This is a genomic window from Paractinoplanes hotanensis, from assembly GCF_023717965.1.
Taxonomy (GTDB): Bacteria; Actinomycetota; Actinomycetes; order Mycobacteriales; family Micromonosporaceae; genus Actinoplanes; species Actinoplanes polyasparticus.
The window spans coordinates 57,672-167,944 of record NZ_JAMQOL010000001.1 but is presented as its reverse complement, the minus strand read 5'-3'; the positions used below and the strand labels follow the sequence as shown (position 1 = coordinate 167,944).

111 protein-coding genes and 1 pseudogene (2 of these 112 cut by a window edge) are annotated in these 110,273 nt (G+C 71.9%); 45 read left to right on the top strand and 67 right to left on the bottom strand.

Annotated elements, in window-relative coordinates; translation table 11 throughout:
• A protein-coding gene (locus LXN57_RS00805; RefSeq protein WP_438872809.1) for a FecCD family ABC transporter permease crosses the window boundary here: on the bottom strand, positions 1-659 show its 5' portion. It extends 418 nt beyond the left edge of the window; only the first 659 of its 1,077 coding nucleotides appear in the window; the start codon lies at positions 657-659; its stop codon lies beyond the left edge, outside the window.
• Positions 660-915: 256 nt separating this feature from the next.
• On the opposite strand from LXN57_RS00805, the gene LXN57_RS00800 reads away from it, so the two are divergent.
• Positions 916-1,527: an MBL fold metallo-hydrolase gene (locus tag LXN57_RS00800; protein ID WP_251795883.1), complete on the top strand. Its 612-nt coding sequence runs from the start codon at positions 916-918 to the stop codon at positions 1,525-1,527.
• A gap of 95 nt (positions 1,528-1,622) precedes the next feature.
• The gene (locus LXN57_RS00795; RefSeq protein WP_251795882.1) at positions 1,623-2,366 is read left to right on the top strand and encodes an SDR family oxidoreductase; all 744 of its coding nucleotides are present in this window, start codon (positions 1,623-1,625) and stop codon (positions 2,364-2,366) included.
• Here the strand turns inward: LXN57_RS00795 and LXN57_RS00790 are convergent.
• The 5 genes from LXN57_RS00790 to LXN57_RS00770 form a co-directional block, all read right to left on the bottom strand.
• Positions 2,354-3,190 (bottom strand): helix-turn-helix transcriptional regulator, encoded by an 837-nt coding sequence (locus LXN57_RS00790; protein ID WP_251795881.1) that lies wholly within the window; start codon positions 3,188-3,190, stop codon positions 2,354-2,356. The genes LXN57_RS00795 and LXN57_RS00790 overlap by 13 nt on opposite strands.
• A 2-nt stretch (positions 3,191-3,192) precedes the next feature.
• Complete coding sequence (locus tag LXN57_RS00785; protein ID WP_251795880.1) at positions 3,193-4,119, bottom strand: SDR family oxidoreductase; 927 nt, start codon at positions 4,117-4,119, stop codon at positions 3,193-3,195.
• A 68-nt stretch (positions 4,120-4,187) separates the two neighbouring features.
• On the bottom strand, positions 4,188-4,535 hold the full coding sequence (locus tag LXN57_RS00780) for a sigma-70 family RNA polymerase sigma factor family protein (protein WP_251795879.1): 348 nt from the start codon (positions 4,533-4,535) through the stop codon (positions 4,188-4,190).
• 17 nt (positions 4,536-4,552) lie between these two features.
• The gene (locus LXN57_RS00775; protein ID WP_251795878.1) at positions 4,553-5,893 is read right to left on the bottom strand and encodes an NAD(P)/FAD-dependent oxidoreductase; all 1,341 of its coding nucleotides are present in this window, start codon (positions 5,891-5,893) and stop codon (positions 4,553-4,555) included.
• 90 nt (positions 5,894-5,983) lie between these two features.
• On the bottom strand, positions 5,984-6,853 hold the full coding sequence (locus LXN57_RS00770) for an RNA polymerase sigma-70 factor (protein ID WP_251795877.1): 870 nt from the start codon (positions 6,851-6,853) through the stop codon (positions 5,984-5,986).
• A 146-nt stretch (positions 6,854-6,999) separates the two neighbouring features.
• Between LXN57_RS00770 and LXN57_RS00765 the strand changes: the two genes are divergently transcribed.
• The gene (locus LXN57_RS00765) at positions 7,000-7,719 is read left to right on the top strand and encodes an alpha/beta fold hydrolase (protein ID WP_251795876.1); all 720 of its coding nucleotides are present in this window, start codon (positions 7,000-7,002) and stop codon (positions 7,717-7,719) included.
• A 3-nt stretch (positions 7,720-7,722) separates the two neighbouring features.
• Here the strand turns inward: LXN57_RS00765 and LXN57_RS00760 are convergent, their stop codons facing one another.
• Both LXN57_RS00760 and LXN57_RS00755 read right to left on the bottom strand, forming a co-directional pair.
• Positions 7,723-7,947 (bottom strand): SDR family oxidoreductase, encoded by a 225-nt coding sequence (locus tag LXN57_RS00760; RefSeq protein WP_438872808.1) that lies wholly within the window; start codon positions 7,945-7,947, stop codon positions 7,723-7,725.
• A 3-nt stretch (positions 7,948-7,950) separates the two neighbouring features.
• The gene (locus tag LXN57_RS00755) at positions 7,951-8,301 is read right to left on the bottom strand and encodes a DUF1304 domain-containing protein (RefSeq protein WP_251795875.1); all 351 of its coding nucleotides are present in this window, start codon (positions 8,299-8,301) and stop codon (positions 7,951-7,953) included.
• Between the two features lie 93 nt (positions 8,302-8,394).
• Between LXN57_RS00755 and LXN57_RS00750 the strand changes: the two genes are divergently transcribed.
• On the top strand, positions 8,395-9,261 hold the full coding sequence (locus LXN57_RS00750) for a shikimate dehydrogenase (RefSeq protein WP_251795874.1): 867 nt from the start codon (positions 8,395-8,397) through the stop codon (positions 9,259-9,261).
• A complete protein-coding gene (locus LXN57_RS00745; RefSeq protein ID WP_251795873.1) occupies positions 9,230-10,630 on the top strand; it encodes an Nramp family divalent metal transporter in 1,401 nt (466 codons plus the stop codon). Before LXN57_RS00750 ends, LXN57_RS00745 begins: the two co-directional genes overlap by 32 nt.
• Here LXN57_RS00745 and LXN57_RS00740 read toward each other — a convergent pair.
• Both LXN57_RS00740 and LXN57_RS00735 read right to left on the bottom strand, forming a co-directional pair.
• Positions 10,627-11,286: a response regulator transcription factor gene (locus LXN57_RS00740; protein WP_251795872.1), complete on the bottom strand. Its 660-nt coding sequence runs from the start codon at positions 11,284-11,286 to the stop codon at positions 10,627-10,629. The genes LXN57_RS00745 and LXN57_RS00740 overlap by 4 nt on opposite strands.
• 19 nt (positions 11,287-11,305) lie before the next feature.
• Positions 11,306-13,585, bottom strand: a complete 2,280-nt coding sequence (locus LXN57_RS00735) for a putative bifunctional diguanylate cyclase/phosphodiesterase (protein WP_251795871.1) — start codon at positions 13,583-13,585, stop codon at positions 11,306-11,308.
• Positions 13,586-13,710: 125 nt separating this feature from the next.
• Between LXN57_RS00735 and LXN57_RS00730 the strand changes: the two genes are divergently transcribed.
• Both LXN57_RS00730 and LXN57_RS00725 read left to right on the top strand, forming a co-directional pair.
• Positions 13,711-14,367 (top strand): TetR/AcrR family transcriptional regulator, encoded by a 657-nt coding sequence (locus tag LXN57_RS00730; RefSeq protein WP_251795870.1) that lies wholly within the window; start codon positions 13,711-13,713, stop codon positions 14,365-14,367.
• A gap of 96 nt (positions 14,368-14,463) precedes the next feature.
• Positions 14,464-15,021, top strand: a complete 558-nt coding sequence (locus LXN57_RS00725) for a snapalysin family zinc-dependent metalloprotease (RefSeq protein WP_251795869.1) — start codon at positions 14,464-14,466, stop codon at positions 15,019-15,021.
• Between the two features lie 188 nt (positions 15,022-15,209).
• Here LXN57_RS00725 and LXN57_RS00720 read toward each other — a convergent pair whose 3' ends face one another.
• Both LXN57_RS00720 and pdxR read right to left on the bottom strand, forming a co-directional pair.
• Positions 15,210-16,184, bottom strand: coding sequence for an aldo/keto reductase (locus LXN57_RS00720; protein ID WP_251795868.1), 975 nt, complete (start codon positions 16,182-16,184; stop codon positions 15,210-15,212).
• 83 nt (positions 16,185-16,267) lie between these two features.
• Positions 16,268-17,656, bottom strand: coding sequence for a MocR-like pyridoxine biosynthesis transcription factor PdxR (gene pdxR / locus LXN57_RS00715; protein WP_251795867.1), 1,389 nt, complete (start codon positions 17,654-17,656; stop codon positions 16,268-16,270).
• 46 nt (positions 17,657-17,702) lie between these two features.
• Here pdxR and LXN57_RS00710 point away from each other — a divergent pair, with 46 nt between their 5' ends.
• On the top strand, positions 17,703-18,818 hold the full coding sequence (locus LXN57_RS00710) for an MFS transporter (protein WP_251795866.1): 1,116 nt from the start codon (positions 17,703-17,705) through the stop codon (positions 18,816-18,818).
• Here the strand turns inward: LXN57_RS00710 and LXN57_RS00705 are convergent.
• Positions 18,796-19,725, bottom strand: a complete 930-nt coding sequence (locus tag LXN57_RS00705; RefSeq protein WP_251795865.1) for a helix-turn-helix transcriptional regulator — start codon at positions 19,723-19,725, stop codon at positions 18,796-18,798. The two genes, LXN57_RS00710 and LXN57_RS00705, sit on opposite strands and share 23 nt — an antisense overlap.
• A gap of 62 nt (positions 19,726-19,787) precedes the next feature.
• On the opposite strand from LXN57_RS00705, the gene LXN57_RS00700 reads away from it, so the two are divergent.
• Positions 19,788-20,219, top strand: coding sequence for a VOC family protein (locus tag LXN57_RS00700; protein ID WP_251795864.1), 432 nt, complete (start codon positions 19,788-19,790; stop codon positions 20,217-20,219).
• Here LXN57_RS00700 and LXN57_RS00695 read toward each other — a convergent pair.
• Positions 20,197-22,260, bottom strand: a complete 2,064-nt coding sequence (locus LXN57_RS00695) for a cyclic nucleotide-binding domain-containing protein (RefSeq protein WP_251795863.1) — start codon at positions 22,258-22,260, stop codon at positions 20,197-20,199. The genes LXN57_RS00700 and LXN57_RS00695 overlap by 23 nt on opposite strands.
• Before the next feature lie 244 nt (positions 22,261-22,504).
• Between LXN57_RS00695 and LXN57_RS00690 the strand changes: the two genes are divergently transcribed.
• From LXN57_RS00690 to LXN57_RS00665, 6 genes and pseudogenes are all read left to right on the top strand, one after another.
• Positions 22,505-23,245: a mechanosensitive ion channel domain-containing protein gene (locus tag LXN57_RS00690; RefSeq protein ID WP_251795862.1), complete on the top strand. Its 741-nt coding sequence runs from the start codon at positions 22,505-22,507 to the stop codon at positions 23,243-23,245.
• A 30-nt stretch (positions 23,246-23,275) separates the two neighbouring features.
• On the top strand, positions 23,276-23,656 hold the full coding sequence (locus LXN57_RS00685) for a YccF domain-containing protein (protein ID WP_251795861.1): 381 nt from the start codon (positions 23,276-23,278) through the stop codon (positions 23,654-23,656).
• 28 nt (positions 23,657-23,684) lie between these two features.
• Positions 23,685-24,227, top strand: coding sequence for a dihydrofolate reductase family protein (locus LXN57_RS00680; RefSeq protein ID WP_251795860.1), 543 nt, complete (start codon positions 23,685-23,687; stop codon positions 24,225-24,227).
• Between the two features lie 28 nt (positions 24,228-24,255).
• A pseudogene (locus LXN57_RS00675) lies at positions 24,256-24,501 on the top strand (aminoglycoside phosphotransferase); the annotation flags it as partial.
• Between the two features lie 67 nt (positions 24,502-24,568).
• On the top strand, positions 24,569-25,789 hold the full coding sequence (locus tag LXN57_RS00670) for an MFS transporter (RefSeq protein WP_251795859.1): 1,221 nt from the start codon (positions 24,569-24,571) through the stop codon (positions 25,787-25,789).
• 16 nt (positions 25,790-25,805) lie between these two features.
• On the top strand, positions 25,806-26,546 hold the full coding sequence (locus tag LXN57_RS00665) for a MerR family transcriptional regulator (protein ID WP_251795858.1): 741 nt from the start codon (positions 25,806-25,808) through the stop codon (positions 26,544-26,546).
• On the opposite strand, the gene LXN57_RS00660 is transcribed toward LXN57_RS00665, so the two are convergent.
• The 5 genes from LXN57_RS00660 to LXN57_RS00640 form a co-directional block, all read right to left on the bottom strand.
• Positions 26,521-27,426 carry an ROK family protein gene (locus LXN57_RS00660; RefSeq protein WP_251795857.1) on the bottom strand — a complete coding sequence of 302 codons (906 nt, stop codon included), beginning with the start codon at positions 27,424-27,426 and terminating at the stop codon, positions 26,521-26,523. The genes LXN57_RS00665 and LXN57_RS00660 overlap by 26 nt on opposite strands.
• A complete protein-coding gene (locus LXN57_RS00655) occupies positions 27,396-28,337 on the bottom strand; it encodes an alpha/beta hydrolase (protein WP_251796103.1) in 942 nt (313 codons plus the stop codon). Before LXN57_RS00655 ends, LXN57_RS00660 begins: the two co-directional genes overlap by 31 nt.
• Positions 28,334-28,639 (bottom strand): putative quinol monooxygenase, encoded by a 306-nt coding sequence (locus LXN57_RS00650; RefSeq protein ID WP_251795856.1) that lies wholly within the window; start codon positions 28,637-28,639, stop codon positions 28,334-28,336. The genes LXN57_RS00655 and LXN57_RS00650 overlap by 4 nt, the downstream gene beginning before the upstream one ends.
• Before the next feature lie 301 nt (positions 28,640-28,940).
• Positions 28,941-29,786 (bottom strand): ABC transporter permease, encoded by an 846-nt coding sequence (locus LXN57_RS00645; protein WP_251796089.1) that lies wholly within the window; start codon positions 29,784-29,786, stop codon positions 28,941-28,943.
• Positions 29,783-30,763, bottom strand: coding sequence for an ATP-binding cassette domain-containing protein (locus LXN57_RS00640; protein ID WP_251796088.1), 981 nt, complete (start codon positions 30,761-30,763; stop codon positions 29,783-29,785). The genes LXN57_RS00645 and LXN57_RS00640 overlap by 4 nt, the downstream gene beginning before the upstream one ends.
• A 104-nt stretch (positions 30,764-30,867) precedes the next feature.
• Between LXN57_RS00640 and LXN57_RS00635 the strand changes: the two genes are divergently transcribed.
• Both LXN57_RS00635 and LXN57_RS00630 read left to right on the top strand, forming a co-directional pair.
• Positions 30,868-31,653, top strand: coding sequence for a cyclase family protein (locus LXN57_RS00635; protein WP_251796087.1), 786 nt, complete (start codon positions 30,868-30,870; stop codon positions 31,651-31,653).
• Positions 31,654-31,737: 84 nt separating this feature from the next.
• The gene (locus LXN57_RS00630; protein WP_221373887.1) at positions 31,738-31,992 is read left to right on the top strand and encodes a hypothetical protein; all 255 of its coding nucleotides are present in this window, start codon (positions 31,738-31,740) and stop codon (positions 31,990-31,992) included.
• On the opposite strand, the gene LXN57_RS00625 is transcribed toward LXN57_RS00630, so the two are convergent.
• Positions 31,989-33,146, bottom strand: coding sequence for an alkaline phosphatase PhoX (locus tag LXN57_RS00625; RefSeq protein ID WP_251796086.1), 1,158 nt, complete (start codon positions 33,144-33,146; stop codon positions 31,989-31,991). The genes LXN57_RS00630 and LXN57_RS00625 overlap by 4 nt on opposite strands.
• 85 nt (positions 33,147-33,231) lie before the next feature.
• Complete coding sequence (locus tag LXN57_RS00620; protein ID WP_251796085.1) at positions 33,232-33,720, bottom strand: septum formation initiator; 489 nt, start codon at positions 33,718-33,720, stop codon at positions 33,232-33,234.
• A gap of 103 nt (positions 33,721-33,823) precedes the next feature.
• Between LXN57_RS00620 and LXN57_RS00615 the strand changes: the two genes are divergently transcribed.
• Both LXN57_RS00615 and LXN57_RS00610 read left to right on the top strand, forming a co-directional pair.
• Positions 33,824-34,501, top strand: a complete 678-nt coding sequence (locus tag LXN57_RS00615; protein WP_251796084.1) for a response regulator transcription factor — start codon at positions 33,824-33,826, stop codon at positions 34,499-34,501.
• Entirely contained in the window at positions 34,498-35,766 is a 1,269-nt protein-coding gene (locus LXN57_RS00610; RefSeq protein WP_251796083.1) for a HAMP domain-containing sensor histidine kinase, read from the top strand. The genes LXN57_RS00615 and LXN57_RS00610 overlap by 4 nt, the downstream gene beginning before the upstream one ends.
• Before the next feature lie 24 nt (positions 35,767-35,790).
• Here LXN57_RS00610 and LXN57_RS00605 read toward each other — a convergent pair whose 3' ends face one another.
• From LXN57_RS00605 to LXN57_RS00560, 10 genes are all read right to left on the bottom strand, one after another.
• Positions 35,791-36,783, bottom strand: coding sequence for a methyl-accepting chemotaxis protein (locus LXN57_RS00605; protein WP_251796082.1), 993 nt, complete (start codon positions 36,781-36,783; stop codon positions 35,791-35,793).
• 76 nt (positions 36,784-36,859) lie between these two features.
• Complete coding sequence (locus tag LXN57_RS00600; RefSeq protein ID WP_251796081.1) at positions 36,860-37,231, bottom strand: response regulator; 372 nt, start codon at positions 37,229-37,231, stop codon at positions 36,860-36,862.
• Positions 37,228-37,503, bottom strand: coding sequence for a hypothetical protein (locus LXN57_RS00595; protein WP_251796080.1), 276 nt, complete (start codon positions 37,501-37,503; stop codon positions 37,228-37,230). The genes LXN57_RS00600 and LXN57_RS00595 overlap by 4 nt, the downstream gene beginning before the upstream one ends.
• Complete coding sequence (locus LXN57_RS00590) at positions 37,484-39,835, bottom strand: chemotaxis protein CheA (protein WP_251796079.1); 2,352 nt, start codon at positions 39,833-39,835, stop codon at positions 37,484-37,486. Before LXN57_RS00590 ends, LXN57_RS00595 begins: the two co-directional genes overlap by 20 nt.
• On the bottom strand, positions 39,832-40,218 hold the full coding sequence (locus LXN57_RS00585) for a response regulator (protein ID WP_251796078.1): 387 nt from the start codon (positions 40,216-40,218) through the stop codon (positions 39,832-39,834). The genes LXN57_RS00590 and LXN57_RS00585 overlap by 4 nt, the downstream gene beginning before the upstream one ends.
• Complete coding sequence (locus LXN57_RS00580; RefSeq protein ID WP_251796077.1) at positions 40,215-41,090, bottom strand: CheR family methyltransferase; 876 nt, start codon at positions 41,088-41,090, stop codon at positions 40,215-40,217. Before LXN57_RS00580 ends, LXN57_RS00585 begins: the two co-directional genes overlap by 4 nt.
• The gene (locus LXN57_RS00575; protein ID WP_251796076.1) at positions 41,087-41,686 is read right to left on the bottom strand and encodes a HEAT repeat domain-containing protein; all 600 of its coding nucleotides are present in this window, start codon (positions 41,684-41,686) and stop codon (positions 41,087-41,089) included. Before LXN57_RS00575 ends, LXN57_RS00580 begins: the two co-directional genes overlap by 4 nt.
• Positions 41,687-41,732: 46 nt before the next feature.
• Complete coding sequence (gene cheB / locus LXN57_RS00570) at positions 41,733-42,782, bottom strand: chemotaxis-specific protein-glutamate methyltransferase CheB (protein WP_285904580.1); 1,050 nt, start codon at positions 42,780-42,782, stop codon at positions 41,733-41,735.
• Between the two features lie 13 nt (positions 42,783-42,795).
• Positions 42,796-44,370, bottom strand: coding sequence for a chemotaxis protein CheW (locus tag LXN57_RS00565; protein WP_251796075.1), 1,575 nt, complete (start codon positions 44,368-44,370; stop codon positions 42,796-42,798).
• 17 nt (positions 44,371-44,387) lie between these two features.
• Entirely contained in the window at positions 44,388-46,334 is a 1,947-nt protein-coding gene (locus LXN57_RS00560) for a methyl-accepting chemotaxis protein (RefSeq protein WP_438872816.1), read from the bottom strand.
• A gap of 333 nt (positions 46,335-46,667) precedes the next feature.
• Here LXN57_RS00560 and LXN57_RS00555 point away from each other — a divergent pair, with 333 nt between their 5' ends.
• Together LXN57_RS00555 and LXN57_RS00550 are read left to right on the top strand one after the other, a co-directional pair.
• Positions 46,668-47,255 carry a PepSY domain-containing protein gene (locus LXN57_RS00555; RefSeq protein WP_251796073.1) on the top strand — a complete coding sequence of 196 codons (588 nt, stop codon included), beginning with the start codon at positions 46,668-46,670 and terminating at the stop codon, positions 47,253-47,255.
• A gap of 130 nt (positions 47,256-47,385) precedes the next feature.
• On the top strand, positions 47,386-48,030 hold the full coding sequence (locus tag LXN57_RS00550; RefSeq protein WP_251796072.1) for a biliverdin-producing heme oxygenase: 645 nt from the start codon (positions 47,386-47,388) through the stop codon (positions 48,028-48,030).
• Here the strand turns inward: LXN57_RS00550 and LXN57_RS00545 are convergent.
• Genes LXN57_RS00545 through LXN57_RS00535 form a run of 3 tightly spaced genes read right to left on the bottom strand, consistent with a single transcriptional unit; the run spans position 48,027 to position 49,706 of the window.
• Positions 48,027-48,818, bottom strand: a complete 792-nt coding sequence (locus LXN57_RS00545) for a WXG100 family type VII secretion target (RefSeq protein WP_251796071.1) — start codon at positions 48,816-48,818, stop codon at positions 48,027-48,029. The genes LXN57_RS00550 and LXN57_RS00545 overlap by 4 nt on opposite strands.
• The gene (locus LXN57_RS00540; protein ID WP_251796070.1) at positions 48,815-49,126 is read right to left on the bottom strand and encodes a hypothetical protein; all 312 of its coding nucleotides are present in this window, start codon (positions 49,124-49,126) and stop codon (positions 48,815-48,817) included. The genes LXN57_RS00545 and LXN57_RS00540 overlap by 4 nt, the downstream gene beginning before the upstream one ends.
• Positions 49,127-49,130: 4 nt before the next feature.
• Complete coding sequence (locus LXN57_RS00535) at positions 49,131-49,706, bottom strand: hypothetical protein (protein WP_251796069.1); 576 nt, start codon at positions 49,704-49,706, stop codon at positions 49,131-49,133.
• Between the two features lie 34 nt (positions 49,707-49,740).
• On the opposite strand from LXN57_RS00535, the gene LXN57_RS00530 reads away from it, so the two are divergent.
• The 4 genes from LXN57_RS00530 to LXN57_RS00515 all read left to right on the top strand — a co-directional run bounded on the left by LXN57_RS00530 (position 49,741) and on the right by LXN57_RS00515 (position 53,277).
• On the top strand, positions 49,741-50,130 hold the full coding sequence (locus LXN57_RS00530; RefSeq protein WP_251796068.1) for a YbaB/EbfC family nucleoid-associated protein: 390 nt from the start codon (positions 49,741-49,743) through the stop codon (positions 50,128-50,130).
• A 60-nt stretch (positions 50,131-50,190) separates the two neighbouring features.
• Positions 50,191-51,213 (top strand): alanine racemase, encoded by a 1,023-nt coding sequence (locus LXN57_RS00525; RefSeq protein WP_285904579.1) that lies wholly within the window; start codon positions 50,191-50,193, stop codon positions 51,211-51,213.
• 69 nt (positions 51,214-51,282) lie between these two features.
• The gene (locus LXN57_RS00520; RefSeq protein ID WP_251796067.1) at positions 51,283-52,005 is read left to right on the top strand and encodes a GNAT family N-acetyltransferase; all 723 of its coding nucleotides are present in this window, start codon (positions 51,283-51,285) and stop codon (positions 52,003-52,005) included.
• 9 nt (positions 52,006-52,014) lie between these two features.
• Entirely contained in the window at positions 52,015-53,277 is a 1,263-nt protein-coding gene (locus tag LXN57_RS00515; protein WP_251796066.1) for an alpha/beta fold hydrolase, read from the top strand.
• Between the two features lie 3 nt (positions 53,278-53,280).
• On the opposite strand, the gene LXN57_RS47800 is transcribed toward LXN57_RS00515, so the two are convergent.
• A complete protein-coding gene (locus LXN57_RS47800; RefSeq protein ID WP_285904578.1) occupies positions 53,281-53,409 on the bottom strand; it encodes a hypothetical protein in 129 nt (42 codons plus the stop codon).
• A 62-nt stretch (positions 53,410-53,471) separates the two neighbouring features.
• On the opposite strand from LXN57_RS47800, the gene LXN57_RS00510 reads away from it, so the two are divergent.
• Together LXN57_RS00510 and LXN57_RS00505 are read left to right on the top strand one after the other, a co-directional pair.
• On the top strand, positions 53,472-54,566 hold the full coding sequence (locus LXN57_RS00510; RefSeq protein ID WP_251796065.1) for an aldo/keto reductase: 1,095 nt from the start codon (positions 53,472-53,474) through the stop codon (positions 54,564-54,566).
• Between the two features lie 30 nt (positions 54,567-54,596).
• On the top strand, positions 54,597-55,193 hold the full coding sequence (locus LXN57_RS00505; RefSeq protein ID WP_251796064.1) for a TetR/AcrR family transcriptional regulator: 597 nt from the start codon (positions 54,597-54,599) through the stop codon (positions 55,191-55,193).
• On the opposite strand, the gene def is transcribed toward LXN57_RS00505, so the two are convergent.
• Complete coding sequence (gene def, locus LXN57_RS00500; protein ID WP_251796063.1) at positions 55,194-55,727, bottom strand: peptide deformylase; 534 nt, start codon at positions 55,725-55,727, stop codon at positions 55,194-55,196.
• A 320-nt stretch (positions 55,728-56,047) separates the two neighbouring features.
• Between def and LXN57_RS00495 the strand changes: the two genes are divergently transcribed.
• Together LXN57_RS00495 and LXN57_RS00490 are read left to right on the top strand one after the other, a co-directional pair.
• Positions 56,048-56,455 (top strand): hypothetical protein, encoded by a 408-nt coding sequence (locus tag LXN57_RS00495; protein ID WP_251796062.1) that lies wholly within the window; start codon positions 56,048-56,050, stop codon positions 56,453-56,455.
• A 113-nt stretch (positions 56,456-56,568) separates the two neighbouring features.
• Positions 56,569-57,930 (top strand): dihydrolipoyl dehydrogenase family protein, encoded by a 1,362-nt coding sequence (locus LXN57_RS00490; RefSeq protein ID WP_251796061.1) that lies wholly within the window; start codon positions 56,569-56,571, stop codon positions 57,928-57,930.
• Here the strand turns inward: LXN57_RS00490 and LXN57_RS00485 are convergent.
• The gene (locus LXN57_RS00485; RefSeq protein WP_251796060.1) at positions 57,911-58,681 is read right to left on the bottom strand and encodes a DUF3152 domain-containing protein; all 771 of its coding nucleotides are present in this window, start codon (positions 58,679-58,681) and stop codon (positions 57,911-57,913) included. The genes LXN57_RS00490 and LXN57_RS00485 overlap by 20 nt on opposite strands.
• 32 nt (positions 58,682-58,713) lie before the next feature.
• Positions 58,714-60,165 carry an ATP-binding cassette domain-containing protein gene (locus LXN57_RS00480; RefSeq protein WP_251796059.1) on the bottom strand — a complete coding sequence of 484 codons (1,452 nt, stop codon included), beginning with the start codon at positions 60,163-60,165 and terminating at the stop codon, positions 58,714-58,716.
• 410 nt (positions 60,166-60,575) lie between these two features.
• Between LXN57_RS00480 and LXN57_RS00475 the strand changes: the two genes are divergently transcribed.
• Positions 60,576-61,091 carry a GNAT family N-acetyltransferase gene (locus tag LXN57_RS00475; RefSeq protein WP_251796058.1) on the top strand — a complete coding sequence of 172 codons (516 nt, stop codon included), beginning with the start codon at positions 60,576-60,578 and terminating at the stop codon, positions 61,089-61,091.
• 37 nt (positions 61,092-61,128) lie between these two features.
• Positions 61,129-62,286, top strand: a complete 1,158-nt coding sequence (locus tag LXN57_RS00470; protein WP_251796057.1) for an alpha/beta hydrolase — start codon at positions 61,129-61,131, stop codon at positions 62,284-62,286.
• 15 nt (positions 62,287-62,301) lie between these two features.
• On the opposite strand, the gene LXN57_RS00465 is transcribed toward LXN57_RS00470, so the two are convergent.
• The gene (locus tag LXN57_RS00465) at positions 62,302-62,904 is read right to left on the bottom strand and encodes a GNAT family N-acetyltransferase (protein WP_251796056.1); all 603 of its coding nucleotides are present in this window, start codon (positions 62,902-62,904) and stop codon (positions 62,302-62,304) included.
• 287 nt (positions 62,905-63,191) lie between these two features.
• On the opposite strand from LXN57_RS00465, the gene LXN57_RS00460 reads away from it, so the two are divergent.
• The 3 genes from LXN57_RS00460 to LXN57_RS00450 are packed head-to-tail and all read left to right on the top strand — an operon-like array spanning position 63,192 to position 69,928.
• Positions 63,192-65,162, top strand: coding sequence for an ABC transporter ATP-binding protein (locus LXN57_RS00460; RefSeq protein ID WP_438872815.1), 1,971 nt, complete (start codon positions 63,192-63,194; stop codon positions 65,160-65,162).
• Between the two features lie 9 nt (positions 65,163-65,171).
• Positions 65,172-67,298, top strand: coding sequence for a glycosyl hydrolase family 95 catalytic domain-containing protein (locus tag LXN57_RS00455; RefSeq protein WP_251796054.1), 2,127 nt, complete (start codon positions 65,172-65,174; stop codon positions 67,296-67,298).
• The gene (locus tag LXN57_RS00450; protein WP_251796053.1) at positions 67,295-69,928 is read left to right on the top strand and encodes a glycoside hydrolase family 2 TIM barrel-domain containing protein; all 2,634 of its coding nucleotides are present in this window, start codon (positions 67,295-67,297) and stop codon (positions 69,926-69,928) included. Before LXN57_RS00455 ends, LXN57_RS00450 begins: the two co-directional genes overlap by 4 nt.
• Before the next feature lie 17 nt (positions 69,929-69,945).
• Here LXN57_RS00450 and LXN57_RS00445 read toward each other — a convergent pair whose 3' ends face one another.
• Together LXN57_RS00445 and LXN57_RS00440 are read right to left on the bottom strand one after the other, a co-directional pair.
• Positions 69,946-70,884, bottom strand: coding sequence for a hypothetical protein (locus tag LXN57_RS00445; protein WP_251796052.1), 939 nt, complete (start codon positions 70,882-70,884; stop codon positions 69,946-69,948).
• A complete protein-coding gene (locus LXN57_RS00440) occupies positions 70,881-71,294 on the bottom strand; it encodes a MarR family winged helix-turn-helix transcriptional regulator (RefSeq protein ID WP_251796100.1) in 414 nt (137 codons plus the stop codon). Before LXN57_RS00440 ends, LXN57_RS00445 begins: the two co-directional genes overlap by 4 nt.
• 139 nt (positions 71,295-71,433) lie before the next feature.
• On the opposite strand from LXN57_RS00440, the gene LXN57_RS00435 reads away from it, so the two are divergent.
• Entirely contained in the window at positions 71,434-71,853 is a 420-nt protein-coding gene (locus LXN57_RS00435; protein ID WP_251796051.1) for a winged helix DNA-binding protein, read from the top strand.
• Between the two features lie 339 nt (positions 71,854-72,192).
• On the top strand, positions 72,193-74,238 hold the full coding sequence (locus LXN57_RS00430) for a cellulase family glycosylhydrolase (protein WP_251796050.1): 2,046 nt from the start codon (positions 72,193-72,195) through the stop codon (positions 74,236-74,238).
• Here LXN57_RS00430 and LXN57_RS00425 read toward each other — a convergent pair.
• Positions 74,219-75,133 carry a DMT family transporter gene (locus LXN57_RS00425; RefSeq protein ID WP_251796049.1) on the bottom strand — a complete coding sequence of 305 codons (915 nt, stop codon included), beginning with the start codon at positions 75,131-75,133 and terminating at the stop codon, positions 74,219-74,221. The genes LXN57_RS00430 and LXN57_RS00425 overlap by 20 nt on opposite strands.
• Before the next feature lie 95 nt (positions 75,134-75,228).
• On the opposite strand from LXN57_RS00425, the gene LXN57_RS00420 reads away from it, so the two are divergent.
• Entirely contained in the window at positions 75,229-76,476 is a 1,248-nt protein-coding gene (locus LXN57_RS00420; protein ID WP_251796048.1) for a cellulose-binding domain-containing protein, read from the top strand.
• 99 nt (positions 76,477-76,575) lie between these two features.
• Here the strand turns inward: LXN57_RS00420 and LXN57_RS00415 are convergent, their stop codons facing one another.
• A complete protein-coding gene (locus LXN57_RS00415) occupies positions 76,576-77,064 on the bottom strand; it encodes a MarR family winged helix-turn-helix transcriptional regulator (RefSeq protein ID WP_251796047.1) in 489 nt (162 codons plus the stop codon).
• A gap of 91 nt (positions 77,065-77,155) precedes the next feature.
• Between LXN57_RS00415 and LXN57_RS00410 the strand changes: the two genes are divergently transcribed.
• Positions 77,156-77,731 carry an NADPH-dependent F420 reductase gene (locus tag LXN57_RS00410; RefSeq protein ID WP_251796046.1) on the top strand — a complete coding sequence of 192 codons (576 nt, stop codon included), beginning with the start codon at positions 77,156-77,158 and terminating at the stop codon, positions 77,729-77,731.
• 173 nt (positions 77,732-77,904) lie between these two features.
• Here the strand turns inward: LXN57_RS00410 and LXN57_RS00405 are convergent, their stop codons facing one another.
• From LXN57_RS00405 to LXN57_RS00355, 11 genes are all read right to left on the bottom strand, one after another.
• Positions 77,905-79,635 carry a CocE/NonD family hydrolase gene (locus LXN57_RS00405; protein WP_251796045.1) on the bottom strand — a complete coding sequence of 577 codons (1,731 nt, stop codon included), beginning with the start codon at positions 79,633-79,635 and terminating at the stop codon, positions 77,905-77,907.
• An 88-nt stretch (positions 79,636-79,723) separates the two neighbouring features.
• Positions 79,724-80,335, bottom strand: coding sequence for a hypothetical protein (locus LXN57_RS00400; RefSeq protein WP_251796044.1), 612 nt, complete (start codon positions 80,333-80,335; stop codon positions 79,724-79,726).
• Positions 80,335-81,687 carry a hypothetical protein gene (locus tag LXN57_RS00395; protein WP_251796043.1) on the bottom strand — a complete coding sequence of 451 codons (1,353 nt, stop codon included), beginning with the start codon at positions 81,685-81,687 and terminating at the stop codon, positions 80,335-80,337. The genes LXN57_RS00400 and LXN57_RS00395 overlap by 1 nt, the downstream gene beginning before the upstream one ends.
• Positions 81,684-82,472 carry an ABC transporter ATP-binding protein gene (locus LXN57_RS00390; RefSeq protein WP_438872814.1) on the bottom strand — a complete coding sequence of 263 codons (789 nt, stop codon included), beginning with the start codon at positions 82,470-82,472 and terminating at the stop codon, positions 81,684-81,686. The genes LXN57_RS00395 and LXN57_RS00390 overlap by 4 nt, the downstream gene beginning before the upstream one ends.
• Positions 82,473-82,547: 75 nt before the next feature.
• Positions 82,548-83,339 carry a zf-HC2 domain-containing protein gene (locus LXN57_RS00385; RefSeq protein ID WP_251796041.1) on the bottom strand — a complete coding sequence of 264 codons (792 nt, stop codon included), beginning with the start codon at positions 83,337-83,339 and terminating at the stop codon, positions 82,548-82,550.
• Positions 83,336-83,881, bottom strand: a complete 546-nt coding sequence (locus tag LXN57_RS00380) for an RNA polymerase sigma factor (RefSeq protein ID WP_251796099.1) — start codon at positions 83,879-83,881, stop codon at positions 83,336-83,338. The genes LXN57_RS00385 and LXN57_RS00380 overlap by 4 nt, the downstream gene beginning before the upstream one ends.
• Positions 83,882-83,946: 65 nt before the next feature.
• The gene (locus LXN57_RS00375; protein WP_251796040.1) at positions 83,947-85,119 is read right to left on the bottom strand and encodes a winged helix DNA-binding domain-containing protein; all 1,173 of its coding nucleotides are present in this window, start codon (positions 85,117-85,119) and stop codon (positions 83,947-83,949) included.
• Positions 85,120-85,123: 4 nt separating this feature from the next.
• On the bottom strand, positions 85,124-87,202 hold the full coding sequence (locus tag LXN57_RS00370) for a molybdopterin oxidoreductase family protein (protein ID WP_251796039.1): 2,079 nt from the start codon (positions 87,200-87,202) through the stop codon (positions 85,124-85,126).
• A 200-nt stretch (positions 87,203-87,402) separates the two neighbouring features.
• Entirely contained in the window at positions 87,403-88,137 is a 735-nt protein-coding gene (locus LXN57_RS00365) for an SDR family NAD(P)-dependent oxidoreductase (protein WP_251796038.1), read from the bottom strand.
• Positions 88,137-88,994, bottom strand: coding sequence for a fumarylacetoacetate hydrolase family protein (locus tag LXN57_RS00360; protein WP_251796037.1), 858 nt, complete (start codon positions 88,992-88,994; stop codon positions 88,137-88,139). The genes LXN57_RS00365 and LXN57_RS00360 overlap by 1 nt, the downstream gene beginning before the upstream one ends.
• Positions 88,995-89,010: 16 nt before the next feature.
• Positions 89,011-89,868: an SMP-30/gluconolactonase/LRE family protein gene (locus LXN57_RS00355; RefSeq protein ID WP_251796036.1), complete on the bottom strand. Its 858-nt coding sequence runs from the start codon at positions 89,866-89,868 to the stop codon at positions 89,011-89,013.
• A 76-nt stretch (positions 89,869-89,944) separates the two neighbouring features.
• Here LXN57_RS00355 and LXN57_RS00350 point away from each other — a divergent pair, with 76 nt between their 5' ends.
• The 3 genes from LXN57_RS00350 (at position 89,945) to LXN57_RS00340 (ending at position 93,432) form a co-directional block, all read left to right on the top strand.
• Positions 89,945-91,663 (top strand): dihydroxy-acid dehydratase, encoded by a 1,719-nt coding sequence (locus LXN57_RS00350; protein WP_251796035.1) that lies wholly within the window; start codon positions 89,945-89,947, stop codon positions 91,661-91,663.
• Between the two features lie 68 nt (positions 91,664-91,731).
• Entirely contained in the window at positions 91,732-92,061 is a 330-nt protein-coding gene (locus LXN57_RS00345; protein ID WP_251796034.1) for a hypothetical protein, read from the top strand.
• 39 nt (positions 92,062-92,100) lie between these two features.
• Positions 92,101-93,432: a peptidase associated/transthyretin-like domain-containing protein gene (locus LXN57_RS00340; RefSeq protein ID WP_251796033.1), complete on the top strand. Its 1,332-nt coding sequence runs from the start codon at positions 92,101-92,103 to the stop codon at positions 93,430-93,432.
• Between the two features lie 58 nt (positions 93,433-93,490).
• Here LXN57_RS00340 and LXN57_RS00335 read toward each other — a convergent pair whose 3' ends face one another.
• The gene (locus LXN57_RS00335; RefSeq protein ID WP_251796032.1) at positions 93,491-94,720 is read right to left on the bottom strand and encodes a L,D-transpeptidase; all 1,230 of its coding nucleotides are present in this window, start codon (positions 94,718-94,720) and stop codon (positions 93,491-93,493) included.
• A 208-nt stretch (positions 94,721-94,928) separates the two neighbouring features.
• Entirely contained in the window at positions 94,929-95,123 is a 195-nt protein-coding gene (locus LXN57_RS00330; protein WP_251796031.1) for a hypothetical protein, read from the bottom strand.
• A gap of 76 nt (positions 95,124-95,199) precedes the next feature.
• Between LXN57_RS00330 and LXN57_RS00325 the strand changes: the two genes are divergently transcribed.
• A complete protein-coding gene (locus LXN57_RS00325; protein WP_251796030.1) occupies positions 95,200-95,367 on the top strand; it encodes a hypothetical protein in 168 nt (55 codons plus the stop codon).
• Positions 95,367-96,059 carry a carbon-nitrogen hydrolase family protein gene (locus tag LXN57_RS00320; RefSeq protein ID WP_251796029.1) on the top strand — a complete coding sequence of 231 codons (693 nt, stop codon included), beginning with the start codon at positions 95,367-95,369 and terminating at the stop codon, positions 96,057-96,059. The genes LXN57_RS00325 and LXN57_RS00320 overlap by 1 nt, the downstream gene beginning before the upstream one ends.
• Before the next feature lie 187 nt (positions 96,060-96,246).
• Here the strand turns inward: LXN57_RS00320 and LXN57_RS00315 are convergent, their stop codons facing one another.
• Both LXN57_RS00315 and LXN57_RS00310 read right to left on the bottom strand, forming a co-directional pair.
• The gene (locus LXN57_RS00315; protein WP_251796028.1) at positions 96,247-97,050 is read right to left on the bottom strand and encodes an inositol monophosphatase family protein; all 804 of its coding nucleotides are present in this window, start codon (positions 97,048-97,050) and stop codon (positions 96,247-96,249) included.
• 386 nt (positions 97,051-97,436) lie between these two features.
• Positions 97,437-97,910, bottom strand: coding sequence for a MarR family winged helix-turn-helix transcriptional regulator (locus LXN57_RS00310; RefSeq protein ID WP_251796027.1), 474 nt, complete (start codon positions 97,908-97,910; stop codon positions 97,437-97,439).
• Positions 97,911-97,958: 48 nt separating this feature from the next.
• Between LXN57_RS00310 and LXN57_RS00305 the strand changes: the two genes are divergently transcribed.
• On the top strand, positions 97,959-98,795 hold the full coding sequence (locus tag LXN57_RS00305; RefSeq protein WP_251796026.1) for an alpha/beta fold hydrolase: 837 nt from the start codon (positions 97,959-97,961) through the stop codon (positions 98,793-98,795).
• A gap of 248 nt (positions 98,796-99,043) precedes the next feature.
• On the opposite strand, the gene LXN57_RS00300 is transcribed toward LXN57_RS00305, so the two are convergent.
• Entirely contained in the window at positions 99,044-99,835 is a 792-nt protein-coding gene (locus tag LXN57_RS00300; RefSeq protein WP_251796025.1) for a universal stress protein, read from the bottom strand.
• A 192-nt stretch (positions 99,836-100,027) separates the two neighbouring features.
• Here LXN57_RS00300 and LXN57_RS00295 point away from each other — a divergent pair, with 192 nt between their 5' ends.
• Positions 100,028-101,452: a serine/threonine-protein kinase gene (locus LXN57_RS00295; RefSeq protein ID WP_251796024.1), complete on the top strand. Its 1,425-nt coding sequence runs from the start codon at positions 100,028-100,030 to the stop codon at positions 101,450-101,452.
• A 1-nt stretch (position 101,453) separates the two neighbouring features.
• Here LXN57_RS00295 and LXN57_RS00290 read toward each other — a convergent pair whose 3' ends face one another.
• From LXN57_RS00290 to LXN57_RS00255, 8 genes are all read right to left on the bottom strand, one after another.
• On the bottom strand, positions 101,454-102,104 hold the full coding sequence (locus LXN57_RS00290) for a double zinc ribbon and FHA domain-containing protein (RefSeq protein ID WP_251796023.1): 651 nt from the start codon (positions 102,102-102,104) through the stop codon (positions 101,454-101,456).
• Positions 102,101-103,366: a vWA domain-containing protein gene (locus LXN57_RS00285; protein ID WP_251796022.1), complete on the bottom strand. Its 1,266-nt coding sequence runs from the start codon at positions 103,364-103,366 to the stop codon at positions 102,101-102,103. Before LXN57_RS00285 ends, LXN57_RS00290 begins: the two co-directional genes overlap by 4 nt.
• A 9-nt stretch (positions 103,367-103,375) precedes the next feature.
• Entirely contained in the window at positions 103,376-104,314 is a 939-nt protein-coding gene (locus LXN57_RS00280) for a protein phosphatase 2C domain-containing protein (RefSeq protein ID WP_251796021.1), read from the bottom strand.
• Between the two features lie 22 nt (positions 104,315-104,336).
• The gene (locus LXN57_RS00275) at positions 104,337-106,511 is read right to left on the bottom strand and encodes a serine/threonine-protein kinase (RefSeq protein WP_251796020.1); all 2,175 of its coding nucleotides are present in this window, start codon (positions 106,509-106,511) and stop codon (positions 104,337-104,339) included.
• Positions 106,508-107,686 carry a hypothetical protein gene (locus LXN57_RS00270; protein ID WP_251796019.1) on the bottom strand — a complete coding sequence of 393 codons (1,179 nt, stop codon included), beginning with the start codon at positions 107,684-107,686 and terminating at the stop codon, positions 106,508-106,510. The genes LXN57_RS00275 and LXN57_RS00270 overlap by 4 nt, the downstream gene beginning before the upstream one ends.
• Entirely contained in the window at positions 107,683-108,645 is a 963-nt protein-coding gene (locus LXN57_RS00265; protein WP_251796018.1) for a glutamate ABC transporter substrate-binding protein, read from the bottom strand. The genes LXN57_RS00270 and LXN57_RS00265 overlap by 4 nt, the downstream gene beginning before the upstream one ends.
• A complete protein-coding gene (locus LXN57_RS00260; RefSeq protein WP_251796017.1) occupies positions 108,645-109,871 on the bottom strand; it encodes a GlnX family signal transduction membrane protein in 1,227 nt (408 codons plus the stop codon). The genes LXN57_RS00265 and LXN57_RS00260 overlap by 1 nt, the downstream gene beginning before the upstream one ends.
• 166 nt (positions 109,872-110,037) lie before the next feature.
• Positions 110,038-110,273 carry the end of a long-chain-fatty-acid--CoA ligase gene (locus LXN57_RS00255; RefSeq protein WP_251796098.1) on the bottom strand. It continues 1,312 nt past the right edge of the window, so 236 of the gene's 1,548 nt are visible here — the last part of the coding sequence; its start codon lies off the right edge, out of view — the gene reads right to left on this strand; it ends in the stop codon at positions 110,038-110,040.

Genomic DNA, 110,273 nt, shown 5'->3' with positions numbered 1-110,273 from the left:
GCCAGCAGCGCGTCCCAGCGGGCCAGGCCGAGCGAGCCGAGCAGCCAGAAGATCACCGACCGGGCGCCCTCGGCCGATCCGGACGCGAAGATCAGGAAGCTGGTCGTCGCGTAGAGCGCGTAGCCCACCGCGACGCCGGCCAGCAGCAACCGGATCGAGGTGACCCGGCCACCGCTGCGGGCGACCAGGAAGACCAGCAGCGAGGCGGCCAGCGCGCCGAGGAAGGCGCTGGTCGACAGCGCGTACTGGCCGAAGCCCGCACCGGCGCCGAACAGGATGGCCGCGGCAGCGCCGCTGGAGGCGCCCGAGTTGATGCCGAGCAGGTAGGGGTCGGCGAGCACGTTGCGCACCATCGCCTGCAGCGCGACGCCGCAGACGGCCAGGCCGGCGCCGACCAGCAGGCCGAGCAGCACCCGGGGGAACCGCACCAGCCAGACGATCGCCTCCTGCGGCGGCGCCCAGGTCACCTCGCCCAGGCCGAACAGTTGACGGGCGAGGATGCGAGCGACGGTGCCGGGGCTGATCGCGATCGCCCCCGTGCCGACCGCGATCACCGCGGTGGCCACCAGGCCGGCGGTCAGGGCCAGCAGCCACAGCGTGGTGCGACGGCGCTGCGCGCGGAGCCCGAGCACGTCATGCGCTACGGAGGTCAACGCCACTCCTTTGTTGTTGCCAGTTGTTTGCAACAACCTATCAAGGTGATCGTCGGTGGGCTATGCCCCGTTGCTGGTTCCCGCCCGATGAAGCCGGCCGGCAAGGCGAACTGGTGGACCCCCGGATGGGCGCGCTGCCTGCACGCCCGAGCCGGCCGGGACGAATCGGGCGGCACGCTCTCGACCGAAGCCGAGCGCCACGAGGAGCGGTCGTTAGTCTGATCGTGATGTGACCAGCGGTGCGGAAGGATCAGGGCGAGCCATGCAGCAAGCGAAGGTCGGCCACGGTGTCGTCAGCGGCACGTTCAGCCTCGACGGGCAGACGTACGACGTCGACAACAACATCTGGGTGGTCGGCGACGACACCGAGTGCGTGGTGATCGACGCGCCGCACGACGTCGACGCGATCCTGGCGGTGGTCGGCGGCCGCACGGTCCGCGCGATCGTCTGCACCCACGCCCACGACGACCACGTCCGGGTGGCGCCCGCGCTGCGCGAACGCACGGGCGCCCCGATCCTGCTGCACCCCGACGACCGGCCGCTGTGGGAACTGACCCACGGCGCGTCGGTCGCCTGGGACGCCGACCTGGCCGACGGCCAGAAGATCGAGGTGGGCGGCACGGCCCTGACCGTGCTGCACACACCGGGCCACGCGCCCGGCGCGGTCTGCCTCCACGCCCCCGACCTGAACGCTGTCTTCACCGGCGACACCCTGTTCCAGGGCGGCCCGGGCGCCACCGGCCGCTCCTACTCCGACGCCGACGTCATCGTCGCCTCGATCCGCGCCAAGCTGTTCACCCTCCCCGGCGACACTGTCGTGCACACCGGCCACGGCGATGACACCACGATCGAGCAGGAGCGTGCCGCCCTCTGAGCGACAAGGGCGTGACGCGGGTCGCATGTCACAGGTTGCGGGGCTGTCCGGTCGAAGCTGACGACCGAGACAGCTGAACGAAGGAAGTGACGGACATGAAGATCGCCGTGCTGGGTGGGACCGGACTCATCGGCTCGCAGGTTGTCACGCTGATGCGCGAGCACGGGCACGACGCTGAGCCGCTGTCGCCGGCCAACGGCGTCGACCTGCTCACGGGCGAGGGGCTCGACGCGGGGCTGAAGGGCGCCGACGTGGTCGTCAACCTGACCAACTCGCCGACGTTCGACGACAAGTCGATCGATTTCTTCCGCACCACGATGGACAACATGCTCGCCGCGGCCGAGCGCCAGGGGGTCGGCCACGCCGTGATCCTGTCGATCGTCGGTGTCGACCAGGTGCCGGGCCTCGACTACTACAAGGCCAAGGTGCTGCAGGAGGAGATCCTGAAGAACGGGCCGGTCCCGTGGTCGATCGTGCGGGCCGGCCAGTTCTTCGAGTTCATGAAGTCGGTGCTGTCGTGGGTCGTCGAGGGCGACAAGGTCCACCTGCCCACGACGCCGGTGCAGCCACTGGCGTCGGCCGAGATCTCGCGCGAGGTGGCGCAGGTGGCCGCGGGCCGGCCGCTGAACGGCATCGTGAACATCGTCGGCCCCGAGGTGTTCCCGCTCGACGAACTGGGCCGGATCGCCCTGGCCGCCACGGGCGACCCGCGCACGGTCGTCACCGACAACACAGCGGGCATGTTCGCCGCCGTCCAGGGTGACGTGCTGACCGGCCCGGCCGACGCGGTCATCGCGAAGCAGACCTTCCGCGAGTTCCTCGCCGCTCAGGCCGGATAAGAGGCGCCCAGCACCGAGAGCAGCTCGAGTTTCTCGGCGCTCTCGGTGCCCGGCGTCGCCGTGTAGACCACCAGCTGCTGCGACTGGTCGGGGTCGATCAGCCGCTGGCAGAACAGATCGATCGCGCCCACCTGCGGGTGGACGAGCCGCACCTGGCCGCAGTAGGGGCCGGCCACCGGGTGTTCCCGCCAGAGGGCCGCGAACTCGGGACTCTCGCGCAGCAGGGCCGCCACGAGCGCCCCGGCGCGGGAGTCCCTGCCGTCCCGGGTGTACGACGAGTGCAGGTCGGCCACGATCAGCCGGCTCTGCTCGTCGTGGTCGTCGGGCGGATACGCCGACCGGGCTGCCGGCTCGGTGAACCAGCGGTAGTGCTTGCTGCGCGACAGTCCGCTGTGGACACTCTCGTCGCCGATCAGCGCGACCGACAGCGGTGTCTGCAGCAGCGTCTCGCCGAACGGGCTCACCACCTGCGCCGCTGCCCCCTGCAGGCCGTCGAAGATGCGCCGCATGCCGGGGTTGATGTGGTCGGTGTCCGCGGCCCGGCGTCCGGTGGCGTAGCCCGCCAGCCGGAACAGGTGCTCGCGCTCCTCGCGCGACAGCCGCAGCGCGCGGGCCAGCGCCTCCAGGATCTGCTCCGAGGGGTGCGGCCCGCGCGGCTGCTCGAGCCGCGTGTAGTAGTCGATCGACATGCCGGCCAGCACCGCGACCTCTTCCCGCCGCAGGCCCCGCGTCCGCCGCCGACGGCCGCGGGGGAGCCCCACGTCCTCGGGCTGCAACGCCTCCCGGCGGGTGCGCAGATAGTCGGCGAGCAGAGCGCGGTCCACGGTCAGGTCCTCGGGTTCCGGCCGGCGCCGCCGCCCGGTACGAATTCCACGCCGGCCAGCTCGGCCGACACGTCCCACAGCCGCCGGGCCGCGGCCAGGTCGCGGGCCGGGCGATAGATCGCCAGCTCGGTCGGCTTCCCGGTGAACTGCCCGATCCCGTCCGGACCGTAGAGCCGCCCGCCGCGCGCCTCCTCACTCGTGGCCGCGTACAGCGCGGGCTGAAGACCCTGCTCGACCCCCTGGACGAAGACGCCCCAGCGGGCCAGCCGCGACATGATCGCCTCGAGCCGGGCCGGCTTGTCGCGGCCCAGGTTCGGACCGGCGGCGTACAGGCCGGTCAGGGTCGTGCCCGGGTGTGCCGCGTTGCTGACGATGTCCCACCCCTCGGCCCGCGAGCGCCGGTCGAGTTCGAGCGCGAACATCAGATTCGCGAGCTTCGACTGCCCGTACGCCTTGATGGCCGCGTAGCCGCGCGCGCTCCCCAGGTCGTCCCAATTGATTGTCGCGTTGCGGGCGGCGCCGCTCGTCATCGTCGTGACTCGAGCCCGTCCGGCGCGCAACTGCGGCAGCAGCCGGGCGGTGAGCGCGAAGTGCCCGATGTGGTTGGTGCCGAACTGCAGCTCCAGGCCGTCGGCGGTGGTGTGCCGGACGGGCGGCGCCATCACGCCGGCGTTGTTGATGAGCACGTCGACGGGACGGTCGACGGTCTCGGCGAACGCGGCCACGGAGGCCAGCGACGCCAGGTCGAGCGCGGCCAGGGTGACACGGGCCTGCGGCGCCTCGGCGCGGATGCGGGCGGCGGCAGCCTCGCCCTTGGCCGGATCACGGACGGGCAGCAGCAGTTCGGCGCCCTCGGCGGCCAGGCGGGTGGCCAGTCCCAGGCCTACGCCACTGCTCGCCCCGGTCACCACAGCCAGCTTCGTACTCACGAGAAAACTCCAGGTCAGAGAAGGGATGTGACTCCACCTTGGCGCGGTTGGGCAGCGGTAACCATGGTCTACGAATACAAGCTCCAGCGCCGCAGCTTGTCGGGGTTGAGCACGATCCAGAGCGAACCGATCTCGGCCGGAGCGCCGGTGGCCACCAGCACGGCCAGCGGCGTCCCGTCGGCGCGGCGGGCGGCCAGGCCGGGCAGGCCGTTCACCGTCTCCCGGGTGAGCAGCGTGCCGGCGAGCAGGGTCAGCAACAGCGAAGCGACCTCCGCCGCGCCTCGCACGGGCTCGCTCGGGGCGGACACCAGGCCACCGCCGTCGCAGACGGCCACGACGCCGGGGGCCAGCTGGGACTCGACGGTCGCGAGGTCAGCGGCTTGGCAGGCGACGGCGAGCAGATGTAACGGATGCATCGGCCGGGTGGCGCGGATCAGGCACGGGTGCCGGCGGTGGCGCGGACCGGCTCGCCGCCGGTCTCGAACGCCCGGCGCGGGTGCTGCACGGAGGCCAGCGAGACGATGTCGCGCCCGAACAACACGGCGGTCGCCCATACGGCGAGCACGCGGACCTTGCGTTCCCAGGTGGGCACGGCGAGCACGTGGTAGCCGCGGTGCATGACCCAGGCCGGGAAGCCCTTGATGACGATCCCGTGCCACTGGAAGATGCCGCGGCCCAGCCCGAGGGTCGCCACGACGCCGAGGCCGGCGTGCTTGTACGGCTTGGCCGGGCGCCCCCGCAACGCGGCGATCAGATTCCTGGCCAGGAGCTTTCCCTGCCGTACGGCGTGCTGGGCGTTCGGCACGGTCGCGGCGCCCGGCTGGTCGATCGCCAGGTCGGGCACCGCCGCGTCGTCACCGGCCGCCCACGCGTCCTCGACCGGCTCGGCGTCCGTGCCCACCCGCAGGTCGGCCCGCACCACGACCCGGCCGCGGGCGTCGATCGGCAGGTCGGTGTGGTTGTGCACCATCGGGTTGGCGCCGTTGCCGGCCGTCCACACGATCAGCTCGGAGTCGAACTCCTCGCCGGTGGAGAGCGCGATGCGCCCGCCGGCGGCCGAGCGCACCTGCGCGTTCAGATGCACGTGGCCGCCGCGCTTCTCGAGATGCCGCACCACCCAGCGGCCGGGCTCGCCGGTCACCTCGGGCAGGATGCGGTCGCGCGCCTCGACGAGATGGAAGCTGAGCTCCGACGGGTCGAGCTCGGGATACCTCTTCACGAGCGCCTGGCCCAGCGACATGAGCTCGCCGAAGCCCTCGACGCCCGAGAAGCCGCCGCCGACGAAGGTGGCGGTGAGCAGCCGCTGCCGCTGCGGGCCGCGGGGCAGCGTGGCCGCCTGGTCGAAGGCGGTCAGCAGCCGGTCGCGGATGGCCACGGCCTCCTCGACGTGCTTCATGCCGATCGCGTTCTCGGCGACGCCCGGGATGGCCAGTTTGCGGGTCACCGCCCCGGCGGTGACGACCAGGATGTCGTACGCCAGGGGAAAGCTCTCGCCGGCGGCCGGCTGCACCACGACCGTGCGGTTCGCATGGTCGATCGTCGTGACGCTGCCGTTGACCAGGCGCGTCCTCTTCAGGTGGCGGCGCAGCGCGACGGCCGCGTGGCGCGCCTCGACCGAGCCCGCCAGCACCTCGGGCAGGAAGGGCTGGTAGGTCATGTAGGGACGCGGATCGACGACGACGACCTCAGCCTCGTCCCGGCGGAGCTTCTTCTCGAGCTTCCAGGCCGTGTAGAAGCCGGCATAGCCACCGCCGACCACCAGGATCGTCCGCATCGTGCCCTCTGTTTCTCCCGCCTGCGGCGGGCATGGCGAGCTTGTCGCCCGCTAAGACCGGGCACGGCACGGATCTGTGACAGCCGCGGGTCAGCTCACCGCGGCGATCTTCTGCGGGTTCATCATCCACAGCACCTGCTCGATGCCGTCCTCCGACGCGTCGACGGTCAGCACCGCGAGCGTCTCGTCGCCGCGCTCCAGCACGGCGCTGGGCCGGCCGTTGGCGGTGATGAACCGGACCTCGACGCCCTCCCACCACCAGGCCGAGAAGGCCGCGACGTACTTGGCCACGCGGGCCGCGCCGACGACCGCGCGGCGCGAGACCTGCCGGGCGCCGTTGCCGTCGGAGATGCTGGCGACCTCGGCCGCGAACAGCCTCTCGAGCCCTTGCATGTCGCCGTTGCGGGCGGCCGTGATGAACGTGGCCAGGAGCTCGCGCTGGGCCGTGGTCGACACGGGCGCCTTGCGCTCGCCGGTGACGTGCTTGCGGGCCCGGCTCACCAGCTGGCGTACGGCCGGCTCGGTGCTCTGCAGGATCTCGGCGATCTGCCCGTACGGATAATCGAAGGCCTCGCGGAGCACGTAGGCCGCCCGTTCGTTGGGCGTCAGCTTCTCGAGCAGCATCAGCACCGCGAACTCGAGGGCGTTGCCCGTCTCCGCGCCCAGATAGGGGTCGGCGCTGGTGTCGACCGGCTCGGGCAGCCACGGGCCGACGTACGTCTCGCGCCGCACCCGCGCCGACTGCAGATTGTTGATCGCGAGCCGCGTCGTGGTGGTGGCCAGGAAGGCTCCGGGATTCACCACGGTGTCGCGGTCGTAGGTCTGCCAGCGCAGCCAGACGTCCTGCACCAGGTCTTCGGCCTCGGTGGCGCTGCCGAGCATGCGATAGGCGATACCGAACAGCCGGGGCCGCACCTCCGTGAACACCCGTGCTGCCTCGTTGAGATCACCCAGACCCATTCGCGCCCCCTCCCGGCACCTCATCCTGGTCCCGGGACCTGCCCGGAAGCCAGTAACGAGACCAGTGACGATCGACTCCGTCACGGATCGGGGAGCTGCCCGGTCACCGCTGACAGACCGCGTTTCCACTCCCGAGGGGGAAGATCATGCCCGAGAACACCAAGCCCACCGTCCTGCTCGTGCACGGCGCCTTCGCCGAGTCCGCCAGCTGGAACGGCGTCATCGAGCGCCTGGCCGGCGAATCGCTCGACGTGATCGCCGTCGCCAACCCGTTGCGCAGCCTGGCCGGCGACGCCCGGTACGTCAGGGACGTCATCGGCGGGATCGGCGGCCCGGTGCTGCTGGTCGCCCACTCGTACGGCGGCATGGTCGTCACCGAGGCGGCGGCCGGCAACGACGAGGTGAGGGGACTCGTCTACGTCGACGCGTTCGCCCCGGACACGGGGGAGTCGGCGTTCGCGCTCTCGCTGAAGTTCCCCGGCAGCACGCTCGGCGACGCGCTCGCCGCCTACCCGGTCGCCACCGGCGGCAACGAGTTCACGATCCGCCGTGACGTCTTCCGCCGCCAGTTCTGTGCCGACGTCCCGGAGGCCGAGGCGGCGCTGATGGCCGCGACCCAGCGCCCGGTCACCGAGGCCGCCCTGTCGACGGGCCTGCCGGCCGACGAGCCGGCCTGGCGCTCGATCCCGTCCTGGTTCGTCTACAGCGACGCCGACCTCAACATCCCGGTGGAGCTGCACCGCTGGATGGCCGGCCGTGCCGGCGCCAAGACAGCCCGCGAGATCTCCGGCGCCTCGCACGCCCTGAGCGTCAGCCAGCCCCGAGCCGTCGCCGACGTCATCCTCGAAGCGGTCGCCGCAGCCTGATCCTTACCGGTAACCCTCGTCGCCGGCGGGGCGGCCGGGGGCCATCACCTCGGCGAAGTACCGGGGGAAGTCGGGCCGCGTGCCGTCGGTGTCGGTGACGCCGTAGGTGGCGGCGAGGTCCGCGCTCGACAGGGTCTGCCCGCTGAACCGGGCGGCGCCGGGATCGGCGGCGAGCGCGGCCACGCCCCGGCCGACGTAGTGGGGAAAGCGTAGGCGGGGGTCCGACAAATTTCAGGCGATGAGCACGAACGCCAGCGCGAGCACGGCCGGAGCCGTCTGGATGTAGAGGATGCGGCGGCTGGCGGTGGCGGCCCCGACGATGCCGGTGACCGCCACGCAGATCAGGAAGAACACCTTGGCGCCGAGGTTGTCGGCCACCAGTCCCCAGATCAGGCCGGCGGCCAGGAAACCGTTGTAGAGCCCCTGATTCAGGCCCAGCACCTTCGTCTGCCGGGCGAACTCAGGGGTGAGCCCGAACGCGCGCTGCCCGCGCGGGGTGGTCCACAGGAACATCTCCAGGACCAGGATGTACGCGTGGATGAGCGCGACCAGCGCCACCAGCAGGTTCGCAATGATGATCACCGCGACAGGCTACCGGGCCTTGACAGTGGGCCTCGTCACAGCGGATAACTAACGTACCAGTCCGTACATTGACGATTCGCGGGAGCGGCGAGCGTGCGCTGTGGCTTGATCGGGGCCGGCATCGGCGCCTCCCTGTCCCCGGCGCTGCACGAGGCCGAGGGCCGCAGCCACGGTCTCGACCTCACGTACGACCTGTTCGACACCGGATCCCCGGCTGCCCTGGGCGACCTGCTCACCCGGGCCGAGAGCGAGGGCTACGCCGGGCTCAACATCACCCATCCCTTCAAGCAACAGGTCATCGATCTGCTGGACGACCTGTCCCCGCAGGCCCGGGCGATCGGCGCGGTCAACACCGTCGTCCTCCGCGACGGCCGGCGGGCCGGCCACAACACCGACGCGTACGGGTTCACCGAGGCCTACCGCGACCTCGCCCGCGGCCGGGTCGTGCAGACCGGCGCCGGCGGGGCCGGCGCCGGCGGGGCCGGCGCCGCCTGCGCCTATGCCCAGCTCACGCTGGGCGTCGAGCACCTGACCGTCGTCGACCCGGACGCGGGCCGGCGCGAGCAGCTCGCCGCCCGGTTCTCCGATACCCGCCTCTCCGTCGCCGCGCCGGCCGATCTGCCGGCGGCGATCGCGAACGCCGGCGGGCTGGTCAACGCCAGTCCGGTCGGCATGCGCGCCCACCCGGGACTGCCCCTGCCCACCGAGCTGCTCCACCGCGGCCTGTGGGTGGCCGACATCGTCTACATGCCGGTCGTGACGCCGCTGCTGCGAGCGGCCCGCGACGCCGGGCTGCGGGCCGTCGGCGGGACGGCGATGTGCGCCTACCAGGCCGCCGCCGCCTTCGAGCTGTTCACCGGGCGAACCCCCGACACCGCGCGGATGCTGCGCCACCTCGATGCCGTACTCCACGACAACGGAGCCCGCCATGAATCCCTCCCGCACCCGGACCCCCGCTGAGACCCGCGACCTCCCCGAACCCCTGTCCCTGCGCCGGATGATCGGCCCCGGCGTGGTCGCCGTCGGCATCGGCATGGCCGCCGGCGAGATCATCCTGTGGCCCTACCTGACCGCGATCGGCGGTCTCGGCCTGCTCTGGCTGGCCTTCTGCACCCTCGCCGTCCAGTTCGTCATCAACATGGAGATCGAGCGCTACACGCTGGCCACCGGCCAGACCGTGGTGGCCGGCTTCTCCCGCTGGTGGAAGGGCTGGGGGATCATCATCTGCCTGGCCGGGGCCTTCCAGTACGCCTGGCCGGGCTGGGCCACGAGCGGCAGCACCGTGCTGACGTATCTGGTCGGCGGCGGTGACCCGGTCTGGGTCACCGTCGTCACCCTGGTCGCCATCGGCGTGCTGCTCTCGGTGTCCAAGGTGGTCTACAACACCGTCGAGCGGGTCGAGATCGTCAAGGTCGGGCTCACCGTCTTCTTCCTGATCGTGGTGGTCGTCTTCGTCATCTCGCTCGGCACGTGGGGCGACGGCGCCCGGGCCACGGTGACCGAGTTCGGGCAGATTCCCGAGGGCATCACCTTCACCCTGCTGCTGAGCGCGATCGGAGCGGCCGGCGCGGGCGGTGTCCACAATCTGGTCCTCAGCAACTGGATCCGCGACAAGCGCTACGGCATGGGCGCGCACGTGCCGCGGCTGGTCTCCCCGATCACCGGACGGGAGGAGGCGGCCGGCGCCGACCGCTACGCCTTCCCGGCCGACGAGCAGAACATGGCCCGCTGGCAGGTGTGGTGGAAGCGGGCCAACGCCGAGCACCTGGTCACCTTCGTGGCGGTCTGCTTCGTGACCATCACGATCATGTGCCTGCTGGCCTACCAGTTGCTGTTCGGCCGGGACGACATCAAGAACGACACCTCGTTCCTGCGCATCGAGGCCGACATCCTCTCGGACCAGGTCGGCGGCTGGCTCAAGCTGCTCTTCCTGGCCGTGGCGACGGTCTCGCTGTGGGCGGCCGCGATGGGCCTGCTCGACATCATCGGCCGGGTGGCCGGCGACTTCCTGCGCCGCAACTACCTGCAGACCTCGGCCCGCTGGACCGAGCCGCGGCTCTACCTGACCGTCGTCTGGGCCGAGATCGTGCTGGGCTCGTCCATCCTGCTGGCCGGCTTCACCCAGCCGCTGGGCCTGCTGATCGTGTCGACGTGCGCGGCCTCGGTGGTCACGCTGCTCTACTCGATCCTGCTGGTGCGCCTCAACCTCAAGGACCTTCCTTCCGCCGTACGGCTGGGCGGCTGGCGCCTCGGCGGGATGCTCGTGGCCATCGGCTTCTACGGCTTCTTCGCGGTGGCGATGGTGATCACCCAGTTGCAGCGGCTTTAGCTGCCCAGCCGATAGCCGACGCGCGGCACGGTGTGGATGACCGGCGGGTCGCCGAGCTTGCGGCGCAGCGTCATCACGGTGACCCGCACGGTCTGGGTGAACGGGTCGGCGTTCTCGTCCCAGGCCTGTTCCAGCAGGTCCTCGGCGCTGACGACGGCCCCGTCGGCCCGCAGCAGCACCCGCAGCACGGCGAACTCCTTGGGGGACAGCCGCAGCGGCAGCCCGTCGCGCGAGGCGGTGTGCCGGGGGATGTCGAGCGTGATGCCCTCGCGGTCGAGCACCGGGCCGTGCGCGGCGTTGGCCCGGCGGCCGAGGGCCTGCACCCGGGCGACCAATTCGGCGAAGGCGAACGGCTTGGTCAGGTAGTCGTCGGCGCCCAGCCCCAGCCCCTCGACCCGGTCGCGGATGCCGGCGGCCGCGGTGAGCAGCAGCACCCGGGTGTCGAGCCCAGCCGCGATCATCTCGCGGCAGACCTCGTCGCCGGTGGCGCCGGGCATGTCCCGGTCGAGCACGGCGACGTCGTAGCGGTTGACGGTCACCCGCTCCTTGGCCGCCTCGCCGTCGTACACCACGTCGACGGCCATCGCGAAGTCCCGCAGCCCGTCGGCCACGGTGTCGGCGAGCACCCTCTCGTCATCGGCGACCAGAACACGCATGGACAGCACGATAGCCCGGTCAGGCGACCGCGATCGCGCGGACGGTGATCAGCTCCTCCAGGGCGGACGCGCTCATCGGCCGCCCGAACAGGTAGCCCTGGGCGAACCGGTAGCCGGCCTCGTGCAACCGGGCGGCCTGATCGGTCGTCTCGACCCCCTCGGCGACGGCCTCGATGCCGAAGTCGGTGGTGAAGCCGATCAGGTTGCGCACGATGATCGCGCCGGCCCGCCCCGCGGTCGTGCCGCTGACGAAGGACTTGTCCACCTTGAGCACGTCCACCGGGCAGTCGAGCAGCAGACTCAGCGAGGAGTGACCGGTGGCGAAGTCGTCGAGCGCGAGGCGTACGCCCAGGGCCTTGAGCCGGTGCAGCTGCGCGACGGCGACGCCGGCCGACAGCACGGCCGTCTCGGTCACCTCGAGCATCAGCCGGTGCGGCGCCAGACCGCTTTCCAGCAGCACCCCGGCCACCCGGTCGACGAAGTGGGGGTCGGTGAGCTGGCGGGCCGACACGTTGACGCTGATCCGCTCCGGGGCCCGGCCGCCGAGGCGGTCCCGCCACTCCACGGACTGCCGGACGGCCTCGCGCAGCACCCAGTCGCCGAGCTCGACGATGAACCCGTTGTTCTCGGCGAGCGGGATGAAGGTGTCCGGTGTGAGCAGGCCCCGCTCCGGGTGCTGCCAGCGCAGCAGCACCTCCGCGCCGGCCGGGGCGCCGTCGGGCAGGCTGACGATGGGCTGGTACAGGGCGACCAGCTGCCCCTCGGCCGGGGCGCGGCGCAGCTCGGCGGCCAGGCGCGCCTCGTCGTCGGCGGCCCGGTCCATGGCCGCGTCGAACCAGTGCCAGGCGTCGCCACCGGCGTGCTTGGCGGCGTACATCGCGACGTCGGCCCGCCGCAGCAGCTCGGCCGGGACGTCGCCGGGGCGGGTTGTCGTGACTCCCACGCTGGCCGCGGTGACCACGGTGTGCCCCTCGAGCTCGACCGGCGCGCCGACCACCGTGATCAGGCGCCGCAAGAGGGCCTCGATCTCGCTGCCGTCCGGGACGACCACGATGAACTCGTCACCGCCGAGCCGCGCGACCAGGCCCCGGTCGTCGACGACGCCGGTCAGCCGGCTGCCGGTGGCCATGATGAGCAGGTCGCCCACGTGGTGACCGAGCCGGTCGTTGACGGTCTTGAAGTCGTCGAGGTCGAGCAGGGCCACGTGGAACGGGCGCCCCTCGTCGAGCAGCCGGCCGACGTGCTGTTCCATCAGGGCGCGGTTGGCCAGGCCGGTCAGGCTGTCGTGCATCGCCTGATGGGTGAGCTTGGCCTGGTAGCCCCGCAGCTCGTCGAGCAGCCGCTGGTTGTCGCGCAGCGCCAGGATCTGGCGCACCACGACCAGCGCGGTGAGCGCGACGGCGGCGAGCTGCATGGCGGTGGTCTCGGTGGCGTCGCCGGTGCCGGTGGAGAGCAGCAGCACGTCGGTCACGGCCACGGCCGCGTACGGAAGGACGCTGATCCGCCGCGACCGGCGGCGCGCCTCGGGCGCACGATCCCCGTTGAACCACTGGCGGGCGGCCGCGAGGTTGATGGTGAGCGCGGCCACCGGCACGGCGATCAGGCTGGACGACAGGTAGATCCGGTCGGCGAGGAAGGGCGACAGGCCGCCGAGGGAGGAGGCGATCGCGGCGCCGGCGGCGAGGATGCGGATGGCCTGCCGGTCGAGCCGCCCGGCGCCGGCGAAGCCGACCTTGACGAAGGTCGAAACGCCCACGAAGGCCGCCAGCATGATGGCCAGCATCGGGCCGGACGAGCCGGTCTGGGCGGTCCAGCGTTCGTGATCGCGCAGCGCGAGGTGCCAGACGAGGGCGCCCGTGGTGACCAGCACCATGCAGGCGTCCAGGGCGAAGCGGATCCAGTCGGCCCGGCTGCGCTGCCAGGACGGCAGGCGCAGCAGAGCCCAGATCACCAGGCCCAGCACGGCCAGATAGAGCGCGAGCGTGACCGGTCCGATCATCTGCGAGGGCTCCGAGCCGCCGACCGCGTCGTAGGCGTTGCCGAGGGTGCCGGCCGTGAAGAACACACTCGCCAGCGTGAGGTGTCGCCAGAAACGGCGGGTGCCCGCGTCGAGGCGGCTGTCGCGGGCGGCCCGGGCGCAGGCGATCACGGCCAGGGCGGTGCTGAGCGGCAGGGGCAGCCAGCCAACGGCCGGGTGCGCCCACTCGTGCGCCAGGCCGATCCCCAGCCAGGTGGCGGCCAGCGTGGCCAGCAGCACTCCGGCGATTTCGAGGAAGTGCGCACGGCACCGACGAGGCATGGCACTTGCTTCGGCCGCGATGCCGTCGATCTGAAAGGTCCGTCGATCTGAAAGGTCCGCTGTTCCGGCCGCTGCTCAATATCCGCGGCCCGCTAAAGTCGGGATGACCGGCGGAAGGGAAGCGGATGGCAGCGGGAGCGGCGACGCCCGGCGAACGGGTGCGGGATGCCGAGCGCACCCGGGCGGAGATCATCGACGTCGCCACGCACGAGTTCGCCGATCAGGGCTACGCGGGCGCGCGGGTCGACGAGATCGCCGCCAAGACCCGTACCACCAAACGCATGATCTATTACTACTTCGGCGGCAAGGAGGGCCTCTACCTGGCCGTCCTCGAGCAGGCCTACCAGCACATCCGCGCGCTCGAGCAGAAGCTCGACGTCGCCCACCTCGAGCCGGTCGAGGCGCTGCGCAAGCTGGCCGAGCTCACCTTCGACCACCACGAGGAACACCAGGATTTCGTCCGCCTGGTCGCCATCGAGAACATCCACTACGCCCAGCACCTGCTGAAGTCCGAGGTCCGCGAGGGCCTGGCCGCCCCCGCGCTCGACGTGCTGACCCGCATCATGCAGCGGGGCGTGGCCGGGGGCCTCTTCCGCGACGACGTGGACGCCCTCGACGTCCACATGATCATCAGTGCCTTCTGCATCTTCCGCGGCGCCAACCGCTACACGTTCCGCGCCATCTTCGACCGCGACCTGCTCGACCCGGCCCTGCGGGCCCATCAGCGCCAGATGATCGGCGACCTCGTCGTGGCCCACGTGACCGCCGCTCCGCCGCGGTAGGACGCAATCGGTATGTCCGGAAAGCATCGACAGGCATCTCTGCCTGGCTAGGGTCGGGGCCAGAACAACCCCCCGATCCCCCGCAGGAGGGTACTGATGCTTCTCCGAAGAATGGCGGCCGCGGTCATCTCGGCCGTCGCGTTCGCCGGTGTGCTGGTCGCCGGGTCCGCCCCGGCCTCGGCCGCGCCCCGCGTGCTCTACTACGACGCCAGCCAGGCGCAGGAGTTCGTGGCCGTGGTGAACCAGGGCGCCCAGATCTGGAACAGCCGGGCCACCAATGTGCGCCTCGAACCGGTCACCGCCGGCCGCACGCCCAACATCCGCGTCTACGCCGACAACGGCTGGCCCCGCGCCCAGACCACCTCGCTCGGCAACGGCCGGGTCTGGATGGGCCGCCAGGCCGTCAACCAGGGGTACCACCCGCCGCGGATCGCCGCCCACGAGCTGGGCCACATCCTGGGCCTGCCCGACCGCCGCACCGGGCTGTGCGCCGACCTGATGTCCGGCAGCAGCGCCCCGATCTCGTGCGCCAACTCGTATCCCAACTCCCGCGAGCTGGCCCAGGTCGAGGCGAACTTCCGCTCCTCGGCCGTCGCCCGGGTCACCCCGCAGACGTACGTCTGGCAGCCCGCCCTGGCCGGGGCGGCCGGCTGACGGACGGCCCGCACGGCGGTCAGGACGCCCCGACCAGATGCGGCTCGAACAGGCGGGAGAGGGCCGGCCTGCCGTGGTCCAGCTGGTCGAACAGCGTCTCGGCGGCCGTGCGGGCCCGCACGCTCAGCGTGCCCCGCGCCCAGCTCAGCTCGCGCCTGCCCCGGCCGGAGCCGCAGCTCGTCCCGTGATCACAGGTTGGTCAGCCGCTCGGCCTGCTCGGAGTAGCGGTCGCCCCGGACATCGATCTTCGCCGCGGCCGTGCCGAGCTCGTGCCGGTCGTCGTCGGTGAGCTCGACCTCGGCGCCGGCCAGGTTCTCCGCCAGCCGCGCGAGCCGGCGGGTGCCCGGGATGGGGACGATCCACGGTCGCTGGGCGAGCAGCCAGGCCAGCGCGATCTGGGCCGGGGTGGCTCCCTTGCTGTCGGCCTTGCGGCGTAGCAGGTCGACGACCACCTGGTTGGCCTGCCGCGCCGCGGCGTCGAAGCGGGGGAGCGAGCCGCGCATGTCGCCCTCGCCGAACGTGGTGCCGGCCGTGATCGCACCGGTCAGGAAGCCCCGGCCGAGCGGGCTGAACGGCACGAAGCCGATGCCCAGCTCCTCGGCTAGCGGCAGGATCTCGGCCTCGGGGCGGCGCCACCACAGCGAGTACTCGTACTGCAGGGCCGTGACGGGCTGCACCGCGTGCGCCCGCCGCACGGTCGCCGCGGCCGCCTCGGACAGCCCGAAGTGCTGCACCTTGCCCGCCTCGATCAGCTCCCGGACCGCGCCCGCGACCTCCTCGATGGGCACCGCCGGGTCGACCCGGTGCTGATAGAACAGGTCGATCCGATCGGTCCGCAGCCGCCGCAGCGACGCGTCGGCCACCTCCCGGATGTGCTCGGGCCGGCTGTCCACGCCCTCGCCGCCGATATCGAAGCCGAACTTGGTGGCGATCACGACCTCGTCCCGCACCGGCTCCAGCGCCTCGCCCACCAACTCCTCGTTCACGTACGGCCCGTACACCTCGGCGGTGTCGAACAAGGTGACCCCGCGCTCCACCGCGGCCCGCAGCAGCGCGACGTGCTCGGCCCGCTCGGCCCCCGGCCCGTAGCCGGAACTCATGCCCATGGCCCCGAACCCGATCGCCGAGACCTCGAGCCCGTTCCCCAGGATCCGCTTCCGCATGCCGTGCCCTTCTGCCGTTCGCGCCCGCGAACATCGTGGGCGGCGTTACCCACCCTGCCTCAACCGGGGCAGCCCCGGCACTGTCACGGCAGCAGATCCGCGATCGCGCTGATCCCCGCCTCGATCTCGCGGCGTGACGTGTTGCCGAAGCCGAGGACGAGCTGCGGGCGGGAGCCGGCCACGCCGTAGAGGCCGACGCCGCGGCGGGCGGCCCGGGCGATCAGATGCTGCTCGCCGGCGCCGGCGGGCAGGTCGAGGACGGCGTGGAAGCCGGCGGCCAGGCCGGTGAGCGACAGGTGGGGTGCGTGCCGGCTCAGGGCGGCGACCAGGGTGTCGCGGCGGGCGGCGTACTCGGCGCGCATGCGGCGCAGATGGCGGTCGTAGCGGCCGGACTCGATCAGCACGGCCAGGGCGAACTGGTCGACGACGGGGCTGCCGCGGTCGGCCAGCCACTTGCGGTGGGCGATCGGCTCGCGCAGGCGGCCGGGGGCGATGATCCAGCCCAGTCGCAGGGCCGGCGCCAGTGATTTGCTCACCGTGCCGAGCGAGACGACGTGGTCCGGGGCCAGGCCCTGCAGGGAGCCGACCGGCTCGCGGTCGTAGCGGAACTCGGCGTCGTAGTCGTCCTCGATGACGACGCCGTCGAGCTCGCGGGCCCAGGCGATCAGCTCCTGGCGGCGGGCGCCGGTGAGCACGACGCCGGTCGGCCACTGGTGGGCCGGGGTGACCAGGACGGCGCGGGCGCCGGTGCGGCGCAGGGCAGCGACGTCGAGTCCGGCCTCGTCGACCGGCACGGGTACGCAGGTCATCCCGGCCGCCTCGGCGAGCGGGCCCAGGGTCCGGCCGCTGCCGGGGTGCTCGACGGCGACCGTGCCGATGCCGGCAGCGGCCAGCGCGCCGGTGACCAGGCCGAGCGCCTGCTGTGTGCCGGTGCACACGATCAGGTCGGCCGCCGTGGCCGAGGCCGCCCGCACCCGTACGGCATAGGAAGCCAGCACCTCCCGCAGCCGCACCGGGCCGACGGGGTCGCCGTAGTCGAAGGCGGCGTCCGGCATCATGCGGCAGGCCTCGCGGACCGCCCACGCCCAGTCCTGTCGCGGCACGAGGCTCAGGTCGGGAACGCCGTGCCGGAAGTCGGCGACCGGGAACATCTCGGCCGGCGCCGGGGGCCGGGAAGGCGGCGCGCCGGCGGCCGGAACGGCGGTCGCGGCCACCCGCGTGGCGGAGCCGGGACGGCTCGTCAGGTAGCCCTCAGCCTGCAGCTGGGCGTAGCAGTCCTGGACGAGACCGCGGGACAGGCTCAGGGCGCGGGCCAGCTCACGCGAGGACGGCAGCGGCTCGCCGGTGGCCAGGCGACCGGCCCGGATCGCGGCGCGCAGCTGGTCTTCGAGCTGCGTACGCAATCCGGCGCCGCGGCCGCGGTCGATCGTCACGAGCAGTTCGGGCCCCGAACCGGCCCACTCGACGGGCATGAAACTGGACCTTATCAGTGACCCGGTCGCGTCCTAGCGTCATCTCATGACCACGACGACGCTCCACCGCCGACTGATCACGGGCCCCCTGCTGCTGCGGTCCGTCTCCATTCTCGGGGCGTCCGTGGGCTTCTTCCTGCCGCTGTCGGTGGTGCCGATGCTGGCCGGTTCGGGCCGCGCTGCCGGGCTCGCCACGGTGGCCTTGCTGCTGGCCACGGTGGCCGGCGAAGTGGTTACGCCGCGCCTGGTCAACCGGGTCGGTTACCGCGCCGCGCTGGCCGGGGGACTCCTCCTGCTCGGCGCCCCGACGATCGCGCTCGCCGTCAGCGCCCACCCCGCCGTGATCCTCGCCGTCTGTGTGCTGCGCGGCCTCGGCTTCGCCATCTGCACGGTGGCCGGGGGAGCGCTGACCGCCAAGCTGATCCCGGCCGGCCGCCGGGGGCAGGGCCTCGCCTTCGTCGGACTCGTGAGTGGCGTGTCGAGCCTGCTCGCGCTGCCGTCCGGGGTGTGGGCCGCCCACCGCTGGGGCTTCGCGCCGGTCTTCGTCGCCACGGCGATCTTCACGCTGCTTGCCCTGCTCTCGGTGCCCGGCCTGCCTCGCCGGTCCGCGACGGCCGAGAGCAGCAGCGTGTTCCATCGCGCGCTGGCCCGCCCGGCCGCGATCTTCGCTGCCTCGACCTCGGCCGTCGGCGTCTTCGTCACCTTCCTGCCGCTGGCCGGTGACGGCCGGTCGGCCGGAGTCGTCGCGGCTGCCCTGCTGGTGCAGCCCGCGGCGGCCACCGCCGCACGCTGGGCCGCGGGCCGCCTGGGAGACCGCTACGGCCCCGGCCGCCTGCTCGGACCGGGCCTCGCGTTGACCGCGGCCGGCACAGCGGGACTGGCCCTCGTCCCGGTACCGGCGGCCCTGGTCTTCGGCGCCGGCTTCGGCCTGCTGCAGAACGCGACGCTGGCCCTGATGTACGACAGCATGCCGCCCGGCGGCGAGAACACGGTCAGCGCGGCCTGGAACATCGCCTACGACCTCGGCATGGCCGCCGGCGCCCTGATCGCCGGCCTGCTGGTCGCCCCGCTCGGCGTCGACGCGGTCTTCGTCCTGGCCGCGGTGGCGACGCTGCCCGCCTTCGCCCTCGTCCCGGTCGCTACCTCGCGTAGAGGGTCGTGAGCTCGGCGCCGATGCGGGCCAGCTCTTCCCGTACGGCCGGCGGGTCGAGAACCTCGACGGCCGAGCCCCAGCCGGAGAGCGTACGGGCGATGTCGCGCGGGGTGGGGGCGCCCACCCGCACCCGGACGCGGCCGTCGTCGAACACGTCGCCGGGCCGGCAGTGGCGTCCGAATTGGTCGCGCAGCACCCAGAGGAAGCGTTCCGGGATGAGCAGGGTGGCCCAGGTGCGGGACCGCCGTTCCTCGATCGTGCCGACCACCTCGTCCCAGGCCGTGTCGAGGGCGAAGCCGGCGGGGCGCTCGAACGTCCCGGTGGTCACCTCGAGGTCGGTCACCCGGTCGAGACGGAAGGTGCGCCGGCCTTTCGCGGTGCCGGCGATCAGGTACCACAGGCCGTCCTTGTCGATCAGGCCCCACGGGTCGGCCTCGCGCGGTGCGTCCTTGTAGTGGAACCGGACGCGGCGCCTGCGGACCACTGCCTGCTGCAACTGTCGCACCTCGGCGGGGTGGTCGCGGGGGTGTTCGCCCCACCGCGAGGGGTCGGCGATGGTGGCGTCGGCCGCGGCCCGGGCCTCGGCGCGGTACGTCTCGGGCAGGGCGCGCATCAGCTTGCGCAGGGCCGCCTTGATCTCGCCGGAGGTCGACGCGGCCGGGCCGGCCAGCAGGAACAGCGCCTGGGCCTCGGCGTCGGTCAGGCCGCTGAGGTCGGTGCGGGCGCCGCCGACCAGCTGCCAGCCGCCGTGCCGGCCGGGCTGGGGATAGACGGGGATGCCGGCGGCGGACAGAGCCTCCAGATCGCGGCGGGCCGTGGCCACCGAGACCTCCAGCTCGGTGGCCAGCTCGGCGGCGGTGACCCGGCCCCGCGACTGCATCAGCAGGAGGGCCGCGACGAGACGATCGGCGCGCATGCCGCAGATTCTGCCCGGAAAAGTGCTCAGAAGGTGAGCACTTTACGGCCGATGATGAGGTCATGACTTCTTCAGCAACGCTGCGCGGACTGACCACGGTGACCCTCTTCGCCGACGACCTCGACGCCGCCCGGGCCTGGTACACCGAGGTGTTCGCGGTCGAGCCCTACTTCGTGCGCGAGGGCGCCTACCTGGAATGGCGCATCGGCGACTACCAGCACGAGTTCGGCGTGCTCAACAGCAGGTTCGCGCCGCACCCGGCGACCGGCGCGCCGGCCGGCGTGGTCGTCTACTGGGCCGTGGACGACGTCGGGGCGGCCTACCAGCGGCTGCTCTCGCTGGGCGCCACGCAGCACGACGAGCCGACCGAGCGCGGCCCCGGCTACGTGACCGCGTCGGTGCTCGACCCGTTCGGCAACGTCCTCGGGGTCATGCGCAACCAGCACTACGACGACATCCTCGCGGCGCGTCTCACTCCAGCGGCAGGTCGATGATCTCGGTCTCGCCGTGTGGCGGCGGCAGGAGGCCCGACCGGAGGGCCTCCAGCCGCTGCGCCAGCTGGTCGACGGCCTCGGCCGCGTTCGAGCCGACTCGGATGGGGGTCACTCCGGGCGCTATCCGCTCAGGCCGGGCAGCGCCGAAGACCACCGGGAAGATCTGGGGTTCGAGCGGGAAGTACGCCCGCCGGGCGGTGATCTCCCGCATCACCCAGTTGTCCTCCGGGTCCCGGATCTGGACGTTCGAGGTGATCATCGGGACCAGGGCGAGCGAGTGCTTGAGCCCGTTGGCCACGGTCTCGCCGAACTCGGCCCCGCTCTGCGGCCGGTCCATGAAGACCCGGAAGCCGCGCTCCTTCAGCGCCTGCTCCCAGGCTGCCGCATCGCCGACGTCATGCTCGGTGTACGAGATGAAGACGCCGTAGACGAAGCAGGAGCGGGCGGCCGCGGCGAGCAGGGACCGGCGCAGCTTCTCGCGGACAGTCCGTTCCAGCTGCTCGATGCCACCGGCCGCGATGCGGAAGACCTTGACCTTGTCGCTGCCCCGGCCGAACTGATGCCGGGGCAGGGTCAGAAAGCCCGGCAGGTCGATCCAGAGCATCGGGAAGGTGAGTCCGCCCAGCGTGAAGCCCGGATCGGCCCGGCTCTGCAGGGTGCCGTCGGCCAGCACGTAGATGCCGTGCCGGGCGCCGGGGGTGCGGGCCGCGGCGACAGCGTCGTCGAAGGTGATCTGCCGCATGTTGTCGGGGAGCTCGATGCGCTCGGCGTAGTTGCTGAGCGTGGCGATCGGGTCGCCGCCCTGGGCCGAGGCCAGCGGGCCGGCGCCGTCACGGCCGTACAGGAAGTCGACGTCCTGACTGATGTACTCCAGGACACGCCGGCTGATGAAGCCCTCGATCGCCTCGCGCGCCCAGCCGGCCGCCTGGTTGCCGGTGAGGCTCTCCAGGTGCTTCATGATGTCCTGGTAGTGGAACGAGAGCAGCACGACCGGTGTGAGGGCGACCAGATCGGCGGTGCGGTTGCGGCCCAGCGCCAGGGCGAGCTCACCGACGACATCGCCCTCCTGGTGCGAGAAATGCGGTTCGATCGGGCGTGTGTCGTCCTCGCCGTGTGTCTTGTAGACACCGACGCGGCCGCGCAGGATGACGAACATCGTGTCGCCCTCGTCGCCGCCGCGGCAGATGACCTCGTTGTACTGGCGCTCGACGAGCTGGGCGGACAGCACGACCTCGCGAAGCATGGTGGGGTCGAGGTACTCGAAGAACGGATTGGTGTCCTCGTCGCCGTCGGGCGTCGTGTACATCAGCTGCAGCTTCTTGATCGTGCCGATGGCGTCCAGCGCCTCGCGATCGCTCTTGTTGACCTGCAGGATCCGCTTGGCGAAATACATGATCTCCCAGCCGCGGTGGCTCCAGGCCGGGTCGCTGCGCCGGAGAGCGAGCGCCGCGCGCAGCTGCTGGCGGTCACCCTCGATCGGGGAGTACCACGCGGACGGCAGATCCTGCACCGACATGCGCAGGAGCAACTGGTCGACGCCTCGTTTGTCGCGCAGGGTGCGCGGCTCGTGGAACGCTATGCCGGCCCACTCGCCGTGCCGCTCCAGCCGCCGGCGGAACGCCTCGGAGACGATGACGCCGTCGGGGCCGCCGCGGGCGAGCATCCACCCGGCCACGTTGATGCCGTTGCCGACCACCTGCACGCGGCCGTCGGCGCCCCGCACCAGGCTGACCCGGCCGGCGTGCGCGACGATCCGCAACCCGACCCCGGCCGTGGCCGACCACGTGAGGAACCGGGTGACCAGATCGAGCGCGGCCTGCGCCGCCCCACGGTCGTCGCCCTCGGGGAAGACGACGTGCCCGCCGTCGCCGCCGGAGGCCCAGATGGCGTCGGAACGATCCTCGATCGTCTCCGCCACCACGGTGTTGAGGCCTACGACCCGGTCGAGCTGCACATCGTGCACGAGCTCGGACGAGTGGCCGACGATGTCGCACGAGACCACGAGCACCTCATGGAGATCCTCGTTGCGCCCGCTGGACACGGGCTCTCCCTTCGAAGACAGGGGGCTGAGCGGCGATAGCCGCGTGAAGCCGGAGAACCGGGAGCGGCGGGATCATCGTCGCTCGACCAGCCCAAGATAGGTGGTCCACGCAATGGCGGACAAAAGGATCTAGAGCGCCTCGTCCCCCGGAACGGGGATGCGGGCCTCGGCCTCGAAGGACGCCACCACAGGGGCGCGGTGGAGCTGCCGATAGGATCTCCAGCGCGGAACAGGGGGTGGGGTCGTGAACGAACCGTGGAAGGTGCTCGAGCAGAGGGTTCGGCCCGACTTCCGGAAGTCGGTGTTCTTCGGGCTGATCGCGCTGGCCGGGCTGGTCGTGGGCACGCGCCTCGGCGACATCGACGCGCCCGAGCTTCGCGAGCGGCTGATCGCCTGGTGCTCCGCGCTGGTGGTGGCCGTGGCCGGCATCGTCGCGACCCGTACCGCCTCGCGCGAGGTGCACCGGATCGCCTTCGCCCGCGGCGGGGACGCGGCCGCGACGCCGCTGCGGCTGCTCGTGCAGCTGTCCGGTTACCTGATCACCGTCTTCGTGGTGTGCGACCTGGTCGGCATCGGGCTGCGCAACCTGCTGGTCGGCGGCGCGGTGACCGGTGTCATTCTGGGCCTGGCCGCGCAGCCGGTGCTCAGCAACCTTTTCGCCGGCCTCGTGCTGCTGTTCGCCCGCCCGTACGTGCCGGGGCAGCGGGTCCGGGTGTTCTCCGGCGCGATCGGCGGGCCGCACTACGGCACGATCGTCTCGGCCGGGCTGCTCTACACCGTGCTCGACACCGCCGACGGCCCGCTCAACATCCCCAACTCGGCGCTGCTGGCCTCCGCGGTCGGGCCCTTCCACGGCGAGCCCCCCGAGGAGACGCCGGACGTGCCGCCCGGTCCCGCCGACGACGACGAGGCGGCCGCCGTGGCCACCGCTGCCGCCCTGGCAGAGGTCACCGACGAGCCGGAGCGCAAGCAGAACGGCGACTGACCGCTGGCGCGGCTCAGGCATGCTTGGTCTGTGCGACTGATCCTGAACGTCCTCTGGTTCGTCTTCGGCAGCGGTTTCGTGCTCGCCATCGGCTACGGCCTCGCCGCCCTGATCTGCTTCGCCCTGATCGTGACGATCCCCTTCGGCATCGCCTCGCTGCGGCTCGCGGCCTATGCGTTGTGGCCCTTCGGCCGTACGGTGGTCAGCCGCCCCACCGCCGGGCTGGGCTCCGGTCTCGGCAACATCATCTGGGTCGTCGTGGCCGGCTGGTGGCTGGCCCTGACCCACATCGCGGCCGGCATCGCCCAGTGCGTGACCATCATCGGCATCCCGTTCGGCATCGCCAACTTCAAGCTGGTGCCGGTCGCCTTCTGGCCCCTCGGCCGCGACATCGTCGACCTGGCCGATTAGTTTCCGGCACCCGGCCGGTCCGAAGGGCATGCGAAAACTGGTCCTCTACTCCCTGGTGTCCCTCGACGGCGTGGGCGAGAGCCCCGACGAGTACGTCTTCGAGTTCGACGAGACGATGCACACGAACCTCGGCGAGGTGATCAGGTCGCAGGACACCGTTCTGCTGGGCCGGGTCCAGTACGACGAATGGGCCTCCTACTGGCCCACCTCCGACATGCAGCCGTTCGCCGACTTCATCAACAACGTTCCCAAGTACGTGTTCACGTCGGCCCAGCCGGCGGCCGACTGGACCGGCACGACAATCGTGACGACCGACGCCGTCGACTTCGTCGGCGAGCTCAAAGAGCATCCCGGCGGCGAGATCGGGTTGCACGGCAGCCTGAGCCTGTCCCGCTCGTTGCTGGCCGCGAACCTGGTCGACCAGATCCGGCTGGTGGTGTTCCCCACGTTGGCCGGCCGCGGGCGCAAGCTCTTCGACGACGACGCGACCGTGCGGAAGCTGAAGTTGCAGCGTGCGGAGCCGACGCCGTCCGGGGGCCTGCTGCTCGACTACGAGTTCTCGCGGCCGTGACCAGCGACACCGGGTCGCAGCCGCCGCCAACCCCGGCAACGTCCGCATGACCGCGACCCAGGTCGCGCTGATCGACTGGGACGAGGCCCACGACGACGTCCCCGCCCTCGACCTCGTGCTGCCCGGCAACGCCGCCGGCCTCGACGACGACGAGCACGACATCGCCGCCCAGGCTTCGGCCGCCTGGGAAGCCGCCGTCAGCTGGGACGACGACTACGCGGTCCGCCGGCTCGCCGAGGTCCGGCCGGTCCGAACCTGCTCTTCCGGCGGCTGAGAGATCGACACTACCGTCGGCCGTCCGGAGTTGACCCCGACGCGACGTCATGGTTTGCGATGGACGCATGAACCGCGTGTCGTCGGCGTATCTGGCCTCCTACGTCCTGTCCCTGCTGGGCAACTCCATCGCCGGAGTGGTGTTGCCCCTGCTGGTCCTGCAGACCACCGGCAGTGTGCTCGCCACCGGGGCCGTCGCCGTCGCCTCGGCGCTGCCCGCGGCCGCTGCCGGGCTGGTGATGGGCGTGGTGGTCGACCGGATCAACCGGCGTACGGCCTCGGTCCTCACCGATGTGGTCTCGGCGCTCTCGATCGCCGCGCTGCCGCTGGTCGACGCCACCGTCGGGCTGGCCCTGGGCTGGTTCGTGCTGTTCGCGGTGATCGGCTCGTTCGGCGACGTGCCGGGGCTGACCGCCCGTGAGGCCATGATCCCGGGCATCACCCGGGCCGGGCGGATGGGGGCCGAGCGGCTCCTGGGGCTGCGCGAGGCGCTCGGCGCGATCGTCATGCTGATCGGGCCGGCGCTGGGGGCGGTGCTGATCGCTACGTTCGACGGCGTCACCGTGCTGTGGTTCACGGCGGCGACCTCGACCGCGGCCGCGGCGGTCACGATGCTCATCCCGCGCTCGGCCGGTGCGATCCCGGCGGTCGCCGGCGGCCCGCAGCGGGTGGTGCTGCGCGACGGGTGGCACACACTGGTCCGCTCGCCGTTTCTGCTGACCACCACGCTGCTCAGCGTCGGCCTGGTCGTGGTTCTGGCCGGCTTCCAGGCGCTGGTCCTGCCGGTCTACTTCACCCTGCAGGAGCGGCCCGAGATGCTCGGTCTGGTGCTCAGCGCGCTCGCCGTCGGATTGCTGATCGGCGGGGGCACGTACGCCGCGGCGGGCGGCCGGGGCCGGCGGCGGAGCTGGTTCCTGACCGGGATGCTGATCACGATCGCCGGCTTCGGCGCGATGGCGGCCCTGGCCGGTCCGTGGCTCGTGCTCGGCGCCGCCGTCCTGGTGGGGCTGGGCAACGGGCTGTTCGGCAGCCTGATGGGCGTGCTCATGGTCGAACGGATCCCGGAGGCGGTGCGGGGTCGCGTGACGGGTCTGCAGAACTCGATCCTCACCCTGGCCCCGGCTCTCGGCATGGGCGGGGCCGCGCTGCTGGTCGAGGGGTCCGGCCCCCGGACCGGGGCGGTGGTCCTGGCGGTCGTCTGGCTCGTCACCGCTGTCTTCGCGATCGGCGTGCGGGCGTTGCGCGACCTGGAACCACGGCCGGCGCCCGACGCCGAGCTCGTAGGCTGACCGGCGGGAGGCACGGATGAACAGCGGCGAGATCGCCCGCATGGCCGGGGTCAGCGTCCGCACCCTGCGGCACTACCACCAGGTCGGCGTGCTGCCCGAGCCGGCGCGGCGGGCCAACGGCTATCGCGAGTACACGGTGACCGACCTGGTGTTGCTGCTGCGCATCCGGCGGCTGGCCGAGCTCGGCTTTCCGCTCGACGAGATCCCGCCCCTGCTCGAGACCGAGGGCCGGGCCGACGCGGTCCTCGACGAGCTCGACCGTGAGCTGGCAGCACAGATCGAGCGGCTCACCGCCCGCCGCGAAGTGATCGCCCGGCTGCGCGCGGCCGGGGCGAGCCCGGACACACCACCGGAACTGGCCGGCCTGATCGCGATCCCCGCCGGCGGAGCGGACCTGCCGCCGGCCATGCTCCGGCACGACCGCGAGGTCATGCTGTTGTTGCACCACGGGCTGGACGAAGAGGGCCGGGCCGCGTTGACCGGCCTGCTCAACCAGGTCGCCGAGCCGGGCCTGCTGGCAGTCACCACCGCGCTGACCGTCCGCTTCGCCGCACTCGGGCCGGACTCCACCGAGGAGGAGATCGAGCGGCTGGTCGCGGACTACCACGTGGCGCTGGGCCACCTCAGCTATGACGGTCTGCAGGACGTCGACCCGCGGACCGGGGCGCTGCTCACGGCGTACCAGGAAACGGTTCTCAACGACGCCCAGCGCGCATTCCTCGCCCGGCTGGTCAGCGGGGCAGCCCGGTCACCGTGAGGCGGCCCGGTCGACCAGTTCGAAGGCGTCGGGGTCGCCGCTGACCGCGGCTCGCGCCACCGCGTCGTACGCGCTGGAAACGGAACCGCCCAGGCGCAACCGGGCGGCCAGGCCGGGGTCGGCCCGCGCTGCCTCGACGGTGGGCGGCCATCGAGGCGTACCTCTCGACACAGCCGGTGTTGCCGCAGGGGCGCGGCCTTCCGTCGTACGCGATGGACAGATGACCCAGCTCACCGGCGTCGAAGCTCGCGCCGCGGAAGAGAGCGCCGCCGAAGACGAGGCCCGCGCCGACGCCGGTGGACAGATAGACGCTGCCGAACGACTGGTCGCGCGACACCCGGCGGCTCCAGAACTCGCCGAGCGCGGCCGCGGCCGAGTCGTTCTCGATGAGGACAGGGAAGCCGAGCCGGTCGGCCAGCACGGCGGCCCACCCGGTGGAGACGCGGGCCACCGGCGCCACCACGGCCAGGCCCTCGACGCGGTGGCGCGGCAGGTCGAGGCCGGCCGCGAAGTCGTGGAACCGGGCCGCGAGCAGGTCCGGTTCGGGGGAGCCGTCGAGCGGCACCACCTCGCGGCCGACGACGCCGCCGGTGAGGTCGACGGCGACCGAGGTGATCGTCTCGGGTCCGAGGTGGAAGCCGATGCCGAACCGGCTGCCGGGGGCGATCGCGAGCAGCTTGCGGGGGCGCCGCGCCCCGAGCCGGCCGAGCCGGACTCGAGGCTGACGCCGTCGGCGATCAGGTCGCGGACGATGAGCGAGATGGACGGCTGGGTGGTACCGATGGCCCGGTACTGGCGGGGTGGCGCCGATGAGCCGCGCGGTCCGGGTCGCGCGGGTGGGCGGCGGGGTCAGTTTTTGGTCAGGTGGCGGGCGAGCCAATCCGTGCGGGTTTCGCGGGCGGCCGCGGAGAGCGGCGCCGCCGGGAACAGAGCGTCGAAACCGTGGAAGCCGCCGGCCCAGATGTGCAGGTCGGCCTGGCCGCCGGTGGACCAGATGCGGAACGCGTAGGTGACGACCTCGTCGCGGAAGACCTCGGCTGAGCCGGCGTCGAGGTAGGCGGGTGGCAGACCGGTCAGGTCGCCGGCCACCGCGGGGGAGACGTACGCCGGCGGGGCGTTGCCGGCCAGCACCGACTGCCAGCCGAAGGCGTTCATCTCGCGCGTCCAGACGCCGGGCGCGCCGGAGAACTGGCGGCTCGACGTGGTGGCGTTGCGGTAATCGAGCATCGGGCCGATGAGCACCTGCGCGGCGAGTGCCGGGCCGCCCTCGTCGCGGGCCTTCAACGCGACCCCGGCGGCCAGGCCACCGCCCGCGCTGGCGCCGGCCACGACGATCTGTGACGGGTCGATTCCCAGCTCGGCGGTGTGCGCGGCGACCCAGAGAAGGCCCTGGTAGCAGTCGTCGACGAGCGCGGCGCCGCCGGCTTCGGGGGCCAGGCGGTAGTCCACCGAGACGACGACGGCGCCGAAACGTTCCAGCCACTCCAGCGGGATGTCGATCTGTGAGTAGCGATTGCCCATGACCATGCCGCCGCCGTGGATCCAGTAGACGCACGGCGCGGTCGTCGCGCCGGGGGGACTGAGGACGGTCAGCGGTAGCTCGGCGCCGTCGGGGCCGGGGATGGTGACCTCCTGCCGGGTGACAGCGCGGCCCTCGAGGATCGGTTCGATCGGGCCCGCCGCGTACGGGCGGATCTGCTCGAGGGTCTCCCGGTTGAGAGGCGGGAAGTCCGGCATGCCGGCGAGCAGCGTGCTGAGCTGCGGATCGAGCTCGGGTCGCTTCGGCATCAGAACGCCGCCTTGCCGCCGACGGGCACCTCGTCGGAGTAGCCGGACTCGCCGGTCAGCAGCGCCTGCAACGCGGCGACGAACGCCTGCGCCGGCTCGCTGCCGAAGAACGCGCCGTGCGCCTCCCGGCTCGTCCAACCCTCGGTCACGTGCACGACGTCGGGATTTCCGGCCGAGCGGCCGACGAGGAACACGACACAGTCGGGGTGGGGCAGGGACGGCGCCTCGAGCAACAGCTTGACGACCTCGTCGCCGCGCCCGGGCTGCGCGGTCATGGTGGCGTGGAATCCGTGGTTGACGGTCATTCGCGGTGGCCTCCTTCAAGACCACTCGATCGAATCATTCTGACCAGGGGGTACGGGAGAACGATCCTGCCGGATGCTTGCCCGATTCTCTCGACCGTCCCGCCGCGGCATGGCTGCGGGCGTGGCGTGGCGGCCGGTCGGGCATCCGGCTCGGGTGGCGACGGGCGTCAAGTCTCGGCCGGTCGATCGCCGGGGCGCGGCGACGCTGTGGACCAGGACGTCGAGGCCGCCGAACCGCGGGGCGTCGTAGCCCTGCCGTCATGGCGGAGACGTCCCGGCTGGGCGGCTCGACCCGAGCCGGTCATTTGCGGTTGTAGAGGCGCATCGTCAGGGTGCCGAAGACCAGGACGAGGACGGCGCCGGCCACGAACGTCCACATGATCTCGGCCATGTCGGGGGCGCCGGCCATGATGGAGCGGATCGCGGACACCAGATGGGTGACGGGGTTGACCTGCACGAAGGCCTGCAGCCAGCCGGGCATGGTGCCGGGGTCGACGAAGACGTTGCTCAGGAAGGTCAGCGGGAACAGCACCAGCATGCTGACGCCCATCACGGACTTCTCGGAGCGCAGGAACAGGCCGAACATCGTCCAGATCCAGGAGAACGCGAACGAGAAGACGACCAGCAGGGCCATGCCGCCGACCACGCCCGGGAAGCCGCCCTCGGGGCGGAAGCCCAGGATCAGGCCGACGACCATGATGGTGGTCGCGGCCAGGATGTAGCGCAGGACGTCGCCGAAGATCATGCCGACCAGTGCCGCGGGACGCCACACGGGCAGGGTGCGGAACCGGTCGAAGACGCCCTTCTCGATGTCGGTGTTGAGGCCGACGCCGGTGTACATCGTGATCATGACGACGCTGGTGACCATGATGCCGGGCAGGAAGAACTGCAGGTATTCGCCCGTCGAGCCGGCCAGCGCGCCGCCGAACAGGTAGGTGAACATCAGCGTCATGATGATCGGGAACGCGGTCACGTCGAACAGCTGCTCGGGCACGTGCTTGATCTTCAGCACGGCCCGCCAGCCGAACGTCAGCGACGCGCCCCACGCGCTCGGGCGGGCCGGGCGATCGGCGCGCGCCAGCACCGCGCCCAGGGTCTCGCTGGAGGGCGCGTAGGCGGTGACGGGCTCGGCGGTTTCGGTGCTCATGCGGAAACCTCCTGCGGGGACGCGGGACGGTCGGTCAGGGCCAGGAACACCTCGTCGAGCGAGGGCTGGCCGAGCGAGAAGTCGTCGACCACGATGCCGGCCTCGGCCAGCCGGGCCAGCGCCTGCGAGGCGAGCTCGGCCGCCCCGCGGTCGGAGCCGCCCGCCTCGGCCCGCGCGGTGAGCGCCACCGGGTCGGAACCCTGCTGCACGGTCGTGCCCAGCACCGTTGCCAGCAGACGCTCGGCCTCGGGCCGCTGGGCGGCGTCGCGCAGCCGGACGTGGATCGTGCCGGCGCCGATCGAGGACTTGAGCTCGCCCGGAGTGCCCTCGGCGATCACCTTGCCGTGGTCGATCACCGCGATGCGGCCGGCGAGCTGGTCGGCCTCGTCGAGATACTGCGTCGTCAGCAGCACCGTCGTGCCCGCGGCGACCACGATGCGGACGATGTCCCACACCTGGTTGCGGCTGCGCGGGTCGAGGCCCGTGGTCGGCTCGTCGAGGAACAACAGGTCGGGGGTGTTGAGGATGCTGGCGGCGATGTCGATGCGCCGCCGCATGCCGCCCGAGTACTTCTTGACCTGACGGCCGGCCGCCTCGGTGAGCCCGAACGCGGCCAGCAACTGGGCCGCCCGATCGCGGGCCCGCGGCTTGGAATGGCCGAGCAGCCGGGCCAGCAGCACCAGATTCTCGCTGCCGGTGAGGTCTTCGTCGACCGACGCGTACTGGCCGGTCAGGCTGACCCGGCTGCGCACCGTGTCGGCCTCGCGCACCACGTCGTGGCCGAAGACACGGGCCGTGCCGCCGTCGGGACGGAGCAGCGTGGCGAGCATGCGGACCACTGTGGTCTTGCCCGCGCCGTTGGGGCCGAGCAGCCCGTAGACCGTGCCGGGCGGAACCGTCAGGTCGACGCCGGCGACAGCGGTGTTGTCCCCGAATCTCTTGATCAGACCGGCGGTCTGGATGGCCGGTTCGGTCATGGCGTGTCCCTCCGTTGGGCGTGGGCCACATCTTCGCGTGAGGGTATGACAAATTCGCGGGCGCGGAACGCCCGAAGGGATGAACGCGGGGCTAGATTGCGACCATGTGCGTCGACAAAGTCACTCGCCGTTCACTTCTGGTGGGCGCGGCCGCCACGACCGCCGCGGTAGCGGTGCCCGCTCCCGCACAAGCAACCGTCCGGAAGTCCGGGCTCCAGGACCTCACCCATCCCATTGCGCCCTCGTTCCCCGCCTTCGTGCCGGGGGAGGAGCCGTCCCGCCGTACGGTCACCTCGATTCCGGCCGATGGTTATTACATGCAGGAATGGACGATCCTCGAGCATTTCGGCACCCACGTGGACGCGCCGGCGCACTTCACGGCCGGCGGCCGCACCTCGACCGAGCTGACCCTGGCCGAGCTGATCAGCCCGGCCGTGGTCATCGACATCGCGCGCCGGGCGGCCCGCGAGCCCGACACCACGGTCACGGTGGCCGACCTGGTGGCGTACGAGCGAAGGTACGACCGGATCCCGCGTGACGCCGCCGTGCTGCTGCACAGTGGCTGGGCCGCCAAGGCCGGCGACGCCGACGCCTACCGCGGCGCCGACGCCCAGGGCGGGCTGCACTTCCCGGGCTTCAGCGTCGAGGCCTGCGAGTGGCTGCTCACCAGGCGCCGCATCCGTTGCCTGGGTGTCGACACCCTCAGCATCGACCCCGGCGTCTCGGCCGGCTTCGAGACCCACCTGGCCCTCACCGGCGCCGACCGCTACGGGGTCGAGAACCTCGCCCACCTCGACCGGATCCCGCCCCGTGGCGCGACGCTGACCGTGGGCCTGATCCCGTATCTGGACGGGTCCGGGGGACAGGCTCGTGTCTTCGCGAAGTGGTAGAAAGTGAAGATCTCTCGAACCGAACATCGCGTCTTCGACGTACAGTGCGGATGGGAGCATGCGTGCTTCGACAAGGAGGTCGGGATGAGCACCGAGGACAAGCGCAGGGAGTTCGACGACATCGTCGCCCGCCTGACCACGGATTACCCCGCGCTGAGTCGCGCACCCTGGCCCCGGTGGCCCCGCCCGGTGCTGATCACCGTGCTGGTCACCGCGGGCGTGGTGTGGGGCCTGCTGTCGGTGGCCATGGTCGCGTGGGGCCTGCGGGGTGTCGCGTTGACCGCGGCAGTGGTCACCACCGCCGCGGTCGCCGCTGTCATGGACGCCCGGAAGTCTTAACGGAACGGGCCCGTCACGCAATACGTGATGCCCCCGGTGGACGATCCGGAGGCGCCGCGCTGTGACGAGAAATAGAGCCGGTTCCCGGCCGGCGTGAAGGCCGGGCCGGTGATCTCCGATGCGCCCTGCCCGGTGACCCGCAGGAAGACCGAGATCGTGTCGTCCGGCGTGATCAGGCAGATGTCCATGCTGCCGCCGTCCTCGGCCACATACAGGTCGCCCGACGCCGTGCCGGTCACGTTGTCCACCCCGCTCAGGGGAGCCGTGCCCGGGCGGACCAGATTGTCGTCGTACGCCAGTTCGTACGTATTGGTCGTGAGGTTGACCTGCCAGACCCGGTTGTCGCCCTTGGTGGTGAACCAGACCGTGTTCTCGGCGTAGTGGCAGCCCTCGCCGCCGTTGAACGACTTGGCCCCCGACACCTGGTAGCGCGTCTGCGTCGGCGAGCCGTCCGGATCGGGCACGTCGGCCCAGGTGAACGAGCCCGAGGTGGCGCTGCCCGCGCGGAGGACCTGGAGCGTGCCGGCCGACAGGTTGCCCCAGGTGGCCGGGACGTACCGGTAGAACTTGCCGTCGCTCTCGTCCTCGGTGAGATAGACGACCTGCCGTACGGGATCGGCCGCGGCCGCCTCGTGCTTGAAACGCCCCATCGCGGGCCGCACGACGGCCGAGCCGCCCAGCGGATACGTCTCCCACACCCGGCCCAGGCCGACCTCCTCACAGGACAGCCACGTGTTCCACGGTGTCTTGCCGCCCGCGCAGTTCTGGTTGGTGCCGCTCAGGATCCGCGACGCGCCGGTGACCTGACCGTTCGCGTTGAAGACGATCCGTGAGGCGCCGCCGCCGGCCGACGAGGACACCTCCGAGTTCGAGACGTACACCCAGCCGCTGCCGTTGGGGATCACCGCGCCGCCGTCGGGGGCGTCGTGCCAGACGTACGAGGTGCCGGGCACCGTCTGCCGCGAACGCGCCACCACCTGGCTGGTGAAGCCGGCCGGCAGCTGGATGCCGTTGGCGTCGGCCGCCCGCAGCGCTCCGTAGGGGCCGGTCGCGTTCTGCGCCGGCGCCGCGTACGCCGCCGGCCAGGCCGTGAACGGCAGGGCCAGCCCACCGGCTCCGGCGACGGTGGCGCGCAGCAGGGTTCGACGGTCCATGAGTCCTCCTCGAGGGTCGGTCCCTGAGAAGGCTGTCGGCCGTCCCTGGCCGAAGCGTTAACGCCGCGCAACCGATTGACGGCTGTCAATCGTCGTCATTGCCGCCGGAGTTCCGCTGCTCGGGTTGGGGCACCCCGTTCACGCAGTGGAACGAGAGTTCGACGCGGCCGTCCGAGCCCTCGAAGCGGACCTCCACGTCGTCGTCCGGCCCCCGGTCGTAATCGTGCACCAGATAGCCCGGCGCCGGCGACCAGCTGTCCAGATACGCCTGGTCGCCGGCCGCACAGCGCACCGTCACGGTGCCACCGGCGCTCGAGAAGACGGCCCCGGCCGGGCGTTCCGAGGCCGGCGAAGCGGACGGCCGCGGCGGTGCCGAGGAAGCCGGGGCGGTCGTGGGCGTCGCCGCGGCCAGCGCGCGGGCCACGTCCTGCTCGGTGACCACCCCGCCGCGCGTACCGGTCAGGCTGTCGCCGACCAAACGGATGCCGCCCAGCCCGGCCAGCGTGGCCACCAGGGCGGCGGCGAGCCACCCGCCGGCGACGACGACGGGGCGGGGCGGCTTCACGGACTGCATGGTCCGAACTATGCCGTACCGACGGCTAAGACTGTCCCGGCCGCACGCTAAGGGAGGGTTAAGAGCGCAGGTGGACGCGGTCCGGCCGACTACCCTCGGGCCAATGGCCCGGCTGTTACTGATCGAGGACGACGCGACCATCCGTACGCCCCTGATGCGGACGCTGAAGGAACGCGGCCACGCCGTCGCGTCCGTCGCCACCGCGATGGCGGGGGTCCAGGCGGCCCTGACCGATCGGCCCGACCTGGTCGTGCTCGACCTCGGCCTGCCCGACCTGGACGGCCGGGAGGTGCTGCGGATGCTGCGCGCGGTCAGTTCGGTGCCGGTGATCGTGGCGACCGCGCGCGACGACGAGACCGAGATCGTCCGTGTCCTCGACGCCGGGGCCGACGACTACCTGGTCAAGCCGTTCACCGCCGCCCAGCTCGAGTCGCGGATCCGGGCTGTGCTGCGGCGCGGCGCCACCCCGCAGGCCGACCCGACCATCACCGTGGGCGACCTCGTGATCGACCCGGCCGGGCGGCAGGTGCGGCTCGACGGGGCGACCGTCGAGCTGACGCCGCGCGAGTTCGACCTGCTGCACCACCTGGCCACCCGGGCCGGGCAGGTGGTCACCAAGCGCGAGCTGCTGACCGAGGTGTGGCAGATCCCGTACGGCGGAGCCGACAAGACTGTCGACGTGCATCTTTCGTGGCTCCGCCGAAAGCTGGGGGAGAGCGCTACCGCGCCGCGCTATCTGCACACGGTGCGGGGCGTCGGCGTGCGGCTGGGCGCGCCGTGAGGAGCCGGCTCACCCTGCTCGTGCTGGCCACGACCAGCCTCATGATGATCGCCTTCCTGGTGCCGCTGGCCCTGCTCGTGCGGCAGGTCGCGCAGGACAGGGCGACCGTGCGCGCGACGGCTGACATCCAGAGCATCGTCACCCAGGTCGGCACGGCGGACCCGGCCGACCTGCGGCTCACGGTCGAGCAACTCGCGGCCACGACCGGTCGCCCCATCACCGTCTTCCTGCCGGGTGACACCGTGCTGGGCACGGCTTCACCGCGTACGCCGGCAGTGCGGCTGGCCGCCCTCGGGCAGAGCCTCACGGTGGAATCGGGCGGTGGGCGCGAGATCGTCCTGGCCGTGCAGGGCCGCCCGGACGGGCCGGCTGTGATCCGTACTCTGGTGTCGCCGGCCGAAGCCGGGGCCGGAGTGACCCGGTCCTGGGTCGTGCTCTTCGGGCTGGGCGCGCTGCTGGTGGCGCTCGGCGTGGTCGTGGCCGACCGGCTGGCCCGGACGATCGTCCGGCCCATCACCGACCTTTCGGACGTGTCCCATCGGCTGGCCAACGCCGAGCTGTCCGCGCGGGCCTCGCCCGAAGGCCCCCGGGAAGTGCGGGAGGTGGCCGGCGCCCTGAATCATCTGGCCGGCCGCATCCAGGAGCTGTTGCGCGCCGAACGGGAACAGGTAGCCGACCTCTCGCACCGGCTCCGCACGCCGTTGACCGCCCTTCGCCTCGAGGCGGAGGGCCTTCGGGACCAGGACGAAAGTGCCCGGCTGAGCGCTGCCGCCGACGCTTTGGAACGGGCCGTGAGCGGGCTGATCCAGCAGGCCCGGCGTCGCACCGACGGCGACACCGAGCCCGCCCGGTGCGACGCGGCGGCCGTGGTGGCCGACCGGGCGGCGTTCTGGGAGGTGCTGGCCGAGGACACCGGGCGCGCGCTGACGATCGACCTGGTGGCCGGGCCTCAGCCGGTTGCTGTCTCGGCCGACGAGCTGGCCGCCGCGATCGACGCGTTGCTGGGAAACGTCTTCGCCCACACCCCCGACGAAACCCCCTTCTCGGTACGGCTGGAGGAGGCGCCCGGCGGGGTCGTCCTCACGATCGCCGACCGCGGGCCGGGGATGCCGGCCGGTCTGATCGGGCGCGGCGTCAGCGGCGGCGACTCGACGGGCCTGGGGCTGGACATCGCCCGGCGAGCCGCCCAGGCCTCGGGCGGGCAGCTCGAGATCACCGGCGGCGAGGACGGGTCCGTGGTGACGATGCTGCTGGGCCGGCCGTGAAGCGGTTCCCTCGGAGAACCCGTCTCAGAACAACTCGATGATCGGCGTGTCGTCCGCCGCCGCCGCACCACCGGCGTGATCGCCGTGTGTGACCCGCTGCCGCGACATGACGTGCCGGGCGCGCAGGCTGTCGACCGAGATGGCCCGTTCCCGCACGGTCTCCTCCGGCACGGAGCCCTCGGCGTAGCCGATGACGTCCTCGGCCGCCTGCTTCACCTCGCCGACGGCGTCGCTCACGTGTTCGAGCAGCTGGCGGGCGATGTCCTGGAACTGCACATGCCCGACCGCTCCGGTGGTCTCCGCGGTGAGGGCGCCGGTGCTCTGCTCGGCGTCGCGCAGCGCCTCCATCGAGTTGTGCAGTACTCCCGTCACGAGCTCGGACAACTCGCGCTGGGCATTCGCGATGCCGCTGAGCCGGCGCGTCATCGCAGTGTCGGCCGTCTCCAGCGCGACGCTCGTCGTGTCGTTCTCGAACGACGAGTCGTCGGCGAGCACCGCGTCGAGCCGGCCGGTCAGGTCGGCGATGCTGCTGCCGATGCCGTGCGCGGCCTTGTTCGAGCGGTCGGCGAGCTTACGCACCTCGTCGGCGACGACCGCGAACCCCTCGCCGGCGTCGCCGGCCCGCATCGCCTCGATCATGGCGTTCAGCGCGAGGATGTTCGTGGCCCGGCTGACCTGCTCGATCTCGGCGACGTGCTGTTTGAGGCCGCGCATCTCGTCGACCAGCCCGCGGATCTGCTCGTCGCGATACAGGAAGTACCGCACCAGCCGATCCACGAGCTGGTCGTTCGACGAGGTGGCCTGACTCAGTTCCGCCTCCGTGTGCCCCAGCGTGCCGGCGAGCCGGGCGACGTTGGCCGCGGTCTCCTCGGCCAGCCCGTCGACCTTGATCAGCTGCTCGACGATCGATTCGGCGGCCTCGCCGGTCTGCTCGATCACGTCGCTGATGTGCGCGCCGACGACCTCGCAGCAGGCCGGCACGTCCTTCAGCGCGGTGGCGACAACGTCCGTCCGCACCCGTGAATCCTCGGGTGCGGACGACGCCGGCGGCCGGCGGAGAAGGCGGGACATCGGAACCTCCAGGAGGGCGCCGTCAGGCGCCGGGAACGACCTGCTTGATCACACCGAGGAGCTGGTCGGGCGCGACCGGCTTGACCAGCCAGCCGGTGGCGCCGGCGGTCTTGGCCTCGTTGCGCTTGGTCTGCTCGGACTCGGTGGTCAGCATCAGCATGGGGGTGAAGCGCATCCCGGGCGCCTTGCGCGCCTCGCGGACGAACGTGATCCCGTCCATCTGCGGCATGTTGACGTCGCTGATGATCAGGTTGGGCTTGACGCCCTTGGACAGCTTGTCCATGGCTTCCTTGCCGTGCCCGGCGGTCTCGACGACGTAGCCGGCCTTCGTCAGGATCGACTTCAGGCTCATGAGCATGGTGGCGGAGTCGTCGACGAGCAGCACAGTGGTCATGGAGGTTCACTCTCTGGTAGAACGGGCCCCCCACTGCTCCCCCTGAGCAGCGGCAGCACCTGCGTAGCCAAGAAGGCGTCCGTTGGTGACGAGGTAATCCTCGGCTGGAAAAGCAGCAGGGCCTGGAGCGCGCCGGTGTGCAAATGGTTGCATCGCCGCAGGTTCACCTTGGGCTTGCCGGTGATCCGCAGCCACGCGACCAGCGGCTCCACCTCGTCCACGGTCACGACGTCACTCAGGGTCGCAGTCGTCTCATTGAGTTCGAGCGGCAAGGCTGAGCACCTCCTTCATGTTGAGCACCAGAAGAACAAGTCCGTCACCGAGCAGGGCCGTGCCGGAGAACTCGTCCGCGTAGGCCAGCAGCCCTTCCATCGGCTTGAGGATCACGTCGACCTCGCGGTGGAACTGCTCCACGAGCAGGCCGACGCGTTGGCCGTGCATGCTGACGATGAGGATCGCCCGGTCGGCGGCCGGGTCCGGGGTCCAGGGCATGTCGAGCGCGCGGGCCAGGTCGATGACCGGCACCACCTCGCCGCGGAGCACCACCACGTCCTGGTGCAGCACCCGGCCCAGCTCCGCGGACGGCACCCGGACGGTCTCCACGACCAGGTCGACGGGAATGCCGAACCGCTGGCCGGCGACGCTGACCACCATCACCTGGGTCACCGCCATCGAGAGCGGCAACCGCAGCCGGGTGGACGTCCCGCGGCCGAGCTGGGAACGCATGGTGACGGCGCCCCCCAGCTTCTCGACGCTGGCGCGCACCGCGTCCATGCCGACGCCGCGGCCGGAGAGGTCGGACACCTGATCGGCCGTCGAGAAGCCGGGCCGGAACACCAGGTCGACGGCGTCCGAGTCGGTGAGGGTCTCCAGCTCCTCCTCGCTGATCAGACCCTTCTCGTACGCCTTGCGTTTGACCGTGCCGGGGTCGATGCCCCGCCCGTCGTCGGCGATCTCGACGATCACGGCGTCCCCGTCGGCCACCGCGGTCAGGGTGATCCTGGCAGCCGGTGGCTTACCGGCGGCCCGCCGGTCGGCGGAGGTCTCGATCCCGTGGTCGAGGCTGTTGCGCACCAGGTGGACGAGGGGGTCGCCGAGAGCCTCGATCACGTCCTTGTCGGCCATCGTGTCCTCGCCCTCGGTGACCAGCTCGACGGTCTTGCCGAGCCGTCGGGAGAGGTCGCGGATCAGACGCGGGAACCGGGAGAAGGCCACCGACAGCGGCAGCATCCGCACGTCCATCACGGCCGCCTGGAGCTCTTCCGCGATCCGGTGCAGGCCGGAGTACTGGTCCTTGATGCGGCGGCTGAGCACCCGGCTGCCGAACTCCTCCTCGGCCGCGTCGGCCAGGAACGTCAGCCCGTTCTTGGCCACGTTGAGCTCGCCGACCAGCTCCATCAGGTGGTCGACCTTCTCCTGGTCGACCTTGAGGATGCGGGTGCCGACCTGACCCCCGGGATCGTCGGCGCGGCCGCGGTCGACGGGGGTCCGCTCGGGCGGTGGCGAGGCGGACGGAGCTTCGGCGGGAGTCGGCCCGGCCTCGGTCAGCAGGCTCGTCACCTGGGCGTTCAACGTTTCGGCGTCCGGGTCGGTGGTCTCGACCGGAACGCCGAGCGCGGCCGCGGCGGCCGCCACCGAGCGGGCCACGGCACTGAGCCGGACGCCGGACACGGACTCGCCCAGGGCCAGCGAGCGTTGGGCGGCGGTGAGGATCGCGTACGCGTCCCGGGCGAGCTCGAGGTTCTCGGCCTGCGACTGCGCCGCGGCCGAGACCGTGGACTCGTCGTCGCGGGGCTCGGGCGGTTCCTCCCCGGCGAGGTGGCGCCGGATCGCGTCGCCGTTCAGCTGGACGATCTCGACCTGGTCGGGAACGTACCGGAAGAGGTAGTCGAGCTCACCGACCGCGGCCCGCGTCGCCAGCACGAAGCCGATCAGGCACGCGTACTCGTCGTACTCCTCCGCCGGTGGCCACTCGAACGGCTGGATCAGACCGAGCTTGGCCAGCGCCGGAACCTGGCTGACCAGGTGCAGCGGGTCCTCGGCCCGGAAGAAGCAGCCCTGGTCGGGGGTGAACCGCACGAAGCGCATCGTCGCCGAGGTGGAGTTCAGCCAGGACGCGCTCTTCTCGAGCCATTCCTCGTCGAACAGCGACAACCAGTCCGGCGCCCGGTCGATCACCGGGCCGGCGGGCGCCGTGACCGCCGCCACCGCCGCCTGCTCACCGCCGAGCGGACCGCGCAGCTTGACGATCAGGCTCTGCCCGGCCGGTCCGGCCGTCGCGGGCAGTTGCTCGTGCGTGGTCACGTGCGCGAGCCAGCCCCGGATCAGGTCGAACGCGGCCAGCAGGTCGTCGGCCATGCCCGAGTCGAGCGCGAGCTTCCCGGAGCGTACGGCGTCGAGAAGGTCCTCGGCGGCGTGCGTGAGCCGGGTCAGCTCGGGGAAGTCGAACAGGCCCGACGATCCCTTGAACGTGTGGGCCGCCCGGAACACCTCGTTGACCAGTTCCGGGTCGCTCGGGTCGCGTTCCAGTTCCAGCAGTCCCTCGTCGACCTGACTGAGCAGGTCGGCGGCCTCGGCGAGGAACTGGGCGAGAAGCGGGTTCATGCGGCGACGCCGGCCGTGAGCATGCGGGCGACCCGGGCCAGACGTTCCGCGCCGACCGGCTTGACCAGGTACAGATTCGCCCCGGCCGTATACGCCCGGTCGGCATCGCCCGGGCGGTCCTCGGTGCTGATCATCAAGACCGGCGCCGAGGTGCCCACCGTCTCGGACCGCAGGGTCTCGACGCAGGCGTAGCCGTTCATCTTCGGCATGTTGACGTCGATGACGAACAGGTCGAACGCGGTGGACAGGGCCGTCTCGACCGCTTCGAGCCCGTTGGCCGCCTCGGCGACCTCGAAGCCGGCCTCGTCCAGCAGTGTCCTGTGATAGAGCCGCACCGTCGCGGCGTCGTCCACCACCAGCACCTTGGGACGCTTGTCGGTCATCGGTTGGCTCCGATCGGTCGTTGATAGACGATGCCCTCGGTCAGTCGCGCCGGCGTGAAGATCGGCGAGATGCGGCTCATCGACTCGGAATGACCGAGGAAGAGGTAGCCGCCGGGGCGCAGGGCGCCGTAGAGGTTCTCGGCCGCCCGCCGGCTCGACAGCTCGTCGAAGTAGATGAGCACGTTGCGGCAGAAGATCACGTCGAACTCGCGGAAGGCCCGCATGGCGAGGGTGTCGCACACGTTGACCTGGTGCAGCGTGACAGCGCCACGGATGCCCTCGTCGAGCTGATAGCGACCTGCGCCGGCCGAGGTGAAGTACTTGGCCCGCCACTTCGCCGGCACGCGTTGCAGCGAGCGCTCGCCGTAGCTGGCGTGCCGAGCCCGCTGGAGCACCTCGCTGTCGATGTCGGCGCCGTGGATCTCCACGTCGATCCGGTCGATGAGGTCCCACTCCTCGAGCAGCCGTATGCCGATCGAGTACGGCTCCTCGCCGGTCGAGCACGGCAACGAGAGAATCTTGACCGGCCCGACGATGCGGTTGGGCCCGCCCCGCATCGCGATCACGTCCGGCAGCGCCGTCCGCAGCATCGAGTCGAACTGGTAGTCCTCCCGCAGGAAGTACGTCTCGTTGACCGTGAGCTGATTGATCAGTTCCTGCTGCAGCTCGGGCCGGTCGTTGAGCCGCAGTGCCGCGAACCAGGAGGCGAACGAGTCGTACGGCGAGTTGCGGATGCACGCGTCGATGCGCTTGTCGACGAAGTAGCGCTTGGCCGAGGTGAACTGGATCCCGGTGCGCTTGTAGAAGTACTCCCGGAACTTCTCGAAGTCCGACTCACTCAGCCCGGCCCCGGCCGTGGCCGCACTGGTCATCGCAGGGCCGCCTCGACCGTGAACCGCAGGAACGGGTCGTCCGGGAACCGCTGCACGGCCGCGCGCAGCAGATCATGGTGTTCGGGGCCGAGGGACGGAAGCAACGCGTCGATCGCCGCGGTGACCACGTTCGGGTGGGTGTCCTGGGCGATCATCTGTGCCAGCCAGTCCTGGGAATCGGGGTGCGGCAGGTCGGCCAGCACCATCGCGGTCATCACCCGCACGTCATGGTCGGGGTCGGCGAGCAGTCCCGGAATGATCGCCGGCACCGAGACCGGCATGGTGGCCAGTGCCTCGGCCGCGGCCGTCCGCAAGCCGGCGTCGTCGCTGGCAAGGTGTGCACCGAGGCCCTCGGCGACCGTCGCGGTGTCGTGTGCCGCGAGCGTCGTCAGCACGGCGTCGCACACGAGGGGCTCGGTTTCGACAGCGATCCGGCGCAGCAGCGCGGGCACTGCCTCGGCGACACCGCCGAGACCGAGCGCCGCTTCCCGGCGGCAGTCCGGGTCGGCGTCGTCGAGCTGGCTCATCAACGTACCGGTGGTCGGCGGTGCGATTGTCTCCTCGGGCGGTGGCGCGTCACGGCGGACGAGTCCCACGGTGTCTCCCCTCTGTTCTTCTCTCAGCGGACCCAGCCGTCTTCTCTCAGCGGACCCAGTCGGCGAGGCGCTCCGCGATGTCGTACGACGGCAGGGTGACGGTGGCTCCGCCCCGCCGGTGCAGCTCGCCCGGCATGCCCCACACCACGGCGGTCTCCTCGGACTCGGCGATCGTCCGTCCGCCACCGGCGTGCACCTCGGCCATCTCGGACGCGCCGTCGTCGCCCATGCCGCTCAGCAGGGCGCAGACCAGCCGCTCGGCCGGCACGTGCCGGCGCGCCGAGTTGACCAGGCGATCCACGCTCGGGTGCCACCGGTACTCGGCGCCGGCCGGCACGCTCTTGACGATCAGGCTGTCCGTGCGCCGGGCCACGACCACGTCGTTGCTGCCCCGGCCCAGGTAGATGTGGCCACGTTCCGCGTTCATGATCCGGTCGACTTCGTGCACCCGCAGCCGGCAGAGGTCGTCCAGCCGGCGCGCCAGGGTGGCGGTGAACGACGCCGGGATGTGCTGCGCGACGACCACCGGAGCGCCCAGTGTGGCCGGCAGTCGCGGCAGCAGGTCGGCGAGCAGGTTGGGACCGCCGGTCGACGAGCCGATCAGCACCAGGTCGACCTCGCCGGACTGGCCGGGCCGGGTCGCGGCCGTCTGCGCGGGCGCGGACCGGAGGCGCTCACGCAGGCCGCGAGCCCGGCCGATCCGCGCCGTCGCCGCGGCGCGAACCTTGCCGACGATCTCGGCGGCGACCTCGTCGATGTTGAGCGAGACCGTGCCGCCCGGCTTGGCTACGAAGTCCACCGCGCCGAGCTCGAGCGCCTCGAAGGTGATCAGGGCGTTCTTCTCGGTCAGCGACGACAGCATGACGACCGGGGTGGGATGCTCCGCCATGATCTTGGCGAGGCAGGTCATGCCGTCCATCTCCGGCATGTTGATGTCGAGGGTCACGACATCCGGCCGTACGCGGGTCAGCTGGTCCAGGGCGTCGACGCCGTTGCGGGCCGTGTGGACCTCGAAGCCACCCTCCTCGAGGATGCCCTTGACCGCCCGGCGCATCAAGGCCGAATCGTCGACCACCAGGACGGATGTTGTCGGCACGCGAACTCTCCGCTCAGACAGCGACAAGGTCGTCGCTGGGAACGGCTTCGATCAGCGCAGCTTCCTCCAGGGCCGCGGCCTGTTCGGCCGCGAGCAACTGGTCGACCTGTACGAGCAGCAGCATCCGCTTCTGCTCGGGCAGGTTCGCCACCCGCGACACCAGCCGGGCCTGCTCAGCCGACAGCTGCGGCGCCGGCTCCAGCACCTGCCGGCCGACCCGGGCCACCTCGGCCACCGAGTCCACGATGAAGCCGGTGCGGACCCCGCCGATGATCAGCACGACGATGCGCTGACGCTCGTCGCGCTCCCCGCGTGGCAGGCCCAGCCGGGTGCGCAGGTCGACCACCGGCAGCACTGTGCCGCGCAGATTGACCAGCCCTTCGACGAAGTCGAAGGACTTCGGCACCCGGATCAGCGCCGCCGGGACCCGGATGATCTCCTGAACGGTGTCGACGTCGACCGCGTACTCCTCGTCGTCGAGCCGGAACACGACGAACAACTCCTCGTCGCCCCTGCCGTCGTCGGCCATTGATTGCTCCTCGTCAGTCTGTGGCGGGTCGTCGTGCCCCTGGTGCTCAGCGATCTCGTTGCGTACCTCCGGGGAGTCGAACATCCGGTTGACGCTGAGCACGGAGACCAGACGCTTGCCGTCCTCGAGCCGGCAGACCGACTCGACCTCGCTCCTGCGGCCGTCGCCCGCCATGAACCCCGGCAGCGGAGCCACCAGTTGGTGCGGGACGCGAAGCACCTCGCGGACCGTGTCCATCACCACGCCGACCACGCCGCCGTCGATCGAGACCACGACGATCCGGTTCTGCGGCTCCAACGGCGTGACTTGCAGGCCGAACACCCGTCGCATGCTCACCACCGGCAACAGCCGCCCCCGCAGGTCGACCACGCCGAGCACGCGGCTGCCCGCGTTCGGCACATGGCTGATCGACTCCGGCGCCTGCACGATCTCCTGAACCTGGTCGATCGGCAGCGCGTACTCCTGACCCTGCACCGCGAAGCTGACCAGCTCGAGCGTGTCGTCCAGCTCGGCGTCCGCGTCGTCGCGTTCGCTCATCGGCCGGCTCGACGCCGCCCTGTCCGTGCTCCCGGCCCGGGACGCGAGGTGGTCGAACTGGCTGCCCACCAGACGGTCCACGTCGAGGATCGTCGTCATGTCGCCGCCGTCCGCCTTGATCACGCCGACCAGCACGTCCGAGCGCACGGTGGACTGCACCGATTCGCCCGACTCCATCGCGGCCGGGTCGACGCTGATCACGCTGGCCACGCGGTCGACCACGAAGCCGAGCGGCACGCCGCCGTCCACCACGATCACCCGGGTGGTCTCGTCGTGAGGCGCCTGCTCCATGTCGCAGCAGTCCCGCAGACTCACCACCGGCAGCACCCGGCCCCGCAGGTTGGCCAGTCCCTCCAGCGAGGGTGGGCCGAGCGGCACCTTCACCACGGCCGGCATCCGGATGATCTCCTGAACCCGGCTCATCGGGAAGGCGTACCGCTCCCCGGCCATGTCGAACGTGACGTAGCCGTTGTCGTCGTCGGCAGCTTCCTCGCCGGCCGTCAGATCCTCGTCGCTGCTCATCAGTGCGATCCCCTTGCCTAGGAGCCGACGTTCTGCAACTCGTCGGCCAGGGCGGCGATCTCCTCGACCGCGGCGGCCAGCTCCTCGGCGCCCTGCGCCTGCTCGCGGGCCGCGGTCGAAGCCTGCGCGGCCAGTTGCTCGGCCTCGCTGGCCGCCGTGGAGATCTGCTCGAGGCCGGTCTTCACCTCACCGAGCACGTCGGCGATCTGCTCAGCCGACTCCTTCACCTCGGAGTTCCCGGACCGGACCTGCTGCATGTCCCGCTCGATCTCCTCGAGCCGCGCGGTCGTGGCCTTCGCCGCCTCCGCCTCGGCAAGCGCCTGCCGGCTGGTCTCCTCCAGGTCGCCACGGACCTCGACGATCCGGTCCTGTACCGCCTTGACCAGGTCCTTGATGCGGTCCGCGTTGTCCGCCGAGTCCCGGGCCAGGTTGCGGATGTCCGTGGAGACCACTGCGAAGCCCTTGCCGAACTCGCCGGCCCGCGCCGACTCGACCGACCCGTTGACCGCCAGCATGTTGGTCTGGATGGACACGTTCGCGATGGCGTCCACGATCTTGTCGATTCGACGGGAGATCTGCTCGAGCTCGCTGACCCGGCGGACGTTCTCGATGCCGTCCCGGGCCGCCGTCCCGATCGCCTCGATCATCGAGTCGACCGCCGACTTGTTCTCGCCGAGCGACGTGAGAATGATGTCCGACCGCTCGACCGCCGCGCCGCCGCGACTCGCGGACAGCTGGGCGCCCTGCTCGATCTGGTTGACCGCCTCAGCCGTCTGCTGGCCCTTCTCGGCGGCCGTGCGGGCACCGGTATTGATCTGGGTGATCGCCGTGTTGATCTGCGTGGCCGCGCGGTTGATCTCCTCGACGGCCGCCGACAGCTCCTCGGCCGCGGCCGCGACCTCCTCGGCGCTCTTGCTGATGTCGGTGCTGCTTCGCAAGCCATCGGAGATCTCGGAGAGCTCCTCCGCGGCCTGCTCGCTCTGCCGCAACGCCTGGGTCTGCTGGCCGACCGTCTGCAGGGACTCCTCGCACGCGGCGGACTGCTGTTCCGCCGCCGCCGCGATCTGCTCGGACAGGCTCTTCGCGTCACCCGCGGAACGCCGTGACTGCTGCGCCGCGTTCGCCATCTCGGTGGCGCCCGTCATGATCGTGCCCATGTCGGCCCGGATGCTCTCCAGCTGCGAGGTGATGGACTTACCCTTCTCCACCTCACCGCGCGACGTGTCAGCCGACTGCTGCACACCGGTAGCGATCGCGGTGACCCCCTCGCGTACCTCGTCGATGAGATCCCGGATCTGCCGTGCGCTGCGCTCGCTGGTCTCGGCAAGAGTGCGGACCTCGTCCGCCACCACGGCGAAGCCCTTTCCGTGCTGACGCGCTCGCGCCGCCTCGATCGCGGCGTTCAGGGCGAGCAGATTCGTCTGATCGGCGATGTGCGCGACGGTCTTGACGATCTCGCCGATCTCGTCGGCCTGCTTCTCCAGCTCGGTGATCGTCACGACGGAGGTGCTCTGGCGGGTGGCGGCGCTGTCGACGTTCGCCAGCAGACCGTTGATCCCCGAGCGGGTCTCGTTGAGCAGGTTCTGCAGCGCCTGACTGAGCTGGGCAATCTCCTGGGTGGTCTGTTCCTGGCGCCCGACCCGTTCCTCGACCTGGTTCATCGCGGCGAGACTCTGCTGAGTCGCGCCCGACGCCTCCTCGGCGCCGGCCGAGATCTGCTGCATCGACTCGGTGAGCTGGCGGGAGGCCTCGGCGGCCTCGGCGTTCTGGGCGGAGATCTCGGCGGTGGCGGCGGCGATCCGCTCGGCCGCCTGCTGTTGCTTCGCCACCGAACGGGCCTGGCGCCGGTTCGCGTCGGTGTCACCGCCGCGCGCCGCCTTGGTCGCGACCGGCGCCGACACCGGCCGGGCGGTCCGCGCGTGATCGGTGGCCCGCCCGTTGGCGGAGCTCGTCGTCAAAGGCATGGGGTGGTATCCCCTCTCTCTTGTAACTGCCGTACGCATATGCGTCATGGACACCGGAGCCGGGGAAAAACCGCTGGTGGACGGGCCTTCCTCACCTGACAAAATCCTGGCACCGGCAAGGAGCGGTACGAGGAGATATAGAGCCACTTCGACGGCGAAGGTCCCGCCCGGGCGCTGCATCGGGACATCCGTTTCGGAATTCGGACAGGTCGGCTGCGTGTACCGGCCCGTCCGGACATTCCTTAACCGCGCCTTAGGGATCTTGAGGCGCGCCGCTATCCTAGAACGCGGCATTCTCCTGGTGTCACGACGAAACAACCGGGAGGAAACATCATGAAGCGCTCGTACGTCATCGCCGCCGCTGCCGGAGCCGCGGCTGTCATCGGCCTCACCGGCACGGCCCTCGCGGCCGGCGGGGACGACAGCTCGACCCCGTCGCCGTTCGCCTCGCCCAGCGCGTCCTCCTCACCGTCCTCACCGTCCTCGTCCTCCTCTTCCGCGGAGGACTTCCGCGGCGACGGCAACCTCGACGACGACTCCACTCCGTCGCCGTTCGTCACCGTCGAGCCGGGGTCGGTCACGCCGAGCCCGCGGACCAGCAGCAGCTCGGCGTCGTCGGGCCTGGGGAGCGCGGCCGGCACAGCGGCGGCCTCGATCTCGGCCGAGCAGGCCCGGGCCAAGGCACTGTCCACCGTGGGCGGTGGCCGGGTGACGAAGGTGGAGGCGGAGACCGAGCACGGCCGGGCCGTCTGGGAGATCGAGATCTACTTCAAGGGCGTCGAGCACGACCTCGACATCGACCGCAGGACCGGCGCCGTGACCGACCACGACCGCGACCGCGACCGTGACGACGACCGCGGCCGGGGCGACGACGACCGGCACGACGACGATGACGACCACCACGGCCGCGACGACGACTGATGTGGTTGCCGGGCGGCGGCGCGGCCGGATTCGGCAGCCCCGCTGCCCGAATGTCAAGACCCTCGTGATCTTGCTTTGGCGGTGAGGTTCAGGTGAGGCTTACCTAATCCGTACCGAAAGGTTGTGGGCCTTGAACGAGTTCGCCGCCCGGATCCGCCGCGCCACCATGGTCCAGCACCGCGAAGCCGAGACCCGCAGCTTCATCTCGCGGTTGATGGCCGGCGAGGTCCCGTACGCCGGGTATGCCGCCCTGACCGCGCAGTACCTGCACATCTACCGCGAGCTCGAGGCCGCCTCCGCGTCCATGCGGGCCGACGCCGTCGCAGCCGGCTTCGCCGATCCCGTGCTGGCCCGGGTGCCCTCGCTCGAGGCCGACGTGGCCCACCTCGGCGCGGCGGCGGTCGAGCCCGTGGCGGCCACCAAGCGCTACGTCGAGCGCCTGCGCGAGCACTGCCACACCTCGCCGGCGCACTTCATCGCCCACCACTACGTCCGCTACCTGGGCGATCTCAGCGGCGGCCGCATGGTGGGCCGGTCGGTTTCCCGTACGTACGGACTGGGCGCCGAAGGCGTGTCGTTCTACACCTTCGACGGGATCCCGGACGCCAAGGCCTACAAGACCGCCTACCGCGAGCGCCTCGACCTGTTGCCGTCCGTGCTGGCCCCGGCCGCGCTGGACGACCTGCTGGCCGAGTCGCAGCACGCGTTCAAGCTCAACGCGGCGCTCTTCGTCGAGATGGGCGACCTGCACCCGGCCGAGACGGCCGCAGCCTAGAAGACCTGCGGCAGCTTCCACGTGGCGTCGGCGCCGGTGACCTTGTCGATCGAGGGGCCGAGCGTGGGCTGCACGATGGCCTTCTTGATCACCCAATTGGTCGCGAGGAGCTGGTAGCCCTCCTTGGTGGCGTAGCGGGCGCCGACCCAGTTCTTGGCGCCCACACTGCGGATCTTGGTGAGCTTGTAGGCCTTGGCGAACTCGCTCATCTTCTTGAGGAACGCGGCGACCTTGCGCAACAGGGTGGCCAGCTTCATGCCGACCGTGGCGGCGCGGGTGCCGGCCACGGCGGCCTCGATGCCGCCGGCCGCGGCGCCCGCCGCCAGGGAAGCCCCGGCGGTGATGAACGAGGAGGCCAGCGCCACGATGATCGTCACGATGAGCCAGGCGATCAGCTCGCGGACGATCTGCTCGACCAGGTGCTGGGCCTGGGCGGCGGCCTCGGCCGAGCCGTCGAGCAACTCGGCGGTCACCCGGAAGTGCTCGGCGATCTCGGCGAACGACTGGTTGACCTCGGTCAGCTCCTGGTTGAAGGCGGCGGCCGCGTCACCCTCCCAGTAGGACAACAGATCCCTGCGGGCGGCCAGCTCGGCCTCGGCGTGCTGCTCGAGCTGGGTGGCGGCGGCCCGCCAGGCCTCGGCCTTCGCGCGCAACTGATCGGGGTCGCCCGTCACGGAGTCGAGCGGGTCGGACAGGAACGCGACGATCGGCTTGATGACCGCATAGGCCTCGCCGGCCGGGCCCAGCCACTGCTCGATGCGGTCGGCGCCGCTGGGGGCCCGGGTCACCTGCCCGCTCCGAGACGGCCGGCGGCGGCCTGGTCGGTGCGCTCGTAGTCCTCGCGCAGCTCGCGGAACGCGTCGCTCAGGTCGGCGAACGCGTCGGCGCCGTTGCGCAGCGTCTCGAGGCCGTCGGTGGTGCGCTGCTCGTAGACCTCGGCGCAGTCCCGCGAGTCGGGAAGCAGGCCGAAGCTGTCCTCCGTGACGTCGGCCTCGACCAGCAGGCGGCGGGTGGTGTCGAAGGACGCGCTCAGCTCGTCCATCGCGGCGGCGTACCTGGACAGCGAATCCAGATAGACCTGTACCGGCTGTCCCACGCTGCTATTCCCCCCTGGGTGCTCCGATCGCCTCGACCACCGCCGGCGCCAGGCTCGGCGGGGAACAGACCAGCATGCAGCCCGACCCGTCGCGGAAGCCGGCCAGCAGCCTTCCGCGGCGCAGAGCCCCGGCCGGGGCCGCGACGGCACCCAGGATAGCCACCTTGTCCACCCCGTACCTCTCCCGTGCGACCTGATCGGACGGACCGAACCACTTACCCAGGCCGCTGTGCGCCCGTGGCACCACGTCGATCTCCACGATCAGCAGGCGCCGGTCGGTCACCGCCACGGCGGGGGAGGTCACAGCCCCGATGGCCGCGTGCAACAGCCGCCCCTGGGCGCCCGGCGGGCCGATCACCGCGCGGCCCCAGACGGCCTGCTGCACCGCGTTGCCGGGAAACGTGCCCAGTCCCACTAGGATGGTCGGGTCCAGCAGGTCGATCAGTTCGTCGCGCACCGAGGCGTCCTCGGTCGTGCCGGGGTCCTGCACCAGCGGCGCGGCGGCGAGCAGCCGTTCGCCGCCGGCCAGCAGGCCGTCGAACGCGGGCGCGACCTTCGTGGTGTAGTCCTTCACCGCCATCGCACCAGAATGGCATGTCCGCGGGAGGCCCTCGATGCCGCAGTTCCACGATTTCACCGACCTCGCGGCGTACGCCCAGGAACAGCTCGACCGGGTCAGCCGGATGCAGGCCGACATGGCCGCCGCGGCCGGCGAGGGCGTGTCGCCGCAGCGTTACGCCCGGGCCCGCACCGGCCCCGGCGGCAAGGTGCTCGAGCTGCGCCTCGACCCCGACGCGGCGGGGCTGCCGCTCGACGACCTCACCGGCGAGATCGTGGCCGCCGTCAGCGCGGCTCAAGCCGACTACGCCACGCAGACCGACGCCATCATGGCCCCGATCCTCGAGTCCCGCCCCACCGGCGACACGATCGACGACGGCATCCGCCGCCTGGACGCCCTGACCGACGACCTCGACCGCCTGATGCGCCGCCCCGACCTGCGCTGACGGACGGTCAGGACTGAGCCTAGGTTCCTAGGATGGTCTACGGGCTGCGATCATGAGCACGTGGAGACCCCTTACGTGGCCGTCGACGTCGATGTGATGGATCGGAACCTGCGCGCCATGGCGGCGAGCGCGGGGGAGCGCGGGCTGGCTCTGCGGCCGCACGCCAAGACTCACAAGACGGTGGAGATCGCGCGGCGGCAGATCGAGCTCGGTGCGGCCGGACTGACGGTGGCGACCGTGCGGGAGGCCGAGATCTTCGCGGACGGCGGGGCTGGGGACATCTTCATCGCGTACCCGGTCTGGCCTTCGCCCGAGCGTGCCCGGCGCCTGCGGGCCCTGAGCGAGCGGATCGCCCTGCGCGTCGGCATCGACTCCGTCGAGAGCGCGGACGCCCTGACCCGGGCCGTCGGGCCGCTCGACGTGCTGGTCGAGGTGGACAGCGGCCACCACCGCAGCGGCGTGCAGCCCGACGGCGCCGCGGCGCTCACCGAGGCCGCCGCGAAGGCCGGGCACCGGGTGCGCGGCATCTTCACCTTCCCCGGTCACGGGTACGGGCCCGGCCTCCGGGAGCAGGCGGCGTCCGACGAGGCTCGCGCGCTGGTCGACGCCGATCCGCACGCCGAGGTTCGCAGTGGCGGCTCCACGCCGACCGCGGGGCTGGCCGGCATCGGGCCGCTCAACGAGATCCGGCCCGGCGTGTACGTCTTCAACGACGCGCAACAGGTCGAGCTGGGCACCTGCGACTTCGACGCGGTGGCCCTGACCGTGGCGGCGACGGTCGTCAGCCGTACGGGAAACCGGGCCATCGTCGACGCCGGCAGCAAGATCCTCGGCGCCGACCGGCTGGCCTGGGCGACCGGCTTCGGCCGCCTTCCGGACTTCCCGTCGGCGCGCGTGGTCGCCCTCTCCGAGCACCACGCCACCATCGAGTTCGCGGACGCTGTGCCCGCCCGCGGCGATGTGCTACGCGTGGCCCCGAACCACGTCTGTGCCACCGTCAACCTCGCCGACGATCTGGTCGTCGTCTCCGAGGGCCGCGAGGTCGACCGGTGGCGCGTCGCCGCCCGCGGCGCCAACACCTGAGTGGGATCGCACCGAGTGCGAGCGGCGGCCGCCGTCACCGACTGGTCCGGACCGCAGTAATTTGTCGGGGTGACCACGCCGTACCGCTCCGAGATCCGCCTCCCGCTCGACGACCCCGCCGCCCAGCGGGACGTGATCGCCCTGGGATACCGCCGGGAAGGGATAGCCCGGGGTGCGGGGCCCGACCGGCAGGACATGACGGTCTGGGCGCGGCTGGCCGACGACCCCGAGGGGCCGGCGCCGCGGGTGCTGCCCGACCTGCCGGGCGGCGAGCTCACCGACGGGGTGATCCGGGTTCGGCCGCTGCGGCCGGAGGATCTGGAGGGCTGGTACCAGCTGCGCAGCCTGCCGGAGGTGGTGGCGACCTCGGTGCCGCCCGAGGCGCCGCCCCGGGCCGAGGTCGAGCGTCTTTTCGCGTACGCGGAAGGTCGTTGGCTGGCCGGGGAGGTGGCCGCCATGAGCATCGTCGACGCGCGCAGCGGGTCGTTCGCCGGGCAGATCGCGCTGTATTACTTCCAGCCGCACCACCGCGAGGGCATGCTCGGCTACGGAGTCCTGCCGGCGTTCCGCGGCCGCGGGTACGCGCGGCGGGCGGTCGAGCTGGTCACGAGGTGGGCGCTCAACGACGTGCGGCTGCAGCGGGTGGTCGCGGGCACGGCGGCCGACAACATCGCCTCGCAGCGAACGCTGCAACGGGCCGGTTTCGAGGTGGAGGCGCGCCAGATCGGCATGTTGCCCGCTCCGGGCGGGGGCCGTGCCGACAGCGTGCTTTTTGTCAGACGCCGCCTTTAGGGTCTAGCCATGATTGCGCATCCGGGGTTGCGTTTCGCCGACCACACCGTGACCGTGCCGCTCGACCACCGTGATCCGGGCGGCGAGACGATCGAGGTCTTCGCCCGTGCGGTCGTCGCGGCCGACAGATCCGGCGAGGGGCTGCCCTGGCTGGTGTTCCTGCAGGGCGGGCCGGGTGGCAAGTCGCCGCGTCCGCTGCGGGCCGAGGGGTGGCTGGCACGGGCCGTGCGGAGCCACCGGGTGCTGCTGCTCGACCAGCGCGGCACCGGGCGCAGCACGCCCCTGACGGCCGGGTCGGTGGGTGACCGCTCGGCGAAGGAGCTGGCCGACTATCTGCGGCTGTTCCGGGCCGACAGCATCGTGGCCGACGCCGAGGTGCTGCGGGCGCGGCTCGCCGGGGGCGAGCGGTGGGACACGCTGGGGCAGAGCTACGGCGGCTTCGTGACGATGACCTACCTGTCGCAGGCGCCTTCGGCGTTGCGTACGTGCTATGTCACGGGCGGCTTGCCGGGGCTCACGGCCACGGCTGACGACGTCTACGCGCGCACCTACCCGCGGGTGGCCGCCAAGAACGCCGCCTTCTATCGGCAGTTCCCCGGCGATGTGGCTGCCGTGCGCCGCATCGCCGACCACCTGACGGCGGAGGACGTGCGCCTGCCCGACGGCGATCGGCTGACCGCCGAACGGTTCCGGTCGATCGGCAACGTCTTCGGCATGAGCTACGGCTACGCGCAGGTGCACTGGCTGCTCGACGAGGCCTGGCACGGCGACCGGTTGTCGGCGACGTTCCTGCACGAGGTGCTGGCGCTCACCGGCTTCGTCGACAAGCCGCTGTTCGCGCTGCAGGAATACTGCTACGGCGGCGCGGGCGGCTCGCCGACCGGCTGGGCGGCGGCCCGGGCGCTGGCGCAGCGGCCCGAGTTCGCCGCCGACGCCGACCCGCTGCTGTTCACCGGCGAGATGATGTACCCCTGGATGTTCGAGCAGATCGCCGCCCTGCGCCCCTTCGCCGGCGCCGCCGATCTGCTGGCCGGGGCCGGCGACTGGCCGCCGCTCTACGATCTGGGGCAGCTCGCGGCCAACGAGGTCCCGGTCGTCGCCGCGGTCTACGCCGACGACATGTACGTGGACATGGGGCTCTCACTCGAGACGGCGGCCGCGGTCGGCAACGTCCGCACGTGGATCACCAACGAGTACGAGCACGACGGCGTGCGCACCGGCGGCGAAGCGGTGCTGGGCCGCCTCATGGACATGGCCGCCGGCCTGGCCTGAGCCTCAGTCCGAGAGGGCCGGATCGGGCAGCACGGACGGACCGGCACGCGCCACGATCCTGTTGCAGGCCGCGATGGCCAGGGCGCCACGTACGCCCAGCAGCGCGTTGCGACCTACTTTCCTGGCTGGCATGTGGTTTCCGGCCGGATGAATTGGACTGGCGGGTCCATTTTTGCGCGGTCACAGTTGCCGGCATGAACCACTACTACCTTCTGGGCCGGTCGGGTCTGCGGGTCAGCCGCCTCGCCCTGGGCACCATGAACTTCGGCACCGGTGGATGGCACGCGGCGTACGGGAAAACGGAGGAGGAGTCCGAGCCGATCTTCCGCCGGTACGTGGAGTCGGGCGGGAACTTCATCGACACCGCCGATTTCTACACCGCGGGCGAGAGCGAGCGGATACTCGGCCGGCTGATCGCCCGGGCCGGCAACCGGGATCGGCTCGTGCTGACCAGTAAATACACCAACAGCGTGGACCCGAGCGACCCCAACGCCAGCGGCAACGGGCGCAAGCACATGATCCGCGCGGTCGAGGCGTCGCTGAAGCGGCTCGGCACCGACCACCTCGACCTCTACCTGCTGCACACCTGGGACCGGATCACCCCCGTCGAGGAGGTCGTGCGGACCTTCGACGACCTCGTCCGCGCCGGCAAGATCCGCTACGCCGGGCTGTCGGACGTTCCGGCCTGGTACGCCGCCCGCGCGCAGAGCTATGCCGAGGCGCACGCGCTGACGCCGATGGTCACCCTGCAACTTCCGTACGGGCTGACGATGCGTGACGTCGAGCACGAGTACGCGCCGATGGCCCAGAATCTGGGCATCGGCCTCACGGCGTGGAGTCCGCTGGGCGGCGGCATCCTCACCGGCAAATACCAGCGGGCCGGCCAGGGGGTGGTCGGCGAAGGCCGGTTGGGCGACCCCGGCGTCGCCGCTCCGAAGATCGACGACAACACGTGGCGGATCGTCGGAGCGCTCGAGGAGGTCGCCGAGGGGCTCGGGCGGCCCATGGCCCAGGTGGCGCTGAACTGGGTGGTCACCCAGCCTGGGGTCGCTTCGGCCGTGGCCGGCGCCAGCAGCGAGAAGCAGTTGGCGGGGAACCTGGCCGCTCTCGACTTCGAGATTCCGGCCGACGCCCGGCGCCGGCTCGACGAGGCCAGCGCGCCCCGGACGCCGCAGCTGTACTCGATGTTCACCCCGGAGTACCAGGCTATGGTGGTCAGTCCGGGGCTGAGCATCGGTGACAAGCCGGCCGGCTACGCGCCCCCGGTCCTCAACGGCGCCGGTTCCTGAGCACGGGCTCACCATCTCGAGGAGGCCTCCATGGCGACGCGGACGCTGACCCGCAAGGGGGAACAGACCCGCCGGCGGATCGTGCTCGGCGCCTCGGCCGAGATCCTCGAGAGCGGCGTCGAAGAGATGCGGCTCGAGGACATCATGGCGCGCACGGCCACCAGCAAGGGTCAGCTGTTCCACTACTTCCCCGGCGGGCGCGAAGAGCTGGTCCTGGCCGTCGCGCGGCACGAGACCGAACAGGCGCTGCGGGAACAGACCGCGGCGTTCCGCCGGTTCGACTCGTGGGCCGGCTGGCAGCGCTGGCGCGACGACATGGTGGCCTGGTATCACGACCGTGGCCTGCGGTGCCCACTCCTCGGCCTGCTCAACGCCGATGCGAGCCGCCGCATGCCCGAGGCGCAGGCCGTCATGGTCGCCTTCATGGCGGACTGGCAGGCGGTGCTGATCGAGGGTCTGCGCCGCCTCCAGGCCACCGGCTACGTCGCCGCGCACGTCGACGTCGAGAAGGCCGGCGCCGCTCTGCTGGCCGGCCTCCAGGGCGGCATCCTCCTGATGATCACGACGAAGCGGATCGACCACCTGGAGGCGGCCATCGATCAGGCGGCCGCCGCCCTGCGCGCCTGATCAGTGCGGGCTGACCTGTAGGCGCGTGCCGGCCCAGGCTGCCTCGCGCAGGGTGGCCAGGAGGCGTTCCTGACCGTCGGCGTCCTGACGGTCGATGAAGAGCACCCCGTCGAGGTGGTCGGTCTCGTGCTGGACGCACCGGGCCAGCAGGCCGGCGCCCACGATCTGCACCGGGTCGCCGTGCTTGGTCAGCCCGCGGGCAACCACGTTGAGGCGGCGCCTGGTGTCCAGATAGATGCCGGGGATCGACAGGCAGCCCTCGGGGCCGTACTGCTCCTCGTCGTCGGGGAACTCGAGGCCCGGGTTGATGAGGTGGTCGAGCCCCAGGTCGTTGCCCGGCAGGTCGGGGTTGATGGCGAAAACCCGCAGCCCGACCCCGATCTGCGGAGCGGCCAGCCCGGCCCCGCGCGATTGGGCGAGGGTCTCGCCGAGGTCGTCGACGAGCCTGTGCAGCTCCGCGTCGAACACGGTGACCGGCTCGGCGACCTGACGCAGCACCGGGTCGCCGACCTTCCGGATGTCCATCACGGTCATGTGGCACCTCCCCCTGACGACGGTAGCGAAGTCAGCCGTTGCGCCGGTTTTCGCCCCCAGGTGTTCACCCTGTGAGATCCGCCGCCGCGGTCACCCCGTCACCCGGTCAACTTGCGTGTCCCCGTACGGAAGCAGGTGCACTGATGAACCCCCACGGGTGGCCGCCCCGCGACGCCCGTCGCCCGACGGCCACCGCCCGCTGTGCCCCGGCCCTGCGCCACCGCCATGCGACCCGGTTGACAGCCCGCCGCTCCCCACGCAGCCGCGAAGCCGCCCGCCGCCTCTTCCCCCGGGTGCCCCAGCCCTAGCCTCACCCGCTCGTGCGACGCAGATCGTGGCGCTACGAGACGGGCCGGCTGGCGCTCAGCGTCGCGGTCGCGCTCGGGCAAGTCACCGGCATGCCCGGCCCGATCATCGATTCGCTGCGATCCGACACCGCGCTCTGGGACGGCCTGCGTAAGGTCAGCTCGCCGATCTACCACGAGACCCGGTCGGTCAACGACGCTCCGCAACCGCAGGAGTTCGCGCGACAAGCCGCCCGGATCGACCTGATCGTGGGTGAACGCAACCGCGGACGAGCACCGTACGGAACCACGTTCGACGACGTGGCCCGCCGCACTCCGCGCGCCGTCGTGCATCAGCTGGCAGGGCAGGCGCACCTGGCGCACCTGGAGGCCCCCGATCAGCTCGCCGCGCTGGTGAGCCGGTTGCATCACGTCACAGCCTGACCTGGAACGCGAGGCGGAAGGCGAGGAGGAGGTGGGCGGCGACAGCGCCTGGTGTCGGGGACCACGGGCAGACCGGGTGTCAGGGCGGGAGCGGGGGGTCGATCATTGGGGGCATGCAGAGTTTTGACGTTGTTGTGGTCGGGGCCGGACCCGGTGGTGAGGTTGCGGCGGGGAAGCTGGCTGAGGCCGGGCTGAGCGTGGCGGTCGTGGAAGGGGACAAGGTCGGCGGGGAGTGTTCGTTCTACGCCTGCATCCCGTCGAAGGCGCTTCTCCGGCCGGGGGAGTTGCTCGAAGAGGTCCGGCACGTGCCGGGGGCGGCGGAGGCGGTCACCGGCGGGCTCGACGTGGCGGCCGTGCTGGGGCGCCGGGACGAGTTGATCGGGCACCTGGACGACTCGGGGCAGGTGCCGTGGCTCACCGACCGGGGTGTCACGCTGGTGCGGGGCTGGGGGCGGCTCGTGGGGGAGCGCCAGGTTGCGGTGGGTGACGAGGTGCTCGAGGCGCGCCGGGCGGTCATCCTGGCGGGAGGCACCCGGGCCGCGCTGCCGGATATCGAGGGGATCGATGCCGTCGCGCCCTGGACCAACCGGGAGGCGACCACGGCGGAGCGGGTGCCGGCCTCGCTGATCATTGTGGGGGCGGGCGTCGTGGGGTCGGAGATGGCTCAGGCGTACGTGTCCCTCGGCGCCCGGGTCACGCTGGTGGCCGGGCGGCGGGTGCTGCCCAAGGAGGAGGACTTCGCGGGCGAGCAGGTGGCGGCGCGGCTGGTCGAGCAGGGGGTCGACGTCCGGCTCGGGCAGCGGCCCACCGCCGCGCGGCGGGACGCCTCGGGGGTGACGGTGACGCTGGGCGACGGCAGCACGGTGAGCGCGGACGAGCTTCTGGTCGCCACCGGTCGTACGCCGCAAGCGGTTGACCTGGGCCTCGAGGTGGTGGGAGTCAAGCCGGAGGGGTACGTCGAGGTCGACGCGCACATGCGGGTGCCGGGGCAGGACTGGCTGTACGTGATCGGCGACCTCAACGGGCGGGCCCTGTTCACGCACATGGCGAAGTATCAGGCGGCGATCGCGTCCGGCGAGATCCTGGGCCGGCCGATGGTGGCCGACCACCTGGCCGACGGGCCGGGCTCGCCGCGTGTCATCTTCACGTCGCCGCAGGTCGCCGCCGTCGGGCACACCATGGCGTCGGCCGGGCGGGCCGGTCTGCGGGTACGCGTGGTCGACGTCGGCACCGAGGCCAACGCGGGTGGCTCCTACTCGGGTGGCGGCGCCGGCACCGCCCGCTTCCTGGTCGACGAGGATCGCCAGGTGCTCGTCGGCGTCACCGTCACCGGCACCGCGGTGGCCGAGTTCCTGCAGGCCGCCACCGTCGCCATCGTGGGCGAGGTGCCGGTCACCCGGCTGCGGCACGCCATCCCGTCGTTCCCGACCCGCAGCGAGCTCTGGCTCTACTTCTTCAACGAGTACGGGATCTGACCGGCGGCTCGTCGTCGTACTGCCCGGACGGTCCCCGCCAGAGGGCGCCGTCCGGGTAGGGCCACGGGTTGATGGTGCAGCCGTGCATGCCGAGGGTCTGCTGCTGCATCACCGGCGCCGGGTCACCCTTCGCGGGGCAGCGTTCATGGCCGTGCCCCAGCCGGTGCCCGACCTCGTGGTTCACCATGTACTGCCGGTACGCCGCCAGTTCGCCCCGGTAGAACGGCACGCCCCGGGCCCAGCGGGCCACGTTCAGCACGACCTTGTCGCCGTTGCGGCACGAGGTGTAGCCCTCGGGCACGTCGTCGCAGAGCCTGTCGCGGGTGATCGGCGTGGCCAGGTAGAGCGTCATGTCGTACGGCTGGCCCGGACCCACCCGGCGGAACCGCCACTGGCGGCCGCGGATCCAGCCGCGGGGGTCGGCCAGGGTGGCCTCGGCGGCCGCGGCGAAGGTGACCGCGGGCACGCCGGTGATGCCCTGTTCGACGGCCACGCGGTAGCGCAGCAGTCGCCCGCCCCGGCCGGCCGTCGCCGTGCCGGCCGGGGCGAACCGCCACCGGCCGGCGCCCCGCTCGGGGTAGGCGATCGGCTTGGGCCGGGGCGCGGACCGGGAGGGCGCGACCACGCGCGCCGGGACGGACGCCGCCGGCTGCTCCGGTGCGACCGGTGGCGGTTCGGTCGCTGCCGAGTCGCAGGCGGCGAGGGTGCCCGTCACGAGCACCGCCACGGCCCAGCGGTAAATGCGCATCATCAAGAGCCCTCCGCACCCCATGACGATGCGGCCTACGGCTCGGGTTGCACCTCTGAGGAATTGATCACCAACCGCGGCCAGGTCGCGAGGTCGGCCAGCATCTGCCGATCGTGGGTCGCGACGACCACCGCCATCGGGGTGTCGCGCAACGCCGCGGTCAACTCGTCAACGACCGACGCCGACAGGTGGTTCGTCGGTTCGTCGAGAATCAGCACGTCGGGCCGGGTGGCGAGGATCTCCTCGAGCTGCCGTCGCCGCACCTGTCCGGGCGATATCCGGGCGCCGTCGGTGGGCGCCTCCTGAGGCAGGTAGCCGACCCGCGCGCCGTCCACAGCCGCCAGTGCGGCGAGGAGCGTCGACTTGCCCGCCCCGTTCGGCCCGGTCACCAGCAGCCGCTCCCCGCCGGCCAGCCGTACGGTCACCGGCGACCGCAACCGGCCCGGCACCATGACGTCCGGGGCGTCGATCAGCAGCGCCCCGGCCCGGGTGTCGCTCGGCGGGAAGCGGAGCGGCCGCGGTGGCGGCGGCAGCGTGATCCGGTGCGCGTCGAGGGCCTCCTGACGGCGGCGCAACGCCTGCACGATCCCCGGCGCCCGGCTCTGCCGCTTGTGCCTGCCGACGCCCTTGTCCGGCCGCCAGCCCGTGCTGAGCCGGCCCCGGGCCTCGTCGACCGCTTCGCTCAGCCGCCGGTGCTCGGCCACCTGGGACTCGTACTCCTGCTCCCAGCGCTGCCGCTCCCGAGCCCGTCCCACCTGCCAGCCGCGGTAACCGCCCGCATAGAGGCGGGGCCGCCCGTCCGGCGCCGGGTCGAGGTCGAGGAACTCCTCGGCGACGTCCCGCAGCAACGCCCGGTCGTGCGTGACGACGAGGACGCCGCCCGGATGCTGCCGGAGCCGCTCGGTGAGGAAGGCCAGGCCGCCCGCGTCCAGGTGGTTGGTCGGCTCGTCGAGAATCAGCAGGTCGGGCCGGGCGCCGAGCACACACGCCAGCCGCACGCGGTACCGCTGGCCCACCGACAGCGTGTCCAGGCGGCGTTCCCGGTCGGTGCACGCGTCCAGCGCCTCGAGTGCGATGTCGACGCGGCGCTCGGCATCCCAGGCGTCCAGCCGGGTCGCCTCGTCCAAGGCCTTTTCGTACGCGGTGGGGTCCGCCTCGATCGTGCGGAGCGCACCGTCGAGTCGTTCCAGCGCGAGGTGCGCGGGCCGGATCGCCCGCGCGACCAGGGTTCCGACGGTTTCCCCGTTGCCCGCCGCGAGTTCCTGCTCGGCGACGCCGATCGTGCCGGCCCGGTGCACCGTGCCCCGGCCCGGTGCGATCCGGCCGGTCAGGACGTGCAGCAGCGTCGTCTTGCCGCTGCCGTTCGGACCGACCACGGCCAGCCGCGACCGGGTCGAGACGGTCACGTCGACGCCGTCGAGGACGACGCGGTCGCCCCGCACGACGCGCAGGCTTTCGGCCCGTACATGGGATTGAAGAGTCTTCACGGTCTGCTCTCGGCTCGTCTGGGAGCCGGGCAGCGCGATGCGCACCGCCCGGTGAGGACACCAGGACGGCGGTGCAGAAGCTGGGTTTCAGTGAGCTCCGGCCGCCGTCAGCGGCCGGAACGCAACCTCATCGAGGCGGTCGACATGGCGGGAACGCTACCCGGAGCGGGCCGGACCCGCCGCCGATTTTCCGGTGTGCCCGGGATCACACCGAGCGCTCAGAGCCGTCGACGGCGCCCGCGCGATATCGGTGCCAGGGCCGGTCTCCGGAGTATCTGACAGGGTCGTCGCCGAGGTGCCGGAGGCCGTCCGTGCCTCCCTGAACGGAAGGCGGCCGACACGCGCACGGTGGATCTGACGCCGCGAAAAGGCCGGTCGACCGGCGGTCCACGCCTGGCTACCGTCGCCGCATGGCTGAGCTGATCCTTCCGACCACCCGCTTGCACGACGCCTTCCTCGACTGCCACCACGAGTGGGGGCCGGGTCTGCACGAGGACGGTTTCGGGCTGGGTCCCGACGACGACGTGGAAACCGCTGACGGGTTCGCCGTGTGGGTGGGCAACCGTTTGCGGCACACGCACCCCAGCGGCACCCCCTGCCCGCCCGAGCGGCACGGCTCGCCGCGATGGATCGTCGAGGACGGCCGGGTGCTCGGCGGCATCGCGCTGCGGCACTGGGAATCCGACCTCGGGCACATCGGGTACGGGGTGCGGCCGTCGGCGCGACGACGCGGGCTCGCCGGCTGGGCCCTGGCCCGGATGCTGGTCGAAGCCCGCGCCGCCCTCGGCCTGGATCGGGTGCTCATCCCCTGCCTGGCCGGCAACGTGGCGTCGGCCCGGACGATCGAACGCAACGGCGGCGTCCTCGAGAACATCATCGAGACCGGCCACGGCCCGGTCCGGCGCTACTGGATCACGCTGGGATGACCGGGTGCGCGGAGACCGGCGGGCGGTACCGTCCGGTGTGGATCGGATCCGGCGGTGGTGGCTGCCCCTTCTCGCGCTCGTCCTGGCCCTGACGGGCGGTCTGCTGCTGGTCCGCGCCGGAGGTGGTCTGGAACGAGAGCACGTGGTGGTCGGCGGCGTCCCGCTCGACGTGGTGCGCCCGGCCGGGTCGCCGCCCGGCCCGGGCGTGGTGGTGGCGCACGGCTACGCGGGGTCGGCCCGGCTGATGGCCCAGTTCGGCGACACCCTGGCCGCCCGCGGCTGGACGGTCGTGCTGCCCGACCTGGACGGGCACGGGGCGAACACGCGGTCACCCACCGACCTGCAGTACGACCTCGACGTGGCGGTGACCCACCTGCGCGGCCTGCCGGGCGTCGACGGCAGCCGGCTCGCGCTGGTCGGCCACTCGATGGGCGCGGGCGCGGTGACGGCGTACGCGGCGGGACACCCGCGGATCGGGGCCACCGTGGCGATCTCACTGCCCGGCGCGGCGCCCGTCCCGAAAGACCAGCCGGCTCGCCTGCTCCTGCTGACCGGCGGACTGGAGTTCCCCGGTTTCCGGGCGGCCGCCGCCGAAGCGGTAGCGGGCGCCCGGCCCGATCGCCGGGCGCTCGTCGTGCCCGGCGTCGAGCACATCTCCGTCCTGTACGCGCCGGCGACCCACCGCCTCACCGCCGACTGGCTCGGCCCCGGCGACGAGCCGCTGCCGTCCCCGTTGCGCCGCCTCGTCGCGTCCGGCCTGCTGCTGCTCGGCCTGCTACTGGGATTCCCGGCCGTGGCCCGGCTGGGGGTGGGGCCGCTGACCGTCGCTTACGCCGGAGCCACGATCGCCGTGCCGCTGCACCTCGGCTTCACCTATGCGGTCCCGGTAGGGGCCCACCGGTGGGCGCTACTGGGTCTGTGGGCCGGATTCGCGGTGCTGGGCCTGGCCGGCGGATCCCTGCGCAACGACCTGATCGGCGCCGTCCTCGCCGTGGTCGTCCTGACCACGGCCGCGGTGGCCGGTGTCGCCCCCGGCTTCATCCTGCTGGTCGTGCCGCTGCTGGGCGTGCTGATGGTGATCCAGGCGGGCCTGTCGGCGGTGCTGCGGGCGGGCGCGGCGCCGGCCTGGGTGGTCGCGCTGACCGGCTCGCTGCTGGTCGCCTGGCCCATCGCCACGACCCTGCCCCTGGCCTGACCGTCCGGCCGCCACCTAAGCGGCGGTGAGCATCGTCCAGCCGGCGCGTGCGGTGAAGCCGAGCCGCTCGAAGAAGAGCACGGTGTCGTCGCTCGTGTGCAGGTAGGCGGTGTGTGCCCCGGCGGCCCGCCCGCGGCGCAGGATCGCCTCGGTGAGCACCCGGCCGTAGCCCTGCCCGCGGTGCCCGGGCAGGGTGCCGACGTTGGCGATGCCCAGATGGCCCGGGGTCAGCAGCCCGGCGCCGGCCGCGACGACCAGGCCGGTGGTCGTCTCGGCCACGTACGCCCCGATCTGCGGATTGGCCATCGCCTCGGCCGTGTAGACGCGGGCCACGACCTCGTCCGGAACCCCGAAGGCCAGGCCGACGACCCGGGCGAACGTGCCGGCCTCGTCGCTGGCCAGCCGGCGCACCAGGGCCAGGTCGTGCGGGACGGAGCCGGTCGAGGTGCGGCCCTCGAGCTCGGCCACCATGAAATGCTGCTCCTCGCCGCCGGTCAGGCCGAGCCGGGTGGCGGCGGGGCGGCGGCCGCGCGGACGCCCGCCGCGCGACGTGGCCAGCATCTCGACGGCGGCCCGGAAGGCACGCGCGGATGATTCGGTCGAATTGTGGTGCTGCATGGGAACCTTCACGGGCATTCCAGTGGGCGGCACAGGTGAATCCGCCCTTCGTTCAAGCCGGAACAATAGCTCGCCGAGCTGGAGGAGGAGAGCCACCACCAAGTCGTCCGCTTCATCCGGCGCAACCAGGCCAATCCGGTGCTGCCGGCGGTCATCGACGCCGCCCGGCCGCGGCGCTGCGCGAGGACCTGCTCGCGGCCTGAGGGAACGTCAGGCGCCGAAGCCGTCGTCGGCGCCGGCCGGCAGCAGGAAGTGGATCCGGTCGGTGGTGAGTTGATTCACGTCAGATGGACACGTGCCTAACTCTTTCGGGGAGGCGACAGCAGCCCGTCGCTCGGCGAGTGTGGAGGGTGCCGGGTCCCACGAGGAGCGGGGTGTCTGTGAGCGTCACCAACGAGACAGTGCTGCCGGAACTACGCAACGCCTGGTGGGAGCACGGCGTGCGCCGACGGGCCGAGACCGGGGTGCTCGGCGTCTTCGCCGAGCTTCCCCAGTTCGTACGCCAGGCGATCGCTCTGGCCTGGCGGGCCGACAAGATGCGGACGACTGTGGTGGGCCTGGCCACGCTCGGCAGCGGGGCCATGGCCACGTTCGGGCTGTTGTCGACGCAGAAGCTGCTGGTCGCGCTGTTCGCCGGTGGGCCGACGCCCGACCGGGTGCGCGCGGCCCTGCCCGCACTGATCGCGCTGGCCGCGGCCACCGCGCTGCGGGGCGCGCTGGGTATCGCGATCGGGTACGCCCAGAACGGGCTCACGCCCCGGGTCAACCAGGCCGCCGAGCGCCGCCTGTTCGAGGCCACCACCGCCGTACGCCTGGACGCGTTCGACGCCGACGCCTTCGCCGACGACATGGAACGGGCGAGTCGCGGCAGCGACGCCGCCAACGGCCTGGTCCACGACACCTCGAACGTGCTCGCCGGCTTCGTCGGGCTGGCCGCCGTGGCCGTCGCGGTCGTCCTCATCAACCCGTTGCTGCTGCTCGCGCTGGTCGTCGCCACCGTTCCCAACGGGTACGCCGCCCTGCGCGCCGGCCACCTGCGGTACTCCAGCTACCTGGCCGGCTCGGTCCGCCGGCGCCGCCGCTTCGTGCTGGAACGCCAGATGGCCGACCGCGAGTCCGCTCCGGAACTGCGGTCGTACGGCCTGCGCGGCTTCCTGCTCGGCCAGTACGACATGGTGATGGGCGCCCAGACCACCGAGGACCTGACCCTGGCCCGCCGGGTCACCACGACCACCAGCGTCGGCGCGGTGATCAGCGGCATCGGCCTGGGCGGGGTGTGGGTGCTGCTCGGCTTCCTGCTGGCCGGCGGGCACATCCCGCTCGCGGCCGCGGTGACCTGTGTGGTCGCCGTCCAGGCGGCCCAGCGGGCGCTGTCGACCATCACGTTCCAGCTCGACGGCATGTTCACCGACGGCCAGTTCTTCAAGGAGTACGTCAACTTCCTAGAACGCGCCAAGCAGTACATGCCCGGCGCCGACCGGGAGGACCAGCCGAAGCCGGCGGCCCTGGAACGCCTCGACATCCGTGCCGTCAGCCTGCGCTACCCGGATCGCGACAACCCGGCCGTCGACCAGGTCTCGCTCACCATCGAGGCTGGGCAGACCGTCGCCTTCGTCGGCGAGAACGGCTCCGGCAAGTCGACCCTGGCCGCGATGATCGCCGCCCTGCGCGCCCCGACCGACGGCGTGATCGAGTGGAACGGCCGCCCGGTCGCCGACTGGGACCGCGACGCCCTGATCGCCCGCATCGCCGTCGTGCTGCAGGAGCACCACAAGTGGCCGTACACCGCGGCCACCAACATCGCGATGGGTGACCTGGCCGTCGACGCCGAGCAGGAGCGCATCGAGGGCGCGGCGCTGCGGGCGGCCGCGCACGAGACGATCCAGTCGCTGCCGCACGGCTACCGGACCCTGCTCGACCGCACGTTCAAGGAGGGGCACGACCTCTCCGGCGGCCAGTGGCAGCGGATCACCGCCGCCCGCGGCTTCTATCGCGACGCCGACCTGCTCATCATGGACGAGCCCTCGTCCGCGCTCGACCCGCGCGCCGAGGAAGCGTTGTTCCAGGCCATCCGCAGCCGGCAGGGGCACCGCACGACGATCCTCATCACGCACCGGCTGGCCAACGTCAAGCACGCCGACCAGATCTTCGTGCTGCACGAGGGCCTGCTGGTCGAGCAGGGCGCCCACGCCGATCTGATGGCCCGCGGCGGCCGCTACGCCGGCCTGTTCACTCTGCAGGCAGCGGGATATCGATAGCCTCGACGAATGGAGATCGAGCGGCGTCTGTGGTCGCCGGAGCCGGCCCGGGAGTGGCTCGAGGCGTACCCGCTCGGCAACGGGCGGCTGGGGGCCATGGTCTACGGCACGCCGGGCCGCGAGCACCTGCAACTCAACGACGGCACGGCGTGGTCGGGCAGTCCGGCCAGCGAGCCGGCCAACAGCCACATCGATCCCGTGGTCGCCGCCGAGGCCCTGGCCGGGGCGCGGGCAGCGCTGGCCGCCGGCGACGCGGCCGGGGCCGACCGGCGGCTGCTCGCGGTGCAGGGCGGTTGGTCCCAGGCCTATCTGCCCTTCGCCGACCTGCGCGTGGCGATCGGCGACGCCCGCGTCACCGACTACCACCGCGAGCTCGACCTGGGCACGGCGACCCACCGGGTCCGCTACCGCCTCGACGGCAATCCCGTCGTCCACCGGTGTTTCGTCTCGCAGCCCGACGGCGTGCTCGTGCTCGTCATCGAGGCGGGGGAGCCGATGGACGTCTCGTGGTCGCTGTCGTCGCCGCTGCGGGTGCTGGGCGGCGGGGACGACTGGCTGACCGTGCGGCTGCCCAGCGACATGCCGCCGCCGCACGAGCCGGACCTGGCACCGGTCTGGGGCTCGACGTCCCTGCGGGGCGCGGTCGTGGGGCGGGCGCGGCACGACGGGCGGCGGTTCGAGCTCATCGTCGCCACCGCGACCACCTTCGACGGGATCGGGCGCGAGCCGCGGGGCGACGAGCAGGACGCGCGGCGGCAGGCGCAGGAGCGCGTCGATCAAGCTCACGAGCGCGGGGTGGCCGAGCTGACCGGGCGGCACGTCGCGGCGTACGGGAAGATCTTCGGGCGGACGACGCTGGAGCTGCCCACGCATCCGGAGGCCGCGCTGCTCTTCCACTACGGCCGCTACCTGGCGATCAGCTCGTCGGCGGCGGGCGGCCTGCCCTCGACGCTGCAGGGGCTGTGGAACGACCGGATGCGGCCGCCGTGGAGCTCCAACTACACGCTCAACGTCAACACCGAGATGAACTACTGGGCGGCCACGACGGCCGACCTGGGCGAGACCCTCGAGCCGGTGCTCGACCTGCTCGCGGCGCTGGCCGACAAGGGCCGGGCCACCGCCCGTACGGTGTACGGCGCGCGGGGCTGGGCCGCCCACCACAACACCGACGCATGGGCGTTCACCTCGCCGGTCGGGCGCGGGCGGGCCGACCCGGCGTGGGCGTTCTGGCCGTTGGGCGGCGTGTGGCTGTGCCGGCTGGTCCACGACTCGGCCGACCCCCGGGTGTGGCCGATCCTGCGCGGCGCCGCCGAGTTCTGCCTCGACTGGCTGCCGACGGGACTGTCGACCTCCCCGGAGAACCACTATCTGTCCCCGTCGGGCGAGGCGGTGGCGGTGGCGTCCTCGTCCACGATGGACAGCGTTCTGATCGCCGAGCTCTTCGACGCGGTGCTGGCGCGCGGGCCCGCCGACGACCCGGTCGTCGCCGAGGTGCGCGCGGCCCGCCCGGCGATTCCCGCCCCGGCGGTGCACGACGGGCTCATCGCGGAGTGGCCGGGCTGTCCGCCGCCGGCCGAGCCGCACCACCGGCACCTCAGTCACCTGGTGTTCGCGTATCCCGGGGACACGCCGGCCGATCCCGAGGTGCGGGCCGCCGTCTCCCGCAGCCTGGACGCCCGTGGCGACGAGGCGACCGGCTGGTCGCTGGCCTGGAAGCTCGCGCTGCGGGCCCGGCTGCACCAGCCCGAGCACGTGTCCCGGCTGCTCGACCTGGTGCTGCGGCCCGCGACGGCCGAGCGCGCGGGGCTCTACCCCAACCTGTTCTCGGCCCACCCGCCGTTCCAGATCGACGGCAACCTCGGGTACGTCGCCGCGGTCGCCGAGATGCTCGTGCAGAGCCACTCCGGCATGATCGAGTTGTTGCCCGCCGTTCCGTCGCAGTGGCCCGAGGGCCGGGTGTCCGGGCTGGTCGCCCGGCCCGGGGTCGCGGTCGACGTGGCCTGGACGACGGTCGACGGCCGGGTGCGGGTGACCGATTTCGCCCTGCGAGCGCGCCGCCCGCAGGCCCGGACCACGGTCACCGTCCTGGTGAACGGCGGCCGGGTGGCCGTGGACCTGACCTCGGGGGAGAGATGACGTCACAGTTCGAGATCGTCGAGCCGCCGGTGGGCGCGCTGCCGCCCCGGGCGCGGCTGCGCTCGACGGCGGGGGTTCTGCCGCTGGACGCCCGGTGGCAGTTCTTCTGGTCGCCCACCGCCGACACCGGCAAGGACCCGGCCGACCCCGGCCTGTCGTGGGACACGCTGCCGGTTCCGTCGCACTGGCAGTTGCACGGCTACGGCTCCCCGGCGTACACCAATGTCCGCTTTCCCTTCCCGGTCGATCCGCCGCACGTGCCCGCGCAGAACCCGACCGGGGAGTACCGGCGGATGATCCGCCGGCCGGCGGATTGGCGCGGCGGCCGCGTGTTGCTGCGCTTCGACGGTGTCGACTCGTGGTTCCAGGTGTGGGTCAACGGCGCTGAGGTCGGACGGGCCTCGGGCAGCCGGCTGACCGTCGAGTTCGACGTGACCGGGCACCTGACCGGCGGCGACGACGTGCTGGCCGTGCGGGTCCACCAGTGGAGTTTCGGCAGCTACGTCGAGGACCAGGACCAGTGGTGGCTGTCCGGCATCTTCCGCTCGGTCGCGCTGCTGCACCGGCCCGAGGGCGGCATCGACGACCTGTGGGTGGTCGCCGGCACGGACGGCTCGCTGGAGGTCACGGCGCCGGTTCCGGTTTCCTGGTCGCGGCCCGAAGACGTGCAGCCCTGGTCGGCCGAGAAGCCCGCGCTGTACCGGCTGCAGGTGAGCACCGCCGCCGAGACGGTCTCGCTCGACATCGGCTTCCGGACCGTGCGCGTCGACGGCGACCGGCTGCTGCTCAACGGGAAGCCGCTGGTGTTCCGCGGCGTCAACCGGCACGACATCGACGCCCGTACGGGCCGGGCCGTCTCCCGCGAACGCATGGAGCACGACGTCGCGCTGATGAAGCAGCACAACATCAACGCCGTACGGACGAGCCACTACCCGCCCGACCCGTACTTCCTGTCGCTGTGCGACCGCCACGGGCTCTACGTGATCGACGAGTGCGACCTCGAGACGCACGGCTTCCAGCCGGTCGGCTGGCGCGGCAACCCGTCCGACGACCCGGACTGGGCCGGCGTCTACCTCGATCGCATGCGGCGGATGGTCGAACGCGACAAGAACGCCCCCAGCGTCGTGATGTGGTCGCTCGGCAACGAGGCGGGCTGGGGCCGCAATCTGGCCGCGAACGCCCGCTGGGCCCGGGAGCGCGACACGACCCGGCCGATCCACTACGAGGCCGACGAGGAATGCGAGAGCGTCGACGTCTACAGCCGGATGTATCCCACCTACGACAAGCTGGAGGCCATCGGCCGGCACGCAGAGCCCGCCCTGGCCGACCCGGCGCGCGACCGCCGGCGTCGCGGCCTGCCGATGATCATGTGTGAGTACGGGCACGCCATGGGCAACGGGCCGGGCGGGCTGGCCGACTACGAGGCCGTCATCGACGCGTACCCGCGGCTGGCCGGCGGCTTCATCTGGGAGTGGGCCGACCACGCCCTGCTGCGCGACGGCTCCTACCGCTACGGCGGCGACTTCGGCGAGCCGATCCACGACGGCTCGTTCGTCGTCGACGGGCTGCTCCTCCCGGACCGTACGCCGTCGCCCGGCCTGCTCGAGTACGCCGCCGTGATCACCCCCGTACGCCTGACCCTCGACGGCCCCGACCTGGTCATCGAGAACAGGTGGAGCTTCACCGCCACCGAGGACGTCGTCTTCGCCCACGCCTCCGGCGAGATCCTCGACGTCCCCCCGATTGCTCCGCTGTCGTCGCACCGCGTCCATCACCCCGCGCAACCCCTCGACATCACCGCCACCCTGGACGGCCGTGTGCTGTCCCGGGTTCAGCGCACCTCCTCGGCCGTCGCCGCGGTGGTGGAGACCGGCCGGCCGGCCACCCGGCCCGACCAACTGGGCCCGTTCCCGCTGGCCGGACTCACCCTCGACACCTGGCGGGCGCCCACCGAGAACGACCGTTTCCCCGGCTGGGACGCCACGGTGTCCCTGGAGAACCAGTGGCGGGCCGCCGGCCTCGACCGCCTCCTGCCGTCGGCCGACGGCCGTCGCCACCTCCCGGCCGGCCTCGACAGCGGCTTCGAGGTCGACTACCGCTGGTCCGAGCACGGCAACGCGCTCCGCCTGGAGGTCGACATCGAGCGCCTGGGGGAGTGGCGGCTCCCGCTGCCCCGCCTCGGCGTGGCGCTGGCGTTGCGCACACCCGATCCCGGCTCGACGGTCTTCGAGTGGCTGGGACTCGGGCCGGGCGAGTCCTACCCCGACTCGCGGGCCGCGGTCTGGCACGGACAGCACCGCCTGACCGTGCGGGAGGCGCAGACCCCGTACGTGGTCCCGCAGGAGAACGGCAACCGTTCCGACGTCTCGTGGTTGAGACTGCGGAGCCCGTCCGGAACCCTCCGCATCGACGGCGACGAGCCGTTCAATGCCGCCGTCCGCCCGTGGTCGGCCACCGCTCTGGAGACCGCACGCCACGCGGATGAACTGACGGAGGGCGACGTGCTCTGGGTGCACCTCGCGGCCGGGGTGACCGGCCTCGGTTCGGCCAGTTGCGGGCCCGCCGTGCGCCCATCGGCCCAGTACCGGGCGTCCCGCGTACGCCTCGGATTCGTCTTCACCGTCGACTGAACCCGGCCTCGGTGGGTCTAGGGCCAGAGGTCGGGGTCGGCCCATGCGCCGGTGATGGCGAGGTCGGCGTCCTGGCCGCGCTGGCGGGCGAAACGCAGGGCCAGGCGTTGCAGCCGCACCGTCATCGGGATCTGGTCGAGCAGGGCCGAACCGGTGCCGGCCTCGGTGCTGAACGTGGCGACCTGGATCCGTTCCAGCGCCGCGGCGTGGCGCAGCGCGGTGGTCAGCTCGTCGGCGTCGGCCGTGGGTTGCAGCACGAGCAGGGTGTCGGCCGCCGTATAGGGGACCGCGCCGCCGTGCAGCAGCCGGTCCGGATCGAAGCCCTCGCACAGAATGCGGGCGCCCTCGCGGATCTTCAGGGCGCCCTCGCGGGCGGTGACCGACCACGGGCCGGGGCCGACGATCGCCATCGCGCGGGCCGGCACGGGCACCTCGCCCGGTTCCTCGTAGAGCCGGCCGGCGACCGCTTCGACGGCCCTCGGGCCGCCGCCGGGGGCGCCGAGGTGGTGGGCGATCTGGGCGAGGACGGTCAGGGCCGCGGTGTAGCTGACCGTGTACGTCTCGGACGTCTCGGCCACCGGCGTGCGCACCGCCTCGGGCCAGTCGACCTGCGGCCCGGTCACCGACACGAGCGGGAGGCCCGCGTCGAGGGCGATCCGGCGGCTGCGCCGAGCGTACGCGGTCTTGCCGGTGTGGGTGACGACGACAGCCGCGTCGCCGTCGCGGATCAGGCTGCCCGTGAAGGCGTTGGCAGCGACCCAGCGGGCGTCGTGACCGGCCGCGCCCAGCTCGGCGGCGCCCAGTTCGGCCGCGTGCAGGCTCGCGCCGGTGCCGATCAGCCAGATGCGCCGCGCCCCGGCCAGCCGGTCGGCGGCCGGCGCGGTCAGGGCCGGGTCGGCAAGGCTGCGGACCGCCGCCGGCTGCGCCGCGATCATCCGTTCCAGCTGTGCGGTCATGGGGGCATCCTCTCAGCCGGCGTCGTGGCCGTTCCGTCGCTGTGGTGGTCGACCAGGATCGTGAGCAGGTCAGTCAGCTGGGCGCGCTGGGTTGCGGTGAGCGGGGCCAGCACCTCGTCCTCGACGGCGGCCAGCACCCGGTCGAGCTTGCGCAGCGCGCGGCGTCCGGCGCCGGTGATCCGGACGAGGTTGCGGCGCTTGTCGGCCGGGTCCGGCGCACGTTCGACCTGTTCGCGCTCGGCGAGCTCGTTGAGGACGGCGACCAGGTCGCTGCGGTAGATGCGGGTGCGATCGCTCAGCCGGGCCTGGCTGGCCGGGCCGAACTCGTCGAGCGTGGCCAGCACGGCGTAGTGCCACTTGCGGGCGCCGGCGCGGGCCAGCTCGTCGTTGACCCGCCGGTCGGAATGCATGGCGGCCAGCGAGAGCAGGCGCGTGCGCAGGGTCCGTAGCCGCTGGGCGCCCTCGTTCACCGGGCCACCGTAGCACTTGCGTTAGTCCCACTAACGACCTACCGTCAGCGTTAGTCGGACTAATGAATTGGAGCCCATCATGACGACCATCCCGTTCGGCGCCCAGCTCGTCGGCCGCACCGAGAAGGCCCTCAACGCGCTGCTGGAACGCTCGCTGTCCGGCACCGGCCTGACCGAGCCGCAGTGGGTCGCCCTCACCCTGACCATGACGGCCGAGGGCGCCGACCCCGCGGCCCGTGTCGCCCATGCTCTGCGCGTCGACGAGAACACCGCTCGCCGGCGCCTGGCCGAGCTGGCCACCGCCGGTCTGGTGCAGCCGGCGCTCGGCGGCGTGCTTGAGCCCACCGCTCTCGGCCGCATCCTCTGGAACAACGTGCGCACCGAGACGGCCACCATCGCTGACAGCCTGTGGGGCAATCTCCCCGAGGGTGACCGGGAAGCGGCGGCCCGGGTCCTGAACGCCGTCCTCACCCGCGCCGACGCCGCCCTGGCCGCGTAGCGGGCGCCGGCGACGGCGTGAACTGGCGCCGCCCCGGCCCAGTGGCGGGCGCCGGCGACGGCGTGAACAGGCGCCGCCCCGGCCTGGTGGCGGGCGCCGGCGATGGCGTGAACTGGCACCGCCCCGGCCCAGTAGCAGGGGGCTGCTCGACTGACCGGCGCGCGCGTCGGCTGTGAACGATAACAAACCGGCCAATCGTACGAGTCCCGCTGGCCGTCCACAAGAGGCGCGACGCAGATTGGGAGCGCTCCCAGATTTAAGGAAACGTTGATTGACGTCTATGAAATGGGCCGGATAACGTGCGCCTCCCTGTTACGCACGTGTTTCCAAGGCGGATAGATGTCTCCTACCCGTGGCACCCGGCGGCGAGCGGCCCTGGCCGGCGTCGTCGCCCTGCTGACCCTCCTCGGACTGTGGACCGCGACGGCCGCCGGCGCCGCCGCGGCCGGTTGCAAGGTCGTCTACACGGTCGGCTCGCAGTGGAGCGGCGGCTTCACGGCCAACGTCGCCATCACCAACCTCGGCGATGCGATCCCGAGCTGGCGCCTGACGTGGGCGTTCCCCGCTGCCCAGAGCGTCACCCAGGCCTGGAACGCCACGGTCACGGCGAGCGGCGCGGACGTCACGGCCACCAACGCGAGCTACAACGGCTCGATCGCCACCGGCGCCACCACGAGCTTCGGCTTCAACGGCACCTTCACCGGCAGCAACCCGGCGCCGACGACGTTCGCGCTCAACGGCGTGGCCTGCACCGGAGCGACCGCACCGCCGACGACGCCCCCGACCACCGGCCCGGTCACGCCGCCGCCGGCCGGAGACGCGGAAGCGACGGTCGCGGCCATGCAGCCGGGCTGGAACCTGGGCAACTCGCTGGACGCGACCGGCGCCGACGAGACCTCGTGGGGCAACCCGCGCATCACCGAGGCGCTGCTCGACGGCGTCAAGGCGCAGGGCTTCAAGAGCATCCGGATCCCGGTCACCTGGGGCCAGCACCAGGGCGGCTCGCCGGGCTACACCATCGAGGCCGCGTACCTGGCCCGGGTCAAGGAGGTCGTCGACTGGGCGCTGGCCGACGGCTTCTACGTGATGATCAACGTCCACCACGACTCGTGGCAGTGGCTCAACAGCATGCCCGGCGCCCAGGCCCGCTACGACGCCACGTGGACCCAGATCGCCGCCGCCTTCCGGGACAGTCCCGAGCGGCTCGTCTTCGAGAGCGTCAACGAGCCCCAGTTCAGCGACGAGGGCCAGAGCGCGACCCACCTCAACGCGCTCAACACGTCCTTCCACCGCATCGTGCGCGGCTCCGGCGGCGGCAACGCGACCCGGCTGCTCGTGCTGCCCACCCTGCACACCTCGGCCGATCAGGTGCACCTGGACGCCCTGGCCACGACGATCGCCTCGCTCAACGACCGGAACATCGCCGCCACCGTGCACTACTACGGCTACTGGCCGTTCAGCGTGAACATCGCCGGCACCACCACGTTCGACGCCACCACCCAGGCCGACCTCGTCGGCTACCTCGACCGCTCGGCCGCCACGTTCACCGCCAAGGGCATCCCGGTGATCCTGGGCGAGTGGGGCCTGCTCGGTTTCGACCGGTCGCTGGACGCGGTCGAGCAGGGCGAGAAGCGCAAGTTCTTCGAGTACCTCGGCTGGTACGCCCGGCAGAAGAAGATCACCACGATGCTCTGGGACAACGGCCAGCACTTCGACCGCACGGCGCTGGCCTGGCGCGACGCCGAGCTCTACGCGCATCTGAAGTCGGCCTGGACGACTCGCTCAGGAACGGCCAGCACCGATCAGGTTTTCCTGTCCAAGTCGACGGCCATCACCGCCAAAACGGTCACGCTCCACCCGAACGGCACGACGTTCACCGCGCTGCGCCTCAACAACGCCGATCTCGTACGGGGCACCGACTACACCATTTCGGGCAACGAGATCACGTTGAGCGCCGCGCTGCTGACCAGGCTGGCCGGCGATCGCGCGTACGGCGTCAACGCCCGCATCACGGCGGTCTTCTCGGCCGGCGTGCCGTGGCGGATCAACCTCATTTCGTACGACACCCCGACCGTCGCCGCCCGCAGCGGGACCACCGCCGCCTTCACGATCCCGGTGACGTTCCGCGGCGACCGGATCGCCACCATGGAAGCGAAGTACGCCGACGGCAGCAACGCCGGGCCGCAGAACTGGACGTCGTTCAAGGAGTTCGCCCACACGTTCCTGCCCGACTACACGGCGAACACGCTCGCGCTCACCCCGGAGTTCTTCGCCGAGGTCAACGACGGCGCGAAGGTGACGCTCACCCTGCACTTCTGGAGCGGCGCCACGGTCACCTACTACGTCACGAAGTCCGGAAGCACCGTCACCGGTGCGACTGCGTGACGACCGGTTCCGGAGCCGGCCCACGCGGCCGGCTCCGGGACACCGCCACCCCGGCCAGGCACAGCGCCCCGCCGGCGATGGCCAGCGCGCGCGGCACCTCGTCGAGGATCGCCCACGACAACAGGATGACGACGACCGGAACGGCGTACGTCGTGGAGCCCATCTTGCCCGCGGTGGTGCGGGCCAGGGCGTACGCCCACGTGGTGAAAGCGACGGCGGTCGGGAACACGCCGAGATACACAACATTGAGCGTGGCGCTCATCGGCGCTGTGCGAATGTCGTCGATCAGCTGCCCTGCGAACGGCAAACACGCAACCGCGCCGATCAAACAGCCAAAAGTGGTCGCCTGCAACGCCGACGCGTGCCGGAGCGCGGGCTTCTGCGCGACCACCCCCGCCGCATAGGTGATCGCGGCGACCAGGCACAGCAGCACGCCGAGCACCGACGCCCGCCCGCCGCCGGACATCGACAACCCGACGACGACCGCGCCCGCGAACGAGACGCCGATCCCGGCCATCAGCCGTGGGGGAAAGCCCTCGTGCAGCAGCCATCCGGCGAGCAGAGCCATCAGCGCCGGCCCCACGTTGACGATCATCGCGGCCGTTCCCGCGTCGACCAGTTCCTCGCCCCAGTTCAGCGCCACCATGTAGAGCCCGAACCACAGCAGTCCCGAGATGACGATTCCGGGCCAGGCCGCGCGCGGTGGCAGCCCCTGACGCCGGATCAGCAGGAAGAGCACGAGAACGACCGCCCCGGAGAGCAGCCGTCCCAGAGCGAGCGATCCGGGCGAGAAGTGCGGGGCGGCGGCCCGGATCCCGACGAACGCCGAGGCCCAGAACACCACCGTGACCGAAGCGGCGGCGACAGCCGCCCCCGGCACGCGTTGGTTTTCCATACCGGGAAGCCAACCGTGCGAACACTTCGGTGGCTAGCGAAAAACGGACTGCTCATTCACTCGTCCAGTCCGGCGTCCGGCCCGGAGGAGGAGCGATGAAACGTCGTGTTGTCTGGTTGGCCGCCTGTCTCATGGCGGCGTTCTCGGTTGTGGCCGTGCTGCGCCCGGCCTACGCGGCAGTGGGATGCCGCGTCACCTACGCGGTCACCAATCAGTGGCCGGGAGGATTCGGCGCCGCGGTGACCGTGGCCAACCTGGGCGATCCGCTCAACGGGTGGTCGCTCACGTTCGTGTTCCCGGACGGCGGCCAGAAGGTCGCGGACGGCTGGAACGGCACGTTCACGCAGAGCGGGTCCGCCGTCACGGTCACCAACGCGGCCTGGAACGCGTCGGTCGCCGGCGGCGGCACGATCAGCCTCGGATTCAACGGCTCGTACGCGTCCGCCAACCCGGCGCCCACCGCCTTCTCGGTGAACGGGACGGCGTGCACGGGCTCGGCGCCCACCACGTCGCCGCCCGCGCCAACCACGCCAACCACGCCGCCCACGCCAACCACGCCGACGCCCACGGTTCCGCCGGCCGGTGACGCGTGGAGCCCGCCGTCGACGCTCGTGCAACCGCTGGCCGCAGTCTGGGCCCATCAGGAACAGACCTACAGCAACGGGAACCTGTACGGCTTCCGGAACTACGGCTGGGACCAGTTGTTCGCGGCCGACGGCGCCATCAACTACTGCGTCCGCTGGGACTCCACGGCACGGGTGACCGCCGCCCAGCGTGACGCCATCCACGGCGCGCTGCAGGGGCAGTACCAGAAGTGGATGGACCAGATGCTCGACAACGGCCAAGGCTGGAACAACTGGCCGTACCGGCAGGTGCCGGTGAAGGTCGTCGGCTGGGCCGTCCGCGACCGGGCACAGCTCGACTGGACCGACAACTCGGTCGACATCTACGTGGGCAACATCAACGAGAACGCCCCGCAGTGCGCCCCGGCCTGCGGTCGCTTCTTCCACCAGGACAACAACTATTCGGGCTGCCCCGGCGGAGCCTCCCACCACTACGACCACTCGCTGTGGCTGACCGCCGGCTTCGGCGGCGGCGCGGGCGGCGACTGGGGTCAGCGGATGGGCTCGGAGTACTTCCTGAGCAACCTGAACGCGGAGAACATCCACATCTTCCTGCACGAGCTGGGCCACACGTACGGCCTGGACGACTTCTACGACTGGGACCCGACGCCCGGCCGCGGTTTCCTCATGCGGGCGGGCAGCGCCACCCAGATCACCGACTTCGACAAGTGGATGTTCCGCGACTGGTGGCGCCACCTGAAGTCTCGCTACGGCCGCTGAACGGGGCCCTGTCCGAACGGCCCGGATCGTTCGGCCCGGATCGTTCGGACCGGGCCGAACGGCGCGGGGTGGGCGGTGACGTCTGCCGGCGCCCGGGAGTCAGTCGTACCGTTCGTAGATCGCCGTCCGGGCCCGGGACGGGTCGAGGCGGTGCAGGACCGCGTCGAGAATCCCGGTCAGCTGGGCGAGCTGCTCGGGAGTGAGCGCGTCGATCACGTTCTCGCGCACCGTGTCGACGTGGCCCGGGGCGGCCTGCTGCACCTTGGCCCAGCCGGCCTCGGTCAGCCGCGCGTTGGTGGCGCGTTTGTCCTCGGGGCAGGGGAACCGCTCGACCAGCCCCCGGCTCTCGAGCCGCTGCACGACGTGTGACAGGCGGGCCAGGGTGGCGGTGGTCAGCTCGGCCAGGGCGGTCATCCGCAGGGTGCGGTGGGGCGCCTCGGAGAGCATGGCCAGCACGAAGTAGTCGAAGTGCGTGATCTGGGCGTCGCGCCGCAACTGCGAGTCGAGGGCGCCGGGCAGCAGTTCGAGCACGGCCGCCAGGCGTACCCAGGCTGCCTTCTGCTCCTTGTCGAGCCATCGCGTGTCCACGGTCACCAGTTTCCCACGACATTAGTTGTTGCTACAACCGCCTCGTTCTGCGATGGTTGTAGCAACAACCAAACGGGTTCTGGAGGGCATCATGGCGAACATCAGCATCCTCGGCACCGGCACCATGGGTCAGGCGATCGGCGGTCTCGTCGCCAAGGGCGGCAGCACGGTTCAGCAGCTCAACACCTCGAGCGCCGGCGAAGCGGTGACCGGCGACATCGTGATCCTGGCCGTCCCGCACAGCGCCCTCGCCGACATCGTCGCCACCCGCGGCGACCAGCTGGCCGGCAAGATCGTCGTCGACCTCACCAACCCGGTCGACTTCGCCACCTTCGACAACCTGACCGTCCCGGCCGACGGCTCCGCCGCCGCCGAGCTGGCCCGGGAGCTGCCGCAGTCCAGGGTCGTCAAGGCCTTCAACACCAACTTCGCGGGCACCCTGGCCACCGGCTCGGTCGGCTCCGAGACCACCGCCGTGCTGATCGCCGGCGACGACGCCGACGCCAAGGCGGCCGTGGCCGAGTTCGTGTCGGCCGCCGGCCTGCGCGCCGTCGACGCCGGCTCCCTCAAGCGGGCGCGCGAGCTCGAGTCGCTCGCCTTCCTCCAGATCAGCCTGGCCGCCGGCGAGAAGCTGTCCTGGAACGGTGGCTTCGCCGCCGTCGCCTGATCCGAGACGCCGAACGGGGCGGTGACCGGTCTTCCGGTCACCGCCCCGGCGCGTCCGGGTGTGTGTCGGGCGATAAGCCCCTGCTCAGAACTATCGCCCGTAACTCCGGCGGCCCTTCCGAGGGCTGGCCTGCTCGGGAGCCGCCAGTTACGGACGACACCTTGGCTACATGCTTAGTACTTCAGCGCGGCGCGACCGCCGACCAGGGGCAACCGGACCGTGCTGCTGGTGGGCCGCACCGACAGCTGCGTGCCGGGCAGCGGCCGCAGCGTGTAGTCGTAGTCGGTCGAGAGCACCACGACACCGATGCGGTGCCCGGCCGCGAAGACGTGCTCCATCGGTTGCATGTCCCAGCGGAGCCGGTAGAACTGGCCGGGCGTCACCGGCGCGGAATGCGTGAGCGACTTGCGGTTCCGCGGGTCGATCCAGCCGCGCGTCACGATCACCGGGTCGGCGCCGGCGGGCCCGTAGTCGACCAGCAACGCGGTGAGGTTGGCCGCCGGGCGATTGTCGATGCTGACGTCGACCGTGACCCGGGGCGTCCCACTGAGGCGGGCCGGAGCGGTCAAGACCGGGGTCTTGTACGCCAGGGAGTGGCCGGCCGGTTCGAGCAGCTGTTCCGCCGGGGCGTTGCGGCCGTTGTCGACGAACGTGTCCCGCCGCGCCGGACCGACGGCCAGCGGCAGCGTGACCGGGGCCGAACCGGGTACCGGCCACGCCGTGCTGGTGCCGGTGACGGCGTAGTCGGCGTCCTCGAAGGTGACCGGCGCCTCGTTCCCAATGCCGCTGTCCACGTCGTAGATGTAGTGGTCGATCCAGCGCCGCATGGCCGGGAAGAACTGCGGCGCACTGGCCGAGCCGTGGTCGCCGTCGTAGAGCCACAGTTTGCGGTCGATGCCGTGACGGCCGAGCGCCTCCCACAGCTGGACGCCCTGCTTGGTCTTCACGTTCCAGTCCCGCAGGCCCTGCACGATGAAGACGCTCGCCTTGATCTTCGACGCCTTCGCCGCGTAGTCGCGGGCGGCCCAGAACGCGGAGTAGTCGCCGGTCGCCCGGTCCTGCTCGCGTTCCAGCTTGTCCATCGCGGCCGCGCAGACCTCCGGGTCCCGGCGCGAGAGGACGATCCGGGCGTGGATGTCGGCGTCCTCGCCCTGCCAGCCGTAGGGCGCGACGACCAGCCCGTTGGCGCGGTATTCGTCGTACCAGCTGGAAACCGCGGACATCGGAATGATGGTCTTCAGGGCGGACGCTCCGGTCACGGCGGCCGCCAGCGGCAGCGTGCCGTTGTACGAGACCCCGTACATCCCGACCTTGCGAGCCGACCAGTCGGCCGCGATCACCTGGCCGGCCGCGTCGTAGGCCCGCCCCGAGCCGCCCAGCCAGTCGATGACCGCGCGCGTCGCCGCCGCCTCGTGCGGCCCGCCCGCGTCGGGGCAGCCGGTCGATCCCGCGGTTCCCAGGCTCTCCATCGAGATCATGGCGTAGCCCCGCCGGACGAAGAACTCCCAGGTGCCCTCCTCGGGGTAGCCCTCGTCCCCGTCGCCCCGAGCCTGCCTTCTCAGCGAGGAAGGATCAACGTCGTGGTACGGCACCTCGGGCCAGTTGTCCCCGAGGTAGGGCGAGGCGATCATGAGCGACCCGACCTTGAGCCCCGCCGTCTCCGTCTCCCCGGGCCGCGTGATCTCCAGCCGTACGCGGTCCCGCACCCCGTCCCCGTCGGTGTCCAGCGGCACCTCGACGAAGACCGCCTCCGTGATCGCCTTGTCGTAGTCGAACACCGGCTGGGTCGCGCCGTCCCGCACCACGATCGTCGCCGCCGGCGGCCCCTCGGCGCTCGCCATGGGCGGCAGCCCCACGACGGCGCTCACCACGATGGCGCCGGCGGCCAGAATGGGATGTCGCATTGATCCTCCACGGAATCGGGACTGTTCCGTAAGGAAGACGCGCCCCGGCCCCGGGTTGTGCATCTCTCCACAGTGAACGCCGTCCGGCCTACTGGCCCAGCGCGGCCTCGGCCGGGGCTCGGCGGGGGCCGACGCGCCAGGCGTAGGTGAGCAGGCCGGCAGCGAGCAGAACGGCGGCTGTCGTTGCTGCGACCTCGCTCTCGGCGGGCTCGACGAGCCAGAACAGCGACTCGCGCCAGCCGGGCGACGACGCGCCGCCGATGATCAGCTGGATGACGGTCCAGCAGATGGGCAGCTGCCACGCCATTCTGGTGCCCAGCAGTGCTGCCCCGAGGCCGATCAGGCCGGTCAGGCCGGCCACGTCGCGGAGCATTTCCTCGGGCGGGCCGAACGACGCGCCGGTGGCGCGGCTGGCGAGCACGGGGACCGCCGCGACGGCGGCGATCGCGAGCAGGTGCAGCGCGCGCCGCGGCGGCCAGAGCAGGGCCGTGCCCGATTCGAGCGAGTCGTCGTCGCCGCCGAGGGTCGAGATCATCGGGGCCAGGGCGGCCAGGATCGTGAAGAGGGCGAGACCTCGGTTGATCTCGGGGACGTCGGAGAACATCGACCAGCCGGCCCAGCTCAGGACGGCCGCGGCCAGGGAGAGCACGATCGCCACCGGCAGGCGTCGCGAGCGGACGTAGAGCCGCAACCAGGTCATCACGAGGACGCCCGGCCGGTCAGGATCGGCAGCAGGTCCTCCTGGCAGGCCAGGGACGCGTCGCGTACCGCGGCCACCCGCCGGATCTGCTCCTTCTCGGGCAGGGCGCGCAGGGCCCGTACGGTCGGGGCCACCTGTTGCTTCAGCTCGGGGTAGTAGCCGAGGCTGTCATCGACGCCGGTCAGCTCCTCCCGGTCCATCAGCCAGGCGCCCACCGCATGGGCAGCGACCAGATCCTGCCCGCCCGGGCAGCCGTTCCACATGGTGCCCGCGCCGAGGACGACGTACTCGGTCAGCGCCGGGCCGAGCTTGCCGCCCTCCAGACCCAGGTCGAAGTTGACCGTGCCGGGCCCGGGGCGGCTGGCGCCGGTGACCGACCAGTCCGAGTCGCCGGGCCGGTAGACCCGGTCGGACCGCCACTCCACGGCCCGGGTCGGAGCGCCGGGCAACTTGGCCAGCAACGTCAGCGCCGCACGCACCTGGGGTGCGGCCTCGTCCAGGAGCTTCGCGTGCGCCGCGGTCACGCAGACCTGCGGGGCGCCTTCGGCACAGACCAGCTTCTGGGCGGCCGTGTCCACGCGGTAGTGGGTGTCGGCTGCCTTGCCGGGGACCACGGCCGCGACCGTTCCGGCCACGCCCAGCAGCACCGCGGCGGCCACCCGGGGCAGCCAGGAGCGCCCGGCGGCGAGCAGGAAACCGGTGCCGATCAGGCCCGCGCCGAGCACCGCGTACCCGAGCAACGCCCGTCCGGTGATCGCCTCCCAGGCATAGCTGGGCGGTTGCGCCAGCATCGACAGGTTCGCCAGGTACGTCGGCTCGCCCGGCGGCCGGAGCTCGGAGAACCCTAACTGCAGCAGCAGGCCCAGCACTGCGACCAGCGGCGGCACCAGTGGCGATGACCAGGCCCGGCCTGCGGCCAGGCCCGTCCAGGCGCCTCCGGCCAGCACCAGCACGCCGGTCAGCGGCCACAACACGGTCACGGCGTTCGTGTACGAGCCGGTCGCGAGAAACCAGATCGCGCCGCCGGCAAAGACGATCAGATGGGCCACGGCGACGGCCACGCCCAGCGCGAGCAGGCCGGGCAGCAGCCGCTGGGCGTTCGGCCGGCCGGTGCTGGCGAACAGCTCGGCGGCCCGGGTGCGCTTCTCGCGGCGGCCCAGCACCGCGCCGCCGGCCAGCGCCAGGGGAAGCAGCAGGAACAGGGCGGACGAATGCATGTACGCGAAGATGTGCCACTCCGCCAACCGGAGGTTGCCGCCGAGGGCGAGGCCCGCGAGGCCGGCCGCGATGAGCAGCGCGGCCAAGGCCGGCGCGTTGGAGCGGCGCAGCTCGATGCCGAAGATGCGTCTCACGAGGCGCTCCGGTGGGAGGTCAGGAACGAGGTGTAGCCGCGCTCGGCCGGGCTGTCGCCGGCGCCGCCGTGCTCGCCGCGCTCGATCAGCTCGGCCGGCAGGCCCTGCCAGACCAGCCGGCCCTCGTTGACGAGCACCACGTTCGAGCAGGCGGCGACCACGTCCTCGACGAGGTGGGTCGAGACCACCACGCAGCTGTCGGCACCCAGTTCGCGCAGCAGCGTGCGGAACTCGACGCGCTGTTCCGGGTCGAGGCCGACGGTCGGCTCGTCGAGCAGCAGCAGATCCGGGTCGTTGACGATGGCCTGGGCGATGCCCACGCGGCGCAGCATGCCGCCGGAGAGCGTCTTGAGCCGCGAGTCGGCGCGGCTGGTGAGCCCGACCCGTTCGACCGCGCGCTGCACCGCGCCCGGGATGGCGGTCTTGGGCATCTCGCGCAGCCAGGCCATGTACTCGACGTATTCGCGCACGGTGAACCGCGGGTAGAACCCGAAGTGCTGCGGCAGATAGCCGAGGCGGCGCCGCAGCGGGCGCAGCACCCGGCCGTTGGTGGCCTCTTCGCCGAGCAGCCGGAGCTGGCCGCCGGACGGGCGGTGGACGGTCGACAACGCCCGCATGAGCGTCGTCTTACCGGCGCCGTTCGGGCCCAGCAGACCGTGCACGCCGTTGCCCAGCCGCAGGTCGAGGTCGTTGACGGCCAGATGCCGCCCGGCCTTGACGCGCAGTCCCGCGGTCTCCACCGGCCAGGCGTAGGTGGTCGGTTTGAGCTCGGTGGCGCTGACCATGCGTACCAAAGCAGGTCTCCTCAGTCGAAGGGGGGATCAGGTCGGTCGAAGGGGGGATCAGAGTGAAGCGACGGATCAGTTGAAGCGGCGGTGATCGCCGGCGCGGAGGACGGCGAGGACGGCGCCGATCAGGGCGGCGGCCGCCCAGACGGGCACGCTCGACGGCCGGACGACCACCGGAAGGTTGGCGGTGAGGACGGCGGGCAGTGCCACGGCCAGCAGCCAGCCGGCGCTGAGCAGCGTCGCCGCGCGGGCCACGCCGATCAGGCCGCCGAGCAGCAGCGTGGCCGCGGTGAAGGCGAGGCTGGGCAGCAGCCAGAGCGCGGGGGACATCTCGAGCAGCCACCCGGCCCAGGCCAGTGGGGGCAGCACGGTGGCGAGGACGACGACCGTACGCCGGAGAAGCAGTTCCAGCCCGGCCCGTGAGGTGCCCACGGTGATCTCCCACGCCGGGTCGCTGCGCCGCGACCAGGCGACGGCCAGGCCCGCCAGCGGGGCCACCGGCGCCAGCAGCAGCACCAGAGACGGCCGCTGGGGGAACTCCCGGTCGAGCAGGAAGGCGGCCAGGACAGCGCTGAACACCAGCGTCAGCCAGGGGACCACCGACCAGACGGCCCACCGGTGGGCGAGGCGGCGCCAGGTGCGTCGCCGGACCGGCTCGGGCCCGGTACGCACCCCCCTGTCGATCATCACCTGCACGTCGTCGAGCAGCGTCAGCAGCGGGGGAGGGGCCAGGCCGGCCATCCTCGCCCGGCAGTCGGCGCAGTTCTCCAGGTGGACCTCGACCGCCCAGACCGCGGCGTCGTCGAGCCCCGGTTCCCCGGCGGTGTAGGCGGCCAGCGAGGCGGCCGGAATGTGCTCGGTCACGACAATGCCTCCCGCAACACGCTGCGGGCGCGGCGCGCCCGGCTCTTGACGGTTCCCTCGGGGACGCCGAGGAGGATCGAGGTCTCCCGTACGGTCAGGCCGTCCAGCACCATGGCGTGCAGGACGTCCCGCAGTTCCGGCGCGAGCCGGGCCAGCGCGACGCCCACCTCGTCGCCGATCGAGCCGGCGAGCGCCTCGTCCTCGGCGGCGGGCACGCTGCGTACGGGAAGCTCCTCGGACGGTGTCTCGGGGTGCCGGGCCCGCTTGCGCATGGCGTCGACGAGCCGGTGGGCGGCCACGGTCCACAGCCAGCCGGCCGCGCTGCCCCCGCCCTGCATGCCGGTGAACGAGCCGGCCGCCCGCCAGACCGCCAAGTACGTGTCCTGCAGAACCTCGGCCACCATGCCGTCGTCCGAGCAGCGGCGGCGCAGGCGGACGGCGAGCCACGGCGACGTCCGCCGGTACAGCTCGTCGAACGCGGCCCGGTCGGCCCGGGCAACCCGCCGCAGCAGTTGCCCGTCGTCCAGCTCGGTCACCTTCACATCAGGACAGACGACGGCGTCACCCGCCACGGATCATCGTCGCGAGTGACGCCGGTCACCATTCACTATCGGGCGTGGTGCGCCGGGGCGGCCTTCATCGCCGGTGACGAATAGACGCTGCCGACACGGAAGCCGTCGAGCCATGCGGTCAGGCGTTCGGCTTCGGCCTCCAGCAACGAGCGGCCTTGCGGCGGCACGTCTTCCAGCAGCCGGAGCCGGACCACGCCGGCGGCGTCCTGCACCCAGCAACCGACCGCGCGGCCGTTGAACCAGGCGGTGGTGCCGGCGTTGCCCCGATTGTCGAAGAGCTGGTCGCGATGGGGGCCCAGGTAGAAATCGCGGCCCTTCCAGCCCATCACGGTCGAGTCGAGCACCGGCAGCAGCGCCGCCCAATCAGGCGGAGCGGGAACCTCGTCGAGGTCGCCGGGCAGCAGCCAGCCGGTCGCGCCGCCGTTCAGCGTGACGGGCACGGCTTCCAGCGATGCCAGGGCCGCGCGCACGACCGCTTTGGTCGAGCCGAGCCACCACACGATGTCGTCCTCGGTGCCCGGCCCGAACGAGTACAGCCACCGCCGTACGAGCTCGCGGTAGCCCTCTTCCGCCGTCATCAGCGGGGGAAGGGACGGGAGCCAGTGGCGCATGAGGGTCCACCGTGGCCGGGAGACGTGCCAGCCCCCGGTGTTCACGCCGCGGACGAGGTCGCCGGTCAGGCCGAGGTGGGTGAGAATACGCCCGGCGGTCCACATCTCGCCCGCGCGGACGGCGACCTTGATGTCGATCAACGACACCGCCCGGCGCAGCTCGAGCGCCGACCGGCCGTCGGGAACCGCTTCCAGAGCCTCGATCACCGCCGTACGGGCCCGATCGAGCCACTCGTGGCCGTCCTCCGCGAAGCCGGCCGTCACGGCGTCCCGGGCCATGCGGGCGCGCTCGGTCGCCGCGACCCGGGCCGACGCGCTCGGCCAGGCGGCGGCCAGCAGCTCGACCGGGAAGACGAAGAGCGTGCGCCGCATGGCCAGCTGCTTCGCCAGCGTACGGCCGACATAGAGCGCCCGGTCGACATCGGCCACCGACAGCGATCGCACCCGCGCCCAGCACGACAGATAGACCGTCGCCGGCTCGGTCGCGTGCAGCGCCGTCATCGCTTCCGTGGCCGCCTCGGGCGAGCCGACCGGGACGGCGAGCGCGTGCCGCAGAGCCAGCCGGGCCCGCCGTTCGTCGTCGGTCACCAGGCGCATCGGGTCATGATCGCACGAGCGGTTTGATCTCCACCGGGATGCCGTTGAGCACGCTGTTGCCCGAGAGCGGGTCGATGACCGACTCGTCGGTGAGCACGTTCGAGTTGACGCCGGGGTGGGCCGCGGCGACCGTCTGGCGGGTGCCCGGCACGTCGTGGCCCCAGCCGTGCGGCAGGCTCACCACGCCCGGCATCACGGTGTCGGTGACCTCGACGCGGGCTGTGAGCGTGCCTACCCGCGAGGTGACCTGCGCGTCGTCGCCGTCGGTGAGGTCGAGCCGGGCGGCGTCGGCCGGGTGGAGCTGCAGCGTGCAGCGGTCGCGACCCTTGACCAGAGCCGGCACGTTGTGCATCCAGCTGTTGTTGGAGCGCAGGTGGCGGCGGCCGATCAGCACCAGGCCGCCGGGTTCCCGGTCGAGCGCCCCGCGCAGCCGTTCGACGTCGGCCGCCAGCGGCTCGGGGCACAGCTCGACCCGGCCGCTGGGCGTGCGCAGCACCTCGGGCAGGCGCGGCTCCAGCGGTCCGAGATCGATGCCGTGCGGGCTGGCCACCAACTGCTCCAGCGTCAGCCCGTACGGCCCGGCGCGCAGCGCGGCATCGAGCAGGCGTTCCGGCTCGGCGGGCGAGGACGGCGCACCGGAGACGATCGCGGTGAGCCGGGCCAGGATGTCGCACTCGTCCATCGCTCCCGGCAGCGGCGGCAGCACCGGTGGGTTGTACGCGGCGAAGTTGCGGACGGCCAGCGCGAGGAACGAGAAGTCGTAGTGCCCCTTGCGGACGGCGTCGGGCGGCGGCAGCACCACGTCGGCGTGCCGCGTCGTCTCGTTCAGATAGGGGTCGACGCTGACCATGAACGACAGACCGGACAGCGCCCGGTCGAGCCGCCCGCTGTTGGGCGTGGAGAGCGCCGGGTTCCCGGCGACGGTAACGAGCGCTCGAACCTGCTCGTCTCCGGGCGTTTCGATCTCGTCGGCCAGGGTGGCGACCGGCAGCTCACCCTTGACCTCGGGCAGTCCGCGGACCCGGCTGTGCCAGCGCCCGACCCGGAAACCCTTGCCGGTGCCCTTGCCTCGCCGGACATGCGGCGCCAGGGGGAACATGACGCCGCCGGGCCGGTCGAGGTTGCCGGTGAGCGCGTTCACGACGTCGACGAGCCAGCTGGTGAGCGTTCCGAACTCGACCGTGCACGTTCCGATCCGGCCGTAGACCGCGGCCCGCGGCGAGGCGGCCAGTTCGTGCGCGAGCGACCGGATTCGATCAGCCGGAACTCCGCAGACCGGGGCGACCACGGACGGGGCGAAGTCCTCGGCCAGCCGGCCCACGGCGGACACCCCCTCGACGTACGGGGAAGGGTTGAGAAGGTTGTCGGCGAAGAGCGTGTGGACGATGCCGAACAGCAGGAAGGCGTCGGTGCCGGGCCGAATGAACAGATGCTCGTTCGCGTGCGCGGCCGTGCGCGTTCTGCGCGGATCGACGACGATGAACCGGCCGGCCCGTTCCTGGATCGCCTTCAACCGTCCCGGGAAGTCGGCCGCCGTGGCGAGGCTGCCGTTGGACTCCCACGGGTTGGCCCCGAGCATCAGCAGCAGGTCGGTGCGGTCGAGATCCGGCACGGGGATGGTGAGCGGACTGCCGAACAGGTAGCCGCAGGAGACGTGCTTCGGCATCTGGTCGACCGTGCTCGCCGAGAACACGTTCCGCGTGCCCAGCGCCTTGACCAGCGGGCTCAGATACAGCCCACCGGCCATTGTGTGCACGTTCGGGTTGCCTAGATAGATCGCGACGGCATGCGGTCCGTACGTCTCCAGGACCGGCCGCAGCCCGGCCGCGACCACGTCGAAGGCCTCGTCCCAGTCCACCTCGACGTGCGTGCCGGCGCGCCGCACGAGCGGGCGTCGCAGCCGGTCCGGGTCGTCGGTTACCTGCCCGAACGTGGCGCCCTTGGGACAGACGAACCCGTGGCTGAACACGTGGTCCCGGTCGCCGCGGGCTGCCACCACCCGCTCGCCGGCGATCGTCAGCTCGAGGCCGCAGGCAGCCTCACAGAACGGACACGTCCGATACGCGGTGCGCGAGTCGGCCACGGTGCCACCACCCTCTCCGGCTGGTTACTCGCGAGTATCGTGCCATGCTCGCTCCGTGCGGGGAACCGTCACTTGTGCAGCCGCAGCCCCTGCATGCCGCCGTCACTTGCGCACGCGCGGCTCTGCACGCCGCTTGTCACTTGCGCACGCGCCTCTGCACGCCGCCGTCACTTGCGCACGGGCAGCTCTGCACGCCGCCGTCACTTGCGCAGGCGGAGCCCCTGCATGCCGCCGTCCACGGCCAGCGCGACACCCGTGGTGGCCGAGGCGCCCGGCCCGGCCAGGTAGGCGATCGCGTCCGCGACCTCGTCCGCCGTCACCAGCCGGCCCGAGGGTTGCCGGGCCGCGAGGGCGGCCCGCTCGGCGTCCGGGTTGTCGGCCTGGTCGAGCAGCCGGCGCACCCACGGGGTGTCCGCGGTGCCCGGGTTCACGCAGTTGACGCGGATGCCCTCGCCCAGGTGGTCGGCCGCCATGGCCAGGGTCAGCGACTGCACCGCACCCTTGGTCGCGCTGTAGAGGGCCCGGCTCGGCAGGCCCGCGGTGGCCGCGACCGAGCACGTGTTGACGATCGCCGCGTGCGACGACTCGCGCAGGTAGGGGAGCGCGGCCCGGCTCACCCGCACCATGCCCTGCACGTTGACGTCGAACACCCGCGCCCACTCGGCGTCGTCGTTGTCCTCGATCGTTCCCTGGGCCCCGATGCCGGCGTTGTTGACCACCACGTCGAGGCCGCCGAACTCGGCCGCGGCCTCGGCGACCGCGGCCCGCACGGAGGCGTCGTCGGTGACGTCGCACCGGATGCCCAGCAGCGGCTCGGGCACCTCGGGGTTCAGGTCGAGCGCCGCGACGCGGTAGCCACGCTGGGCCAGCAGCGTGGCGGTGGCCAGGCCGATGCCCGAGGCGCCGCCGGTGACGACGGCGCGCAGGCCGGTCATCACGGTCCCACCACCTGCTGGCGGGCGTCGCCGAGGTGCTCGATGCCGAGCGTCATGACATCCCCCGCCTTCAGGTAGACCGGCGGTTTCATGCCCAGCCCGACGCCCGGCGGGGTGCCGGTGTTGATCAGGTCGCCCGGCTCGAGCACCAGGAACTGGCTGAGGTAATGCACGATGACGTACGGGTCGAAGATCATCGTCCGGGTGTTGCCGGTCTGCCGGCGCTCGCCGTTGACGTCGAGCCACATGCCGAGGTCGTTGACGTCCGGGATCTCGTCCGGCGTGACCAGCCACGGGCCGGCCGGGTTGAACGTCTCGGCCGACTTGCCCTTGGTCCACTGTCCGCCGCGCTCAGTCTGGAATGCGCGTTCGCTCACGTCGTTGACCAGCACGTAGCCGGCGATGGCGTCCCGCGCCTGGTCGACGGAGTCCAGGTAGGACGTGCGGCGGCCGATGACGATGCCGAGCTCGACCTCCCAGTCCGTCTTGGCCGAGCCGCGCGGGATCCGCACGTCGTCGTTCGGGCCGACCAGCGTGTTGGGCGACTTCGTGAACAGGATCGGCTCGGCCGGCGGGGCCTGCCCGGTCTCGGCGGCGTGGTCGCTGTAGTTGAGGCCGATGCACAGGATCTGGTGGGGCCGCGCGATCGGGGCGCCGATCCGCTGGTCGCCCAGGGTTTGCGTCCGCCCGGCGGCGATCCGCTCGGCGACCGGCCCGGCGATCCGGTCGAGGCCGCCCGAGCCGAAGAACGCCTCGTCGAAGTCCGTCACCAGGTCGGAGACGTCGACGTAGGCGTTCTCGCCGGCGCGGACGGCGGGCTTTTCGGCGCCGGCGGCGCCGATTCGCAGGAGTCGCAAGGGGACTGCTCCGTTCTCAGGGTTTCCAGTACGGCGTACGGAGGCCGGTTGCGCCCACGGCGGCCGTGAACAGGCGTCCCGAGGCCGGGCGCCGGGTCAGCTCGGCCGGGGAGAGGCCCTCGGTGGCGGTCGTGATGACCAGGATGTCGAGGTCCGGTCCGGCGAAGGCGCAGCTGGTCGGGTGGGGCGCGTCGACATCGACGACGGCCAGCAACCGGCCGGACGGGGTGCGGCACTCGACGCGTCCCAGGCCGTGGTTGGCGATCCACAGGTTGCCGATGGCGTCCACACACAGGCCGTCGGGCAGCCCGTCGGTGATCCGGAACAGCTCCCGGCGCTCGCCGTCCGGGTAGTCCCGTCCGTAGATCACTCCGGGGATCGAGTCGACGCTGTAGAGCGTGCCGCCGTCGGGGCTCCAGGCGAGCCCGTTCGAGAGCGTCAGGTCGTCGTCGAGCACGGTCACCGCGTCGCCGTCGAGCCGCACGAGCGTCTGGGTGCCGCTCGAGTCGTCGAGGGCCATGCCCCCGACCAGGAACCGGCCCTGGGGGTCGACCCCGCCGTCGTTGAGGCGGCTCCCGGCCCGGCTGAGGTCGGCCCGGGGCGTACGGGCGCCGTCGAGGCCGATCTCGACGACCTCACCGCGCTGAGCCACCAGCAGCTCGCCCGCGGCCGAGACGGCGACCACGCAGGCCAGATCGTCGAACTCCCAGGTGTCGGTCACGTGGATCCGGCCCGGCTCGACGGAGCCGGCGTGCACCGTGCCGCCCTGGATGTCGACCCAGAGCAGGCGGTTGCGGTCGGGGTCCCAGACGGGGCCTTCGCCGAGGGTGTAAGCCTCCGCGCCGGCCGGCCGGGCGACGAAGCGCGCAGTCATGTTCCGAAGCGTATGCAAAACTTCCGCTCAGAAGAAGGATCTTCCCGCGGGACCGGCGCGGCGTTACGGTCAGATCATGGCTGACCGGCGGAGCGCACAGTGGTACGGCGGGGACGACCGGAACAGCTACATCCATCGAGCCTGGATGAGGCGCGGTTTCCCGGCCGACGCGTTCGACGGCGAGCGCCCGCACATCGCCATCGCCAACACCGCCTCGGATCTCACCCCGTGCAACGCCCACCTCAACGAGGTGGGCCGCAGCGTCGCCGACGGCATCCACCGGGCCGGCGGCATAGCGCTCAACCTGCCGGTGGTCTCCCTGGGCGAGACGCAGGTCAAGCCCACGGCCATGCTGTGGCGGAACATGGCCGCGATGGCGATGGAGGAGATGTTCCGGGCCAACCCGATCGACGGGGTGGTGCTGCTCGGCGGCTGCGACAAGACGATCCCCGCCCTGCTCATGGCCGCGGCCTCGGTCGATCTGCCGGCCGTCGTGATGCCCGGTGGCCCGATGCTGACGGGCACGTTCCGGGGTACGCCGCTGGGCTGCGGCACGGATGTGTGGAAGCTGTCGGAGGAGGTCCGGGCGGGCACGCTGAGCTCGGCCGAGTTCCAGCGCTCGGAGTCCTCGATGATCCGCAGCCGCGGTCACTGCAACACCATGGGCACCGCCTCGACCATGGGCCTGCTGGCCGAGGTGCTGGGCATGACCCTGCCCGGCGTCGCCGGCACGCCGGCCCCGGACAGCCGCCTCCTCGAGGCGGCCCACGCCACCGGTGTGCTGGCCGTCGACCTGGTCGACCAGGAGCGGCGGCCGAGCGCGGTGATGACCCGGGCCTCGTTCCACAACGCGATCGTGGCGCTGGCCGCGCTGGGCGGCTCGACGAACGCCGTGGTGCACCTGCTGGCCATCGCGGGGCGCCTGGGCGTCGAGCTGACCCAGGACGACTTCGACCGGATCGGGGCCGGTGTGCCGCTGCTGGTCGACCTGCAGCCGGCGGGCCGCTTCCTGATGGACGACCTCTATCGGGCCGGTGGGCTGCACGCCGTGCTGGCCGAGGTGCAGGACCTGCTCGACCCCTCGGCGATCACGGTCATCGGGGAGCCCCTGGTGTCGGCGCTGGGCGTAGCCCAGGTGTACGACCGGGAGGTGATCCGCCCCCGGCAGGACCCGCTGCAGATGGAGGCCGGGATCGCGGTGCTCTACGGCAACCTGGCCCCCGACGGCGCCCTGGTCAAGCCGGCCGCGGCCACGCCCGCCCTGCTGCAGCACCGCGGCCCGGCGGTCGTCTTCGACTCGGTGGAGGACCTGCACGCCCGCCTGGACGACCCGTCGCTGGAGGTCACCGCCGACTCGGTCCTGATCCTGCGCGGTTGCGGCCCCAAGGGCTATCCCGGCATGCCCGAGGTCTCCAACATGCCCCTGCCGGCCAAGCTGCTGGCCGAGGGCGTACGCGACATGGTCCGCATCTGCGACGGCCGGATGAGCGGCACGGCGTACGGCACCGTGGTGCTGCACGTGGCGCCCGAGGCGGCCGCCGGCGGACCCCTGGCCAAGGTCCGCACCGGCGACACCATCGTCCTCGACCTCGAGAACCGCCGCCTGGACGTGGACATCCCGGCCGACGAGTGGGCCGCGCGGGAGCCGTCAGCCGAGGCCGCGAAGGCCTACGCGACCCCGACTCGGGGCTGGGAGAAGCTCTACGTCGACACCGTCAACCAGGCCAACACCGGCGCCGACCTCGACTTCCTGCTCGGCTCCAGCGGCGACAAGGTGGCCCGCGAGTCTCACTGACCGGCTACGCTGCCCGCACATCATCGAGGGGACTGGCGTGAGACGGACCGCAGCGGCCCCGGCCGGCGATGCGGGACTGGGCCTACGAGGCCAGCCACGGCCGGTTCCGGCTGCACCGCGACCCGTTCGACTACGAGGCCGCCCTGTCCCGGCTGAGGACACCGCGCCTGATGCTCGGCATCGACCGCGACCACCTGATCAACCCGGGCGCGGTCGCGTTGCTGGCCAAACGAGCCGCCAACGCCGCCCGTCTGCAGGTGCGGGTGGCCGGCAACGCTCCCGTGGACCACTTCCTCGTGGGCCCGCCGCGCCCCGGCCGAGGTGGCCGCGCCCATCGCCCAGTGGCTGACCACCCTCAGCCCCCATTGACTGTAGCCAATTCGCCCGCACCGCTGTGATAATCGTCGGACTTTCAACAGTCCGAAGTGGAGAGATGAATGCGGGTACGGGGACGATGGGCGGTGGCCGCAGTCCTGGCGGCGGCCGTGTCGGGTTGGCCGACGCCGGCTTCGGCCGGGACGTCAGGTACGACGCCGGTCCGGCCGGGTGAGCCCGGGTCGAACGGACGGGCCTGCGCGGCCGGGGCCGATCGGCCGTCCGTACCGACCAGGACGCCGGTCCTGGCGGTTCGGCAGTCCGCCCCGGGCGGCGGGCAGAACCTGACCACCACGTTCGCCTGGTGGCCGATCGACGGTACCTCTGGCGGCGCCGGTCAGGCGAGCCGGTCGGCCGGTAACCCCGCCTTGGTCGCGGTCGAGGTTCCGGAGGGGCTGCTGGCCGACGGAGGGACGTACGCCTGGCGGGCGCGGACCTTCGACGGCACCCGCCACGGTCCCTGGTCGGGCCGGTGCGAGTTCGCCGTGGATGCCACGGCGCCACAACCGCCGGCGGGGGTCACGTCCACGGACTACCCGGCCGACGCGCCGGCCGGTGGCGTGGGGGTGCCAGGACGGTTCGTCATCAGTCCACCCGAGCTCCGGCCGGATGAGGTCGTCGCGTACGCCTGGACCCTGGACAGCGGAGTCGGGCCGGCCGGCGCTGCCACGGTCCCGGCCGACGCGGGCACTCAAGGGGCGACCCTGACGATCGCGCCGAGCCGCGACGGAATTCTCACCCTGCGCGTGTGGTCCAAGGACCGGGCCGGCCTGTTCTCCACGCCGGTCACCTGGACCTTCCGCGTCAAGGCGGCCGGCAACCCTCAGCCCGCGCGGCCGCTCACGCCGACGATCTCGTTCCCGGACGGCAACACCGTGGAACAGGGCGGCACCCTGTCCGTACGGCTGGATGCCGAGGGCGACAAGAGCGTCACGCAGTTCCGCTACAGCGTCGGCGCGCCGACGCTGAACCTGACCGCTGCTCCGAACGAACCAGGTGGGTACGCCGTGGTTCAGGTCCCGGTCGGCAACGTCCCCGGGTCGCGGAGTGTGTACGCGGTGGCCAGTGACGGCGCCATCGACAGCCTGTTGACGGCGGCCGGCATTCAGGTCCGGAACCTCACCCTCCTGAACGGGCGGGTGCTCGACATCACGACATTCCTGCCAGTGCCCGATGCGACGGTCCGGCTGGAGCCGGGGGGCTTCCAGACCACGACCAACGCCGAGGGTGAGTTCTCGTTCCTGACGTCCGAGGTGCCGCCCGGCCTGTACACGGTCATCACCTCGCACGGCGGCTGCTCACGAGAAGAGGGACCGTACGAGGTCGACGGCCAAGGCCTCACCATCGACCTGCTTCTCGTCCCGGATCAATGCGGCCAGGCTACGAACGGATAGGTCGGGACCTCGCTCGCGCGGCGGCCGTGGACTTCGGGGCACCGCGCGAGCGAAGCGGTCAGTCGGTGTCGCGGCCGTACTTGTCGAACGGGACGTTCCAGTCGCCGAGGCCGTTCCAGATCGGCAGCTCGCGCGGGGTGTTCCGGACGTCGACGATGTCGCCGACCAGGAAGGTGTTGTAGACCCACTTGGCGTCGGCCGTGCTGAGGTTGATGCAGCCGTGCGACAAGTTGGCCCGGCCCAGCGATTTGTTCCACGGAGCGGCGTGCAGGTATTCGCCCGAGTAGCTGATCCGGGTGCAGAACTCGATGTTCTCGGAGACGTAGTAGTTCGGGTCCTTCGGGTCGCTGACGCCGTAGCTGGCCGAGCTCATGGTGTGCTTGCGCTTCTTGCCCAGCACGACGTGGGGGCCGCCTGCCGTCCAGTAGCTGATGCGCTCGCCGTTCGCGCCGGTCGTGCCGCCGCCCTTGCCCAGGCTGCTCTTCATCGTGCGGACGAGCTTGCCGTCGATGTAGACCTTCGTCATGTGGGTCCGGTTGTCGCTGATCGCGATCAGCTGCCGGCCGATCCGGAAGTTCGTCGAGACGTTCTTGGCGCCGTAGGTCGTCTTGCCGAGCTTGACGCCGAACATGTTGACGGTCACGTCGACCTTCGTGCCGGCGGTCCAGTACTTCGCCGGCCGCCAGTGCACGGTCCGGTCGTCCCGCCAGTAGAACTTGCCCGGCACCGCGGGCGAGGTCTTGATCTCGATGGCCTTCTCGGCCGCGTTCTTGTTGACGGCGCGGCTGAAACGGACGATCACCGGCTGCCCGGCGCCGTACGTCCGGCCCTCCTTGAGGATGAGCATGGCGTTGGCCTGGAAGGTGACCGTGGCCGTCTTCGCCGGCTTGAGCGTGGTGAAGGTGGTGTCCTCAGTGGTCTTCACGCCCGCGCTGTCGGTGGCCGTGACGGTCACCGTGTACTTCCGGCCGTACGCGAGGTCCCCGGTCGAACGCCAGGTGCCGTCGTCCTGCATCGCGCCGGCGACCTTCGCCTTGCCCGCCGTGACGACGACCGACTCCAGCTTGCCGCCCGCCGCGCTGACGACGACCGGCTTGACCGGCGACACCCCGATGTCCCCGCTCGCCGGCGTGACGCTCAGCTTGACCGGCGCGACCACCGTGTCAGCCGCCGTGCCGACCCACGAGGCGGCCGCTTCGCCACCCTTGCCGCCCGTGGAGCACCCGGCCCCGGTGGCGGCCGCAGCCGCGCCGATGGCACCAATGATCACCTTGCGTCGCTGAATCATGACTCTCGCATTCCAGGATGCCCACCGCGCCGTCCATGGCCCAGTAGAAGAGACGCGAGCGGGCCCTGAAACGTTGCACGGTTTCGAAGGGAGATCATCGTGACAGATCCGCGTCCCGGTCGATACCCCGTCCGACTTGTCCCCGCCGGCGGCGCCTCCGCGGAGAGCACTTCTTCCCCGCGGAGGCGCCTGCGGCACCGGAGGAGGGTCAGTCGGGCGGCTCGGGGGCCTCGTCGGTCTCACCCTCGTTGAGGTTGGCCCGGTGCTTGTTGATGCCCTTGTTGCTGCTGCCGTCGGACGGTGTGTCGGCCGAGGGCGGCTTGTCGGTGGGGAACGGGTCGGTCTCGGGGGAGCCGGTGATGTGCTGCTCGGTGCCGGCTCCGACGTTCGATGGCTCAGTCATGCACAGCGACTACCCGATGCCGGCGGCCCGGAACTTTCACGTGCGATCCGGCCCGGACTTCGGCAGACTGCGGGCCATGGCTGACGGGGAAGTTGTGCCCAGCGATGTCGTGGCGTATCACGCGGCCTTGGCCGGGAAGACGCGTTCGGCGTACGGGAAGATGTTCACCCTCACCGACGAGCAGCGCCGGCAGGCCGAAGCGGCCGTCACCGAACCCGGTCTCCTCCAGTCCTGGCTGTCGTGATGCGCGTCGGCGTCTGCCAGACACCGGAGATCCTCGGCGATGTCGAGGCCGCGCTCGCCGTCGTCACGGACTTCGCCGAGCAGGCCGACGGTGTGGACCTGCTGGTCTTCCCGGAGTGCTTCCTGCAGGGCTATTCGGTGACGCCCGAACACGTGCGCGAGTTCGCGCGACCGGCCGACCTGCGGCTGGCGATGCGCCCGGCCGTCGTGCTCGGCATGATCGAGCGGAAGGACGACCGCTACTACAACACGGCGGCGGTTCTGCGGGACGGGCGTACGGTGGGCGCGTACCGGAAAACGTTCCTGACGCGCGCCGAGCAGGTCTTCACCGCGGGCGGCGACTACCCGGTCTTCGACTGCGCGGGCGTGCGGTTCGGCATCAACATCTGCTTCGACGCCCAGTACCCGCACGCCGCCGCGGCCGTGCGAAGGCAGAACGCCCAGTTGCTGGTGTTGCCCGCGCAGAACATGATGCGGCGGGACAAGGCCCCGTTGTGGCAGCACCGCCACAACGAGCTGCGCCGCGAGCGCGTGCGAGAGACGGGGATGTGGCTGGCCTCGGCCGACGTGACGGGCTCGCGCGGCGACTCGCACGTGGGGCTGGGCCCGACCTGCGTGATCAGCCCGACCGGCGAGATTGTGGCGGCGGTGCCGGCCGGAACGGTGGGCATGGCAGTCGCCACGATCTCGTAAGACAGGTCTGGGGCGAGGGGGCGCTGGGTGCCCTGAGGGACTGGGTCTTATGGGGTCGCCGGGCCACATGGGTGGCTGGCCATGGTGAGGTGGCCGGGTGTTGTGAGGTGGCCGGCCGGGTGGGTGGCCGTGTCTGTGAGGTGGCCGGCTCTTGCGATGTGGCCGGGCGTGGTGAGGTCGCCGGGATTCAGGACGTGGCTCGGGCCGCCGGGTCGCCGACGAGGGTGAGCGCGGCCTGGCGCAGTGCGTCGCTCCGCGCGTACACCGAAGCGCCCGGGCCCGGCTGCAGGCGCCCGTCGACGCTGCTGAAGCTGCCGCCCGCCTCCCGCACGATCAGCGAGGTGGCCGCGAAGTCCCAGATCTGGCCGCCGGTCTGGACGGCCAGGTCGAGGTCGCCGCGCGCCACCATCAGGGCGGGATGGATGGGCCAGGGGAGGGCCGGCGTGACCTCTTTGAGCGGGGCGACCAGCTCACGCCCCCAGTCCTCCGGCACCACTCCGAGGCGGCTGCCCGCCACCGAGTCGGCGCCCGTCGAGACATGCACCGGGGTCTCGGCGACGACGCGCCCGCCGACCACGCGACCCTCGAACGCCCCGCCACCGCGAGTGGCCCACCACAGGCTGCCCTGCGCCGGATGCGCCGCCACAGCCGCGACGATCGCGCCGTCCTCCTCGAGGCCGATCAGCACCAGCCAGCGGTTGTCGCCGGCCACGAACAGGGCGGTGCCGTCGATCGGGTCGATGATCCAGCGCCGTCCGGACGCGCCGGTCTGCCCCTCTTCCTCACCCAGAACGGCGTCCCCCGGCCGCGCGGCGGCCAGCACCTCGCGAACAGCCGACTCGACAGCCCGGTCAGCCGCGGTCACCACCGAACCGTCCGCCTTGACCTCACGCGGCAGTTCGGCCAGCGCCTCGAAGTGCGGCAGCGCCACCGCGGCCCCGGTCAGTGCGGCCCGCTGCGCAAGCTGAAGATCCGTCTCCACGGTGCCCATCCTGCCTCCGATCGCCCGCTGTCCAAGGCGGCTCGCGGGCCTTGTCACCCACCTCACTCCACCGGGTTGAACATCGGACCAACCACCGATGACGACATCCACTCACCGGCGCTACAGCCGGTCCGGCCCCGATCGAAGCGGACGGGCTTCACGTCAAGCTCACAGGTCATCCAGCCCGAGGCTGATGTGGGCGCACTGACGTCGAGGTCGCAGGTCGTCCGGCCCGAGGGCGAGTAGGCGGGTTTGCGAGCCATGGTCAGGGGCCGTTCGGCCGGGGTGAGGTGCCGGGGTTGCGTGCCGTCGTGGTGGGCCGTTCGGCCGGGGGTGAGGCGGGCGCGGCGCTTGCCGTGGTCGCGGGCCGAAGCGCCCAGATCGGCGCGGATCGGCTACGTGGCGAGGTCGCGCGCCATCCAGCCCGCGGCGTCGAACCGGACGGGTTGCTCGCCGACCAGCGCGGCCAGCTCGTCTTCGAGAGCCTCCAGGCGCTCGTGGCCGATCTGCTCGGCCCAGCGCCGGCGCCGGGCGTCAAGGATGGCCTCGCCCTTGTGCAGCGCATCGAACCCGAGCGCGGTGACCTGCAGGCGCTTGCGGCGGGCGTCGCGCGGGTCGGGCCCGCTCATGACGTAACCCCGCTCCTGCAGGACGGCGATGGTGCGCGCCGCCGACTGTTTGGTGATCGAGAGGCTGCGGCCCAGCTCGGAGGCGCTCTCGGCGCCGTTCGCGATCGCGCGCAGGGCGAAATCGTGCACGGGACGCACATTGTCGTGGCCCAGCTCGGCCAGCCCGGTGATCGCCTCGTCGACCAGCACGCGGAAGCCCGCCAGCAGCAGCAGGGCCAGATCGGGCCCGGATCGGTTCATGCGACGAGCCTAGACAAACGACAGCCAGACTGTCTATATTTCGACAGCATGACTGTCGAACATCACCACGCCGACCTGAACGGCACCACGCTGCACTACGTCTCGGCCGGCGCCGAAGGTGAGCCGATCCTGCTCGTCCACGGCTTCCCCGAGACCTGGTACGCCTTCCACAAGCTCATCCCGCTGCTGGCCACCAGCCACCACGTCTACGCGGTCGACCTGCGGGGCTTCGGCGATTCGGCGCCGGCCGCCGCCGACCACGACAGCGCCACCGCCGCCGCCGACCTGCACCATCTGATCGCTCACCTCGGCGTCGGCCCCGTCCACCTGACCGGCCAGGACATCGCCGGCGCCACCGTCCTCCGCCTGGCGGCCACCCACCCGGAAGACGTCCGCAGCCTCACCGCCATCGAGATGGGCCTGCCCGGCTACGGCCTCGAAGCCCTGGCCGACGTCACCCACGGCGGCGCCTGGCACATCGGCGTGCTGGCCGCCCCCGGCATCCCGGAGCTGCTGCTGACCGGCCGCGAACGCGAATTTCTGGCCTCGTACGCCTTCCCCTCGATGACCGCCACGCCCGGAGCGATCACCGACGCCGACCTCGACGAGTTCGCCCGCACCTATGCGCGCCCCGGCGGCTGGCGCGGGGCGGCCGGCCTCTACCGCTCGATGCTCCGCGAGGGCGACGAGATCAAGCAGCTCCCACCCCTGCAGGCCCCCGTCCTGGCCGTCGGCGCCGGCGGTGGCCCCTTTACCGCCGGCACGATGTCGCAGGCCACCAGCGCTCCCATCCGCTCGGTCCAGTTGGACGGCGTAGGCCACTACGCAGCCATGGAGGCGCCGGGCGAACTCGCGAAAGCACTCCTCGACTTCATCGCGCAGTAGGAAACCGGCCTGGTCCGAACGGCCTGGTCCGAACGGCCTGGTCCGAACGGCCTGGTCCGAACGGCCTGGTCCGAACGGCCCGGTCCGAACGGCCCGGTCCGACCTGGCAGGCCCAGCGCAGCCCAGTCCCGAACGGTCATATCCAGACGAACCGGCCCCGGGCCTGGTTCAGCCGGCCTGGTCCCATCGTCCGGTCCGAAGAGCGGCCTGGGCAGCCGGCGAACAGGGTCCAACGAGGAGGCCGCCGGCTACCTGGCTATCACCACCGGGCAGGAAGAGCGGCGAAGCAGCCGGCTGCCGATCGAGCCCAGCATCAGCCCCTCATAGCCGTGCGTGCGCGGACCGACCACGACCATGCGAGCCGCACGGGAGCGCTGCACCAGCACCCGGTCGGCCCGCCCGTCGACGAACTCGCGGCTGGCCCGGACGCCGGGATACTTCTCGCGCCACGGATCGAGGTCGGCGTCCAGATCCGCCCCCAGCGGGTCCTCACCCCGCCGCCGCTCGCCGGCGGTCACCGCCTGCAGGTCGGTGTGATGCAGCGACGCCTCTTCAAAGGCCCGGCTCATGACGGCCGACGAGGAGCCGTCAACCCCGGCGACGACCGGCCCGGCCTCCGGGTCGTGGTGCCCGCGCACAACAACCACGCAACAACGGGCCTGGGTCGCGACCTGGCTGCTGACCGAGCCGAACGGCAACACCGGCAGCCCGCCCTCGTGCCGGCTGCCGACGACCACCATGGCCGCCTCCTCGGCCGCGTGGACCAGCATGGGCACGGCGTAGCCGGGCAGGGCCAGGCAGCGCACCTCGATGCCGGGGGCGGCCGCGTGGGCCTGGGCGACCGCGCGGCGCAGGTTCTCGGCCGCGTGTTCCTCGGCCGTGCGGGTCGAGGACCGGCCGGGTGTGGATCGTTCGCGGTAATAGGCTGCCAGCACACGGAGCTCGGCTCCGCGGCGTGCCGCCTCGGCGGCGGCCCAGCCGACTGCCGCGACGGCGTGGTCCGAGCCGTCCACGCCTACCACGATCCGGGATTTGATCATGCCCGCCTCCTCGTCACAGGCGGTCGCGGGGGACCGGCGGCTCACTCCCAGAGTCGTCCTGCCGGGGCGCGGTTGACAAGGGGTGAGACAGGGTGCGTCGAAAGGGGGAACGAGGACAGATCGTCCGTCCGGACACCTCTGCTGTCCGGCCTCCGGATGCGGATGGTCGTCGATGTCGGCAGACTAGCCCGAATGGACGGACCGATCTCCGCCGGCGCGGACCTCGCGGGCCGGGTGCTGGGCGGCCGGTACGAGTTGCTGGCCCCGATCGGCACGGGCGGCATGGCAGTCGTGTGGCAGGCCCGCGACGACGTGCTGGCCCGGATCGTCGCGGTCAAGATCGTGGCGACGGAGCCCGGCGATCACCGCATCCGCCGGGAGGCCCGGGCCGCGGCCGCGCTGTCCCACCCCAACATCGCCCAGGTCCACGACTACGGTGAGTTCCGCACGGCCGGGGGCATTTGTTCGTACGTGGTGATGGAACTCGTCGAGGGCGGCACTCTCGCCGAGCGGCTGGCGTCCGGGCCGCTCACCCCGCGACCCGCGATGCGGGTGTGCGCCGAGATCGCGGGCGCGCTGGCCGCGGCCCACGCCGCCGGTCTGGTCCACCGCGACATCAAGCCCGCCAATGTCATGCTCGGCGCCACCGGCGCCAAGGTGGTCGACTTCGGCATCGCCGCCGTCACCGCGCCCAGCGGCACCGGCGAGCTCGACCCCGAGGTGCTCGGCACCCCCGCCTACCTGGCTCCGGAGCGGCTGATGGACGACGCCGTGGAACCGGCGTCGGATGTCTACGCGCTGGGCGTGGTCCTGTACCGGCTGCTGTCCGGGCACTCGCCGTGGACCACCGAGAACACCACGCAGATGCTGAGCAACCACATCTACGTCGAGCCCGCTCCGCTGCCGCCCGTTCCCGGCGTCCCCGACTTCGTCACCGACCTGTGCGAACGCTGCCTGCGCAAGGATCCGGCCCAGCGGCCGAGCGCCCGTGAGGCCGCGATCCTGCTCGGCCTGGGCGCCGATGCCGCTCCACCGGCCGAGCCGCAGCGCCGCCCTCGCTGGGGGCTGGTCGTGGCCTCCGCAGCAGCCGTCATCGCCGCCGGAGCGACGGGGTGGCTGCTGCTTCCCGGCGATGCCGAGGCGCCGGCGGCGCTGGACACGTCGTCCAAGCCGCGGACGAGGCCAGCCGGACCGGCGGCCTCCTCGGTGTCCGCCTCGGCGCAGCCGTCCCGTCCGGCCGCTGTCAGCCGCCGGACGACGCAGTCCGCGGCAGCACCGGGAGTAACGGCGGTCCGCACGACACCGGCGGCTCCGTCCACGTCCACGGCCACCACCACAGCCGCGCCCGGGGGCCCGGTGGTGGCGCCGACCACACCGGCCAGTCCGCCCGCGACAGTGGCGCCCGAGCCGGTGACGAGATCGTTCTCGTCCACCGCCGGAACGATCGACGCGACCTGCCCGTCGCCGCGGACAGCCGAGATCGTCTCCTACGAGCCGCGCAAGCCGTTCAAGGTGGAGTCCGCCTCCGCCGTGGCCGTCAGCTTCAAACACGGCAAGGAGACGGTCACGATGACCGTGACCTGCGAGGCCGGGGAGCCGGCCCTGTCGACCACCTGAGTCAGGCGGCGGAGTCGGGGGAGTTCAGGGTGAGCGTGGTCCAGGCGCCCACGTGGACGCGGTCGCCGCTGGTCAGCGAGCGGGATTCGCCCGCCGTCAGCGGCTGCTGGTCGTCGTTGATGTAGGTGCCGTTGGTCGAGCCGAGGTCGGAGACCAGCCACACGCCGTCGACGCTCAGGGTGAGCAGGGCGTGGGAGTGCGAGACGCCCGGGTCGTCCTCGGCCAGGTCGATCTCGGGGTGGGTGCCCTTGGAGTTGCTCTTGCGGCCGATCCGCACCTGCGGCGGGGGGAGCGGGACGGTGCGCGAGGCCGGCGACGCGGGGAACGCGATGCCGTCGATCGCGTTCTCGGCGAAGTAGACCGGGTCGGGCGCGATCGTGACCGTCCAGCCCGCGACGGGGCCGGCCGGGGCCGCGACCGGTGTCACGAGGGCGGGGACGCGGCCGGTGTCGTGGTCGAAGCCGCAGTCCTCGCAGAAGCGGGCCGTACCCGAGCGGGGTGTGCCGCAGTTCGGGCAGGGCGGGCTGGCCGTGGGCAGGTCGATGGTGCCGCTGTCGGCGAGCGGCGCGGCGGCGGAGATCTTCGCGCCGCAGGTGTCGCAGAAGTCGCTCTCCTCCGAGGCGTGGCCCTTGGGGCAGGCGTACGTGATCACTGGCCGCGCCCCACCCGCACGGTCTTCGTCGAGCGGGTGTCGAGCGCCATCTCGTCGGCCGCCGCCACCTTGCGCCGCAGCCGCACGGTGCCGGTCGCCGCGTCCTCGATGTCGACCACCGTTGCCAGCAGCTCGGACGTCGCCTTGTTGCCGCTCTCGTGGGCCAGCTGCGCCGCCCGCCCGAACTTGATCGTGGCCGTGTGGTCGTCGCCGGCCTTGCGGGCCTCGATGCCGGCCTGGATCGTGTCGGCCAGCTCGGCCTGCCCGGTGTAGTGGGCCACCTGGCGGTTGATCCGGGTCGACAGGGCCGCGTCGTCCGTCCACACGGCGCGCACCAGCGCCTGCGTGTGCACGGTGTCACCCTCGACGACGGAGATCCGGGCGGCCAGCATCTCGTCGCCGGCGGCGCCCGGTGGCACGTCCACGCAGACGTGGTAGTCACGGCTCTCGGCGCCCCACGCGCCCAGCGGATAGCGCCCGGCCCGCGCGCCGTCGGCCACCCGCTTGCCGGTCAGGTCGGCCACCTGCGGCTCGACCTGCTTCACGAAGCGCACGGTGGCGTTCACCGGCGTCCACACCTTCAGCTGCACGTCGGCCGCCGTCTTGCCCATCGCGGCCGTCATCATCTGCTCGAAGGCGGCCGTGAGGTCGGCCGGCCGGGCGACGATGTCGACCGTGCCCAGCATGGCGTCGGCGATCTTGCGGAGCTCCGACACCTTCCAGTTCGTGCCGACGCCACGGGAGTCGACGGTGAACTTGCCGGCGATGCTGTCGAGCACGCTCTGCAGGTAGCCCTCGCGCTCGCCGTTGTCGCCGTCGGTGAGCATGATGGCGTGCGCGATGTCGCCCGGCCGCTGGGCGAACAGCTGGGCCGCGAGCAGCAGCCAGGCGCCCATCGCGGTGCCGCCGCTGGCGTGCAGCCGGTCGATGGCCCAGGTCGCCTCGGACCGGGTCTGCGCCGACGCCACGGCCAGCTGGCCCGGCGCCGGGAACAGCTGCTGGGCGGTGCCCACCCCGGCGATGAGGGCGAAGTGGACGCCGTCGTCGAGGCACGCGACGGCTGCCTTGGCCGCCTGCCGGGCGGCGGCGATGCGGCCCTCCGCCTGCATCGAGCCCGAGGCGTCCACGATGATGATCTCGGTGGCGCCGGACGTGCGCAGCCCGCCCGTGCCGCCCGACGAGGTGACCGTGACGATCGCGTTGACCTCGGTCGCCCCCAGGGCGAGGAACTCGTTCTGGAAGGCCTCGGCGGAATAGGTCATCCCAGCTCCTTAGGAAGCGGCGGCCGGTGATACGGGTATCAGAGCCACAGTGATGTTGTCGGCGCCGCCGGCGGTGTTCGCGTAGTCGGCCAGCCACCGGGCGGCAGAGATCAGCGTGCCCTGTTCGCGCAACCCCTCGCGCACGGCCGCGGCGAAGGCGGCCGCGTCGGTCAGGTAGTTCCACAACCCGTCACTGCACAGCACCAGGTGCCCGGGGTCCCCGACCACGAACTCGCCCGTACGCGGGGTGATCTTGCCGGCGTCGGCGCCGAGCCACGCCGTGATCGCATGGGCCTTGGGATCGCGCATGGCCTGTTCGGGGTCGGCGCCCAGGGCGATCACGTGGGTGGCCCACGAGTCGTCCTCGGTGAGCTGCTCGGCCGGGCCGACGTCGGGCACCCAGTAGGCGCGGCTGTCGCCGATCCAGCCGACGGTCACCGCGTCACCGCGGACGGTGGCCGCGACGATCGTGCACGCCGGGTTGGAGGCCTGCCGCCGCGGGTCGCCCGAGGCGGCCAGCTCGGCCACCGCGACCTGGGCGGCCTGGATGGCCGCGGAGACGTCGCCCGAGCCCAGCAACTCGCCCGCCGCCTGGACGGCGGTCAGCGAGGCCACGTCGGGGTCGAAGGAGGACGAGACGCCGTCGCTGACGACGACGTCGACCTCGGCGCCGCGGGTCGTGAGCCACATCGCGTCCTCGTTGCGATGGTGCCGCAGCCCGCGGTCGGTCACGGAAGCGGCGACCTCGCCGCAGTCGGTTTCGAGATGATCGCGTTCCCGCCCGGCCAGCATCCCGCAATGCTCGCAGTACCCGTCGTCGCCCACTCCGCCGGGTGTCCCGCAATGAGGGCAGGCGGGCTCGGGCGCCAGGGACTGCCCGCAAACCTCGCAGAAGGCTGCTCCGGCGGTGCGCTCATCGGCGCACGAGGCGCAGTCGGTCATCGTCATCGGGCCTCGCTCTTAAAAACGATCATGTACGCGTCCGGGGGCGGGAAGCGTTCGCCAGGTCTACCAGGCGGATCTTCTCGTCGCCGTGCGCCGCGCGGGCCATCTCGCGGTACGCGCCCTCGAGCGCGAACCTGATGTCGCGTTCCCGGACGTTGCCGTTGCGGTCGGGCCCCAGCACCGCAGCGGGCAGCGTAGCCTTGCCGGCCACGTTTCGCAGCGCCTGTTCGAGCAGCTCCGCGCGCAGAGCGGCCAATTGTGCCGCCTCCACCTCGAGCCGCTCGATGAGCGCGGCCGCCGTGGCCAGGGCGTCGACGTCGGGCGCCGCCGAGGGGTGTGCCCGCACCAGCGCCCGCACCGCCCCCACCTGCGAGCTGCGGTAGGCCGACGACGTGCCGGGCACCCGGTTGTACGCCTCGACGGCCCCGCTGCGGTCGCCGGCGCCCAGGCGGCACCGGGCCAGCCCGGCCGCCGCGACCGTGTACGACGGATCGGTGCGGCTCACCACGTCGTAGTAGCCGGCGGCCGCGGGGTCCCCGGCCAGCTCGAGCGTGAGCCCCAGCGCCAGCTGCGGCGCCAGTTCGCCGGGCAGCGCCGAGTAGACGGCGTCGAACCGCTGCCGCGCCTCGGAGAACGAACCCTCGGCGAGTGACAGCAACCCGTCGTACCAGGCCACCCGCCAATCGCCGCCGTAGGTGACCGTCATCCGGCCGCACTCCTGCCGCGCGCCCGCGAACGACCCGTTCCGCACGCCGAGGTCGATCAGCGCCCGCAGCCCGCGCAGCGCCACCTCGAGCGTCTCGGCCGGCGCCGAGCGCAGCAGCGTCAGCACCTCGGCCGGGTCGGTCACGGTGACCGAGGCCAGGAACGCCGCCGCCGGGTCGGTCAGATCGATCAGGGGAGTCGGCAGATCCTGCCAGCGCGGGGTTTCGGAGCGCAGGTCGGTGCGCAGCTCCCCGGTGAACAGCCGGGACGCCGCCGGCTGGGGCGTGCCGTCGGCCGCGAGCACCTGGCGCAGCACGCCCATCATCTGCTCGGCCATCTCGGCGCTGTCGACGAACCGCTCGCCCGGGTTCGTCGCCGTGGCCCGCCGCAGCAGCCGGTAGAACGACTCGAACCGCTGGTAGACCTCGAACTCGGCGGGGTCGGGCAGGGCGTCGGCGAACGTCGTCTGGTAGCCCCGGAAGTCGGTGGTGAGCACGGCCAGCGTACGGCCGATGGTGTAGAGGTCCGAGGCGATCGACGGGCCGAGCGTGGCCATCTCGGGCGCCTGGAAGCCCACCGTGCCGTAGAGGGCGGCGTCGTGGTCGTCGATGTGCACCACGCCGCCGAGGTCGATGAGCTTCATCTGGTCGCCGGCCTGGATCACGTTGTCCGGCTTGAAGTCGCAGTAGATCAGGCCCCGGTCGTGCAGGTAGCCGAACGCGGGCATGATCTCGAGCACGTACGCCAGGGCCTGGTCGACCGGCAGTGGGTCGTGCCGGCCGCCGTTGGCGGTGCGGCGCTCCTTGAGGATGCCCTTGAGCGACTCGCCGCCGACGTACTCCATGACGATGTAGCCGGCGCCGTCGTGCTCGACGAAGTTGTAGATCTTGACGATGTTGGGGTGCTCGACCTCGGCCAGGAAGCGACGCTCCGCCACCGCCGCCGCCAGCGCGTCCTCGTCGCCCGAGTTGAGCAGGCCCTTGAGCACCACCCAGCGGTCCGAGACGTTCTTGTCGACGGCCAGATGGATCCAGCCCAGGCCGCCGTGCGCGAGCGCGCCGACCACCTCGTACTGGCCGCCGACGAGGTCGCCCTTGACGAGCTTGGGCGTGAAGTTGAACGGGTCGCCGCAGCTGGGGCAGAAGCCCGACGTACGCCCGGGCCGGTCACCGCGGGTGCGGCCGACCGCGTTGCCGCACTTGGCGCAGTACCGCTTGGACTCGGGCACCTCGGCAGTGGCCATGACGGCCGTCGCCGGGTCGGCCTGGGTGATCGGCGCGATGTCGACCAGGCCGCCGCCGAACCGGCGCCGCGATCCGGTGCGGGTGCTGCCCGTGTGGGCCGATCCCGACGTACGGGTGGAGACCGCGGACGTCCGGACCGAAGGACTCGTCGCCTCCCGCGGGGCCGGCACCTTGGCCAGGCGGGGCGCCAGCCCGCAGGTGTCGCAGTACCCGTCCTCGATGGTTCCCGGGCAGTTGCGTTCGCACTTCATCGGCTGTTCCTCGCGATCGTGGCGGTGAGCGCGTCCTGATAGGCGTTGACGGCCCGGCGGGCCGCGGTCAGCTCGCACGGCGCGACGTACAGCGCCTCACGCGCGGCCGTCGCCAGCGGGCTCAGGTCGATGTGTTCGGCCAGCCCGTGCCGCGAGGCCTTGGCCTGGTAGGCGTCGAGACGCCCGCGCAGCTCGTTGCGGGTGGCGAGCAGGCCCGCGTTGCGGGCGGCGCCCTCGCGCAGGACGGCCAGCCGTTCGCGGGCGCGCCGGGTCCACTCGGCCAGCCGGGAACTGATCAGCGGCCAGTGTCCGGCCGCGGCCAGCGCGTCGACCGCGACCAGGTCGGGACGCAGGGAGCCGAGCGGCACGGGCGTGATCTCGTGGGACGGGAAGCGGTCGGCGGCCTTCTCGGCGGCGGCGTTCGCCTCCTCGGTGGCCGCGTCGAGCTCGGCCGCCAGCTTGTGGGCGTCGGCCAGCCGCTGGGTCAGCGCCTCGCGCAGCTCGCCGACCGAGGTGCGCTCGGCGTCGGCCCGCTGGATCAGGGTGCGTACGGCGGCCAGGTCGCGCTCCTCGACGCCCAGCGGATCGGTGGCGAGCACCGCCGTGAACCGGCCGAGCCGCCGGTCGGCCTCGTCGACCGCGGCGGTGCTGCCGCCCGACTCGCGCGTCAACCGCCGTACGGTCTCGAGGGAGCTCGCCGCCTCGGCCGCCGCCGGCAGGAGCCTGTCCCACGCCTCGCCGGCCCGGGTCGCGACGCCGACCGCGGTGGCGAACGCGGCCTCCATCGCCGACAGCAGCTGAGCCGGCGTGCACGTCGTGTGCACCTGGCCCGGGCCGAGCAGCCCGCGCTGGGCCAGCGGCACCACCTTGGTCGACAGGGTGACCGACGAGCCGAGCACCTCGTGCGCGAACTTCGTGCGGTCGCTGTCGCTGGGCCGGCGCTTGTCCCGCATCGCCGCGGCGCGCGCGATCACCTCGGTGAGCAGCCGGTAGCCCTCCCACAACTCGTCGAGCGACTCCGTCGCGTCGGCCCACAGAGTCGCCGTGCGCCCGGTCAGCGCCGAGCGGTCGAGCTCCTTGCGGGCCGGGTTGTCGTCGAGCTCGACCAGGTTGGCCGAGATCGCCGACATCGCGGTCTCCAGGCGCAGCAGCTCGGCCTCGGCCTGCCGGGTCATCGGTACTGGGCCTTCGGCGGCGTGGGCGCCGGACCGAAGTCGCCGAGCCACTTGTCGTACGTTCTCTTCCAGGTGCCGTTCGCGCGGTTGCGCTCGAGCACGGCGTTGACGAAGCGCGTGAACTCGGGGTGCTTCTTGTCCATCGCGATCGCGTACGGCTCCTGGGTGAAACGTTCACCGATGACCTTGGCGTACGGGTCCTGGGCGGCCATCCCGGCCAGGATGGTGTCGTCGGTCGAGATGCCCTCGACCTCGTTGCGCTGGAACGCCACCAGGCAGTCGCCGAACGCGGGCTTGGCCACGGCCACCGGTTTGGCCTCGACCTTGCCGATGTTCTCGAACGACGTGGAACCCGCGGCCGAGCAGACCTTCTTGCCGCCGAGGTCGTTGATGCTTTTCGCCTTCGAGGCCTTGGCGACGAGCACCTTCTGCCCGGCTTCGTAGTAGATGCTGGAGAAGTTGACGTCCGCCCAGCGCTCGCAGTTCGCGGTCATGGTGTCCGCCACGATGTCCACACTGCCGTCGGCGGCGGAGCTGACGCGCTTGTCGTACCCGATGACCTTGATCTGGATCTTGTCGGGGTCGCCGAAGATGGCCTCGGCGATCTGCCGGCCCATGTCGACGTCGAAGCCCTCGATCTCGCCCGAGAACGGGTTGCGCGAGCTGAACAGCAGCGTGTCCTGACTGGTGCCCAGCACCAGCCGGCCGCGCTCCTGAATAGTGGCCATGTAACTGCCCGCGGGCATCTCGCCGGGCGGCGGCAGCGATCCGGCCGGGCGCAGGCTCGCGCGCGGGTTGCAGGCCGGCGGGGCCGGCTTGTCGCCGCCGGGGGCGGGGGTGGTGGCGACGGCCCGCGGACGGTCGGGCGTCACGGGCAGGGGAGAGGTGTCGCCGGAGCAGCCGGCCAGGGCGGCGGTGGCGGCGAGCACGGTGACGACCAGTGCGGCACGGACGCGCATCAGCGGTACTCCTCCAGTCGCGTGCGGAGCCCGACGAAGGCGAGGACGCAGGCGGCCAGGGCCAGCAGCGGGCCGCCCACGGTGAGCAGGCCCAGGCCGTCGCCGGCGGCGCTGATCTCCTGGGTGAAGAACTCCTTGCGGTTCTCGAGGGCCCGCTCGAGCTCGGTGCGAACCTCTTCGAACGTCCTGGTCGTCTCGGGGCCGACAGCCAGCTTGACCGCGCCCTCGTAGTCGCCGCTGTCGTCGAGCGCGCGGACGTCGCTGTGGGCGGTGACGTAACGCTCGAATCCCTCCGCGGCCCGGGTCATGGTGCGGCCCAGGGCCGGGTCGAGCTCGCCGTACCCGTTGACCATCGGGCCCCCGGGACGGCGGAGTCGCTCGGCGACAGCGTCGAAGTCCTGCTCGTACGGGCCGGAGCCGGCCCGCGCGGCCAGGGTGAGCGCCTCGTCGCCGCGCGCCTGCAGGGCGAGCAGACGGCTCTCGGCGATCGAGGCCACCGGGCCCGAGCCCTGGTTGGCCGCGCGGTCGAGCCGGGTCTGCTGGCTGACCAGGATCGCGAGGGTGCCGATCGTGAGCACGAGCGTCACGGCCGTCGCGCCCAGCAACGGCAGGTTGAAAGTGCGTTGCGTACGGCGGCTCAGATAGCGCTGGGTGAGGGCCAGCGCGATGACCAGGCCGCCCAGCGACAGCACCAGCAGCGTCATCCAGCCCAGCGCGCCGGCTTTGCCGTAGCCGTCCTCGACCTCTTGCTGGGCCCCCTCGAACAGCTCGCGGGCCTGCGGCTGCAACGTGTCGCGGTTGAGGCGGGACGCCTCGGACAGGTAGGACGAGCCGATCGGCAGTCCCTGGCGGTTGTTGGCGCGGGCCGTGGCCACCAGAGCCGAGTACTCGGACACACCGGCCGACAGCGTGCGTACGGCGGTGGCCGCGCGGCCGTCCTCGGGCGTGCGCCGGGCCGCGGAGGTGAGCGCGGTGGTCGCCCGGGCCAGGTCGTCGTCGTAGCGGCGGGTCAGCGCGGCCGGCTCGAGGCCGCCGGCCAGGAAAGCCTGGGCGGCGGTGGTGTCGGCGTCGGCCAGGGCCGAATAGATCGTCTCGGCCTCGATCAGCAGTGGCTGGGCCCGGTCACCGAGGTCGTTCGTGCCGGCGCGGGCCGAGGAGCCCGCGACACCGGCCAGCAGGCCGCTGATCAGCCCGAGGCCGACCAGCAAGGCGATCAGCAGCTGCAAGCGCCCCGGCGAATGGTGTCTGAGTCCGCCGACGCGCCGAAGCACGCCGGGCCGGGTAGCCAGCGCTGTGCTCAAGCTTCCTCCCCGCTGTTGTGCGGCCTTCACTGTGCGCCATCACCGCAAGCGCCCGGCGTCATGAGACCGCCGGGCGCCCTATTAAAGATGATCAGCTCAGTTCGCGCTTCAGCAGCTTGCCCGTGGCGGTCATCGGCAGTGACTCGACGATGCTCACGACGCGCGGGTACTTGTAGGCGGCCATCTGCTCCTTGCCCCACTCGACCAGCTCGTCCCCGGTCACGGTGGCGCCCGGCTTGAGGATCACGAACGCCTTGACCTCCTCGCCGAGGCTCGGGTGGGGAACGCCGATCACGGCCGCCAGCGAGACCGCCTCGTGGGTGATCA

Bases quoted from the DNA above. Each gene is read 5' to 3' on its own strand.
- LXN57_RS00400 (WP_251796044.1), bottom strand. From the start codon at position 80,335: ATGACCTGGTTGCGGCTCTACGTCCGCTCGCGACGCCTGCCGGTGGCG.
- LXN57_RS00585 (WP_251796078.1), bottom strand. From the start codon at position 40,218: ATGACCGACAAGCGTCCCAAGGTGCTGGTGGTGGACGACGCCGCGACG.
- LXN57_RS00680 (WP_251795860.1), top strand. From the start codon at position 23,685: ATGCGAAAACTGGTCCTCTACTCCCTGGTGTCCCTCGACGGCGTGGGC.
- LXN57_RS00295 (WP_251796024.1), top strand. From the start codon at position 100,028: ATGGACGGACCGATCTCCGCCGGCGCGGACCTCGCGGGCCGGGTGCTG.
- LXN57_RS00580 (WP_251796077.1), bottom strand. From the start codon at position 41,090: ATGACCAGTGCGGCCACGGCCGGGGCCGGGCTGAGTGAGTCGGACTTC.
- LXN57_RS00780 (WP_251795879.1), bottom strand. From the start codon at position 4,535: ATGCATCCGTTACATCTGCTCGCCGTCGCCTGCCAAGCCGCTGACCTC.
- LXN57_RS00535 (WP_251796069.1), bottom strand. From the start codon at position 49,706: ATGGCGGTGAAGGACTACACCACGAAGGTCGCGCCCGCGTTCGACGGC.
- LXN57_RS00285 (WP_251796022.1), bottom strand. From the start codon at position 103,366: ATGACCTATTCCGCCGAGGCCTTCCAGAACGAGTTCCTCGCCCTGGGG.
- LXN57_RS00300 (WP_251796025.1), bottom strand. From the start codon at position 99,835: ATGATCAAATCCCGGATCGTGGTAGGCGTGGACGGCTCGGACCACGCC.
- LXN57_RS00330 (WP_251796031.1), bottom strand. From the start codon at position 95,123: ATGACTGAGCCATCGAACGTCGGAGCCGGCACCGAGCAGCACATCACC.
- LXN57_RS00530 (WP_251796068.1), top strand. From the start codon at position 49,741: ATGCCGCAGTTCCACGATTTCACCGACCTCGCGGCGTACGCCCAGGAA.
- LXN57_RS00435 (WP_251796051.1), top strand. From the start codon at position 71,434: ATGACGACCATCCCGTTCGGCGCCCAGCTCGTCGGCCGCACCGAGAAG.
- LXN57_RS00775 (WP_251795878.1), bottom strand. From the start codon at position 5,893: ATGCGGACGATCCTGGTGGTCGGCGGTGGCTATGCCGGCTTCTACACG.
- LXN57_RS00455 (WP_251796054.1), top strand. From the start codon at position 65,172: ATGGAGATCGAGCGGCGTCTGTGGTCGCCGGAGCCGGCCCGGGAGTGG.
- LXN57_RS47800 (WP_285904578.1), bottom strand. From the start codon at position 53,409: ATGCCAGCCAGGAAAGTAGGTCGCAACGCGCTGCTGGGCGTACGTGGC.
- LXN57_RS00665 (WP_251795858.1), top strand. From the start codon at position 25,806: ATGAACAGCGGCGAGATCGCCCGCATGGCCGGGGTCAGCGTCCGCACC.
- LXN57_RS00450 (WP_251796053.1), top strand. From the start codon at position 67,295: ATGACGTCACAGTTCGAGATCGTCGAGCCGCCGGTGGGCGCGCTGCCG.
- LXN57_RS00475 (WP_251796058.1), top strand. From the start codon at position 60,576: ATGGCTGAGCTGATCCTTCCGACCACCCGCTTGCACGACGCCTTCCTC.
- LXN57_RS00505 (WP_251796064.1), top strand. From the start codon at position 54,597: ATGGCGACGCGGACGCTGACCCGCAAGGGGGAACAGACCCGCCGGCGG.
- LXN57_RS00510 (WP_251796065.1), top strand. From the start codon at position 53,472: ATGAACCACTACTACCTTCTGGGCCGGTCGGGTCTGCGGGTCAGCCGC.
- LXN57_RS00410 (WP_251796046.1), top strand. From the start codon at position 77,156: ATGGCGAACATCAGCATCCTCGGCACCGGCACCATGGGTCAGGCGATC.
- LXN57_RS00320 (WP_251796029.1), top strand. From the start codon at position 95,367: ATGCGCGTCGGCGTCTGCCAGACACCGGAGATCCTCGGCGATGTCGAG.
- LXN57_RS00615 (WP_251796084.1), top strand. From the start codon at position 33,824: ATGGCCCGGCTGTTACTGATCGAGGACGACGCGACCATCCGTACGCCC.
- LXN57_RS00445 (WP_251796052.1), bottom strand. From the start codon at position 70,884: ATGACCGCACAGCTGGAACGGATGATCGCGGCGCAGCCGGCGGCGGTC.
- LXN57_RS00325 (WP_251796030.1), top strand. From the start codon at position 95,200: ATGGCTGACGGGGAAGTTGTGCCCAGCGATGTCGTGGCGTATCACGCG.
- LXN57_RS00745 (WP_251795873.1), top strand. From the start codon at position 9,230: ATGAATCCCTCCCGCACCCGGACCCCCGCTGAGACCCGCGACCTCCCC.
- LXN57_RS00350 (WP_251796035.1), top strand. From the start codon at position 89,945: ATGGCTGACCGGCGGAGCGCACAGTGGTACGGCGGGGACGACCGGAAC.
- LXN57_RS00375 (WP_251796040.1), bottom strand. From the start codon at position 85,119: ATGCGCCTGGTGACCGACGACGAACGGCGGGCCCGGCTGGCTCTGCGG.
- LXN57_RS00275 (WP_251796020.1), bottom strand. From the start codon at position 106,511: ATGAAGTGCGAACGCAACTGCCCGGGAACCATCGAGGACGGGTACTGC.
- LXN57_RS00315 (WP_251796028.1), bottom strand. From the start codon at position 97,050: ATGGGCACCGTGGAGACGGATCTTCAGCTTGCGCAGCGGGCCGCACTG.
- LXN57_RS00305 (WP_251796026.1), top strand. From the start codon at position 97,959: ATGACTGTCGAACATCACCACGCCGACCTGAACGGCACCACGCTGCAC.
- LXN57_RS00555 (WP_251796073.1), top strand. From the start codon at position 46,668: ATGAAGCGCTCGTACGTCATCGCCGCCGCTGCCGGAGCCGCGGCTGTC.
- LXN57_RS00485 (WP_251796060.1), bottom strand. From the start codon at position 58,681: ATGATGCGCATTTACCGCTGGGCCGTGGCGGTGCTCGTGACGGGCACC.
- LXN57_RS00650 (WP_251795856.1), bottom strand. From the start codon at position 28,639: ATGACCGTCAACCACGGATTCCACGCCACCATGACCGCGCAGCCCGGG.
- LXN57_RS00460 (WP_438872815.1), top strand. From the start codon at position 63,192: ATGGACACGTGCCTAACTCTTTCGGGGAGGCGACAGCAGCCCGTCGCT.
- LXN57_RS00735 (WP_251795871.1), bottom strand. From the start codon at position 13,585: ATGCCTCGTCGGTGCCGTGCGCACTTCCTCGAAATCGCCGGAGTGCTG.
- LXN57_RS00620 (WP_251796085.1), bottom strand. From the start codon at position 33,720: ATGCAGTCCGTGAAGCCGCCCCGCCCCGTCGTCGTCGCCGGCGGGTGG.
- LXN57_RS00405 (WP_251796045.1), bottom strand. From the start codon at position 79,635: ATGCGACATCCCATTCTGGCCGCCGGCGCCATCGTGGTGAGCGCCGTC.
- LXN57_RS00740 (WP_251795872.1), bottom strand. From the start codon at position 11,286: ATGCGTGTTCTGGTCGCCGATGACGAGAGGGTGCTCGCCGACACCGTG.
- LXN57_RS00430 (WP_251796050.1), top strand. From the start codon at position 72,193: ATGTCTCCTACCCGTGGCACCCGGCGGCGAGCGGCCCTGGCCGGCGTC.
- def (WP_251796063.1), bottom strand. From the start codon at position 55,727: ATGACCGTGATGGACATCCGGAAGGTCGGCGACCCGGTGCTGCGTCAG.
- LXN57_RS00440 (WP_251796100.1), bottom strand. From the start codon at position 71,294: ATGCATTCCGACCGGCGGGTCAACGACGAGCTGGCCCGCGCCGGCGCC.
- LXN57_RS00425 (WP_251796049.1), bottom strand. From the start codon at position 75,133: ATGGAAAACCAACGCGTGCCGGGGGCGGCTGTCGCCGCCGCTTCGGTC.
- LXN57_RS00630 (WP_221373887.1), top strand. From the start codon at position 31,738: ATGAGCACCGAGGACAAGCGCAGGGAGTTCGACGACATCGTCGCCCGC.
- LXN57_RS00265 (WP_251796018.1), bottom strand. From the start codon at position 108,645: ATGCGCGTCCGTGCCGCACTGGTCGTCACCGTGCTCGCCGCCACCGCC.
- LXN57_RS00390 (WP_438872814.1), bottom strand. From the start codon at position 82,472: ATGGTCAGCGCCACCGAGCTCAAACCGACCACCTACGCCTGGCCGGTG.
- LXN57_RS00720 (WP_251795868.1), bottom strand. From the start codon at position 16,184: ATGCGGAAGCGGATCCTGGGGAACGGGCTCGAGGTCTCGGCGATCGGG.
- LXN57_RS00280 (WP_251796021.1), bottom strand. From the start codon at position 104,314: ATGACGATGACCGACTGCGCCTCGTGCGCCGATGAGCGCACCGCCGGA.
- LXN57_RS00645 (WP_251796089.1), bottom strand. From the start codon at position 29,786: ATGAGCACCGAAACCGCCGAGCCCGTCACCGCCTACGCGCCCTCCAGC.
- LXN57_RS00635 (WP_251796087.1), top strand. From the start codon at position 30,868: ATGTGCGTCGACAAAGTCACTCGCCGTTCACTTCTGGTGGGCGCGGCC.
- LXN57_RS00765 (WP_251795876.1), top strand. From the start codon at position 7,000: ATGCCCGAGAACACCAAGCCCACCGTCCTGCTCGTGCACGGCGCCTTC.
- LXN57_RS00710 (WP_251795866.1), top strand. From the start codon at position 17,703: ATGACCACGACGACGCTCCACCGCCGACTGATCACGGGCCCCCTGCTG.
- LXN57_RS00345 (WP_251796034.1), top strand. From the start codon at position 91,732: ATGCGGGACTGGGCCTACGAGGCCAGCCACGGCCGGTTCCGGCTGCAC.
- LXN57_RS00795 (WP_251795882.1), top strand. From the start codon at position 1,623: ATGAAGATCGCCGTGCTGGGTGGGACCGGACTCATCGGCTCGCAGGTT.
- LXN57_RS00365 (WP_251796038.1), bottom strand. From the start codon at position 88,137: ATGACCGGCCTGCGCGCCGTCGTCACCGGCGGCGCCTCGGGCATCGGC.
- LXN57_RS00515 (WP_251796066.1), top strand. From the start codon at position 52,015: ATGATTGCGCATCCGGGGTTGCGTTTCGCCGACCACACCGTGACCGTG.
- LXN57_RS00590 (WP_251796079.1), bottom strand. From the start codon at position 39,835: ATGAACCCGCTTCTCGCCCAGTTCCTCGCCGAGGCCGCCGACCTGCTC.
- LXN57_RS00335 (WP_251796032.1), bottom strand. From the start codon at position 94,720: ATGATTCAGCGACGCAAGGTGATCATTGGTGCCATCGGCGCGGCTGCG.
- LXN57_RS00670 (WP_251795859.1), top strand. From the start codon at position 24,569: ATGAACCGCGTGTCGTCGGCGTATCTGGCCTCCTACGTCCTGTCCCTG.
- LXN57_RS00625 (WP_251796086.1), bottom strand. From the start codon at position 33,146: ATGGACCGTCGAACCCTGCTGCGCGCCACCGTCGCCGGAGCCGGTGGG.
- LXN57_RS00270 (WP_251796019.1), bottom strand. From the start codon at position 107,686: ATGACCCGGCAGGCCGAGGCCGAGCTGCTGCGCCTGGAGACCGCGATG.
- LXN57_RS00770 (WP_251795877.1), bottom strand. From the start codon at position 6,853: ATGGGTCTGGGTGATCTCAACGAGGCAGCACGGGTGTTCACGGAGGTG.
- LXN57_RS00310 (WP_251796027.1), bottom strand. From the start codon at position 97,910: ATGAACCGATCCGGGCCCGATCTGGCCCTGCTGCTGCTGGCGGGCTTC.
- LXN57_RS00560 (WP_438872816.1), bottom strand. From the start codon at position 46,334: ATGCCTTTGACGACGAGCTCCGCCAACGGGCGGGCCACCGATCACGCG.
- LXN57_RS00705 (WP_251795865.1), bottom strand. From the start codon at position 19,725: ATGCGCGCCGATCGTCTCGTCGCGGCCCTCCTGCTGATGCAGTCGCGG.
- LXN57_RS00340 (WP_251796033.1), top strand. From the start codon at position 92,101: ATGCGGGTACGGGGACGATGGGCGGTGGCCGCAGTCCTGGCGGCGGCC.
- LXN57_RS00490 (WP_251796061.1), top strand. From the start codon at position 56,569: ATGCAGAGTTTTGACGTTGTTGTGGTCGGGGCCGGACCCGGTGGTGAG.
- LXN57_RS00465 (WP_251796056.1), bottom strand. From the start codon at position 62,904: ATGCAGCACCACAATTCGACCGAATCATCCGCGCGTGCCTTCCGGGCC.
- LXN57_RS00730 (WP_251795870.1), top strand. From the start codon at position 13,711: ATGGCAGCGGGAGCGGCGACGCCCGGCGAACGGGTGCGGGATGCCGAG.
- LXN57_RS00565 (WP_251796075.1), bottom strand. From the start codon at position 44,370: ATGAGCAGCGACGAGGATCTGACGGCCGGCGAGGAAGCTGCCGACGAC.
- LXN57_RS00700 (WP_251795864.1), top strand. From the start codon at position 19,788: ATGACTTCTTCAGCAACGCTGCGCGGACTGACCACGGTGACCCTCTTC.
- LXN57_RS00640 (WP_251796088.1), bottom strand. From the start codon at position 30,763: ATGACCGAACCGGCCATCCAGACCGCCGGTCTGATCAAGAGATTCGGG.
- LXN57_RS00420 (WP_251796048.1), top strand. From the start codon at position 75,229: ATGAAACGTCGTGTTGTCTGGTTGGCCGCCTGTCTCATGGCGGCGTTC.
- pdxR (WP_251795867.1), bottom strand. From the start codon at position 17,656: ATGCCCGTCGAGTGGGCCGGTTCGGGGCCCGAACTGCTCGTGACGATC.
- LXN57_RS00600 (WP_251796081.1), bottom strand. From the start codon at position 37,231: ATGACCACTGTGCTGCTCGTCGACGACTCCGCCACCATGCTCATGAGC.
- LXN57_RS00355 (WP_251796036.1), bottom strand. From the start codon at position 89,868: ATGACTGCGCGCTTCGTCGCCCGGCCGGCCGGCGCGGAGGCTTACACC.
- LXN57_RS00800 (WP_251795883.1), top strand. From the start codon at position 916: ATGCAGCAAGCGAAGGTCGGCCACGGTGTCGTCAGCGGCACGTTCAGC.
- LXN57_RS00725 (WP_251795869.1), top strand. From the start codon at position 14,464: ATGCTTCTCCGAAGAATGGCGGCCGCGGTCATCTCGGCCGTCGCGTTC.